Here is a 114269-nt window from a genome sequence, read left to right as displayed (position 1 = left end):
CCGAGCTGGTCTCGATGGCCGTGCAGGCGCTGCTGGAGGACGGCGACGAGATCCTCATCCCCGCCCCCGACTTCCCCCTCTGGACGGCGGTGACGACCCTCGCGGGCGGCAAGGCGGTCCACTACCTCTGCGACGAGCAGGCCGACTGGTACCCGGACCTGGACGACATGGCGTCGAAGATCACGGACCGTACGAAGGCCGTGGTCATCATCAACCCCAACAACCCCACCGGCGCCGTCTACCCGAAGGAGATCGTCGAGGGCATCCTCGACCTCGCCCGGCGGCACGGCCTGATGGTGTTCGCCGACGAGATCTACGACCAGATCCTCTACGACGACGCCGTGCACCACTCGGCCGCCGCGCTCGCCCCCGACCTGGTGGTGCTCACCTTCTGCGGCCTGTCCAAGACGTACCGCGTGGCGGGCTTCCGCTCCGGCTGGCTGGTGGTGACCGGTCCGAGGCAGCACGCGAAGGACTACCTGGAGGGCCTCACCATGCTGGCCTCCATGCGGCTGTGCGCCAACGCGCCCGCCCAGTACGCCATCCAGGCCGCGCTCGGCGGCCGGCAGTCCATCCGCGACCTCACCGTGCCGGGCGGCCGGCTGCGCGAGCAGCGCGACGTGGCGTGGGAGAAGCTGAACGAGATCCCCGGCGTGACGTGCGTGAAGCCGAAGGGGGCGCTGTACGCGTTCCCGCGCCTCGATCCCAAGGTGCACAAGATCCACGACGACGAGAAGTTCGTCCTGGACCTCCTGCTGCGGGAGAAGATCCAGGTGGTCCAGGGCACCGGTTTCAACTGGCCCACCCCCGACCACTTCCGCATCCTGACGCTCCCGTACGCCGACGACCTGGAGGCGGCGATCGGGCGGATCGGGCGGTTCCTCGGCGGGTACCGGCAGTAGGCGCGATTGTCAGTGGCGGGTCGTAGCCTTCCAGCAGGTGGGGCGAGTGCCCCGGGCCCTGTCCCGTGCCGGAGAGGAGCGCGCCGTGACCCGACCGCCGACCGCCGCGCAGCGGCGGGTCATCGACGCCGCCGACCCGGTGACCGGCCGGCTGCGCGGTACGGAGGCACAGCTCGCCGCGCTGGTGAAGCGGGGGCTCGCCTTCCGGCACCCGCGGCCGCCGCACGATCACTTCCTGACGCCCGAGGGGCACCGGGTACGACAGGGCGTCACCCAGGTGCCCGGGCCCGCCGCCGAGGCCCCCGCCACCGCCGGTGTGTTCGCCGCGCGCGTCGGGGGCGAGGAGGCGGCGGTGCCGGAGAGCGGCCCCGCGCGGCGCCGTGAGGTGCACAGCGCCTGGCAGGGGCTGCTGGAGCTGCGCCGGATGACCAACCCGGACGGCGCGGTGGAGCGGCCGTGCGGCTGGGAGCGTACGCATCTCGTGCAGGCCGCCGCACTCGCCCTGGAGGCGGCCGGACACCCCCCGGCCGGGCGGGGCGACGGGGGCTACCGGGTGCGGGAGACCCCGCAGCCGGAGGCCGTCGCCGTGTACGAGCCGGACGGCGAGGCGCTGCGGACCTGCGCGGTCACCCTGGAAGGGGCAGGCTGGCAGGTGAGCGAGCACCGCGAGCCGCGCACCGGGACCCGCTATCTCCTGGCCTCGCCCCGCCGGGCGTGATGAGCATGCCAAGATCGGTGGATCGTTGCGTACGCCACGCGTGCCCGGTGTGAGAAGGGAAGCCCATGAGCGAGCCGTTTTCCGTCCCGGTGACCGTCCGCGGTTACGAGACCGACGTGCAGGGTCATCTCAACCAGAGCGTGTACCTGAACTACGCGGAACACGCCCGCTGGTCGTTACTGCGGGCCGCGGGGGTCAGCCAGTCCGAACTCATCGGCAGCGGTGTGGGCCCGGTCGCCCTGGAGACGACCATCCGCTACAAACGCGAGCTGCTCGCGGGCGACGAGGTCGAGGTGACCTGCGCCTTCGCCTGGGGCGAGGGCAAGACCTTCCGCATCGAGCAGACGGTCCGCAAGACCGACGGCACGGTGGCGGCCGAGATCACGGCGGTGGGCGGCCTGCTGGACCTGGAGGCCCGCAAGCTGGTCCCGGACCCCCGGGAGTGCTTCAGGAAGCTGGCGTCGGACCCGGGCCTGTTCGGGCTCTAGGCCGCCTTCTTCCAGACGGTCATGTCCACCATGAGGGAGCCGAGCTCCGGCAGCGCGGTCGACTTCGTCTGGACCACGAGCAGGGCGATGTCCCCGGACGGGTGCTTGACGCAGATCTGACTGTCGGCCGCCACCGAGGCCAGCGTCCAGCGGTGGCGGTCGGCGGCGCCGAGCAGGAGCCGGCACTCGTCGAGGGAAACCGCCTCGTCGGTGAACATCTGGACGAAGACGCTGGTGTCACTCTCCAGCTCGCAGCTCGGGTTCTCACAGTTGAAGCGGATGTCTCCCTTGCGGTCGTCGCGCCAGAGCGGCCTCTCCAAGCTGAGCGAGGTCTTCGCAGTCAGCAGCAGTGACGCCTGCGTGGCGACCTGCGGTGACTTGGACGCGGCCGGGGAGGGACGGGACGCTTCCGGAGTTCCGCCGCCCGCCTCCGCCCCCGACGCGGGCCCGGATGCCGAGGGCGCCCCCGCCGACGACTCCGGTGCGGACGAGCGTCCGGACTTCCCCGGGCCGGGCGTCGACGGTGCGCCCGCCACCCAGTCGCGGAATCGGTTCCCCGCGTCGGTGACCGTCCAGACCAGGCCGGTCAGCACCAGCGCCCCCGCCGTCACGGCCACGGTCGTGATCAGGGCGGTACGGCGTCTGCGCGCCCGTCTCTCCTGTGGCCCCTGCGGCCGCGTCTGCGGCTGCGTGACGACCAGCGGCTGCATGTGCACCCTCGTCGGGTCGGCGGTCGCCGGGGAGACCCAGGTGGCGTCGAGGGCCTCCGGGGAGGGGACCGTCACCTCCGGCCCCATGACGTCCCGCCAGACGGCCGGGCCCGCGCCCGCGTCGGCGTCCGCGCCCAGCCCCTGCCGGCACCACTCGACGATCTCCGCCAGAGCGGCCCGGTCCTCCGGGGCGGCGGCCAGGCAGCGGGCGATCAGCGGACGGAGCTGCTCGGGCAGCAGGGACAGGTCGGGTTCGTCGTGCACGATCCGGTACAGCACCCCGACCGCGGAGCCGTCCCCGTACAGCGGCCGGCCCAGCGCCGCGAACGCCGCCGTCTGGCCCAGTGCGAAGACGTCGGTCGCCGCCGTGACCTCGCCCCCGGACGCCTGCTCGGGAGCCATGAAGTGGGGGGTGCCGACGGTGGCGCCCGTGACGGTGTGCGAGGTGAAGTCGGCGGCCAGCGAGATGCCGAAGTCGATCACCCGCGGCCCGTCGGCGGCCAGCAGCACGTTCGACGGCTTGAGGTCGCGGTGCACGATGCCCACGCCGTGGATGGCCTGCAGCGCCTCGGCCACCCCCGCCATCAGCCACAGCACCGCGGGCACCGGCAGCGGTCCGCGCCGGGCCACGGCCTCCGTCAGGGACGGGCCGGGCACGTACAGCGTGGCCGCCCAGGGCGGGGTGCCGTCCGCGTCGGCGTCGATCAGCTCGGCCGTGTACGCGCCCCGGACCCGCCGCGCCGCCTCGACCTCCCGGCGGAACCGGCGCCGGAAGGCCGGGTCGTCGGCCAGCTCCGGACGCACCACCTTGATCGCCACCGGCCGGCCGCCCTGCGTGTGCGACAGATAGACCCGGCCCATGCCGCCCGCGCCGAGTCGAGCCACCAGGCGGTACCCGGCCACCATGGGCGGATCGTCCGCCTGCAACGGCCGGAACACCTCGGTCGCGTGGTTCATCGGTCCGTCTCCCCCTCGTCCCCTGCCCCCCGGTCAACGGTGAGTTGACCGAGGCAGAAGCCTAAGCGGAGTTCGGAGCTGTGTGCGCCGGTCTCACGGTGCCGCCGGGGCCCGGGGGGCTCCCGTGATCTCCTCGCCCGCCTCCATCGGGTGGGTCACGTCGTGGGCGTCCCGGTCGCGTGGGCCCAGGTGGTTGAAGACCAGGTTCAGCAGGACCGCCGCGACGCAGCCCGTCGAGATGCCCGAGTCCAGGACGATCCGCGCCGTCTCCGGGAAGGCGTGGTAGAACTCCGGCGCCGTGATCGGGATGATGCCGACGGCCAGGGAGACGGCCACGATCAGGACGTTGTTGTCCTTCTCCAGGCCGGCCCGGACCAGGGTCTGGATGCCGCTGGCCGCCACCGAGCCGAACAGGACCACGCCCGCCCCGCCGAGCACCGGGCGCGGTACGACGGCGATCAGCGAGGCCGCCATCGGGCACAGGCCCATCAGCACCAGGAAGCCACCGCCGGCCGCGACCACGTACCGGCTGCGGATCCTCGTCATCGCGACCAGGCCGATGTTCTGCGCGAAGGCGCTGCACATGAAGCCGTTGAACAGCGGGCTGATCGCCGAGCCGAGGGTGTCGGCGCGCAGGCCTGCCGCGATGGTCTTCTCGTCGGCCGGGCGGTCGACGATCTCGCCCAGCGCCAGCATGTCGGCGGTCGACTCGGTCATCGACACCACCATCACCACGCACAGGGAGAGGATCGCGGCGAGCTGGAACTGCGGGGCGCCGAAGTGGAAGGGCGTGGGGAAGCCGATGACGGCCGCGTCCGCGACCGGGCCGAAGTCCGTGGCGCCGAACGGAATCGCGATCAGCGTGCCCGCGACCAGACCGAGCAGCACGGCGATCTGCTTGACGAAGCCCCGGGTGAAGCGCCGCAGCAGCAGGACGACGACGAGGGTGCCGGCGGCCAGCCCCAGGTTGGTCGCCGAACCGTAGTCGTGCGCCGCCGGGTCGGGGCCCTGCGCCCAGCCGAAGGCGACCGGCAGCAGCGAGATGCCGATCAGGGTGATGACCGTGCCCGTCACCACCGGCGGGAAGAAGCGGACCGCCTTGCAGAAGACGGGGGCGGCTATGAAGCCGAGGAGTCCGGCGACGATGACCGCGCCGAAGATGATCGGCAGGGCGTCGGACTTGTCCTCGGTGGAGGCGACGATCGCGGTCATCGGGGCGACACCCGCGAAGGTGACGCCGTTGACGAACGGCAGCCGGGCGCCGATCTTCCAGACGCCGATGGTTTGCAGGAACGTGGCGAGGCCCGCGGTGAACAGGCAGGCGCCGGTGAGGAAGGTCAGGTCGGTGGCGGTCAGGCCGATGGCCGCGCCGACGATCAGAGGTGGGGCGACGACTCCCGCGTACATCGCGGCCACATGCTGGAGGCCGGTCGTCGCCATCTTGAGCGCGGGGAGTTTTTCGTCAACGGGGTGGTCGGCCACGGCGGCTTCCCTCCGGTCGGTTACACGGCTGCGCCAGATGACGGCCGTGGGTGTCAAGGAGGTGGTGCTGGTGGTCGTGCGGGACCGGACATGCGGGACGGGGGGTGGCCGTTCCGGGGCGCACGCGTGCACGCGCGCCCCGGAGACGACCGCCGTGGACCCCGCTCGGGTCCGCGGCCACCGGCCGGGAGCCGTCCCTCCCGGCCGGAGTCATCGGGGGGTTCAGCCCGTCGCGGCGATCCTCGCCAGCCGCCGGGCCTCGTCCCGCGTGGCGCGGGCGATGGCGTCCTCGTCGGCCGTGAGCAGCCGCCCGTCCTCGACGATCTGCCGGCCGTTCACGAAGGAGGCGGTGACCGGTGCTGCCGCCCCGAAGACCAGGGCGGTCACCGGGTCGGCGATGGAGGAGTGGGCGAGCGTGTCCAGCTTCCACAGCACGAGGTCGGCGAGCTTGCCGGGCTCCAGGGAGCCGGTCTCCGCCGCCCGGCCCAGCACCTGGGCGCCGCCGTAGGTGCCGAGGCGCAGCGCCTGACGGGCGTTCAGGGCGGCCTCCTTGTGCGCGCCGAGGCGGTTGATGAGGAGGGCGTTGCGCAGCTCGGTGTGGAGTTCGCCGGACTCGTTGGAGGCGGTGCCGTCGACGCCGAGGCCGACCGGGACGCCGGCCGCGAGCATGTCGGGGACGCGGGCGATACCGGCGGCGAGGCGGGCGTTGGAGGACGGGCAGTGCGCGACGCCGGTCCTCGTCCGGGCGAAGGCGGCGATGTCGGAGTCGTTCATGTGGACGCAGTGCGCCATCCACACGTCCTCGCCGAGCCAGCCGGTGGACTCGAAGTAGTCGGTCGGGCCCATGCCGAACAGTTCGTGACAGAACTTCTCCTCCTCCACGGTCTCCGAACCGTGGGTGTGGAGCCGTACGCCGAGGCGACGGGCCAGCTGGGCGCCGTCCCGCAGCAGTTCGGTGGAGACGGAGAAGGGCGAGCAGGGCGCGACGGCGACCTGGGTCATCGCGTCGAAGGAGGAGTCGTGGTGCTGCCGGACGGTCTCCTCGGTGGCGGCCAGCGCGCCGTCCAGGGTCTCCACGGCGAAGTCCGGGGGGAGGCCGCCGTCCTTCTCGCTGCGGTCCATGGAGCCGCGGGCGAGGGTGAAGCGGACGCCCATGTCGCGGGCGGCGCCGATGATCGCGCCGGACAGGTCGCCGGAGCCGTGGGGGAAGACGTAGTGGTGGTCCATGGCGGTGGTGACGCCGCCGCGGGCCATCATCGCGAGCGAGCCCTGGGCCGCCGCGCGCACCATCGGCTCGTCTATGCGCGCCCAGACCGGGTACAGCGCGACCAGCCAGTCGAAGAGGTTGTGGTCCGTGGCCAGACCACGGGTGATCCACTGGTAGAAGTGGTGGTGGGTGTTGATCAGTCCGGGGGTGACGAGGTGACCGGAGGCGTCGATACGGCGTACGACGTTCTCCAGGCCCTCGGGGGCCTTGCCCGCGCCGAGCGACTCGATGCGGTGGCCGGCCAGGACGACGTGCCCGGAGGCGTACTCGGTGTCGCGGGCGTCGACGGTCGCGATCGCACAGTTGTCGATGACGATGCGCTGGGCTGCTGCCATGGTTCGTCCTTTGCGCTGAGAGGGAGGGCACGGCAGGACCCGGGGAGTTTGAGTGCCGTGGCCGGGGAGAAGGGTTCCCCGGCCACGGGTGCCGAAAGAGGGAACGTCAACAGGGACGTCAGAGGTTGGTGAGGTCCACGGGGATCTTCGCCTCGCAGCCGTCCCGCAGGATCGTCGCCTCGATCAGGCCGTAGGGACGGTCGGCCGCGAAGTACACCTCGTTGTCGTTCTTCAGCCCGAACGGCTCCAGATCGACCAGGAAGTGGTGCTTGTTCGGGAGGGAGAAGCGGACCTCGTCGATCTCGCTGCGGTTGTCGATGATCCGCGCGCCCATCTGGTACAGCGTCTGCTGGAGCGAGAGCGAGTACGTCTCGGCGAAGGCCTGGAGCATGTGCTTCTTCGTCTGCTCGTAGGAGTTCTCCCAGTGGGGCATGCGCTGGTCGTCGTCGGTCCAGTTGAACCGCCAGCGGCTGGAGACCTGGGTGGCCAGGATGCGGTCGTAGGCCTCCTTCAGCGTCGTGTACTTGTCCTTGACGTAGCCCCAGAACTCGGAGTTGGTCGAGTTCATCACGACGAGGTCCTTCAGGCCCGAGATGACCTCCCACGAGGAGCCGTCGTAGGTGATCTGGGTCAGCCGGACCTCCTGGCCCTTGCGGACGAAGGAGTGCCTGACCTCGTCGGCGCCGCTGAACCGCGAGTCGGCGTCGGGGGCCTCGATCCGCTCCCAGGCGTACTCCTCGATGCGGATCCGGGCCGTCCTGATCGGCTCCTGGGAGGTCACGAAGTGGCGGGCGAGGTGGATGCCGAACTGCTCGGCGGACTCGATGCCGTGTTCCTTGGCGAACGCGTACACCGTGTTCTTGGTGGTGTCGGTGGGCAGGACGTTGGCGTTCGAGCCGGAGTAGTGGACCTCTTCCATGTCGCCGCTCAGCGACACGGAGACGTTGAGGTCCTTGATGTGGTGGGTGGCGCCGTCCCGCGTGATCTTGACGACTCGGTTCTCGGCCTTGCCGTACTGGTTCTGTCCCAGAATGGTGGGCATGAGTAGCTAGCTCCCTCGGTATACGGAGTAGCCGAACGGGTTGAGCAGCAGCGGTACGTGGTAGTGCTCCCCGGGCGTCACGGCGAAGGTGATCGCCACCTCGGGGAAGAACACGGAACCGCTGTCCCGATTCGCGGGGGCGTCCTGCTGCGCATCGGCTTGCTTCTTCTCGAAGTACGGCTCCACCGCGAAGTCGAGCCGTACGTGGGTGGTCCCCTCCGGCAGTGCCGGGAGGTCCTTGCACCGGCCGTCCGGGTCGGTCGCGGAGCCGCCGAGCGCCTGCCAGTCGGCCGCACGCCCGCTGCGGGCGGAGAGCCGGACGGCGACGCCCTTGGCGGGGCGGCCGACGGACGTGTCCAGGATGTGCGTGGACACGGAGGCGGTGGCGAGGCGGAGGTGCTCATGCTGCGGTCAGTCCTCTTCGACGAGTCGGGCCAGGCGGATGCGGTTGATCTTCCCCAGTTCGGTGCGGACGATCTCCCGCTCCCGCTCCGGCGTGTTGCCGAGCCGTTCCCTGACCGCGTCGCGCATCTGCTCGCCGGTCCGGCCGGTGGCGCAGATCAGGAAGACATGGCCGAACTTCTCCTGGTAGGCGAGGTTCAGCTCCAGCATCTCCGCCTTGAGCTCGTCGGAGGCGCCGGCCATGCCGCGCTGTTCCCGGGCCGAGGCGGGGTCGCCGGGTTTCGGGCGGCCGATGGGCGGGTGGCCGGCCATCGCCTGCGCGAGGTCCTCTGCCGTCAGCTCCGCCATGGCGGCGTCGCTCGCGACGTACAGGGCCTCGGGGGTGGCGTAGGGGCGGGCGGCGAGCAGGCGTTTCGCCCACGCCGTGGAGGCGCACGCCTCGTGGAGCGCGGTGAAGGCCGCGTGCTCCTCGAGAGCGTTGAACCGGGCCAGGCCCGGCGGCATGGAAGTGGACGTCACGGGAGCCTCCGTGGCCGGTACGGCCTTCGTGCTGAACGGGCGTGCCGATAGCTAACGCCCTCCCGCGACAGCCCGTCAACAGTTTGTTGAAAATTCCGCGTGACGAAACCCGGCGAGGCGGTGAAACCGGACCAGGGGGCGAAACCGGGCGAGCCCGGTCAGGCCCCCTTCTCGCGGTTGAGGTAGTTGTAGACGGTGAAGCGGCTGACGCCCAGGGCGCTCGCCACGGTCTCCACCCCGTGCCGTACGGAGAAGGCGCCGCGCGCCTCGAGTATCCGCACGACCTCCTGTTTGGCCTTGCGGTCAAGGTCGGCCAGGGGCATGCCCTTGCGGCGCTCCATGGCGGCCAGGATGTGGTCGAGGGAGTCAGCGAGCTGCGGCAGCCGTACGGCGACGGCGTCGCGGCCCTCCCAGGACAGGACGACGTCGTCGGGGCCGGCCTCGTCGGGCGGGATCATCTCGCCGCCCATGGCGTCGACCAGGGGCTTCACGGCCGCGATGAACGGCTCGCCCCCGGCGCCGCTCATGCCTCGTCCTCCTCGATCACGTTGACCTGGAGGGAGACCCGGGTGGCGCCCGCCTCCAGGGTCTTGCGGAGCAGTGCGTCCACGGCGGTGAGCACCGCGTCGGCACCGCCCTCGGCGGTGTTGCCGAACGGGCCGACGTCCACGGCGTCCAGTTCGGCGGCCTCCACGACCTCGCGGGCCACCAGCGCGTGCGCGGGTGCCTCGTCGAGGTCGAAGGGCTCGGTGGTGAACTCCACTCTCAGTCGCATGCTGCCCCCAGAACCGTCGTGACCCGAGCGACCCTAGCCGACGCCTCCTGGCCTCACCCTCAGTGTCGCGACCGCGCTCCCGGCCCGGAAGGCCGAACGCACCGAGCGGATGCCCGGATACGCCTTCCCGCCACCCGCCCCGCGGGGCCCGCCTCCCGTCCCCTTGACAAGCCACGACGCCCGACGGCAGTCTTCCGGTAAGCAGAAAGCAACTTCCACAATGCGAAACACAGCGGAAGGGAGCGCGGCCCGATGGGATTCGCAGACCAGCGCTTCAACGTCAACCTGTCGATCCTCTTCACGGAACTCCCGCTCCTGGAGCGCCCCGCGGCCGCCGCCGCGGCCGGCTTCACGGCGGTCGAGCTGTGGTGGCCCTGGATCGACTCGCCCACCCCTGAACAGTCGGAACTCGACACGCTGAAGAAGGCCGTCGAGGACGCGGGCGTCCGGCTCACGGGCCTCAACTTCTACGCCGGCCGGCTGCCCGGCCCCGACCGCGGCGCCCTGTCGATCCCGGGCGAGGAGTCGGAGAGGTTCCGCGCCAACATCGACGTGGCGGCCGGCTTCGCCGCATCTCTCGGCTGCACGGCGCTCAACGCGCTGTACGGCAACCGCGTCGAGGGCGTGGGCCCGGCCGAGCAGGACGCGCTCGCGCTGGAGAACCTGGCGCTCGCGGCCCGGGCCGCCGACCGGATCGGCGCGGTCCTGCTGATCGAGGCGCTCAACCAGCCCGAGTCGCCGTCGTATCCGCTGGTGTCGGCACCGGCTGCGGTCGCCGTCGTCGACAAGGTCAACGCCACGACGGGGCTGGGCAACGCCCGCTTCCTCATGGACCTCTACCACCTGTCCATGAACGGCGAGGACCTGCCGCGGGTGATCGAGCGGTACGCCGCGAAGACCGGCCACGTCCAGATCGCCGACAACCCGGGCCGCGGCGCCCCCGGGACGGGCGCGCTGCCCCTGGAAGACCTCCTCGACCAGCTGACCAAGGCGGGTTACGACGGCTGGGTCGGCCTCGAGTACAAGCCGGGCGACCGCCCGAGCGCCGAGGCCTTCGACTGGCTGCCCCGCTGATCCCCGCACCGAAAGGCACCCCCATCATGAGCAACCTTCCGAAGATCGCCTGGATCGGCCTCGGCATCATGGGCTCCCCCATGTCCGAGAACCTCGTCAAGGCGGGCTACGACGTCACCGGTTACACGCTGGAGCGGGAGAAGCTGGACCGCCTCGCCGCCGCCGGCGGCACCGCCGCCGGTTCGATCGCCGAGGCCGTGCGGGACGCCGACGTCGTCATCACGATGGTGCCGGCCTCCCCGCAGGTCGAGGCCATCGCCTACGGCCCCGACGGCATCCTGGAGAACGCGAAGCCCGGCGCCCTGCTGATCGACATGTCCTCGATCACCCCGCAGACCTCTCTCGACCTGGCGAAGGCGGCGAAGGACAAGGGCATCCGCGCCCTGGACGCCCCCGTCTCCGGCGGTGAGGCCGGCGCGATCGAGGCGGTGCTGTCCATCATGGCCGGTGGCGAGCAGGCCGACTTCGACCAGGCCAGGCCGATCTTCGAGGCGCTCGGCAAGACCATCGTGCTGTGCGGCCCGCACGGCTCCGGCCAGACCGTGAAGGCCGCCAACCAGCTGATCGTGGCCGTGAACATCCAGGCGTGCGCCGAGGCCGTGGTCTTCCTGGAGAAGTCCGGCGTGGACCTGAAGGCGGCCCTGGACGTCCTGAACGGCGGCCTCGCCGGCTCGACCGTGCTGACCCGCAAGAAGGACAACTTCCTCGGCCGGGACTTCAAGCCGGGCTTCCGGATCGACCTGCACCACAAGGACATGGGCATCGTCACGGACGCCGCCCGCAACGTCGGCGCGGCCCTGCCCGTCGGCGCCGTGGTCGCCCAGCTGGTCGCGTCCCTGCGCGCGCAGGGCGACGGCGGCCTGGACCACTCGGCGCTGCTGCGGGCCGTGGAGCGGCTCTCCGGCGCGCAGATCTGACGCCCTCCCGACTCTCGTACGCCGGGTCTCCCCCATACCCCGGGCGGCGCCGCCGCTGACATGTCCTGTCGCGCCCAAAGGGGCGGCGCCGCCCGGCCATGCCCACCATTTCAACAAACCGTTGAAGAACCTCGCGCACTTCCACGCCGCCGACCCCGAGTACGGGCGGCGCGTGAAGGAGGCGGTCCGCGTCCTGCGCGAGGGCTGAACTCCCTGCCCGCGTCCGACCGCCCGGGGCGACCCGGATGAGGGGTGCCGCCCCGGGCACGGACGCGGGCAGGGCACGGACCGCGGCGGAGTGCGAGCCAGTGCGGTGGTGCAGGACCCGGGCGGGCTTCTCGACCTGAGGGAAGCCCGTCCCGGACTCCGTCGCACCCCGCCGCGGTCCCAGTACCGGCACCCCCACCAGACCCCGTCCGGCGGCGCGAACGTCCTGTCGCGCCCGGCATCGCGCCGTCGGACGGCCAGCCCGCCCCAGGGTGCGGAACCGGCCCTGCCGCAGCAGCCTGAAGGCATGGCACATCCCACCGAGCACCCGCATGTCGTGGTCCATTCCCCCGCCCTGGACGGATCCCGCCGGGTCACCCTGGGCGAGGAGCCCCTGGGCGTCGCCACGCACACCGACGACGTCGCCGAGATCCTGCGGCTGGCGGACCTCTACGTCACCGACGTCGCGGAGAGCGACCTCGTCGAGTGGCAGGGCGGCGGACCGGACGACTGGCCGGGGCTGTCGGAGCACCACGAGGCGTGAACACGCCGCTCGTGCGCGTACGGCACCGGTCGTACGCCGTGTACGGAACCCTCAAATGAACCTCTGAACCCGGCCCCGGGGGCTTCAACCGCCCCCGGGGCCGGGCACATTCTCGGCACACGGGACCCGCCGGCACGGGGGCGGCGGGCCCCGGCACGGGGGTGAAGCCATGGGTGACGGTACGGCGGTCCGGCTGGAGCCGCACGAGATCGCGCTGCTGGGGGACGGGCCCCGGGCCGCCGTCACCGTCGCCGTGGTGGACCTGTATCTGCGGGGACTCGTGGTGGCGGACCGGCCGGGGACGATGCGGGCGGGCGTCGCGGACGCCGTGAGCGCGGAGCGGCCGCCGTCTCCCCTGGCCCAGGAGGTGCACGCCTGTCTCCACGAGCCCGCCGGGCTGCGAACGTTGGTCAAGGACCCGGGCGTACGGCTCGCGGTCGCCCTGATGCGCATCCCGCTCGCGGAGGCGGGCCTGCTGCGCTATCCGCTGCTCGGCCCGACGCGCGGTGCCCGACGCCATGTGCGGGAGCTGCGGCAGCGCCACCCGCTGCCCGCCGGCAGGCGCGGGCTGACCGACCACGACCGGCTGCTGGCCGTCGCCCTGCACGGCGAGGCGGCCGTGCGGCTGCTGGTGCCGCGCTTCGCCCTGCGGGCCGGGCTGATCCGCCGGGCCGAGGTGGGCGGCAAGGGCCTCCTCAAGCACTCGCCGCGCGGCACGGGCGGAGGCGGCGGGGGCTATTTCTCCTGCGGCGGGGGCGGCGGCGGGGACTGACCTCGGTCCCGGCGTGCGGGAACGCGAACGGGGGGTGGCGAACGGGGCGGTCCGTCCTCCCGGACGGGCCGCCCCCTGTGCCGCTCGGGTGTCAGACCTTCAGCGGCTTGATGGAGGTCGGCGCGTGGCCGGGCTCGGTGGCCAGTTCCTCGAACTCCACGACGTTGCCGATGTCGTTCGTCGTCGACATGGAGATGTTGGTGACGCGCTCCAGGATCGCCTCGACGACGACCGGGACCCGGTGCTCCGCGGCGAGCTTCTTGGCCTGCTCGAAGGCGGCGCCGAGTTCGGCCGGGTCGGTGACGCGGATCGCCTTGCAGCCGAGGCCCTCGGCGACCTTGACGTGATCGACGCCGTAGACGCCGAGTTCCGGCGCGTTGATGTTCTCGAACTCCAGGTTGACCTGGAAGTCGATGTCGAACGCCCGCTGCGCCTGGCGGATCAGGCCCAGGTAGGAGTTGTTGACGAGGACGTGGACGTAGGGGATCTTGTGCTGCGCGCCGACGGCCAGTTCCTCGATCATGAACTGGAAGTCGTAGTCGCCGGAGAGCGCGACGACGGACGCCTCCGGGTCGGCCTTGGCGACGCCGAGCGCGGCCGGGACGGTCCAGCCGAGCGGGCCGGCCTGGCCGCAGTTGATCCAGTGGCGGGGCCGGTAGACGTGCAGCATCTGGGCGCCGGCGATCTGCGAGAGGCCGATGGTGGACACGTACCGGGTCTCCGGGCCGAAGGCCTTGTTCATCTCCTCGTAGACGCGCTGCGGCTTGATCGGGATGTCGTCGAAGTGCGTACGGCGCTGGAGGGTCGCCTTGCGCTCCTGCGCCGAGGCCGCCCAGGCGGACCGGTCGGGCAGCTCACCGGCCGCCTTCAGCTCGCGCGCCACCTCGACGAACAGCTCCAGCGCGGCCTTGGCGTCGGAGGCGATGCCGTAGTCGGGGGCGAAGATCCTGCCGATCTGGGTGGGCTCGATGTCGACGTGGACGAACCTCCGTCCGGCCGTGTAGACGTCGAGTTTGCCGGTGTGGCGGTTGGCCCAGCGGTTGCCGATGCCGAGGACGAAGTCGGACTCCAGGAACGTCGCGTTGCCGTAGCGGTGCGAGGTCTGCAGGCCGACCATGCCGGCGTTCAGCTCGTGGTCGTCGGGGAGGATGCCCCAGCCCATGAGGGTGGGGACGACCGGTGTGCCGGTCAACTCGGCGAATTCGACGAGCAGTTCGGCGGCGTCGGCGTTGATGACCCCGCCGCCCGCGACGATCAGCGGCCGCTCGGCGGCGTTCAGCATCCCGATCGCCTTCTCGATCTGGGCGCGGGTCGCGGCGGGCTTGTAGACCGGGAGCGGCTCGTACGTCTCCGGGTCGAACTCGATCTCCGTGAGCTGGACGTCGATCGGCAGGTCGATGAGGACCGGGCCGGGGCGGGCGGAGCGCATCAGATGGAAGGCCTGCTGGAAGACGCCGGGGACCTGCGCGGCCTCCAGCACGGTCACGGCCATCTTGGTGACCGGCTTGGCGATCGAGGCGATGTCGACGGCCTGGAAGTCCTCTTTGTGGATCACGGCGGTCGGGGCCTGGCCGGTGACGCACAGGATCGGGACGGAGTCGCCGGTCGCGGAGTACAGGCCCGTGATCATGTCGGTGCCGGCCGGGCCGGAGGTGCCGATGCAGACGCCGATGTTCCCTGCCCGGGTGCGCGTGTACCCCTCGGCCATGTGCGAGGCGCCCTCCACGTGGCGGGCGAGGGTGTGGTGGATGCCGCCGGAGGCCTTGAGCGCCGCGTAAAAGGGGTTGATCGCCGCGCCCGGGACACCGAACGCGTCGGTGACGCCCTCCCGTTTGAGGATCTCAACTGCCGCGCGGGCAGCGGTCATTCGAGCCATCGAGTACTCCTGCTTCGGCTGTCGGATTCGCACTCCCGTCGCGCCCCGAGGTGAGCTCTTCCGTAATATGGAAACTAACTTCTACTATCTGGAATGAATGTATGCGGGGCGGGTGAAGGGCGTCAAGAGACGGGCAAGCGGCGGACAGGCGGGGGTTCGCAGGCGCACGATGGAGGCGCTGTCCCGATGTGCCGCCGTACGGGAGTGGTCATGGCCGAGAGCGTGCCGGTGCGCTGTCCGTCCTGCCGACGGGAGCACCGCTTCACGGCCCCGTCGTACCCGTGCGTGTGTGGTGCGCCCGTCGCTCCGCGGCTCGACCCTGACGGCACGGTGACGCCCGTCTCGCATCGCGTCTGGCGGGACGACTGGGTGACGGTGCGGTGCGCATCCTGCGGCCGGCACGGGGAGTGGCCGAGGCCGGAGGTGGGGTGCCCGTGCGGGGTGGTGCTGCGGGTGCCGGTGACGGAGGGGCGGGGCGCGTCCGGCCGGGGCGGTTCGGCGGGCCGGGCCACGACAGGGCACGAGCGCCTCAGGCCTGACGGCAGGACCGGCGACCAGGACCCGGCGGCCGACGAGGGCCTCACGCCGGGCGCCACCGGCCAGGACATGACGACCGACGGCGATCCCAGCCCGGACCGGGACATCCCGGTCGACGCCGGCACCGGGGCCGGCCGGGAGGCCATGCCAGTCCCGGACAAGGCGACCGGGCCGCGCGACGCGGCAGCCGCCGGCGGGCGGGCCTTCGCCTCAGCGGCCTCCGAGGGCACCGCCGCATCATCGGACGCCGAGCGGCCCGCCGCCTCTTCAGACGCCGCGCGAACCCCTGCCTCGGCCGGCGCCGAGCCAACCGCCGCCTCACCGGACACCGAGCAGACCCCAGCCTCGACCGACGCCGAGCGGCCCCTTGCCCCTACCGACGTCGACGCCGATGCCGGGGCCGATGCTCCCGACAGTGCCGGGGCCGCCCGGCCGCCCTTCCGTTCCGTCCCGGTCCGTACCGCGCTCGACGCCGTCACGGCCGCCGCGCTGTATCTGCGCTGGCTCGGCTACCGGGGCGTCCGACGGGCGGATCAGCGGCCGCCGTCCGGGATCGGTCTCGCCGCCCGCGGCGTCGTCGCGCTGGTCGACCCGGCCGTGCGCCCCGCGACCCTGCGGGACGTGGAGTGCCTGTGGCTGACGGCCATGACGGAGTCGGCGGACTGCCTCTGCTTCTCCCTCGCCGGGTACGCGGTCGACGCCCGGGCCCGCGCCGACGCCCTCGGCATCCCGCTGTTCGTCCTGGACCTCACCGGCACTCCACGGCCGGTGAACGCCCAGGCCGGGGCTCTGACCCGCCCTGGTCCTACTCCCGGTCCGTGAGCGCCGCCGCGGTGACGCGGGCGAAGCCATCCGGGTTGTCCAGCATGATGTTGTGTCCGCAGTCCGGGACCGCGACGACGGACACCCCTGACGCGGTCAGCGCGTCGGTGCCCGGCAGCGGGCCGTCGGCCTCGGGCAGCAGGAAGGTCCGGGGGATCTTCAGGTCCAGCAGGAGTTCCCGCATGGTGGGGACGGTGCCGCGGACGAGGTGGACCGCGCTGCGGTGCAGGGCTTCCCGGCCGGCCAGACGCATCGTGGACCACCAGTGCGGACCGACCCGGTCACGGACCTCTTCCCACCCTCCTGCCAGGAACTCCTGCTCGGTGTAGGCGGCGATCCCGCTGCTGCCCGACGAGCCGGGGGCGCGGGGTATCGGGTCGAGGTTGGCGTCGACCAGGACCAGACGGGACACCAGGCGGGGGTGCCGGGCGGCCAGGACGATCGCCACCGAGCCGCCCATGCTGTGCGCGATCAGCTCCGCCCCGGTGACGTCCGCGGCGGTGAGCGCCGCGGCGAGCGCGTCGGCGTGTGCTTCCAGGGTGTAGTCGAAGCTCGTGGGCCGGTCACTGATGCCGTGCCCCAGCAGGTCGATCAGCAGCGAACGGTGACCGGCCAGCAGGGGATGGACCGCGATCTGCGTGAAGTAGGCGGGCGACGTGGCGCCCAGGCCGTGCACGTAGACGCGTGGCGGTTCCTGTCCCGGCAGTTCGACCCAGCGGATCCGGTCGCCCTCGGGCGTCACGGCGGCGTCGTGCACGGTCTGCTCCCCCTTGCGGTTCAAGTCGGTGTGGAGGGAAGAGAGTAGCCACAGGGCCCCGGTGTGCACCGCGCCGCATGCTCACCCCATGCGCATCCGCCCGGCGACCGCCGCCGAACTCCCCGCCCTCCAGGACATCGAGCGTGCTGCCGGTGCCCTCTTCCGCGCCCTCGGCATGCCGGAGATCGCCGACGACGAGCCGCCCGCGCTGGACGTCCTGGAGCGCTACCGCGCGGCGGGCCGCTGCTGGGTCGCGGTGGACGAGCGGGACCACCCGGCCGCGTACCTCGTCGCCGAACCCGTGGACGGCGCGCTGCACATCGAGCAGGTCTCGGTCCATCCGCGCGCCGCGCGCAGGGGCGTGGGCCGGGAACTCCTCGCGTACGCCGCCGACCGCGCCCGCGAGGAGGGCCTGACCGCCCTGACGCTGACCACCTTCGCGGAGGTCCCGTGGAACGCCCCCTAACTACGCGCGCCTCGGTTTCCGCACCCTGTCCGAGGCGGACCTCACCCCCGGCCTGCGCGGGATCCGCGCGACGGAGGCCGGGCACGGCCTGGACCGCTGGCCCCGCGTGTGCATGCGCGCACCGCTGTGACCGAACCGCGGTGATCCGGTTCCGGGTGTGGCCGCCGGCGGCCCCGGGCTCCTCTACCCCCGCCCGCCCGCGAACCTCTCCCGCAGTTCGACCTTGCGCACCTTCCCGGACACCGTCATCGGGAAGGAGTCGAGGAGCTGGAGCCTGGTCGGGATCTTGTAGTGGGCCAGGCGGCCCTGGCAGAAGGTCTGGAGTTCGTCCAGGGTGAGCGGGTCGGCGGGGTCGTGGGGGATGACGCAGGCGAGGACCTCCTCGCCGTAGCGGTCGTGCGGGACGCCCACGACCTGGACGTCCTGGATCTTGGGGTGGGCGTAGAGGAACTCCTCGATCTCACGGGGGTAGATGTTCTCCCCGCCACGGATGATCATGTCCTTGATGCGGCCGACGATCTCGACGTAGCCGTCCTCGCGCATCATCGCGAGGTCGCCGGTGTGCATCCAGCGGCTCGCGTCGACGGCCTCGGCGGTCTTCTCCGGCTCGTTCCAGTAGCCGAGCATCACGCTGTAGCCGCGGGTGCACAACTCGCCCGCCGTACCGCGCGGCTGCGTCACTCCCGTCGCCGGGTCGACGATCTTCACCTCGATGTGCGGCAGGACGCGGCCGACCGTGCCGGTGCGGTGTTCCAGGTCGTCGTCCATCCGGGTCTGGAGCGAGACCGGGGACGTCTCGGTCATGCCGTAGCAGATGGAGACCTGCTGCATGTGCATCTCGGCGACCACCCGCTTCATCACCTCCACCGGGCAGGGCGAGCCCGCCATGATGCCGGTGCGGAGGGAGGAGAGGTCGTACGAGGCGAAACCGGGGAGGTTCAGCTCCGCGATGAACATGGTCGGGACGCCGTAGAGCGAGGTGCAGCGCTCCTGCTGGACCGCCTCCAGCGTGGCCTTGGGGTCGAAGGACGGGGCCGGGATCACTATGCAGGCGCCGTGCGAGGTGGCGGCCAGGTTGCCCATGACCATGCCGAAGCAGTGGTAGTAGGGCACCGGGATGCAGATCCGGTCCTGTTCGGTGTAGGCGATCAACTCGCCCACGAAGTAACCGTTGTTGAGGATGTTGTGGTGGGAGAGGGTGGCTCCCTTGGGGAAGCCCGTCGTGCCCGACGTGTACTGGATGTTGATCGGGTCGTCGCAGGACAGGCCGTCGTCCGTGATCCGGGCGCCGGGAGTCCCCCGCCCGAGCAGCGCGTCCCAGCTCGGATCGCCGATGTAGACGACCTCGCGCAGGTCGGCGCATCTGCCCCGCACCTCGTCGACCATCGCCCGGTAGTCGCTCGTCTTGTGGCTGAGGGAGGCGAACAGGAAGGAGATCCCGGCCTGCTTGAGGACGTACTCGACCTCGTGGGTGCGGTAGGCCGGGTTGATGTTCACCATGATCACGCCGATGCGGGCGGTGGCGTACTGGACCAGGACCCACTCGGGACAGTTGACCGCCCAGATGCCCACCCGGTCACCCTTGGCGACCCCGGAGGCGAGGAGGGCGGAGGCCAGCTCGTCGACGGCCGCGCCGAACTGCGCGTACGTCCAGCGCCGCCCGGACTCCACGTCGACCAGCGCCTCACGGTCCGGCCAGGTGGCCACGGCCCGGTCCAGATTGGCCCCGACGGTGTCGCCGAGCAGAGCCGTCGCGCTGGTTCCATGACTGTACGAGGTCACCGGAAGTCCTCCTCGCGGTACTCGGCGTCCGACCCGGCCGCCGTCGCCTCGCGCAGCTCGATGCGGCGGATCTTGCCCGAGACGGTCTTGGGCAGGGCCCCGAACTCCAGGCGGCGGACGCGCTTGTAGGGGGCGAGGGCCTGGCGGGAGTGCTCGAACAGCACCTTCGCGGTGTCGGGGCCCGGCTCCCAGCCCTCCGCCAGGACGATGTACGCCTTCGGCACCGCGAGCCGCAGCTCGTCCGGCGCGGGCACCACGGCCGCCTCGGCCACCGCCTCGTGCTCCAGCAGCACGCTCTCCAGCTCGAAGGGGCTGATCTTGTAGTCGGACGCCTTGAAGACGTCGTCCGCGCGGCCGACGTAAGTGATGTAGCCCTCCGCGTCCCGCGCGCCGATGTCGCCCGTGCGGTAGTAGCCGCCGGCCATCGCCTCCGCCGTGCGGTCCGCGTCGCCGTGGTAGCCGGTCATCAGGCCGACGGGGCGGTCCGACAGGTCGAGCGCGATCTCGCCCTCGCGCGCGCCCGGCGCACCCGAGACGGGGTCCAGCAGCTCGACGCGGTAGCCGGGGCTCGGCCGGCCCATCGAGCCGGTCTTGAGCGGCTGGCCGGGGCTGTTGGCGACCTGCACGGCCGTCTCGGTCTGGCCGAAGCCGTCCCGGATGGTGACGCCCCAGGACCGGCGGACCTGCTCGATGACCTCCGGGTTGAGCGGCTCACCGGCGGCGACGACCTCGCGGGGCCGGGTGCGCAGCTGTGTCAGGTCGGCCTGGATGAGCATGCGCCAGACGGTGGGCGGGGCGCAGAAGGTGGTGACCCCCGCCCGGTCCATCTCGGCCATGAGCCGGGCGGCGTCGAAGCGCGTGTAGTTGTACAGGAAGACGGTCGCCTCGGCGTTCCAGGGCGCGAAGAGGTTGGACCAGGCGTGCTTGGCCCAGCCGGGTGAGGAGATGTTCAGATGCACGTCGCCGGGCTTGAGGCCGATCCAGTACATGGTCGACAGGTGCCCGATCGGATACGAGGTGTGGGTGTGCTCGACGAGTTTGGGCCGGGCGGTGGTGCCCGAGGTGAAGTACAGCATCAGCGGGTCGTCGGCCCGGGTCGGGGCGTCGGGTGTGAAGCGGGCGGGGGCGCCGTAGGCGTCGGCCAGCGGCAGCCAGCCCTCGGGCACGGCTCCTGCGTCTGTCGCGTCTGTCGCGGCGATGCGGGTGTAGTCGCCGGGGACCTCGGCGAACTTGCCCGCGTCCGCGGAGCGCGCGATGACGTGCCGGACCCGGCCGCGGTCGACGCGGTCGCGCAGGTCGGCGGGGCCGAGCAGCGGGGTGGCCGGGATGACCACGGCCCGCAGCTTCATCGCCGCGAGCGCGGTGATCCACAGTTCGGCCTGGTTGCCGAGCATCACGAGGATCCGGTCCTCGGCGCGCACGCCCCGGGCGCGCAGCCAGTTGGCGAACTGGTCCGAGCGTACGGACATCTCCCCGAAGGACAGCTGTGTCTCGCGGCCGTCCTCCTCGACGATGTGCAGAGCGGTGCGGGCGTTGCCGTCCGCGATCTCGTCGAACCAGTCGAGCGCCCAGTTGAAGTAGTCGGGACGGGGCCAGCGGAAGCCCTCGTAGGCCGTGCCGTAGTCCTCGCGGTGTTCCAGCAGGAAGTCCCGCGCGCTGCGGAACGCCTCCGTCGCCGATGTCATGTGTCCTCCTTGGTACCGGACCATTGCCGGGCGGCTCCGAGCCATCGTGTAATCCGTGATGCAGGTCTCACTACCCCCGAACGGGGGGTGCGCCCGCACAGGAGCCGTCATGAAGGGGCGAGCAGGTGACAGCAGACGCGTCCGACGGGGTCGAGATACGCAACGCGCTGCTCCGTCTGCGGCGTGCCACCGGCCTTCCGGTCGCCTTCGGCGGCCTGATGGAGGCCGGGCAGCGGATGCGCATCAGCGAGCTGAGCGGCACGGCGACGCACGCCCTGCGTTCGCTGGTGGTGACGTCCGGGAACGGGCTGGGCGGCAAGACGCTGGTGCTGGCGCGGCCGTGCGTGGTGACGGACTACTCGGTGTCGCGGCAGATCAGCCACGAGTACGACGCCCCGGTGGCGGTGGAGGGACTGCGCTCGGTGCTGGCCGTGCCGGTGGTGGTACGGCACTCGGTGCGGGGGGTGCTGTACGGGGCGCTGCGGACGGCCCTGCCGCTGGGCGGGCGCATGCTGGACGAGGCCGTCGAGGCGGCGCGGGACGTGGAGCGGGCGCTGGTCGTGCGCGAGGAGGCCCGCACGCTCGCCGCGGAGGGCGGGGCCGGCGCCGGACGGGAGCAGGTGCGGGAGGCGCACGCGGCGCTGCGGGCGCTGGCCCCGAAGATCGCGGATCCCAAGCTGCGGGCCGAGCTGCTCGACGCGTGTGCCCTGCTCACGGCCGATGCCACACCGTCGGACCGGGTCCGGCTCACGCCCCGCGAGGTGGACGTGCTGGCGTGCGTCGCCGCGGGGGCCACGAACGCGGTAGCGGCCGAGCGGCTGGGCGTGACGCCCGAGACGGTGAAGGGGTACCTGCGGTCGGCCATGCGGAAGCTGCGGGCCCGGACCCGCGGCGAGGCCGTGGTCGCGGCACGCCGGGCGGGGTGGTTGCCATAGGTTTGTGATGTTTTCCTTTGCCCCTGCCGTTCGATATGCCGACGGGTTCCCGACCGGGCGCCACCGCCGTGTTCCGCCGCATTCCGGGAGACCGATGAATTCACGCTCGGACCTGCGTTGTTATTTCCCTCACCACGCCGTCCGTCCGAAATTCAAAGAGCTGTTGCCTAATATTGGCCAGGACACGCCACACGGAGGGGAGCGGTGACCGTGCCACGGGACTTCCAGGAGCCTCCCAGGAGCCGCCCCGACGTGGTCATCGGCCGGGAGGACCTGTTCACGTCGGCGCGTGAACAGCTCGGCCGAGGCGGCAGTGTGCTGCTCCACGGCCCCGCGGGCATCGGAAAGTCGACGGTTCTGCGGGCGCTGGCCGCTGATGACACCGGTGCGGCCCGGACCGTGTTGCGCTGCTCGGCCACCGAGTCCGAATCCCACCTGCCCTTCCTGGCGCTGGCCGATCTGTTCGGCTTGGTCCTGGACGACGTCTCCAGTGCGCTGCCCGCCGCCCAGCGCACCGCCCTGGAGTCCGCGCTCACCGGGCGCGGCGAGTCCACCCTCCAGCGCGACGGGCTCGCGCTGCGTCTCGCCGTGCTGTCGGCGCTGCGTGCCCTCGCCGCCAAGGGCCCGGTGCTGATCGTCGCGGACGATCTCCAGTGGCTGGACGCGGCCAGCGCCGAACTGCTCGGTTTCGCCGCCCGCCGGCTGGGCGACACCCCCGTGCAGATGCTGTGCGCGGTGCGGACCGAGGGCCAGGAATACGACCGTCATCTACGCGCGTCTCCGCCCGACACGCTCGCCGTCCGGCTGGGCCCGCTGTCCCGGACCCAGGTCTCCGCACTGCTCGACCACCGCGGCTACACCCCCCTGTCCCGCTCCACGATCCGCGACATCCACCGCACCAGCGGCGGCAACCCCCTCTTCGCGCTGGAACTGGGCCGTGCCCTCGCCGAGAGCCCCACCCGGCCCCGGCCCGGCGAGCCGCTGCCCGTGCCCACCTCGCTGCGGGCGCTGGTGCTGAGCCGGCTGGAGATGCTGTCGGACGAGGCCCGCCGCACCCTGCTCGTGGCCAGTTCCGGTGCCCGTCCCACGCTGGCGCTGCTGCACGCGGCCGGCCGGGAGCACGCCGAGGCCGAGACCGCCCAGGCCGCGGCGCTGGGGCTGCTGGCGACCGAGGGGGAAGGTCCCGCCGTACGGTTCGCGCATCCGCTGATCTCGGCCGCGCTGTACGCGGAGGCCCCGGCGGGGGAGCGGCGGGCCGTGCACGCCGCGCTGTCCACGGCGGCCTCCGACCCGATCGAGCGGGCCCGGCATCTGGCCCTGGCGACCACGGGAACCGACCCGGAGGTGGCGGCCCGGCTCGCCGAGGCCGCCGCGCTGGCCCGGGACCGCGGGGCGCCGTCGGTGGCCGCCTCGCTCGGGCTGCTCGCGGCGCGGCACACCCCGGCGGACAGCGCGCCAGGCCCGGACGAGCGGCGGCTCCAGGCCGCGGAGGACGCCATCACCGCCGGCGAGGCCGATCTCGCCCGGGACATCGCCCGGGACGTGCTGACCCGGGCCACCGTGCCGGCGGAGCGGGTGCGGGCCTGGATGGTGGTCATCGAGGCGGCCGGTCAGGCGCTCGGCGACGTCGACGCCGTCTTCCCGCAGGTCCTGGCCGACGCGGGCGACGACCCGGGGCTGCTCGCCCTGGTCCACTACCAGCTGGCCTGGCGCGGCCTGGTCGTCGAGGGCGACTTCGCCGAGGCCCGGCAGGAGGCCGCGCACGCGGCGGAGCTGGCCGCCCGCGGCAAGGACCGGCGCACCGAGCTGATGGCGCTGTCCTTCCAGGCCTCCACCGAGACCCTGATGGGCCACCCGGACGCCCCCGCGACCGTCAAACGGGCGCTGAAGGAGCCGCAGGACCCGTATGTGGCCTGCCATCACAACGGCGCCGGCTCGGCCCGGTTCCGCTGGCTGATCATGAGCGACCAGCTGCCCGAGGCGCGGGCGACCATCACCGCGCTGCTGCGCGAGGTGCGCAGGCGCGGCATGGTCGAGAGCGAGGTGCACTTCCTGCGCTTCCTCGCCGACACGGAACTGCGCTCCGGGCACTGCGGCCGGGCCCTGGACCTGGCCCGCGAGAGCCTGCGGCTCGCCCGGGACGCCGGGATCGGCGAGGGCGCCTCCGCCATGCTCGCCTCCCTCGCGGAGGCCTCCGCCGGGGATGTCGACCGGGCACTGGCCCTCGCCCGTGAGGCGGCCGACCATGCCGAGGTCGACGGCGACCAGATGTATCTGTCCCGCGCCCTGGCGGCCCTCGGCTACGCCCAGTCGGTGGCCGGGGACCCGGCGGCCGCGGTCCGTTCGCTGCGCCGGGTGCGCGAGCTGGAGCAGGGCCTCGGCATCAACGACCCGGCGCGCGGCCGCTGGCACGGCGACCTCGCCGAGGCCCTGGTCCGCATCGGTGAACCGGGCGAGGCCCAGGACGTCATCGACACGGCACGGGTGCACGCGCTGCGGCTGGGCCGGGAGAGCGTGCTGGCCGTCCTCGACCGGGCCGAGGCGCTGGTGCGGGCGGCGCGCGGCGAGCACGAGGCCGCACTGGTCCGGCTGACGTCCGTCCAGGACCGGCTCGGCCGGCTGGGCTACGGCCTGGAGGAGGCCCGGGCCGCCTTCGCGCTGGCCCGGCTGCGCGCCCAGGCCGCCGCTTTCCCCCGCACGGGCGGTACTCCCCTGCCGGGACCGTCGTACGACGAGGCCGCCCGGCTGTTCCGGCGCTGCCGGGCGCTGCCCTGGCTGCGGCAGGTCGACGCGGCCGCCGCTGCCGGTCCCGCGGCGGTGGAGCCGGCCTCCGTCGCACCGCCCGTCGCGCTCGACGCGCTGGCGGGCCTCGCGTCGATGGAGCGTCAGGTCGCCTCGCTGGTGATGGAGGGCGCGACCAACCGGGAGATCGCGGCCCGGCTGTTCATCAGCGTCAAGACCGTCGAGGCCACCCTGACCCGGGTCTACCGGAAGCTGGGGATCCGTTCCCGGGTGGACATCGTCCGGCTGGCGGCGGGCCGCCGCACGACCTGACGCACCCGCGTCCACCAGGTCCGTTCGGCCCGACCGAGGGTTTTCCCTGCCCAACTCCCTTAGGGGGTTCCCTCATTGGGAGCCCGCACGTCCGGGCTCTAGCTTTGTCGCGTGCCGCTCGCCGCGCACACGGAGATCCGAACAACGGCGTCAGGGTCACCGTGCACCACCACCCGCGCGACCCCCCACCGGCAACTCCCCGAGGAGACCCATGTTCGGGTTCAACCGTGTCAGGAAAGCCGCCGCCGTCGCCACCGCGACCGCTGCCGCCGCCGCGACCGCACTGCTCGCCGCTCCTTCCGCCGTCGCCGCGCCCCAGCCGATCGTCGGCGGTACGACGACCACGACGACCGCGTACCCGTTCGTCATGCAGATCACGGACGCCTCGCAGAACCAGTTCTGCGGCGGCACGCTGGTCTCGCCCACCAAGGTCGTCACCGCCGCGCACTGCATGGTCGGCGAGACCACCAGCGGCGTGCGCGTCGTCGGCGGCCGCACCTACCTCAACGGCACCAACGGCACGGTCGCCAAAGTCAGCAAGATATGGGTCCACCCGAGCTACACCGACGCCACCAACGGCGACGACGTGGCGGTGCTGACGCTGTCGACGTCGATGCCGTACACCACGGCGAAGTACGTCTCCTCCTCCCAGACCTCGGTGTACGCGGCCGGCACCACGGCCCGCATCCTCGGCTGGGGCACCACCTCCGCGGGCGGAAGCTCCTCCAACCAGCTGCGCACCGCGACCGTACCGACCGTGTCCGACTCCAGCTGCGCGAGCTCCTACGGCTCCGACTTCGTGCAGAGCGACATGGTGTGCGCCGGAAAGACCTCCGGCGGCGTGGACACCTGCCAGGGCGACAGCGGCGGCCCCCTGCTCATCGGGGGCGTCCTGGCAGGCATCACTTCCTGGGGCGAGGGCTGCGCCCAGGCCGGTTACCCGGGTGTCTACACCCGGCTGACCACCTTCTCCAACCTGGTCACGACGCAGATCAACTCATAGCCGGGCAAAAGCTCCTGAGTACCCCTCAGGTGACATACCAGGGGGCGTTGCGGGCCTCCACGAGCGGCCCGCAACGCCCCCTCTCCATGCGCGGGTGCTTCAATGGACCGCGAAGAGGAGTGTGATGCTCGTGGTCTCCGCCGACCGAATTCTCGCCTTCGCGGCCATGTCGCTGCTGGTGATCGTGGTCCCGGGGCCCAGCGTCCTGTTCGTCATCGGCCGGGCCCTCGCGCACGGCCGCCGCACCGCCGTGGCGACGGCCCTCGGCAATGTCGTCGGCTCCTACCTGCTGGTCGTGGCGGTCGCGGTCGGGATCGGCTCGCTGGTCGAGCAATCGGTGACGGTGTACCTGACGGTGAAGCTGGCGGGCGCCGCGTATCTGGTGTTCCTGGGGGTGCAGGCGTTCCGCCATCGCAAGCAACTCAAGGCGTCACAGATCAGCACACAGCCGACGGGACCGGCCCGCGGCGATCTCCGTACGCTGGTGGACGGGGTCCTCGTCGGTGTCACCAACCCGAAGGGCGTGGTGTTCTTCGCCGCCGTGCTGCCGCAGTTCGTGGACCACTCGGCGGGCCATGTCCCCCTGCAGATGCTGCTGTTGGGCCTCGTACCGATCTCGATCGGCCTGGTCACGGACACGCTGTGGGGCCTGACCGCGTCGGCGGCCCGTACCTGGTTCGCCGGCTCGGACCGCCGCCTCTCCCTGATCGGCGGGGCGGGCGGCTGCACGATGATCGGCCTGGGCCTGACGGTGGCGGTGACGGGCCGGGCGGACTGAGCCCCCGCTCCGATCAGCCCCGTACGACGCCGAAGCGGATGTCGTACGACGTCTCCGGGTGCATCGTCCGCAGCATCCGCTCCCCCTCGGCGGTGACCTCCTCCCGCTGGGCCGCGGTGAGCCGGCCGAAGGGCTCGATGACGAGCGCGTGCTCCTCCAGTCGCCACAGGCCCGCGAGGAAGCCGTCGACCAGGAGCGTGCAATGGGCGATGTTGCCCTGCCAGGCGCGGCCCCGGTACTCGGGCGGGACGACGCGGGTGCGGTCGGCGTGGGAGAGCAGCAGGTTGTCGAACTCGGGCAGGAAGCGCGGCGGGGCCGGGGTGTCCGGGCCGGGGCGGGGGGCGTCCGGCAGGTCGAAGAGCTCGACGCCGCTCTCGTCCCGGAAGGTGACCAGGCGCGGGCGGAGACGTTCGAAGGCGTCGCGCAGGCGGGTCAGTCCGGCCCAGGTCTGCATGTCCCGCACGGAGGCCGGGCCGAAGGCGGCGAGGTGGCGCAGCACCACCGCGTCGGGCGTGGCGGCCGGTGCGGCGGGGCGGCCGAGCCAGTGCTCGGCGGTGGTCAGAGTGACCTGCCCGCTCCGGCCCCACAGGCCCCGCGGGGTCACCTGCACGAGCGGCAGCCGGCACCGGGCGGCGACGGCCAGGGCCTGCGGATCGGCGTCGGGCCACTCTTTGAGCAGGGCCTCGCGCAGCTGCTTCATGGTGCGGGGCTCGGTCTCGACGAGGTCGCGGGCGAGGGCGGCGAGCCGGTCCAGGTCGACACCGGCGAGTCCCTTGCGGAAGTTCGTCAGCTCCCGGTCCCGGGCGGGCTGCACCAGCGGACGCAGGGTCAGGCAGTCGTCCGCGGTGTGGGTGTGGATGGTGGAACGCAGGGTGACGATCCGAACGACCTCGCGGTCGGCCATCAGCCGGGACAGCGCCTGGGGGGCGAAGCCGTCGAGGCGGGCGGCGAGCGCGTAGTACGGAGGCTTGACGTTCTGCGCCTGGAGGCCGACCAGGTGCTCGACGGCCGCGGCGGCGGAGATCCGGGCCGGGCGCAGGAGCAGCTGCCGGTCGAGGGTGGCGCGGTTGAGGGCCCGGATACCCAGGTGGGGTGCCGTGACGCTCCGCTGGGTGTTCGTCATGGGAAGCACGGTAACGACAGTCGCGGACAGGTTCTGGCCGCGATTGTCGTGCCGTTCGAGGTCCGCGACGGTCAGAAGCGGATGAGCGCCTTGAGGACGCGGCGGTCCGCCATCGCCCGGTAGGCGTCCGGGGTCTGGTCGACGGTGTAGCTCCGGTCGAAGACGCGGCCCGGTTGGATGGTGCCGTCCAGGACGTCCGGCATCAGCTCCTCGATGTAGGCGCGGGCCGGACTCGCGCCGCCGGTGAGGGTGATGTTCCGCATGATCGTGGACGGGCCGAGGGGCCCTTCCTCGTACTGCGGGACGCCCAGCCGGCTGATGGTGCCGCCGTCCACGACCGCCGCCAGGGAGGTCTGGAGCGTCTGGAGGGTGCCGACGGCCTCGATGACCTTGTCCACACCGTCGCCGCGGGTCAGTTCGCGGACGCGGGCGACGCCCTCCTCACCGCGCTCGGCGACCACGTCGGTGGCGCCGAACTCGCGGCCGAGATCGGTGCGGGCCTCGTGCCGGCCCATCAGGATGATCCGCTCGGCGCCCAGCCGCCTGGCGGCGACGACCGCGCACAGGCCCACCGCGCCGTCCCCGACGACCAGGACCGAGTCGCCGCGGCCGACGCCCGCGGTGACGGCACCGTGGTGGCCGGTGCCCATCACGTCCGAGAGCGTCAGCAGCGAGGGCAGCAGCGGGGAGTCGGCGTCGACGGGCAGCTTGACCAGGGTGCCGTCGGCCTGGGGGACGCGCACCGCCTCGCCCTGGCCGCCGTCCACGCCGTCCACGCCGTACCGGCCACCTTGCCGGCACGAGAAGTGCAGGCCCTTGGCGCAGTAGTCGCAGGTGTTGTCGCAGTACGTGAACGGCGCGACGACCAGGTCACCGGGTTCCAGGCCGGACACGTCGGAGCCGGTCTCCTCGACCACGCCGAGGAACTCGTGTCCCATCGGGCGGCCCGTGCCGGTGGCGGGCAGGGACCCGTAGGGCCACAGGTCGCTGCCGCACACGCACGACAGGACGGTGCGCACGACGGCGTCGGTGGACTGCTGGATCTTCGGGTCGGGCCGGTGTTCCGTCCGGACGTCACCGGCGCCGTACATCATGGCTGCGCGCACGGAGTTCTCCTCTTCTTGCAGGTTCCTTGACGTCACCCACCGTGCGCTCCTGCGTGCCCGCCAGGGAGACCGGGCGCTTCCGGGGGGTGCGCAGTGGTGGGTATGACAGGGCCCCCCTCGCGGATACCGCCCTGGTGGCGGTGTTGCGACACTGGGTCCATGGCATCGGAGCAGCACACCAGCGGCAACGAACTGGGGCGCTTCCTGCGCGCCCGCCGCACCCAGACGAGCCCCGAGAGCGTCGGCTTCACCCCGGGCGCGAGCGTCCGCCGCACGCCCGGTCTGCGCCGCGAGGAGCTGGCGTCCCTCGCCGGGGTCAGCATCGACTACTACATCCGTCTGGAACGCGGCAAGGAGACCCGGCCGAGCCCAGGCGTGGTCGACGCCCTCGCCCGCGCACTGCGCCTCGACGACGAGGAACACCACCACCTGCGCGAACTCGCCGCCCGGGCCGCCAACTACGCTCCCGAACCCCCTCCCCCGCCCAGCCGGACCGTCCGGCCGCACCTGAAGCTGCTCCTGGAGACGATGCGGCCGAACCCCGCCTACATCGTCAGCCGCAGCATGGACCTGCTCGCCTGGAACCCTGGCGGCCTCGCCCTGTACGCCGGTCTCGCCGACTGGCCCGCCAAGCAGCGCAACCTCGCCCGCTACCTCTTCCTGCACCCCGCGGCCCGGGAGCTGTTCCCCGACTGGGAGCCCCTGGTGCGCGCGTGCGTGGCCCGGCTGCGCGCCCAGGCCGGCACCAGCCCCGACGCCCCCGACCTGGCCGGCCTCGTCGGCGAACTCGTGCTCAAGAGCCCCGACTTCGCCAAGCTGTGGGAACGCTACGAGGTCATCGGCCGCAAGAACGTCCAGAAGACCTTCCACCACCCCGAGGTCGGCGTCCTGACCCTCAGGGGCCAGAACATGCACCTCGAAGGCACGCCCGGTCAGCGCCTCTGCGTCTACACCGCCGAACCCGGCAGCCCCGACCACGACGCGATGCTCCTGCTCGGCCTGAGCGCACCCGAGCCCGCCGGGCACCCCGACGCGACGACCGGCCGGCAACGCCCCGCACAGTCCTGACGCGAAGCCCCTGCCTGCTGTCTGTCGTCCGGGCTCACGCGCCGGGTCCCGGGTCCGGCCGGACGGCTGACTTGATTCCGGCGCGGGCCGCTTCGAGCTGGGCGGCGAACGCGATGCCGAGGAAGAGCGCGACGGCGGTGAGGTTGGCCCACAGCAGCAGGGCGATGAAGGCGGTGAGCGGCCCGTACACGGCGCCGAAGGCACCGCTCTCCTCGACGTACAGCGCGAGCAGCCAGGTGGCCGACACCCACAGCAGCAGATGCACGGCCGAACCGAAGGCCAGCCAGGTGTAGCCGGGCTGGACGCGTCGGGGCGACCAGCGGAAGATCACGGCGGAGGCCACCCAGGCCAGTGCGAGCCCCACGGGGATGTCGAGCACCCCCCACCACCGTGACCCGCTGTCCTCCCAGCCGGCCGAGTCCGCCACGGCGTCGCCCACGGCCTCGCCGGCGACGAGTACGACGAACCCCAGCACCAGGGGCAGACCGGCGGCGAGCGCGAGAACGATCGCCCGCCCGTACTTGCGCGGGAAGGGACGGTCCCGCTCGATGCCGTAGATGCGGTTGGCGCCGCGCTCGATCTGGCCCATGGCCGAGGCGAGGTTCAGCAGCGCGAAACCCAGACCGAGCCACAGGGCGAGCGTGCTCCAGACATCGCCGTGCGCGGTGCGCCGCGTCCCTTCGAAAGCGTCCTCGACGATCTGCGCGCTGGCCCCCGGCACGATCCGGCCGAGCGTGAGCTCGATGACCCGGCCCACGCCCTCCGTGTGCACCGACGTGGCCAGCCCGACGAGCGCCACGGTGCACGGGACCAGCCCGAGCACGACCTGGAAGGCGAGGGCCCGCGCGTTGGTGAACCCGTCCGCGTACCGGAACCGTGCGAAGGAGTCGGCCAGCAGCCGCAGCCCTCCGTAGTGGCGCAGGGCGGTGAACGCCTCGTCTCCGGAGAGCTCGTCTCCGATCATGTCCCGGGTCTGCGGGACGTGGACGGCGGTACCCATGGCGTGGACGCTCCTTGTCGTAGGGCGGCTTCCTGTCGGAGGCTGCTCCCTGTCCGGTTGCCCTGTGAACCTCTCCCCTCCGGGGAGATCGCGATCACAGAAACGGGGAGGGCAAGGTCACAGCCTTGCCCACTGCTGCTCCTCTGTGTCCGTGTCCTAGCATCCGAGCATGACGGTCCTGCCTGACGACGGGCTCGAGCTGGCCGGCGACTTCCCTGATGTGCCCCATGAGCAGTGGCAGCGCCTTGTGGCGGGTGTGCTGCGCAAGTCGGGCAAGGAAGTGGAGGGCGCCGAGGCCGAGGAAGCCCTGTCCACCGCGCTGGAGGACGGGCTGCGCACCCGGCCTCTCTACACCGCGCACGACACCGCGCCCGAGCCGGGCCTGCCCGGCTTCGCTCCCTTCGTGCGGGGCGGCCGGGCCGAGGGGAACACGCTCGGCGGCTGGGACGTACGGCAGCGGCACACGGTGGCCGACAACGGCGCGGTGCTCGCCGACCTGGAGAACGGCGTCACCTCCCTGTGGCTGGCCGTGGGAGAAGGCGGCATCCCGGTGCCGGAGCTCGGCCGGGTCCTCGACGGTGTCTATCTCGACCTCGCGCCCGTCGTCCTCGACGCGGGGCGTGAACCGGGTCCCGCCGCGCGGGAGTTGCTGCGGCTGTACGAGGAGCGCGGTGTCGCCCCGGAGGCGGCGCGCGGCAATCTGGGTGCGGATCCGCTGGGGCAGGAGGCCCGCAGCGGGCAGCGGTGTGACGTCGCTCCGGCGGCGGAACTCGCCCGGCTGTGCGCCGAGGGATACGCGGGGCTGCGGGCGCTGACCGTGGACGCTCTGCCGTACCACGAGGCCGGCGGCTCGGCCGCCCAGGAGCTGGGCTGCTCGCTGGCCACGGGAGTGGCGTATCTGCGGGACCTCACCGAGGCCGGGCTGAGCGTCGAACAGGCCTGTGCGCAGCTGGAGTTCCGGTACGCGGCGACCGCCGACCAGTTCCTGACGATCGCCAAGCTGCGGGCCGCGCGCCGGCTGTGGGCGCGGGTGGCCGAGGTCTGCGGGGCGCCGCGCGCGGGGGCACAGCGCCAGCACGTCGTGACGTCCCCGGTGATGATGACGCGCCGCGACCCGTGGGTGAACATGCTGCGCACGACCATCGCCACGCTGGCCGCCGGGGCGGGCGGCGCCGACGCGGTCACCGTGCTGCCCTTCGACCACGCCCTCGGCCTGCCGGACGCGTTCGCCCGCCGTATCGCCCGCAACACCTCCACGATCCTGATCGAGGAGTCGCATCTGTCCCGGGTGATCGACCCGGCGGGCGGCTCCTGGTACGTGGAGCGGCTCACGGACGAACTCGCCCACGCGGGCTGGGAGTTCTTCCGTCGGATCGAGCGGCTCGGCGGCCAGGCGGCGGCCCTGCGGTCGGGGGACCTCGCACAGGACCTGGCCGACACCTGGCAGGCGCGCACCGCGAAGCTGGCCACGCGGCGCGAACCCGTCACGGGCGTCAGCGAGTTCCCGTATCTCGCGGAGAAGCCGGTCGTCCGCGAGAGCGCACCGAAGCCGCCGTCCGGCGGGCTGCCGCGCGTGCGCCGCGACGAGGCGTTCGAGACGCTGCGCGCCCGCTCCGACGCCCATCTCGCCGCGACCGGCTCCCGGCCCCGGATCTTCCTCGCCGCGATCGGCCCGGCCGCCGCCCACACCGCACGCCTCACCTTCGCGTCGAACCTCTTCCAGGCCGGCGGCATCGAGCCGGTCACCGAGGGCACCTTCGAGGACAGCGGCGCGACGGAGGCCGTGCTCTGCTCCAGCGACGCGCTGTACGAGGAGCAGGCCGAGGCCACCGCCGAGGCTCTGAAGGCCGCCGGCGCGCGGCATGTGTTCCTCGCGGGCCGTCCCCGGCAGTACGCCGGTGTCGACGCGTACGTCTTCGCGGGCTGCGACGCCGTGGCCGTGCTGTCCGCGACCCTCGACCGCATGGGAGTCTCCTGATGACCGCCCCCTTGGACCGTTCCGTCCCCGACTTCTCCGGGATCGAGCTGGGGACCCCGGCCTCCGGCGGCGGCCCCGACGAGTGGCGTACGGCGGTCAAGAACGCCTCCGGCGGTGACGACCTGCTGTGGGAGACCCCGGAGGGCATCGCCGTCAAGCCGCTCTACACCGGCCGTGACCTGGAGGGCCTGGACTTCCTGGACACGTATCCGGGCGCGGCGCCGTATCTGCGCGGCCCGTACCCGACGATGTACGTCAACCAGCCCTGGACGATCCGTCAGTACGCCGGTTTCTCCACGGCCGAGGAGTCCAACGCCTTCTACCGGCGCAACCTCGCGGCCGGGCAGAAGGGCCTGTCGGTCGCCTTCGACCTGCCCACGCACCGGGGTTACGACAGCGACCACCCGCGCGTGACCGGTGACGTCGGCATGGCGGGCGTGGCGATCGACTCGATCTACGACATGCGGCAGCTGTTCGACGGCATCCCGCTGGACAAGATGACCGTGTCGATGACGATGAACGGCGCCGTGCTGCCGGTGCTGGCGCTGTACATCGTGGCGGCGGAGGAGCAGGGCGTACCGCCTACGATGCTGGCGGGGACCATCCAGAACGACATCCTCAAGGAGTTCATGGTCCGCAACACCTACATCTATCCGCCGAAGCCGTCGATGCGGATCATCTCCGACATCTTCGCCTTCACCTCGCAGCGGATGCCGCGCTACAACTCCATCTCCATCTCCGGCTACCACATCCAGGAGGCGGGCGCGACGGCCGACCTGGAGCTGGCGTACACGCTCGCGGACGGCGTGGAGTACATCCGGGCGGGCCGTGAAGCCGGGCTGGACGTGGACGCGTTCGCGCCCCGGCTGTCGTTCTTCTGGGCGATCGGCATGAACTTCTTCATGGAGGTCGCCAAGCTGCGGGCGGCGCGCCTGCTGTGGGCGAAGCTGGTGAAGCAGTTCGACCCGAAGAACGCCAAGTCCCTGTCCCTGCGCACGCATTCGCAGACCTCGGGCTGGTCGCTCACCGCGCAGGACGTGTTCAACAACGTGACGCGCACCTGCGTCGAGGCGATGGCGGCCACGCAGGGGCACACGCAGTCGCTGCACACCAACGCCCTCGACGAGGCCCTGGCCCTGCCCACCGACTTCTCGGCGCGCATCGCCCGCAACACGCAGCTGCTGCTCCAGCAGGAGTCCGGCACGACCCGCGTGATCGACCCGTGGGGCGGCAGCGCCTACGTCGAGCGGCTGACGTACGACCTCGCCCGGCGGGCCTGGCAGCACATTCAGGAGGTCGAGGCCGCGGGCGGCATGGCCAAGGCCATCGACGCGGGCATCCCCAAGCTGCGCATCGAGGAGGCCGCGGCCCGCACCCAGGCCCGGATCGACTCGGGCCGGCAGCCGGTCATCGGCGTCAACAAGTACCGCGTGGACAGCGACGAGCAGATCGACGTGCTCAAGGTCGACAACTCCTCCGTGCGCGCCCAGCAGATCGAGAAGCTGCGGCGGCTGCGGGCGGAACGGGACGAGACGGCGTGCCAGGACGCGCTGGAGGCGCTGACCCGGGCCGCCGCCGGCGAGGGCAACCTGCTGGAGCTGGCGGTGCACGCGGCCCGCGCCAAGGCGACCGTCGGGGAGATCTCCGACGCCCTGGAGAAGGTGTACGGGCGGCACGCGAGCCAGATCCGTACGATCTCCGGCGTGTACCGCAACGAAGCAGGGGAGTCCCCGTCCGTGGACCGCACCCGAGCCCTGGTCTCCGACTTCGAGGAGGCCGAGGGCCGCCGCCCGCGCATCCTGGTCGCGAAGATGGGCCAGGACGGCCACGACCGCGGCCAGAAGGTGATCGCGACCGCCTTCGCCGACCTCGGCTTCGACGTGGACGTCGGCCCGCTGTTCCAGACCCCCGCCGAGGTGGCCCGGCAGGCCGTCGAGGCGGACGTGCACATCGTCGGTGTCTCGTCGCTGGCGGCCGGTCACCTCACCCTCGTCCCGGCGCTGCGCGAGCAGCTCGCCGAGGAGGGACGCGAGGACATCATGATCGTGGTCGGCGGGGTGATCCCGCCGCAGGACGTGCCGACGCTGCTGGAGATGGGCGCGGCGGCGGTCTTCCCGCCGGGGACGGTGATCCCGGACGCCGCGTACGACCTGGTGAAGCGACTGTCGGACGGACTCGGGCACGACCTGTGATCGACGTCGACGCGTATGTGAAGGGCGTACTCGACGGGAAGCGGGCGATCATCGCACGGGCCATCACGCTCGTCGAGTCGACCCGCCCCCAGCACCGGGCGCTGGCCCAGGAGTTGCTGACCGCGCTGCTGCCGCACAGCGGCAGGGCCCGGCGGATCGGGGTCAGCGGGGTGCCGGGCGTGGGCAAGTCGACGTTCATCGACGCGTTCGGCTCGATGCTGACGGGGCTCGGGCACCGGGTGGCGGTGCTCGCCGTCGACCCGTCCTCCAGCCGGACCGGCGGCTCGATCCTCGGCGACAAGACGCGCATGGAACGGCTGGCGGTGGACCCGGCGGCGTTCGTCCGCCCCTCCCCCACCGCGGGCACACTGGGCGGGGTCGCCAAGGCGACGCGTGAGTCGATCGTGGTGATGGAGGCGGCGGGCTACGACGTGGTCCTGGTGGAGACGGTCGGCGTCGGCCAGTCCGAGACCGCGGTCGCGAACATGGTCGACTCCTTCCTGCTGCTCACCCTCGCCCGCACGGGCGACCAGCTCCAGGGCATCAAGAAGGGCGTCCTGGAACTGGCCGACGTGATCGCCGTGAACAAGGCGGACGGGCCGCACGAGCGGGACGCCCGGGCCGCCGCGCGGGAGCTGGCCGGCGCGCTGCGGCTGATGCACGGCAAGGACGCGTTCTGGACCCCGCCCGTGCTCAGCTGCAGCGCGCGGGAGTCGAGCGGCCTGGACACGGTGTGGGAGCGCCTCGAACAGCACCGCACGCTGCTGGACTCGACCGGCCGCCTCACCGCCAAGCGCCGTGACCAGCAGGTCGACTGGACCTGGACCATGGTCCGCGACGAACTCCTCGGGCGCCTGCACGCCGACCCGGCGGTGCGGGCGCTGGCTCCGCTGTTGGAGCAGCGGGTCAGGGAGGGCGAGCTGACGCCGACGCTGGCGGCGGAGCGGATCCTGGGTGCGCTCGGCGGCTCCGAGGCAGTGGATTCCTGAACCGGAAGCCACCGGAACGGCGGATTCGCATACCCGGCTTGCATGACTATGCAAAGTGATACATACTCTTTCTATGTCCAAGGTCCTCACCTCCCTGCCCGCCGGCGAGCGCGTCGGCATCGCCTTCTCGGGCGGTCTCGACACCTCCGTCGCGGTCGCGTGGATGCGCGACAAGGGCGCCGTCCCGTGCACCTACACCGCCGACATCGGCCAGTACGACGAGCCCGACATCGCGTCGGTGCCCGGCCGTGCGAAGACCTACGGGGCCGAGATCGCGCGTCTGGTCGACTGCCGTGCCGCGCTGGTCGAGGAGGGCCTGGCCGCGCTGACCTGCGGGGCGTTCCACATCCGCTCGGGCGGGCGGGCGTACTTCAACACCACGCCGCTCGGCCGCGCCGTCACCGGCACGCTGCTGGTCCGGGCGATGCTCGAGGACAACGTCCAGATCTGGGGCGACGGCTCGACCTTCAAGGGCAACGACATCGAGCGGTTCTACCGCTACGGCCTGCTCGCCAACCCGCACCTGCGGATCTACAAGCCCTGGCTGGACGCGGCGTTCGTGACGGAGCTCGGCGGCCGCAAGGAGATGTCGGAGTGGCTGGTCGCCCACGGGCTGCCCTACCGCGACAGCACGGAGAAGGCGTACTCCACCGACGCCAACATCTGGGGCGCCACGCACGAGGCCAAGACCCTGGAGCACCTGGACACCGGCGTCGAGACCGTCGAGCCGATCATGGGCGTGAAGTTCTGGGACCCCGAGGTCGAGATCGCCACCGAGGACGTGACGATCGGCTTCGAGCAGGGCCGTCCCGTGACGATCAACGGCAAGGAGTTCTCCTCCCCCGTCGACCTGGTCATGGAGGCCAACGCCATCGGCGGCCGGCACGGCCTCGGCATGTCGGACCAGATCGAGAACCGGATCATCGAGGCCAAGAGCCGCGGCATCTACGAGGCCCCGGGCATGGCCCTGCTACACGCCGCGTACGAGCGGCTGGTCAACGCGATCCACAACGAGGACACCCTCGCCCAGTACCACACCGAGGGACGGCGGCTCGGCCGGCTGATGTACGAGGGCCGCTGGCTGGACCCGCAGGCGCTGATGATCCGCGAGTCGCTCCAGCGCTGGGTGGGCGCCGCCGTCACCGGCGAGGTGACGCTGCGGCTGCGGCGCGGTGAGGACTACTCGATCCTCGACACGACCGGCCCGGCCTTCAGCTACCACCCGGACAAGCTGTCGATGGAGCGCACCGAGGACTCCGCGTTCGGCCCGGTGGACCGGATCGGCCAGCTCACCATGCGCAACCTGGACATCGCCGACTCCCGCGCCAAGCTGGAGCAGTACGCCGGCATCGGTCTGATCGGCACCGGCAGCCCGACCATCGGCGCCTCCCAGGCGGCCGCGACCGGGCTGATCGCCAGCATGCCGGAGCTGCCGCAGGGCGGCGCCGAGGCCATCGCCTCCCGCGGCGAGGTCTCCGACGAGGACGCGTGGCTGGACCGCGCCGCGATGGACTCCGGCACGGACTGATCGGCTCGGGTGCCCCGCGAGACGGGGCCTCGAAGACAAGGCAGGCCCGGCACCCACAGTGCCGGGCCTGCCCTTTGTCCGCCCTCCAGGGCTGGTACGGACCGGCCGCCCTTCAGCGCGTGGTCCCGGCCATCTCCTTCACCGGCGTGTCGAGGGCGTCGAGGCTGCGCAGGATGTCCTCCACGCGCTGCTTGGCGTCGCCGAAGAGCATCTGGCTGTTCTCCCGGAAGAACAGCGGGTTCTGCACACCCGCGTACCCGGCGGCCATCGACCGCTTGAAGACGACCACGTTGGCCGCCTCCCACACGTGCAGCACCGGCATGCCGGCGATGGGGCTGGCCGGGTTGTCGGTGGCGGCCGGGTTGACCGTGTCGTTGGCGCCGATGACCAGGACGACCGAGGTGGCGGCGAAGTCGTCGTTGATCTCGTCCATTTCCAGGACGATGTCGTACGGCACGTTCGCCTCGGCGAGCAGCACGTTCATGTGCCCGGGCAGCCGGCCGGCGACGGGGTGGATGCCGAAGCGCACCTCGACGCCCCGCTCGCGCAGCTTGCGCGCCAGCTCGGCGACCGGGTACTGGGCCTGGGCGACCGCCATGCCGTAGCCCGGCGTGATGATCACCGAGGAGGCGTCGCGCAGGAGCTCCGCGGTCTCCTCCGCGCTGATCTCCCGGTGCTCCCCCTGCTCCCCGTCGTCGGCCGCTGCCGCCGGGGTGCCGAAGCCGCCCGCGATCACCGAGATGAAGGAGCGGTTCATCGCCTTGCACATGATGTACGACAGATAGGCACCGGAGGAGCCGACCAGCGCGCCGGTGACGATCAGCAGGTTGTTGGCGAGCAGGAAGCCCGAGGCGGCGGCGGCCCAGCCGGAGTAGCTGTTGAGCATGGAGACGACCACCGGCATGTCCCCGCCGCCGATGGAGGCGACCAGGTGCGCGCCCAGGGCGAGGGCGATGACGGTGACCGCGATGAGGAGACCCAGGTTCGGGCGTGCCACGAACGCGACGGTGAGCCCGACGAAGGCGACCAGGGCCCCGATGTTCAGGACGTGCTTGCCGGGCAGCGTCAGCGGGCGGGAGTCGATGCGTGCCGAGAGCTTCAGGTACGCGACGACGGAACCCGTGAAGGTGACGGCGCCGATGAACACCCCGATGAACACCTCGGCGTGGTGGATGCCGAGCAGCGACCCGCTGAGCTCGGCGTCGACGTCGAGGTAGCCGTTCCAGCCGACGAACGCGGCGGCGAGGCCGACGAGGCTGTGCATGATGGCGATCAGCTCGGGCATGCCGGTCATCTCGACCACCCGGGCCCGCCACAGTCCGATGCCCGCGCCGATGGCGGTGGCGAGGGCGATCAGCACGAGACCGGTGGCGGTGATGTCCTTCGACGCGAGGCCGACGGTGGCGGCCAGCGCGACGACCATGCCGGCGATGCCCCAGACGACTCCCGAACGGGAGGTCCGGTGCTGCGAGAGCCCGGCGAGGCTGAGGATGAACAGCAGCGCGGCGACGACGTAGGCGGCTTCTGAGGCCGTGACTGTGGTCATCCGTGATCAGCCCTTCGAGAACATGCCGAGCATGCGGCGGGTGACGGCGAATCCGCCGAAGATGTTGATGCTCGCCAGCAGGATCGCGGCGAACGACAGCACGGTGACGGCGGTGTCCCCGTGCCCGATCTGGAGCAGCGCGCCGACCACGACGATCCCGGAGATGGCGTTGGTGACCGACATCAGCGGGGTGTGCAGCGCGTGGTGCACGTTGCCGATGACGTAGAAGCCGATGACGATCGCCAGCACGAACACCGTGAAGTGGCCGATGAGTTCGCTCGGCGAGAAGGCCGTCACCAGGAACAGTGCGAGCGCCCCGGCGCCGACGAGGGCGTACGAGGACCACGCGGGGCGTGCGGGCTTCGCCTGCGGCGTGGCGGGCGCGGCCGGTTCCGGGCCGGCGGCGGGGACGGGCGCGGGTGCGGCGGACACCTGGACCGGGGGCGGCGGCCAGGTCTTCTCGCCGTCGCGGACCACGGTCATCGACCGCTGCACCACGTCGTCGAAGTCCAGGACGAGCCGGCCGTCCTTGCCCGGGGTGAGCAGCTTCATCAGGTTGACGACGTTGGTGCCGTACAGCTGGGAAGCCTGGGCGGGGAGCCTGCCGGGCAGGTCGGTGTAGCCGATGATCGTCACGTCGTTGTCGGTGACGACGGCCTTGCCGGCGACCGTGCCCTCGACGTTGCCGCCCTGGGCCGCGGCCATGTCGACGATCACGCTGCCGGGCTTCATCCGTGCGACGTCCTCGGCGGTGACCAGCCTCGGCGCCGGGCGGCCCGGGATGAGCGCGGTGGTGATGATGATGTCGACGTCGGCGGCCTGCTCCGCGTACAGCTGCGCGGCGAGCCGGTCGTAGTCCTCCGAGGTGGCCCTCGCGTAGCCGTCGGTGCTCACCTCCTGCTCGACGCCCACCGTCAGGAACTCCCCGCCCAGCGAGCGGACCTGCTCGGCGACCTCGGGCCGGGGGTCGGTGGCGCGGACCACGGCGCCGAGGCTGCGGGCCGCGCCGATCGCGGCGAGTCCGGCCACCCCCGCGCCGGCCACCAGCACCTTGGCGGGCGGCACCTTGCCGGCGGCGGTCACCTGGCCGGTGAAGAACCGGCCGAAGGCGTGCGCGGCCTCGACCACGGCCCGGTATCCGGCGATGTTCGCCATCGAGCTGAGCACGTCCAGGGACTGGGCGCGCGAGATGCGCGGCACGGCGTCCATGGCGAGCACGGTGACCGGGCGCCGCGCCAGTTCGTCGACCAGTTCCGGGTGCAGCGCGGGACCGATGAGGGCGATCAGCGTCGCCCCGTCCCGCAGCCGGCCGATCTCCTCGCTGGAGGGGCCGTTCACCTTGAGCACGATCTCCGCCTGCCACGGGTCGCCGAGCCTGGCGCCGGCCTCCTCGTAGGCCGCGTCGGAGAAGCGGGACGAGGCTCCCGCCCCCGGTTCGACCACCACCTCGTAGCCGAGCGCGGCAAGTCTTCCCACGGTGGCCGGCGTCGCCGCCACCCTGGTCTCGCCCGCAGTGGACTCGGCGGGTATGCCGATCCGCTGGGGTTCCGGTTCCGCTGGGGCCATCGTCTGCCTCTCCGTCGTCGGGGGTGTCTGTCCTCCTTGGTGCCCGCATCCTGCACGTTCGACGCCGTGTCCGCGGCGGGCCGTGGTCACATGGCCGACGAGGTCGTCCTCACACCGCCGAGGGGTTGCCGGGAGACGCTTTCGGGGGTATCAGGTCGGTCGTGCGCCGCTGGATCTCCTCCGGGGTCAGCTCCTCGATCGTCTGGGAGATCATCCAGAGATGGCCGAACGGATCGGCGAGACGGCCGCCGCGCTGCCCGTAGTGCTGGTCGGCGACGGGGTACACCACGCTCGCCCCGCCGTGCAGCATGGCCTCGGCCACGGCGTCCGCGTCGGACACGTCCAGGGCCATGATCACCGGGCTGCCGCCGAGCGAGCCGGGCGCCGGGTCGTTCTCGTCGGCGTCCTTGACCGCGATCACCGCGTCGCCCAGCCGCAGCATGGCGTGGACGATCTTCCCCTCGGGGCCGGTGTACCGCTCGATCTCCTCGGCGCCGAGCGCGGTCCGGTAGAAGTCGATCGCCCGGGGACCGTCGGAGACCACGAGCCGGGCGTAGAGCCGGGTGAAGGCCGGTTTGTCGGTTGCGTTCGTCATGTCTCCACGATCGCCGGTCCGGGGCGGCCGTGGATTGTAGAAAACGGCCGGCCGGGCAGGACCCCTCATCCGCCGAGCGGAACGTGGTTGCGCTGCCGGGGCGAGCGCGGCGCGTACGCGGTCGGGGTGATCCCGGCGAGCGCGCGGAACTCGTGGATCAGATGCGCCTGGTCGTGATAGCCGCACTCCGCGGCCAGGAGCGCCCACTCCGGCTCCCCCGGCCCGGCGTTCACACGGCCCAGCAGCCGCTGGAAGCGCCGCACCCGCGCATACCGTTTCGGCGGGAGCCCCAGCTGTTCGGCGCACCTGCGGGCCAGCCGCCGGGAGGTCCAGCCGAGCCGGTCGGCGACCTCGCCCACGGGCGTTCCGCGGTCCAGCAGCGCCGCGGCGAGACGGACCGCCGGGTCGGGCTCCAGGGGACCTCCCGCCCGCCGCAGCAGGACCGTCTCCAGCTCCCGCAGACTCGCCTGCGGGCCACCGGCGGCCATGGCCTCCAGCAGCCGCTCGCGCAGCACCGCACCGTCCGTGCCCCACAGCTCGTCGAGCCCGACTAGCCGATCGCGGACGGCGCTGACCGGGGCGGTGAGGAACGGATACGCCCCCGCAGGACGGAAAGCCACCCATACGACGGCACGCTGCTGCGCCGGGTCGATGACCGCCGGCTCCGTGTACGGCCCCTGGAGAGCCGCTCCCCGGGTCCGCCGGTCCGACGAGCCCAGGGTGTCCCCGTCGAGGTTCACCAGCAGCTGTGCCCCGCCCGTCGGCAGGGACAGCTCGGCGGAGTGCGCGTACCGGCCCTCGGCATGGCCGAGCGCACCGATCAGCGGCCGGAGCGCCGGCGCCGACGGCCGGACCGTGAGCGAGACGGGGATCTCCTCCGCCGTGCGAGCCATGGGCCCAGCCTAGGATCCCCGCTGCACCGTCAGCCACACCGCCTGGTCGGGTCCCAGCCGGCCGTCCTCAAGCGGGCCGCTGGTCAGGAGGAGTCGGGAGTGTGCGGGCAGCTCGTAGGGCTCGGCGGAGAGGTTGACCAGGCATGCGAAGCCCGGCTCGCGGCTGAAGGACAGCACCCCCTCGGGGGCGTCCAGCCAGGTGATCGTGCCGTCGCCGAGGGCGGGGTGTTCGCGGCGGATGCGCAGGGCGGTGCGGTAGAGCTCCAGCATGGAGTCCGGGTCGCCGGTCTGGGCCTCGACGCTCAGTCCGGCCCAGTCGGCGGGTTGGGGCAGCCAGGGCTCGGCGGTGGTGCCGTCGGGGCTGAAGCCGTAGGGGGCCGTCCGGCCCGACCAGGGGATCGGGACGCGGCAGCCGTCACGGCCGCGGTCGGTGTGGCCCGAGCGTTCCCAGATCGGGTCCTGGAGGGCGGATTCGGGCAGGTCCTCGACCTCGGGGAGGCCGAGTTCCTCGCCCTGGTAGACGTAGGCGCCGCCGGGCAGGGCGAGCATCAGCAGGGCCGCGGCCCGGGCGCGACGGGTGCCCAGGTCGAGATCCAGGGCGCTGTCGGGTTCGAACCGCGCGTTGACGATCCAGTTCTGCACGGCGGTACGGCCGTAGCGGCTGGGGTGGCGCATGACGTCGTGGTTGGACAGGACCCAGGTGGCAGGGGCGCCGACCGCGCCGAGCATGGCGAGGGAGTCGTCGATGACGCCGCGCAGGTCCTTGGCGTCCCAACGGCACATGAGGAAGTCGAAGTTGAAGGCGGTGTGGAGGCCGTCCCGGCGGACGTAGGCCGCCAGTCGTTCCGGTGTGTCGGCCCAGGCCTCGGCGACGAAGGAGCGGTCGCCGGGGAACTCGTCGGCGACCTTGCGCCAGGCCCGGTATATCTCGTGCACCTCGTCGCGGTCCCAGTGCGGATGGTCGACGTGCCGGCGGACCGGCCCGTGCGCCTCGTCCCGGCTCGGCGGCAGGTCGGGCAGTTCCGGGTGTTTGATCAGGCCGTGGGCGACGTCGATGCGGAAGCCGTCGACGCCCCGGCTGAACCAGAACCGCAGGACCGACTCGAACTCGGCCCGCACCTCGGGGTGTTGCCAGTTGAGGTCGGGTTGCTGGGGTGCGAACAGGTGCAGGTACCAGTCGCCGTCGGGCAGCCGGGTCCAGGCCGGGCCGCCGAAGCAGGAGACCCAGTCGTTCGGGGGCTGGGTGCCGGCGGGTCCGCGGCCGGGGCGGAAGACGTAGCGCTCGCGTTCGGCACTGCCGGGGCCGGCCGTCAACGCGGCCTGGAACCAGGCGTGCTGGTCGGAGGTGTGGTTGGGCACGATGTCGGGGATGACGCGGATCCCGTGCTGGTGCGCTTCGGTGATGAGTAGTTCGGCGTCGGCGAGGGTGCCGAAGCGGGGGTCGATGGCGCGGAAGTCGGCGACGTCGTAACCGTGGTCGGCCATCGGGGACTTGTACCAGGGGTTGATCCAGATGGCGTCCACGCCGAGGGACTTCAGATACGGCAGCCGGGAGCGGATACCGGCGATGTCGCCGACGCCGTCGCCGTTCCCGTCGGCGAAACTGCGGACGTAGACCTGGTAGATGACGGCACTGCGCCACCAGGGTGCGGTGAAGGACACAAGGCTCCTTGTGGAAGACGGGGGTTACTTCGCGGCGCCGGCCGTGAGCCCGGCGACGATACGGCGCTGGAACAGCAGCACCATCACGACCAGGGGAATGGTCACCACGACGCCCGCGGCCATCTGACTGCCGAACGGCGTCTGGTACGTCGTCGCTCCCGAGAACTTGGAGATGGCGACCGTTGCGGTCTGCATGCTCGGCTTGTTGGTCATCGACAGGGCGATGAGGAACTCGTTCCAGGCGGCGATGAAGGTGATGATCGCGGTGGTGAAGATGCCCGGTGCGGCGAGGGGGACGATGACCTTGCGGAAGGCCTGGCCGCGGGTGCAGCCGTCGACCATGGCGGCGTGTTCCAGCTCGTCGGGCATCTGCCGGAAGAACGTGGTGAGGTTCCACACCGCCAGCGGCAGCGTGAAGGACATGCTGGGCACGATCATGGACTGGTAGGTGTTGATCCAGCCGATGTCGGTGAACAGCTTCAGCAGCGGCACGACGATCGACACCACCGGGAACATGGAGGTGGCGATGATCAGCGTGAGGATCAGCCGCTTGAAACGGAACTCCAGCCGGGCCATCGCGTAGGCGGTGAACGTGGCGAGGAGGAGCGACAACGCGGTCGTGATGCCGGCGACGACCAGGCTGTTGAGCAGGGCCCTGGTGAAGCCCTGGCCCGGGCTGAACACCGACCGGTAGTTCTCGAACGACACTCGCGAGGGGAACAGCGAGGTGCTGAAGATGTCGCCGGTGCCGCGGAGGCTGGAGACCAGCATCCAGTAGAACGGGGCCAGACAGTAGGCCACCACCACGGCGATGCCCAGATAGGGCAGCCACTGCCGCCACTTGGCCGTGAGGGTCATGCCGTCACCTCCCCTATGCGGCGGCGAGGCGTCCTGACCGCGCGGCCCTTGAGCTTCTTCGTCCCGCCGGCGCCCCCGATCAGGTCGGCGCCGAGCAACCGGACGAAGGCGAGCGCGATCAGGAAGACGTAGAGGAAGAGGAGGACCGCGTAGGCGGAGGCCGGTCCGAAGCGGACGTTGGACGCCTCGTTCTGCGCGAGCATCGACAGCGTCTCCACGGAGCCCTTCTGGGCGCCGATGAGGATGTAGGGCAGGTCGAACATCCGCAGCGCGTCCAGGCAGCGGAACAGCACCGCCACCAGCAGCGCGGGCTTCACCAAGGGCAGGGTGATGCGCCAGAACTGCTGGAGGGCGCTCGCCCCGTCGAGCCGGGCCGCCTCGTAGACCTCCTTCGGGATCACCTGGAGCCCGGCCAGGACGAGCAGCCCGATGAAGGGAGCGGTCTTCCACACGTCGGCGATGACGACCGCGATCTTGGCGGAGAAGCCGTCGGCGGTCCACAGGACCTGACGGCCGAGGAGGACGTTGGCGATCCCGTCGGCGTTGAAGATCCACTTCCAGAGCAGTCCGGAGATGGCCGTGGGGATCGCCCAGGGGACGAGGATGCCGGCCCGCACCACGGCCCGGCCCTTGAAGGCCCGGTGCATGATCAGCGCCATGGCGACGCCGATCACGGTCTCCAGCGACACCGTGACGACGGTGAAGAAGGTGGTGTTCCAGAAGGCGTTCCAGAAGCGGTCGCCGGCCTGGGTGAAGATGTCGGTGTAGTTCTTCAGCCCTACGAACGGCTCGGTGTCGCTGATGAACCCGGTCTTCGGGTCCAGGCCCTTAGGCCCGTACAGGGACTCGTCGAGTGCCATGAGGGTCGGGTAGAGCACGACGACCGTCAGCACCAGCAGCGTCGGGGAGACCAGGAGCGCGGCCAGGCGGCCGGTGCCCGCGGTGGCCCGGGGCCTCACTGTGCCGTCAGCTTCTGGAGGTCCCCCTGGAGGTCCTTCAGCGCCTGTGCGCTGCTCTTCTTCCCGGTGAGCGCCGCGTAGACCTCGTTCTGGACCGCGGCGGTCACGTCCCCGTACTGCACGACGCGCGGGCGCGGCACGGCCTTGGTGATCGACTGCTTCAGGTCGGGCAGGTACGGATACTGCTTGTCCAGGGACGCGTTGTCGTAGAGGTCGGCGTAGGGCGGGGCGAGGGAGGCGTTCTTGAGGAAGTAGGTCGCGCTCTCCTCGCCGGTGAAGAACTTCATGAAGTCCAGTGCCGTGGCCTTGTTCTTGGCGAAGGACGACAGGGCCAGGTTCGAGCCGCCGAGGCTGGAGGCGCCGGGGCCGTTCAGGCCGGGCAGGGGGGCGACGGCGAACTTGCCCTTGACGGCGCTCTTCTGGGCCAGGGAGTACACGTAGGGCCAGTTGTTCAGGAAGATCAGTTTGCCCGCCTGGAACGCCTGGCGGCCGTCCTCCTCCTGGTAGGTGATGGCCTCCTTGGGGATGGTCTTGTCCTTGAAGGACTTGACGAGGAAGTCCAGGCCCTTCTTGGCCTGCGGGGTGTCGACGTCGGGCTTTCCGCCGGCATCGACGATCTTGCCGCCGGCGGAGTTCACGGCCTCGGCGAAGTTCACCGTGAGGCCCTCGTACTTCTGGAACTGCCCGGCGTAACAGGACATGTTCTTGGCTTCGGGGAGCTTCTCCACCTTGGCGCAGTCGGCGGTCATCTGGGCCCACGTGGTGGGGGGCCGGTTGACGCCGGCCTTCTTCAGCAGGTCGGTGCGGTAGAACAGCAGGCCGCCGTTGGAGCTGGCGGGGACGGCGTAGAGCCTGCCGCGGTACTGGCCGGTCTGCACGACCGGCTGGAGCATCTTGCCGAGCGGGAACTGGTTCGCGGGCAGCGGCTCGATCCACTGGTGGGCGGCGAACTCCGACGTCCACACGACGTCGGTGGCGAGCACCGTGTAGGCGTCGGACTTCGTCTCCGCGTTCTGGATCATCTGCTGGCGCTGCGAGTCGGCGTCCGTCGGCAGCTGGATGAAGGTGACCTTCTCCTTGGGATGTGCCTTGTTCCAGCGGTCGATGATCGTCTGGACGGTGCCGGTGGTGTCCTTGCCCGCGACGTACGTGATGGGGCCGCGGCCCTTGAACGACGCCGCCGCGGCCTGCGTGGACTGCCCGGAGCCGCTGCCGCCGGACGAGCCGCAGGCGGTGAGAAGGAGTCCGGCGGCGGCGAGCGCTGCGGAACACTGAATCGCTCTGGCGGTGCTGGTCTTCACTGTCTCTCCTGGTCGTGATGGACCGAAGTCGTGTCTCTTCCCCCGGAATGGCTTTGGTCATGGGATTGCGTTGCCACGGCATACCGCCGATAAAAATCGCAGCTCACAGCGGATAAGAGGCGTCCCTCCGGGGCGACTTCGACCCTGTCGAGACAACGTTTGCACGCTAGGAGTGCCGGGTCGGGAAGTCAATGCGCAGTGGCGTGGTAAGAAGGCAAGAATCAGGTGAGACAGCGCTGTCACCAAGTGCCGTGCGACGCTGGGTTCCTGTGCTAGCGTCCGGCGCATGCCACCAGGTCAGCGGCACCCCACGATGGCCGACGTCGCCGAACGGGCCGGGGTCTCCACCTCCACGGTCTCGCGCACCCTGCGCGGCCTGTCCAGCGTCTCGCCCGAGGTCCGCGCCCGCGTCGAACAGGCCGCCCGGGAGCTGAACTTCGCGGTCTCGCGCCATGCCGCCAGCCTGGTGACCGGCAGGACGCGCACCATCGCGGTGCTGGTGCCCACGCTCGGCTCGTGGTTCGTGGGCGCGGCCCTGTCGGGCCTCGCCCTCGTCCTGCGGGCGGCCGGCATGGAACTGACGGTCTATGTGATCCCCGGCATGGCCGAGCGCACGGCGTTCTTCGAGCATCTCCCCGCGCGGCGCAACGCGGACGCGCTGCTGGTGTTCTCCTTCGACCTCACCCAGGAGGAGACCGCCCGGCTGGACGGCCTCGGCATGCCGGTCGTGTACGTCAGCCAGCACGTCGACGGACGCCCCAGCGTCTACGTCGACGACGTCGCCGGCGCCCTGCGCGGCACCCGGCATCTGCTCAACCTCGGCCACCGCCGGATCGCCCACGTACGGACGGTGGGCACGGGCGGCTTCTCCTTCAGTTCGCAGGAGCGGCTGGTCGGTTACCGGCAGGCGCTGGCCGAGGCGGGCCTGCCCCTGGACGACGAACTGGTGGTCGCCACCCCGGCGGGCGACAAACGGGGCGCCGCCGAGGCGGTCGGCAGGCTGCTGGGGCTGCGGGAGCCGCCCACCGCGGTCTTCGCCGAGCAGGACGAGGTGGCCGTCGCCGTGATCTGGACGCTGCGCGCGACACGCGTCGAGGTGCCCGGGCAGGTGTCCGTGGTCGGCTTCGACGACCAGCCGGTGGCCCGGTGGTTCGATCTGACGACCGTGGCCCAGTCGCCCTCGGCCATCGGCCGGGAGGCCGGCGCGCTCGCGCTGTCACTCGTCAACGACCCCGGCGGCGACCGCGAACGGCACGTCGTGCTGCCCACCCAGGTGATCCCCCGGACGACCACCGCCCCGCCTCCCGCGCCTCGGAGGGCGCATGAGGGGATGCCCCAACTGCCGTTGGGGTGACGGAAATCGCCGTGCGGCGCCGGACGCCCCGGACCTGGACTCGGCCGAGGACGAGGGCAGTTGGGTGGGCACCGGACAGAACACCGCCGGTGCATCGGGGCCTGGCTGACGCCCCGTGCAGCGAGGTGCACCGGATGCTGGACGTGCTGTCACCGGCCTCCGTCGAGCGGGTGCTCGGCGGCCCCACCGGGGACGCGGTCACCGACCTCGGCCTACACGTCCTGACGGCCACGGCCCGCTTCTCCGGCTGACCGGCCGGCCGGGCGGGGCGGCGGGCAGGACGCCGGGGCCGGCCCGCGCCCGCAGGGGCCGCAGACGCCGCTGAGTTCGAGGGTGTGCTCCAGTTCCGTGTAGCCCGTGGTCTCGGCGAGCCGGGTGGCCCACTCCTCGACGGCCTCGGCGTCCACGGGCCGACTGCGGCCGCAGCGGCGGCAGATGAGGTAGTGGCGGTGCTCGCCGGCCGGCCGCCCCAGATAGAGCCGCTCGCCGCCCTCGTCGCGTACGACGTCCACCGACCCGGCTCGGTCCAGTTCGCGCAGGGTGCGGTAGACGGTGGTGAGCCCCACGGTGCTGCCGGAGGCGGCCAGCAGCGCGTGCAGTTCCTGCGCGGAGACGAACTCGTGGCAGCGGCCGAGGGTGTCGAGCACGGCCCGGCGCTGCCACGTACTGCGCAGCCCCGGCGTGTGGAGGCGTTCCACGGCCGGGCTCTCCTCCGCTTCGCCCATCACTGGACTCCTTGCTCGGCCGGCGCGTTCGCGTTCGTCGGCACACCATGCTAGATGAATGTGGTTTTCACTTCGACGACTGACCCGGCCCGCCGCGTGTCACGGCTGCGCGAACCGTTGACGGGGGTAAGAGCCCCACTTATCTTCTGATCGAATTCACGAACTGCGTTCGAAATAACGGACGCAGTGGCCCTTTTTGGAGAACTCCCTTGAGACGCACAGCCGTCCGGCTGCTCCTGGCCGTCCTCGTCGCCCTCGCGACCTGCCTCGCAGGCCCGCCCGCGCACGCCGCCGTGCCCGACTCCCCCGCCGTGACGTACACCAACCCGATAGCCGAGAAGCGGGCCGACCCGCACATCTTCAAACACACCGACGGTTACTACTACTTCACCGCGACCGTCCCCGAGTACGACCGCATCGTGCTGCGCCGGGCGACCACCCTCCAGGGGCTGAGGTCGGCCCCCGAGACGACCATCTGGACCAAGCACGCCAGTGGTGTGATGGGGGCCCACATCTGGGCGCCGGAGATCCACTTCATCGACGGCAAGTGGTACGTGTACTTCGCGGCGGGCGCCACGGACGACGTGTGGGCGATCCGGATGTACGTCCTGGAGGGCACGGGCGCCAACCCGCTCACCGCCGCCTGGACCGAGAAGGGGCAGATCAGGACCCAGTGGGAGAGCTTCTCCCTGGACGCCACGACCTTCGTCGTGAACGGCGTGCGCTACCTGGCCTGGGCGCAGCGCGACCCGTCCGTGAACAACAACACCGACATCTACCTCGCCAGGATGGCCAACCCCTGGACGATCACCGGCACTCCGGTGATGCTGTCGCGGCCCACCTACTCCTGGGAGACCGTCGGCTACAAGGTCAACGAGGGCCCGGCGGTCATCCAGCGCGGCGGCAAGGTGTTCATGACGTACTCGGCCAGCGCCACCGACAGCAACTACTGCCTGGGCATGCTCACCGCCTCCGCGAGCGCCAACCTGCTCAGCCAGGCGTCCTGGAGCAAGAGCCCCACCCCGGTGTTCGCCGGCAGCGCCGCGACCAGCCAGTACGGCCCGGGCCACAACTCCTTCACCGTCTCCGAGGACGGAAAGAGCGACATCCTCGTCTACCACGACCGCAGCTACAAGGACATCAGCGGCGACCCGCTGAACGACCCCAACCGCCGCACCCGCGTGCAAAAGGTCTACTGGAACGCCGACGGCACCCCGAACTTCGGCATCCCCGTGGCCGACGGGGTCACGCCGCAGCGCTTCTCCTCGTACAACGTCCCGGACCGGTTCGTCCGCCACTACGACTACCGGGCCCGGATCGAGGCGAACGTCGCCAAGCTCGCCGACTCCCAGTTCCGCGTCGTGCCCGGACTGGCCGGCAGTGGCACCGTCTCGCTGGAGTCGGCGAACTTCCCCGGTTACTACCTGCGGCACAAGAACTTCGAGGTGTGGCTGGAGAAGAACGACGGCAGCGCGCAGTTCGCGTCCGACGCCGCCTTCCACCGGCGCGCCGGACTGGCCGATCCCGCGGGCGTCTCGTACGAGTCGTACAACTACCCGGGGCGATACGTCCGCCACTGGGAGTACCTGCTGAACGTGCAGGCGGTGAGCACGGCGACCGACCGGGCGGACGCCACCTTCTACAGCCAGTGACCAAGGAGCGGTTGCCTGTAATGCCCTGATTGTCTTCCCGGTGGGCGGGCACTCAGGGCGTGTGCACACTCAAGACGGCATGCGACCGCGCAGGGTTCTGCTGACCGGGTGGTTCAGCTTCCGGGACGGGGAGGCGACCGCCGGGGACGTACTGGCCCTGCGCCGGGTGGAAGACGTACTGCTGGGCACGGGCATCCCCTACGACGTCGCCTGGAGCCCCGGTTTCCGTCCGGAGGCCCTGCATCTGGACCGGCTGTGGCCGGAGGACTACTCCCACCTGGTGTTCGTGTGCGGCCCGCTGCACGGGCCGCAGATCGAGGAGCTGCACCGGCGGTTCGCGCACTGTGTGCGGATCGCCGTCGGCACCTCGGTGATCGACCCCGCCAGCGCGGCCGTGACCGGCTTCCACCGGGTGCTGCCCCGGGACGGGCCGGACAGCGAGCCGGTGGAGGACCTCGCGGCACGCGCCCCGGACGCGCCGGCCCGCCCGGTCGTCGGGGTGATCCTCACGCACGGGCAGCAGGAGTACGGGGAGCTGCGGCGGCACACGCAGGTCGCCGAGGAGGTGACGCGCTGGCTGGCCGGGAAGGACTGCGGCCGGCTGGAGCTGGAGACGCGGCTCGACACGCACGACTGGCATCTCAGTGCCACACCCGCGCAGCTCCAGTCCGTGCTGGCCCGGCTGGATCTCGTCGTCACCGACCGGCTGCACGGGCTGGTCATCGCGCTGCGGGTCGGCACCCCGGTGCTGGCCGTCGACCCGGTCGAGGGCGGCGCGAAGATGACCGCGCAGGCCCGGGCCTGCGGCTGGCCCGCGCTGGTGCCCGCCGAGCGGCTGGACGTGCGGCAGTTGGACCGCTGGTGGGACTGGTGCCTGACCGGCGGCCGGGTCGCCGCGCGGCAGATCCGGGACGGGTTCCGCGAGGGCACCGTGCCGGACAGCGCGGACCGGCTCGTCGAGGCGCTGGCGCGGCCGGTCCCCGGTTAGTTCCCGGGTTTCACGGGGCACCCGCTTGTACATCCGCCGCTGTACGTCCCCCCGTCGCACGTCCCCCGCCTGTACGTCCCCGTGGTACGTCCCCCCGGGAGGAGAGACGGTCCGGCCGCCCGGAAGGAGAAAGCGCGTGTCCATCGGCCGACTTCCCGAGAACGAGCAGCGCATCCTCGACGAGATGGAACGCGCGCTGCGCCGCGACCGCCGTCTCGACCGCCGGCTGCGCACCCTGCGACTGAGCCGCCGCCCCGACCCCGCCCGGCTGCTTGCCCGCCTCGGCTCCTACCGCCCCCGTGTCTGGACCGTGGCGGTGCTGCTCGCGGTGTCGGCCGGGCTGATGGTGGCCGGGATGGTCACCTCCGAGCCGGGGGTGATCTGGGCGTTCGCCGTCATCTGGCCGCCGACGCTGTTCGCCCTGTTCCGGCTGATGTGCCGGTGGTGCGGGGGCTGAGTGTCCGCCGCTGATCCGCGGGCTGAACCCGCATCCCTCGTGGGGGTGCGGGTTCAGCCCGTGTAGCGGCGGGCCTTCGAGGCGCGCTGGGCCGGTTCCAGCAGGCGCAGGCGGGACTCGACCTCGTGGGGCAGGACGCGGCGTTCGCGCAGCACCCACGGCAGGGCGGCGGCGGCCTCGGCGAAGGCGCGCAGGGACGCGGTGTCGCGCGGCACCGTGCGGGCCAGGTCCACGGTCCGGCGCAGGGCGGGGCCGGCCGGGCGGCGCAGCCAGGTGAACCACAGGGTGTTGCGGATGCCGTGGGACCGGCGCAGGGTGGCGTCCCGGGCCACGGACGGGTGGTGGTGCACCACCAGGTGGTCGGCGTACGTCAGCCACCATCCGTCGGCCGCCAGGTCCGCGGCGAGCAGCTCCTCCTCGCCGCCCAGCCACAGGCGCGGATGGAACCCTCCCGCCGTCCGGAAGGCGTCGGTGCGCAGCACGGTCGCGGCGGCCAGGAACGAGCCGAGGGCCGGTCCGGGCAGCCAATCGGGCCCGGGGACGGGCGAGTGGCGCAGTTCCTCGACGATCGGGTCGTCGGTGCCGTCCGGTTCGACGACGATCCGGGCCGTGACCGAGCCGAGCGCCGGATACCGGTCGAGCAGGTCGGCGGCCCCCGTCAGCGATCCCGGTGCCCACCAGGAGTCGTCGTCGCAGAAGGCGACGTAGGGCGTACGGACCTGCCGGATCGCCAGGTTGCGGCCCACGGCACCGAGGTTGCGGCCGGGCAGCAGCAGCCGGACCCAGGGGTGACGGCGGGCGACGGCGTCGGCGGTGCCGTCCGTGGAGCCGTTGTCGGTGACGATCACCGGTGGCTTCTCCGGCAGTTCGGCGAGCCGGTCGAGCGTGCGCAGCAGCTCCCGGCGCCGGTTGTGGGTGATGACGACGACGGTGGTACGGGGGTCGGTCATGCGGCGGCTCCCTCCAGCAGGCGCGCGGCCCGCTCCACGTGCGGCGGCAGCGGCCTGCGGGCGCGCAGGGCGGCGGGCAGCCGGGCGAGCGTGCCGCGCAGGGCTTGCCGGGCGTGGTCGTCGTGCCGGGCCTCGGCGGCGAGGGCCCGGGTGCGGGCGAGTGCGTAGGGCACGGGGCGGCGCAGCCAGGCGGTGAGGAGTTCGTTGCGGCGCTGGACGACCGGCCGGCCCGTGCGGGGCGAGGGCGCGGGGTGGTGGTGGGCGAGGATGTCCGGGCAGTGGGTGACGCCCCAGCCGCGGGCCGCCATGTCGTAGGCGAGCAGGGTCTCCTCACCGCCGAAGAACAGCAGCCGGTGGAAGCCGCCCGCGTCGAGATAGGCGCTGCGGCGGACGACGGAGGCGCAGGCGAGGAAGCCCAGGACCTGGGTGCCGGGCAGGTCGGCGGCCCGCCCGAGGGGCGAGGCGGCGAGCACGTCGTTGAGCGGGTCGGGGTCCGCGGCGGGGCCGACGAGGGTGCGGGCGGCGATGAGCCCGAGCCGCGGGTGCCGCTCGAACAGGCGGGCCGCCCTGCTCAGGGCGCCGGGCGCCCACCAGGAGTCGTCGTCGCTGAACGCCACGTAGGGCGTGCCCAGGGCACGGGCGCCGTAGTTGCGCGCCAGGGCGCCGTGGTTGAACGGCAGCGCCAGGACGCCGACCTGGGGGAAGTCGCGGGCGAGCATGGTCCGCGTGTCGTCGGTGGAGGCGTTGTCTGCGACGAGGATCCGGGGTCGTTCGGGCAGGGCGACGAGATGGCGCAGGGCCTCGGCGAGGGCGGCGCAGCGGTTGCGGGTGGCGATGACGATGCCGACGGGTGTGGCGTCCGGACGCGGGCTGGTCATCGTGCGGTGCCCCCTCACAGGTGTCGGATGCCGGGCAGGTCGTCGACGGCGCGCAGGACGTCGTCGGGGGTGATGCGCAGCAGCGCGGGGTCGGGGCGGCGGCCGTGCGGGTCGCCCTCCGGGCCGTACCACAGCGCGCGGTGGCGCGGGCCGGGCGGCGGGCCCCAGCGGCTCGGTGCGACGGGGCCGAAGAGGGTGACGGAGCGCGTGGCGTGGGCGACCGCGAGGTGGGCGATGCCGGTGTCGCCGCTGATCACGGCGTACGCGTCGGCGACGAGGGCGGACAGCCGGCCGAACGGGAGGCCGCCGCCGAACACGTCGGTGTCGGGCAGGCCGGCCTGCTTGGCGAGCCGGGCCACGAGGTCGCCCTCGTCCGCGCCGCCGGTCACCACGACCCTCAGGCCCCGGGCGCGCAGCCCGTCCGCGACGGCCGCGTACCGCTCGACGGGCCAGCAGCGGGCGGGTGACCCGGCGCCGGGATGCAGCACGACCGCGCCGGGTGCCGGAGAGACGGTGCCCGGGCGGGGCAGGCGCACGTCGGCCGGGTCGGCGTCGATCCCGTACGACTGGAGCAGCCGGCACCAGCGGTCGCGTTCGTGTTCCTCCGCGTACCAGGGCGGGCCGTCGATCTCGGGCGTGTCGGGGTGGGCGAAGGCGAGCAGCTTCAGCGGGCGCAGCCCCATGAGGAGCCGGTGGCTGGGCGGCCCGTTGCCGTGCAGGTCGACGGCGACGTCCGGCGGCGGACCGCTCCAGTCGAGGGTGTGCGGCACGCCCCGGCCCGGCGCGGAGGCGGGCAGCAGCCGGTCCACGGCCCCGGTCGCCTCGGCGACCGGACCCAGCTCGGCGGGCGCGGCCAGGACGAGCTCGTGCCCGGGGTGGGCGCGCCGCAGGGCGCGCAGCGCGGGGACCCCGGCGAGGAGGTCGCCGAGGCCCAGGGCGCGCAGGACGAGGAGGCGGGGTGACGTCGGTTCGGGTGCCGTGTCCGGTGTCATGCCAGCAGCCTGCCGCGTGCCCTCCGGGCGCGCCCCCGCAGCCCCGCTCATCGGGTGCCGGCCCGTCATCGTGCTCCTTCCGCCGCCCGTTCCATGAGGGCCGTCGAGGAGCGGCCGTCGAGGTAGGGCAGGAGGACGGCCTGACCGCCCCACTTCTGGAGGAGGGCGGCTTCCGGCAGGTCGGCGGCCGCGTAGTCGCCGCCCTTGACCCAGACGTCGGGGCGCAGGTCGGCCAGGAGGCGTTCGGGGGTGTCCTCGTCGAAGACGGCGACCGCGTCGACGCAGGCCAGCGCGCGCAGGACCCGGACCCGGTCGGCGAGCGGGTTGACCGGGCGGCCACCGCCCTTGCGGCGCCGCACCGAGTCGTCCGAGTTGACGCACACCACCAGGCAGTCGCCGAGCCGCCGGGCGGCCTGCAGCAGGCCGACGTGGCCGGCGTGCAGCAGGTCGAAGCAGCCCCCGGCGGCGACGACCGTGCCGTGCGCGGCGCGGACCCGGGCGGCCAGGGCGTACGGATCGTCGTCGTCGGGCGGCGGCGCCGGCCGGGCGTCCGCGCTCGGCACGGCGGCGGCTCCGCCCGCCGCGACGAAGCCGGTCGCGGCGGCGACGGCGCCCTCGACGGCCTCGGCGACCAGGACACCGTCGGCGAGCAGCCCGGCGGCGGTGGCGGCGAACCGGTCCCCGGCCCCGCAGCTGTCGCCGGGGTGCGCGGCGGGCGCGGGGACGAGCAGCGGGTTCTCCCCGTAGGACAGCAGGGCGCCGCGGGCGCCGAGCGTGACCGCGACGGCGGCGGCCCGCCAGTGCCGTACGAGGGCGGCGGCGCTGTGGGCGGCGGCGTGCAGGTCCCGGCGCGCGGTCCCGTCCTGCGGGGCGAGGGCGTGGGCCTCCTTCTCCGCGGGCGTCACCAGCCGGGTTCCGGGCACGGGGGCGCCGCCGCGCGGGTGTGGGTCCCAGACCAGCGGCGGGCGGGCGGCGAGGACGTCGCGGAGGGTGTCGGCGGTGCCGCGGCCGTAGTCGGAGACCAGGACGGCGGACGCGGAGCGGACGGCTTCGCGGGCCGCGTCCGTGGCCTCGCGGGTGCGGCCCGCGCCGCGGTCCAGCCGGACCACCGGGCGGTCCTGCGCGAGGACGCGGGTCTTCTCGGACAGCGGGCCGGTCAGGGGCAGCGGCACGAGGGTGAGCCAGGGTTCCAGGAGGCGGCGCAGCGCGCGGCTGGCCGGGTCGTCGCCCACTCCCGCCACCAGCGTGACATCGCGGCCGTCGCGGGCCGCGAGGTAGGCGGCGAGTGCCGCGCCACCGGGCCGGGTCCGCTCCCCGCAGTCGTCGACGACCGGCACGGGCGCGTCGGGCGCGAGCCGTTCGGCGCGCCCGGTCACGTCCCGGTCCAGCAGCGCGTCACCGACGACGACGAGGGGTGCCTTGCCGTTCATGTCACCTCCTGCCGTTGCCGTCGCGGCTGCGGCCACCGCCGTCATGCCACCGGCCGTCGCGGTCGCGCCGGCCGCCGTGCCCGTTCTGCCGGCCACCGTGCCCGTTCTGCCGGCCGCCGCTGCCGTCGAGCCACCGGCCGTCGCCGTCACGCAGGCCGCCATGCCCGTCCTGTCGGCCGTCGCCGTCCCGCCGGCCGGCGCCGTGCCCGCGCCAGGTCCCGTTCTCCACCGCCGCGTCGAACGCCTCGCACACCATGTGCACCGCCACCAGGTGGAGTTCCTGCACGGTGGCCCCGGTCGGTGCCTCGACGCACAGGGACTCGTCGCTGCCCGCCATCAGCGGGTTGGGCGCGGGGCCGGTGAGGGCCCACACCCGTACGCCGACCGCGCGGGCGGCGTCCGCGGCGGACAGCAGGTTGGCGCTGGCGCCGCTGGTGGACAGCAGCATCAGGACGTCGCCGGGACGGCCGTGGGCGCGCACCTGGCGGGCGAACACCTCGTCCACGCCGTAGTCGTTGGCGATGGCGGTGGTGCTGGAGGTGTCGGCGTGCAGGGCGATCGCCGAGAAGGCGGGCCGGTCGTCGCGGTAGCGGCCGACGAGCTCGGCGGTCAGGTGCTGGGCCTGGGCCGCGCTGCCGCCGTTGCCCGCGGCCAGCAGCCGGCCGCCGCCGGTGAGCACGGCCGCCAGGTGCTCGCCCCACCGCTGGGTGACGTGCGCCGAGGCGCGGAACGAGGTCAGGGCGTCCTGCAGTTCGTCGCAGTGCCCGGTGACGGGCGGGTGCACGGTCATCACGCCACCTCCTTCTGCTGTGCGTGTCCGGCGAGGACCTGGCGGTGGACCTGTTCCACGCCGTCGGCGACGCGCCGCCAGGTGTAGTGGGCGAGGACGCGGTCCCGGCCGGCGCCGCCGTAGCGGCGGCGCAGCGCGTCGTCGGTGAGGAGTTCGCGTACGGCGCCGGCGATCGACTCGGGGTCCTGCGGCGGGACGAGCCGGCCCGTGGTGCCCTCGGCGACGCTGTCGCGGTGGCCGCCGACGTCGGTGGCGACGACGGGCACGCCGCAGGCCATCGCCTCCAGCGGCACGATGCCGAACGGCTCGTAGACCGGCGTGCACAGCACCAGGTCCGCGCTGCCGATGAGTGCGGGCATGCCGTCCGGGTCGACCGCGCCGAGCAGCCGGACCCGGTCGGCCACGCCGGTGCTCCGCGCGAGCCGCCGCAGCCGCCGCGCCTCGGGGTCGTCGGCGAGCCGGTCGGCGGCGGGTCCGCCCGCGATGAGGAGTTCGGCGTCCGGGATCCGGGCGAGGGCGCGTACGGCCTGGTCGTAGCCCTTGCGCGGGACGAGCCGGCCGCAGGCGAGCAGCCGGTGCCGCTCGCGGCGTGCCGGGACGCCGTCGGACCGTGCCCCGGGCCGGAAGTGCCCGGCGTCCACCCCGCAGGGCACCACGGACACCTGGCGGCGCGGCACGCCCAGCTCGGCCAGTTCGTGCACCTCGTCGGTGCAGGTGGCCAGGACGCGGGCGCAGCCCCGGCCGATCTGCCGCTCGATGCCGACGCGTTCGGGCGGGCTGGTGTCGAGCCTGCCCTGGTGGCGGCGCTTGACGGTGCCGAGTGCGTGGAAGGTCTGCACGACGGGCACGCCGTGCGGCTGGGCGCCGATCCGGGAGGCCATGCCGGACATCCAGAAGTGGGCGTGCACCACGTCCGGCCGCTCGTGGGCCCAGGCGCGGGCCAGCCAGGCCCCGAAGTCGGGCATGTAGGGGAACAGTTCGTCCTTGGGGACGGGCTCGGCCGGCCCGGCGGGCACGTGCACGACGACGGCCCCGCCGGGCAGCGGCACCCGGTCGGGCAGGCCGGGCGCGTCACGGCGGGTGTAGACCGTCACGTCGTGGCCGCGCCGGACCAGTTCCTCGCTCAGGCGGGCCACGTACACGTTCTGGCCCCCTGCGTCGACGCCGCCGAGCGCGGCGAGGGGGCTCGCGTGCTCGGAGACCATGGCGATCCTCATCGGGCCACCTCCTTCAGCAGCCGCTCCCAGTCGTCCAGGAAGCGGGACAGCCCGTAGCGGGCGAGCACCGCCGCCCGTGCTCCCTCGCCGACCATGCGCGCGTGCAGCGGGTCGGCGACGAAGTCCCTTACGGCGCGGGTCAGTTCGTCGATCCGGTTGGAGACCACTCCGGCGCCGGGCGGTACGGCCTCGGTGACCTCGGTGGTGGCGAGCGCGACGACGGGCATGCCCAGGTGCATCGCCTCCAGCAGGGACAGGCCGAGGGAGGTCCAGCGGACGGGGTGGACGTAGACGCGTCGCCGCGCCATGGCCGCGTGCAGTTCGCTCTGGGTGAGTTCGTGGGAGCGGCAGCGGTCGGCGGGGATGCCGAGATGGCCGGCGAGGCCTTCGGTGCCCATGCCGAAGACGTCCAGCGGGGCCGCCTCGGCGAAGGCCGGCAGCAGGTCGGTGCCGGTGGTACGGCCGCGCCGGACCGGCTCGTTGACGGCGACGGCGGCGCGTTCGAGCTCCCCGGTCCACAGCGGCCCGGGGTCGACGATGCCGTGCTCGATGACGGTGCTGGGCGCCGGACCGGCGTCCCACATCAGCCGGTTGAAGTGCGTGACGTGGACGAGGGTGACACCGGGGATGTCCGCTGCGGGATGGCGGGTGTCGGGCACCTCGCCGTGCGGGGCGTTGTGCTCCAGATACACCAGCGGCGGGCGGCGGCCCAGCCACCGGTCGACCAGGTCGAGTTCGTGCGGGCGTTGCAGCACGACGACGTCGATGTCCTCGTCCCGCAGCCGTTCCGGCGGCACTTCCACGACCGAGTCGGGCCAGTCCCAGGTGCGGGCGCGGCCGAGTCCGTCGGGGCCCCGGTCGGGAGTGACGGGGACGACGTAGGTGTGCGGTCCCTGCACGAGCGCGGTGGTCCACGACCCGTGCACGTGCCAGAGCAGGATCCTCATGCCGCCTCCCCCATCAGCTTCTCGACGGCGGTCACCACGTCGTGCGCGGTGACGGTGTCCAGGCAGGGATGGCCGGGCACGGGGCACTCCCGCGCCCTGCTGTCCGCGCACGGGGCGTCCTGGTCGCCGAGCAGCACGTACGGGACGCCGTACGGCCGCCAGCGCTCGGCCGGGACGACCGGGGAGAACAGGGACACGACCGGGGTGCCGACGGCGGCGGCGAGGTGGGCGGGTCCGGTGTTGCCGGTGACGACGACGGTGGCGCCGGCGAGGACGCCGGCGAGTTCCGCGGCCCCGGTGCGGCCGCCGAGGTCGAGGGCGTGCGAGCCGGCGACGTACGCGGTCAGGTCCTTCTCCCCCGCGCCGCCGGTGACCACCACGCGGTGCCCGGCGGCGGCCAGTTCGCGCACCGCCTCGGCGCAGCGCCCGGGGCTCCAGGCGCGTGCGGGGACGCTGGCGCCGGGGTGCAGGACGACGTACGGCTCGGGGCCGGTGAGCCCGGCGGTGGCGGGCGGCGGGAGCACCCGGGGCCGGCCGTCGTCGGGCGTCGGGAACCCGGCGGCCTCGGCGAGGTCGAGCGCGGCCTGAACTTCGTGGGCGTGCGGGGCGCGGTGGTGGCGTACGTCGAGGAGGGAGCCGGGGTAGTCCTCGCTGTCGGCGGCGATGAAGTCCACGCCGGCCAGGCGCAGCAGCAGAGCGGTCGGCAGCGGGGACTGGTGGAAGGACGTCAGGATCAGGGCGGTGTCGGCGTCGATGGTGTCGAGGAGCAGTTCGACCTCTCCGCGGCCGACGGGCGGGGGCGTGAAGCCCACCCAGGGCGCGTCCCACACGAGGACGTCGTCGACGCCCGGGAGCAGCCGGGCGGCGGGCGCGCCGCGCGGTCCGCACAGCAGGGTGACGGTGTCGGCGCGGGCGGCGACCGCGCGGATCGCGGGTCCGGCGAGCAGGACGTCGCCGAAGCTGTCGAGACGGGTGACGAGTGCCTTCACGCGTCCCTCCCCTGCCCCGGGCCGGCCGTGAAGGCCTCCTGGATCGGGCGTTCGTCGGCGAGGACGCGGCCCTTGGGCGGTCCGTCCAGGACGGCCCGGACGGCGGTCAGCAGGTCCGGGGCGACGTGGCCCGCGTCCGCGATCTCCTCGGGCCGGGTGTGCGCCGTGGGGACGAGGATGCCGTGGGCTCCGGCGCGCCGGGCGGCCTCCACGTCGGCGCCGATGTCGCCGATGACGACGAGGTCGGCGGGCTTGGTGCAGATCCGCCCGGCCGCCCAGAGCACCATGCCGGGCTGGGGTTTGCGGCAGTGGCAGCCGTCGTCGGGGCCGTGCGGGCAGACGGCGAACACCTCGAAGGGGCCGAGGAGTTCGTCGACGCGGTGGTTGACGCGGCGGACGTCGGCGTCGGTGAGCAGTCCGCGCGCGACACCGGACTGGTTGGTGACGACTCCGGTGCGGATGCCGCGTTCACGCAAGCGGGCGAGCGCCTCGCGGGCGCCCTCGACGGGGCGTACCCGGTCCGGGTCGGCGTTGTAGGGGACGTCGTGGACGAGTGTGCCGTCGCGGTCGAACAGCACGGCCTTGACCGGGCTCATCGTGCCACCTCCTGCCAGGAGGGGGCGTGGCGGTGGCGCAGGGCGCCGGTCAGCCGGTGCCAGGTCGCGGCGGGCGGGATGAGCACGCTGGTCGCCAGCATGGTCGTCACCTCCTCGCGGGTGCGCGGGCCGGGCGCGATGCGGGCCCGGGCGAACTCCGCCGTGCCGGCCGCCCAGCCGAGCGCGCAGGCCGCCGCGGCGCGGCCGTGTCCGGTGGCGGCGAGGGCGCACGCGGCGACGCCCGCGGTGGTGATCGCCGCGTGCTTGCGGATCCGGCCGCGCGGGGCGACCGCCTTGTCCCACCAGTCGGGTCCGTGCAGCTGCCGCATGAGGGCGTCGTCGGCGTTGCCGCGCTGCTGGCGCACGGACACCCAGCGGGAGGCGGGGCGCACGGGGTGGCGGGTGGTGCGGCGGCCCTGCCGGATGCGCCAGCCCGCGTCGAGGACGCGCAGCGCGAGGTCGGCGTCCTCGCGGAAGGCGCGCCGGAAGCGTTCGTCGAAGCCGCCGGCCTGCTTGAGCGCCTCGGTGCGGTAGGCCATGTCGGCGGTGATCCAGTGGGCGCGGGCGAGTCCCGCGGTGCCGCGTTCCCAGTCGGTGGGGCGGCGCTCGCCGGGGAGCGGGACGGTGATGTCGCCCTGGACGCCGGCGATGTCGGGCGTCGCCTCGGCGAGGTCCTCGGCCAGTTGGCCGGCCCAGTGGGGCCCGACCTGGACGTCGTCGTCGAGGAACACGGTCCACGGCGCGGTCACGGCCCGCAGCCCGGTGTTGCGTGCGGCGGCGGGGCCGCGTCCGCCGCCGGTGAGCACGGTGGTGCGCTCCCGCAGGTCGCCGAGGACGCTCAACGGGTGCTCCAGGGTTCCGGGTTCGGGGTCGGGCCGGTCGTCGACGAGGACGATCCGTTCGGGGCGCGGCCCGGTCGCGGCGGCGAGCGCGGCGAGACAGTCGGCGAGGGTGTCCCGTACGAGGGTGGGGATGACGACGGCGTACGAGGTCATGCTGCTGCCCTTCCTGCGTCGAACGCCCGGCCCCGGCGGACCGCGTACGGGCCGATGGCCAGCAGGTCGACGGGCGCGGAGCCGAAGCACTCCAGGGCGTCGCGCGGGTCGTCGACCATGGGCCGCCCGGCGGTGTTGAGGCTGGTGTTGACGACCACGGGCAGTCCGGTGCGCCGCTCGAAGGCACTCAGCATCCGCGCCACCAGCGGTTCGCGCCGTTCCTCGACGGTCTGGATGCGGGCGGTGCCGTCGACGTGCACGGCGGCCGGGACGCGGTCGCGCCACTCCTGGGCGACGTCGTGCACGAACAGCATGTACGGGCTGGGCAGCGGGCCGCCGGAGAACAGGTCGGCGGCGCGGTCGGCGAGGACCATCGGGGCGACGGGCCGGAACTCCTCGCGGCCCTTGACGTGGTTGAGGCGTTCCAGGTTCTCGGCGCGGCCGGGGTGGGCGAGCAGGGAGCGGTGCCCGAGGGCGCGCGGCCCGTACTCGCTGCGGCCCTGGAACCAGGCGACGACACCGTCCCGGGCCAGTTCCTCGGCGACGGTCTCGGCGATGTCGTCGGGCTTCTCGTAGGGGATCGCGGCCGTGTCGAGCCAGGCGCGCAGTTCGTCGTCACTCCAGCCGCGGCCGAGGCCGGCGCCGGGCATGGGCTCGGGCTGTTCGGCGAGGTGCAGCGCCCCGCCGAGCGCGGTGCCGGCGTCCCCGGCGGCGGGCTGCACCCACACGTCCCGGTACGGGCCCTTGGCCGCGATCTTCGAGTTGGCGACGCAGTTGAGGGCGACGCCCCCGGCCATCGCCAGTGCCTCGCCCCCGGCCTCGCGATGCAGCCAGTGCACGAGCTCCAGCAGGACCTCTTCGAGGACGGCCTGGGTGCTCGCGGCGAGGTCGGCGTGGTCCTGGTTCCAGGGTTCGCCCTTGGCGCGGGGCGGGGCGAAGGCGGCCCAGTCGACGCCGTGGGCGCGGAAGCCGCCGTGGCCGGTGGGGTGGACGTACTGCCGCAGCTGCGGCAGGAAGCGCGGGGTGCCGTAGGAGGCGAGGGCCATCACCTTGTACTCGTCGCTGCTGCGCAGGAACCCGAGGTGTTCGGTGAGGTCCTCGTAGACCAGGCCGAGGGAGTCGGGCAGCGCCTGGGTGGCGAGGGTGTCGAGCTTGCCGTCGCGGTAGCGGCCGGCCAGGTGGGAGGCGGCCTCGCCGCGGCCGTCCAGGACGAGGACGGCGCTGTCCGGGTGCGGGGAGGCGGGCCCGGCGGAGGCGGCGTGCGCCACATGGTGGGGGACGAAGACGACCCGCTCGGGGTCGAGGCCGGGCAGGGCCTCGGCGAGGAACTCGGGGGCGCGGCGCGCGTACTCCAGGCGCAGCGGGTCCCAGGGGTCGTTCAGGCCCATGTCGCGGGCGGGCCGGGCGAGCTTCGGGTCGAAGGAGTAGGTGACGGCGTCCAGGTCCCCGGGCCGCAGGCCCGCCTGCTCCAGGCACCAGCGGGCGGACAGCTCGGGCAGCTCCCACGCGGAGAAGGGCACCGGGCGCTTGCCGTGCTTGCGCCGGCTGAAGCGCTCCTCCTCGGCGGCCGCCACCGTGTGGCCGTCGACGACCAGAGCGGCGGCTGGGTCGTGGAACAGGGCGTTGATACCAAGGATGCGCATGTGCTCCGTCCCGAGCTGTGTGGCGTACTCCGGCGTCTCGGCGAGTGCCGCACTGCAGCTGCCTCAAACAGTTGGAGACAACTCACCGCCACATAGCCGGATTTTTCACCTCATGTAGTGCTGAAACCTCACCTTGTAACCGCGCTCAGGCAGCCACGGAGCGCGAGAACCAGCCAATGGTCCGTTCGAGTCCCTCGCTCCAGCCGACGCGGGGCTGCCAGCCGAGCCGCTCGCGGGCCAGCCGGGTGTCGGGACGGCGCCGGGCCGGGTCGTCGACGGGGCGGTCCACGAACCGGATACGGGAGGCGGAGCCGGTGATCTCCACGATCCGGCGGGCCAGCTCCAGCATCGTGATCTCGTCGCCGCCGCCGATGTTCACGGGCCCGGTCTCGGCCGAGGCGGCCAGCGCGAGGACGCCGTCCACGGTGTCGTCGACGTAGCACAGCGAGCGCGTCTGCCCGCCTTCGCCGGCGACGGTCAGGGGCATGCCGTCCAGGGCCTGCGCGATGAAGGTGGGGACGGCGCGGCCGTCGCCGGTGCGCATGCGGGGGCCGTAGGTGTTGAAGATGCGGACGATGGCGGCGTCGGTGCCGTGCACGCCCCGGTGGGCGGTGACCAGGGCTTCCGCGAACCGCTTGGACTCGTCGTAGACGCTGCGCGGCCCGATCGGGTTGACGTTGCCCCAGTACGTCTCGCGCTGCGGGTGCTCCAGCGGGTCGCCGTACACCTCGGAGGTGGAGGCGAGTACGAGGCGGGCGCCGTCGGCGTGGGCGCGTTCCAGTGCGAGGTGGGTGCCGGTGCTGCCGACGTCGAGGGTCTCCAGCGGCAGCCGCAGATAGTCGGCGGGCGAGGCCGGGCAGGCGAAGTGCAGGACGAGGCCGAACCGGCCGGGCAGCGCCCGCCAGGCCGCCGGGTCGGTGGCGTCACCGCGCACGAAGCGGAAGCCGGGCCGCTGCTCCAGGTCGGCCACGTTCGCTCGGGAGCCGGTGGCCAGGTTGTCCAGGCATACCACCTCCGTGCCGGCGTCGAGCAGCCGCGCGCACAGATGGGACCCCACGAATCCGGCACCACCGGTCACCAGGGCCCGGCGCCAGGCATCTCCGCTCACGGGACTCTCCTCCCACTGGCTTTCACTTGCGCGTCGGCGCGAGTAACCAGGCGAGGAGCCCGAACACTATAAACCGGACGTATACACCATGTGTATAGTCCCGGCATGCCTTCTCTGACCAAGAAGATGAAGAAAACGGGGACCGCGTTCCGAACGCTCGGGACGCTTGCGGCCACCGCCGCCCTGACACTGCCCCTGAGCGGCTGCTCAGGACTCGACACCACGGCTCCCAGCGCCGTCCGCGCACAGGCGGCGACGGACGTCCGGGCAGCGCGCTTCGGCACCGCCGACTGCCGTGAGGTGAAGTGCATCGCGCTCACCTTCGACGCGGGGCCGAGCGAGCACTCCGCACGCCTGCTGGACATCCTGAAGGAGAAGCGGGTCCCGGCGACCTTCTTCCTCCTCGGCAAGCGGCACATCGAGAGGTACCCGGAGCTGGTGCGGCGGATGGCGGACGAGGGCCACGAGGTGGCCAGCCACACCTGGGACCACAAGATCCTGACCCGGCTCAGACCCGAGGAGATACGCGAGGAGCTCGAACGCCCCAACCAGGAGATAGCACGCCTCACCGGACAGTCCCCGACCCTGATGCGGCCGCCGCAGGGCCGCACCGACGACACCGTCCACGAGATCTGCCGCGAACTGGGCCTCGCCGAGGTGCTGTGGAGCGTGACGGCGAAGGACTACACGACGACCGACCCGGACCTGATCACCCGCCGCGTCCTCGCCCAGGCGTCCCGGGACGGGATCATCCTGCTGCACGACATCTACGACGGCACGGTGCCGGCGGTGCCGGGGATCATCGACGCGCTCAAGGAACGGGGGTACGTGTTCGTGACGGTGCCGCAGTTGCTGGCGCCCGGGAAGGCGGAGCCGGGGAAGGTGTACCGGTAGGGAGCCGACGCCCCGGCGGGAAAAGGAGTTGCGGCCGCCGTCGCGCGCGGGGAGGGTGCGAGGGCGCTGAAAGGAGCACCGTTGTCGCACTCTGACACTCCGGCCGTCCAGGAGTTCGCCGTGGCGGACCGGGACGCCGGGCCGTACGGCATCACGGCCGGGCCGGACGGGGCGCTGTGGCTCACCTTCGTCCACAGTGGCCGGATCGGGCGTCTCACGCTGGACGGCGAGCTCACGCAGTACGCGCTGGACTCGCCGTCCTGCCGCCCCACGGTCATCGCGCCCGGGCCGGACGGGGCCCTGTGGTTCACCCGCTTGGCGGACCACCGGATCGGCCGCGTCACCATCGCCGGCGAGACGGAGTCGTTCCCCTTGCCGACACCCGACTGCGGCCCCTACGGCATCGCGGCGGGCCCGGACGGCGCGCTCTGGTTCACGCAGATGAACACGGACCGCATCGGCCGTCTGACGACCGACGGGGAGATCACCGAGTTCGCCCTCCCGGTGACGGGCGCGTTCCCCTCGGCGATCACCCCGGGCCCGGACGGCGCCCTGTGGTTCACGCTCAACCAGGCGAACGCCATCGGCCGCATCACCGTCTCCGGCGACATCCGCCTGCACCCGCTGCCCACCCCGGACGCCGCCCCGGTCGGCATCACCAGCGACGGCACCGACCTGTGGTTCGTCGAGATCGCGGCCGGCCGGATCGGCAGGGTTTCCCCCGACGGCCGGATCGAGGAGTTCCCCCTCCCCGACCGCACCGCCCGCCCCCACGCCATCACCGCGACCTCCCCCGGAGACTGCTGGTTCACCGAGTGGGGCACCAACCGCATCGGCCACCTCACTCCCACGGGACAGCTCCTCGAACTCCCCCTCCCGTCCCCCCACTCCGAACCCCACGGCATCACGACGGCCCCGGACGGCACCGTGTGGGCGGCCCTGGAGACGGGGGCGGTGGCGCGGGTGACGCCGTAGCCGTGCGGGGCCGCTCCGCGACCCGGGCTGGTCCGAATGGATGAGCCGAGGGCGAGCGGGTCGCTGGGCGGTGGGGAGTCCCTACGATCGTCGCGTGGCGAACTTCCTGCTCGAACGTACGGCTCCGCTTCCCCTCGACGAGGCGTGGCGGCGGATCACGCGGTGGCGGCGGCACGGTGACGTGGTGCCGTTGACGGTGGTCACGGTGGTTCCGCCGGAGCCCACCCGCGTGGGCACGGTCGTCATGGCCCGGTCGGGTGTCGGGCCGCTGTCCTTCGAGGATCCGATGGTGGTCACCGTGTGGCAGCCGCCGCAGGACGGGGCGCCGGGGATGTGCCGTCTGGAGAAGCGGGGCCGGGTGGTGCTGGGCTGGGCGGAGCTGGAAGTCCGGCCGGGGCCCGGCGGTCGTACCCGGGTGGTCTGGCGGGAGGAGATCCGGATCCGGCTGCTGCCGTCGCTCTTCGACGGCCTGCTGCGGCCCTCGGCGCGGTACGTGTTCGGCCGTGCGCTGAACCGTCTGCTCAGACACCCCTGACGCCCGGGCGGCAGCCGGGGCGGCCCGCTGAGCCGGCCTCAGGCCACCGACCCGATCCGCCCGACCGCCTTCGGCTCCGGCTCGTGGTGGATCGGCGTATGGGCCCCGGTCAGCGAGACCCCGCTGCCGCCGCGCCGCCCGGCGACGATCTCCGCCGCGATCGACAGCGCCGTCTCCTCGGGCGTACGGGCCCCGAGGTCCAGCCCGATCGGCGAGTGCAGCCGGCTCAACTCCAGCTCGCTCACACCGACTTCGCGCAGGCGCGCGGTGCGGTCCAGGTGGGTGCGCCGGGATCCCATCGCACCGACGTACGCCACCGGCAGCCGCAGCGCCAGCTTCAGCAGAGGCACGTCGAACTTGGCGTCGTGGGTCAGGACGCACAGGACCGTGCGGGCGTCGACGTCCGTGCGCTCCAGATAGCGGTGGGGCCACTCGACGACGATCTCGTCGGCCTCCGGGAAGCGGGCCCGGGTCGCGAAGACGGGGCGTGCGTCGCACACCGTGACGTGGTGGCCGAGGAACTTGCCGATACGGACCAGCGCGGAGGCGAAGTCGATCGCGCCGAACACGATCATGCGGGGCGCCGGGACCGAGGACTCGACCAGGACCGTGAGCGGTGCTCCGCAGCGAGAGCCCTGCTCTCCGATCTCCAGCGTGCCGGTGCGGCCGGCGTCCAGGAAGGCGCCCGCCTCGGCGGCGACCGTGCGGTCCAGTTCCGGGTGGGCGCCGAAGCCGCCGTCGCAGGAGCCGTCGGGCCGGATCAGCAGGGCCCGGCCCGTCAGTTCGCGCGGGCCCGACACGATCCGCGCCACCGCAGCCGCCTCCCCACGCGCGGCGGCAGTGAGCGCGGACGCCACCACCGGGCGGACCGGATCGCCGGCCCGCACCGGGGTGACCAGGATGTCGATGACGCCGCCGCAGGTCAGCCCCACGGCGAAGGCGTCGTCGTCGCTGTATCCGAAACGCTCCAGGACGGTTTCGCCGTCGCGCAGCGCCTGCTCGCACAGCTCGTAGACCGCGCCCTCCACGCAGCCGCCGGAGACCGAGCCGATCGCCGTGCCCTCGGCGTCCACCGCGAGCGCGGCGCCGGGCTGCCGGGGCGCGCTGCCGCTCACGGCCACCACGGTGGCCACAGCGAAGTCACGGCCCTGCTCGGCCCACCGGTTCAGCTCCTCGGCGATGTCCAGCATCTGTCTCGGTCTCCTTGAGGCTGCACGGCTGGGGCGACGGGCGTCAGTGGACGCCCAGCCAGCTCTCGATCGGGTTGAGGGCGAAGTAGACCAGGAACACCGCCGTCAGGATCCACATGAAGGCGCCGATCTCGCGCACCTTGCCCTGGGCGGTCTTGATGGCGGCGTAGGAGATGACGCCCGCGGCGACACCGGTGGTGATGGTGTACGTGAACGGCATCAGGACGACCGTCAGGAACACCGGGACGGCGGTGGCCCGGTCGGCCCAGTCCACGTGCCGGGCGTTCATCAGCATCATGGCGCCGATGACGACGAGGGCGGCGGACGCGACCTCCTGCGGCACGATCGCCGTGAGCGGCGTGAAGAACAGGCAGGCCGCGAAGAACGCTCCCGTGACCACGGACGCGAGACCCGTGCGGGCGCCCTCGCCGACCCCCGTGGCGGACTCGATGAACACGGTCTGGCCGGAGCCGCCCGCCACACCGCCGATCGCGCCGCCGGCCCCGTCGATGAACAGCGCCTTGGACAGGCCCGGCATCCGGCCCTTGTCGTCGGCGAGCTTCGCCTCGGTGCCGACGCCGATGATGGTCGCCATCGCGTCGAAGAACCCGGCCAGCACCAGCGTGAAGACGATCATGCCGACGGTCATCGCGCCGACCTCGCCCCAGCCGCCGAACTCCACGTCCCCGAAGAGCGAGAAGTCGGGCATGGACACCGCCCTGCCGTGCAACTCGGGGGCGCCGGCCGCCCATTGCCCGGGGTCGATGACGTCGGCGGCGTTCAGCACCGCGGCGACGACCGTGCCGCTCACGATGCCGATGAGGATGGCGCCCGGGATGTTCCGGGCCTGGAGCATGAAGATCAGTAGCAGGGTGCCGGCGAAGAGCAGCACCGGCCAGCCGGCCAGTTCGCCCGCCGGGCCGAGCGTGACGGGAGTGGCCTTCCCCTGGTGCACGAAACCGGACTTGTAGAAGCCGATGAGCGCGATGAACAGGCCGATGCCCATGGTGATGCCGTGCTTGAGCGCGAGCGGGATCGCGTTCATGATCATCTCGCGCAGGCCGGTGACGACCAGCAGCATGATGACCACGCCGTACATCACGCACATGCCCATCGCCTGCGGCCAGGTCATCTCGGGCGCGACCTGGGAGGCGAGGACCCCGGAGACGGAGAGACCGGCGGCGAGGGCGAGCGGCACCTTGCCGACGAACCCCATCAGCAGGGTGGTCAGGGCCGCCGCGAACGCGGTCGCGGTGATCAGGCCCTGCTGCGCGAGGGTGTTCCCCGCCGCGTCCTTGCCGGACAGGATCAGGGGGTTGAGCAGGAGGATGTACGCCATCGCCATGAAGGTGGTGACGCCGCCGCGCACTTCGCGCGCGACCGTGGACCCTCTGCGGGATATGTGGAAGTACCGGTCGAGCCAGGACCGTCCGGCCGGGACGCGGGTGCCTTCGCCCGCGTCTTCGGCTGTGGTCCTCGGCTCAAGTGACTGCTGGGTCATGTGGGCCTACTCCCAAGTTTCATAGGGGGTTGGCAGCTGCTGCCAGAAGAGTGTGCGCGTGGAGTTAGCTCGATCGTGTGATGGTCGGCTCGCGAGCTTGCGGCGCTCTGGGCCGACCGGGTTAACGTGATCGTGTGATCTGGGACGCCGGGTACGGCGCCAGCGTGCGGGGCCCCCGCTCCACCGGAGGATGGTTCAGGGCCTCCCCGTCGCCACTGGCCGTACCCACCTGGCCAGGTCGCGCAGGGAACCGGCCTCCCGGGCTCGGACCACGCACAGGATGCGTGTCGCCGCCCCGGGGTCGAGTACGCCGGGGACCAGTGCGCCCAAGACCGTTTGGGGCGTGCGGCTGATCAGGCTCACCCCTGCTCAGTCTTCAGGAACGGTTGGGATGCACGACCCGGGGGACGGCCCGAGGCGAACGAAGGTGGTCCGGGGGACGCGGTCCCCCGGACGGAACTCTCCTGCTCAGGCCTAGGAGAGTGAGGTACCCGTCAGGTGCTCGGGCCGTACCGGAGTCCGGTTCAGCTCGAGCCCGGTCGCGTTCCGGATGGCCGCGAGGACCGCCGGCGTCGACGACAGGGTGGGTGCCTCGCCCACGCCGCGCAGCCCGTACGGGGCGTGGTCGTCGGCGAGTTCGAGGACGTCGACCGGGATGGTCGGCGTGTCGAGGATGGTCGGGATCAGGTAGTCCGTGAAGGAGGGGTTCTTCACCTTCGCCGTCCTGGGGTCGACGATGATCTCCTCCATGACGGCCACGCCCAGGCCCTGTGTCGTGCCGCCCTGGATCTGGCCGAGCACGGACAGCGGGTTGAGCGCCTTGCCGACGTCCTGGGCGCAGGCCAGCTCGATGACCTTCACCAGGCCGAGTTCGGTGTCGACCTCGACGACGGCCCGGTGTGCGGCGAAGGAGTACTGGACGTGCCCGTTGCCCTGGCCGGTGCGGAGATCGAAGGGCTCGGTCGGCCGGTGCCGCCACTCCTCCTCGACCTCCACGACCTCGTCCTCCAGGACGCCGGCCAGGTCGCCGAGCACCTCGCCGCCGTCGGTGACGACCTTGCCGCCCTCCAGCAGCAGTTCGGCCGTCGCCCAGGCCGGGTGGTAGGAGCCGAACTTGCGGCGGCCGATCTCCAGCACCTTCTCGCGGACCAGCTCGCAGGCGTTCTTCACGGCGCCGCCGGTGACGTACGTCTGCCGGGAGGCCGACGTCGAACCGGCGCTGCCCACCCGCGTGTTGGCCGGGTGGATCGTCACCTGGGTGACGCCGAGCTCGGTGCGGGCGATCTGCGCGTGGACCGTGACACCGCCCTGGCCGACCTCGGCCATGGCCGTGTGGACGGTGACGACGGGCTCGCCGCCGGTGACCTCCATCCGGACCTTCGCGGTCGAGTAGTCGTCGAACCCCTCGGAGAATCCCACGTTCTTGATGCCGACCGCGTAGCCGACCCCGCGTACGACGCCTTCGCCGTGCGTGGTGTTGGACAGGCCGCCCGGCAGCTCCCGTAGGTCGGCGCCCTCGCTGGACTCCCACTGGCGCTCCGGCGGCATCGGCATCGCCTTGACGCGGCGCAGGAGTTCGGCGACCGGGGCCGGCGAGTCGACCGGCTGCCCGGTCGGCATGAGCGTGCCCTGCTCCATGGCGTTGAGCTGACGGAACTCCACCGGGTCCATACCGAGCTTCTTCGCCAGCTTGTCCATCTGCGCCTCGTAGGCGAAGCAGGCCTGGACGGCGCCGAAGCCGCGCATGGCGCCGCAGGGCGGGTTGTTGGTGTAGAGGGCGAGGGCCTCGATGTCCACGTCGTCGATCACGTACGGGCCGACGGAGAGGGAGGAGGCGTTGCCGACGACGGCCGGGGAGGCGGAGGCGTAGGCGCCGCCGTCCAGGACGATCCGGCACTTCATGTGCGTGAGCTTGCCGTCCTTGGTGGCCCCGTGCTCGTAGTACAGCTTGGCGGGGTGGCGGTGGACGTGCCCGAAGAACGACTCGAAGCGGTTGTAGACGATCTTGACGGGCTTGCCGGTGCGCAGCGCCAGCAGGCAGCCGTGGATCTGCATCGACAGGTCCTCGCGGCCGCCGAACGCGCCGCCGACGCCGGACAGCGTCATCCGCACCTTGTCCTCGGGCAGGCCGAGGACGGGCGCGATCTGGCGCAGGTCGCTGTGCAGCCACTGGGTGGCGATGTAGAGGTGGACGCCGCCGTCCTCCTCCGGCACGGCGAGGCCGGACTCGGGGCCGAGGAAGGCCTGGTCCTGCATGCCGAAGGTGTACTCGCCCTCGACGATCACGTCGGCGCGCTTGCGGGCCTCCGCCACGTCACCGCGGACGATCGGCTGGCGGTGGACGATGTTCGGGTGCGGGACGTGGCCGGCGTGGTGGTCGTCGCGGTTCTCGTGCACGAGGATCGCGTCCGGCGCGGTCGCGGAGGCCTCGTCGGTGATGACGGGCAGCTCCCGGTAATCCACCCTGATCTTCGCGGCGGCGCGGCGCGCGGTCTCCGGGTGGTCGGCGGCGACGAGCGCGACCGGCTCCCCGTGGTGGCGGACCTTGCCGTGGGCGAGGACCGGGGTGTCCTGGATCTCCAGCCCGTAGTTCTTCACGTCGGTCGGCAGGTCGTCGTACGTCAGCACGGCGTAGACGCCCGGCGTGGCCAGGGCCTCGCTGGTGTCGATGGACACGATCTCGGCGTGCGCGACGGTCGAGCGGAGGATCTGGCCCCACAGCATGTCCTCGTGCCACATGTCGGATGAGTACGCGAACTCGCCGGTGACCTTGAGGGTGCCGTCCGGGCGGAGCGTGGACTCGCCGATGCCGCCCCTGGTCTGCGAGCCCTGGGTGATCTTGGTGGGTGTTCCGTTGGGGGAAGACACGATCAGACCGCCTCTCCCTGCCGGGCGGCCGCCAGGCGGACCGCGTCCATGATCTTCTCGTAGCCGGTGCAGCGGCACAGATTGCCCGACAGGGCCTCACGGATGTCCGCGTCGGTCGGGGTCGGGTTGCGCTCCAGCATCTCGTCGGCGGCGACCAGCAGACCGGGGGTGCAGAAGCCGCACTGGACGGCGCCGGCGTCGATGAACGCCTGCTGGACCGGGGAGAGCTCGGTGCCCTCGCCGGTGTGCGAGTCGCCCTTGGCCTGCCTCCCCCAGGCTTCGCCCGGGGGCACCCCCAGCTGGGCGTTCTGCAACGACGTACCGCACGCGTCGCTCGCGCAGGAGCGCTGCTTGGCGTAGTCGGCCAGCCCCTCGACGGTGACGACCTCGCGGCCCTCCACCTGCCCGGCGGCGACCAGGCACGCACACACCGGCACGCCGTCCAGCCGGACCGTGCACGAGCCGCACTCGCCCTGCTCGCAGGCGTTCTTCGAGCCCGGCAGGCCGAGCCGCTCCCTCAGCACGTACAGCAGGGACTCGCCCTCCCACACGTCGTCGGCTTCCTGGGGACGGCCGTTGACCGTGAAGTTGACGCGCATTACGCAGCTCCCTCGGTGGTGCGGCGGGCGCCGCGGTAGGACTCCCAGGTCCAGGTCAGCGTGCGGCGGGCCATGACGCCGACCGCGTGGCGGCGGTAGCTCGCGGTGCCCCGGACGTCGTCGATCGGGTTGCAGGCGGCGGAACACAGGTCCGCGAACTGCTTGGCGACCGACGGGGTGATGATCTTCCCGTTGTCCCAGAAGCCGCCCTCCTCCAGCGCGGCGTTCAGGAACTCCTCGGCGGTCTTGGCCCGAACGGGTGTCGGTGCGGCCGAACCGATGCCGGTCCGCACCGTCCGCGTCTGCGGGTGCAGCGCGAGCCCGAAGGCGCACACGGCGATGACCATCGCGTTCCGGGTCCCCACCTTGGAGAACTGCTGCGGCCCGTCGGCCTTCTTCACGTGCACGGCCCGGATCAGCTCGTCCGGGGCCAGGGCGTTGCGCTTCACGCCCGTGTAGAACGCGTCGATCGGGATGCGGCGCGCCCCGCGGACCGACTCCACCTCCACTTCGGCGCCCGCGGCGAGCAGGGCGGGGTGGGCGTCGCCGGCCGGGGAGGCGGTGCCGAGGTTGCCGCCGACGCCGCCGCGGTTGCGGATCTGCGGGGAGGCGACCGTGTGCGAGGCGAGGGCGAGCCCCGGCAGCTCGGCGCGCAGGTGCTCCATGATCTTCGCGTAGGGCACGGAGGCACCCAGCCGTACGCTGTCCTCGCCGACCTCCCACTCGGAGAGGTCGCCGATGCGGTTCAGGTCCATGAGGTACTCGGGCCGGCGGTGGTCGAAGTTGATCTCGACCATCACGTCGGTGCCACCCGCAATCGGCACAGCGGTGGGATGCTCGGCTTTCGCGGCGAGCGCCTCCTCCCAGCTGGCGGGGCGAAGGAAGTCCATGACCGGCTCTCTTCTTCGTCTTCTCGTGGGGCGTTCAGATTGAGCCAATCCGTGTGCGGCGGTCCCGGCTCGTTCATGTGCTGTTCACGCGTAGTGGACTCAGTACACAGGCCGGTGCTCCGGTGGGGTCAGTCACGGAAACCATGAAGGAGTTGGCTGGCCAGGACGGTCATCTTGTAGATTCGTATGAACGGAGGCCCTCGGAAACCTCCTCGTTTTCCTGTGGAAACGCGCGACACAGCCGCGTGACCTGGGACACAGCCAGGACCGGCAAGATCCACCGTGGATTTCGAGACAAAGAACGGCGGCGACGAGAATGCGGCTGCGCGCACTGCTGGACACCGACGCGCTGGGCCTCAAGCTGCTCGGCGGCGAGGACGAGCTGGACCGCACCGTGCGCGGTGTGATGACCACCGACCTGCGCGACCCCAGCCGCTACCTCTCGGGCGGCGAGCTGGTGCTCACCGGCCTGGCCTGGCGCCGGGACGCCGCGGACTCGGAGCCGTTCGTGCGGATCCTGGTGCAGGAGGGGGTCACGGCCCTCGCCGCGGGCGAGGCCGAACTCGGGGACGTCCCGGACGACCTGGTCGAGGCCTGCGCCCGCCACCGCCTCCCGCTCTTCGCGGTGCACGAGTCGGTGGCCTTCGCGACGATCACCGAGCACGTCGTGCGGCAGGTCTCCGGCGAGCGCGCCGGCGACCTCGCGGCCGTGGTCGACCGCCACCGCCGGATGATGACCTCCGGCCCGGCGGGCGGCGGCCCCGACGTCGTCCTGGACCTCCTGGGCTCCGACCTGGACCTGCGCGCCTGGGTCCTCTCCCCCACCGGCCGCCTCATCGCGGGCCCGAAGACATCGGGCCCCGCCCTCACCGCCGAGGCCTGCGGCCGGCTGGCGGCGGAACACCTGGCCGCCACCCGCACGGGCCGCCGCGCCCCGCACCGCGTCCTCCTGGGCGGCACCACCTACTCCCTCTTCCCCATCCGCTCGACGGGCCGCGCCCCGCAGACCGCCCGGGACGCCCGCGAGACCGTCCTGTCCGACTGGCTGCTGGCCGTCGAGGCGGACGCCGGGGACTGGGCGGAGGAGCGCCTCGACCTGCTGTACGGCGTCACCCAGCTGATCGCGGTCGAGCGGGACCGCCGCGACGCCGCCCGCACGGTCCGCCGCCGCCTCGCCCAGGAGCTCCTGGAACTGGTCCAGACGGGCGCGGCTCCCGCGGAGATCGCCGCCCGCCTGCGGGTGGCCGCCCCGGTCCTGCTGCCCGGCCTCGGCGCCGCGCCGCACTGGCAGGTGGTCGTGGCCCGCGTCGACTGGGACGGCGCCGAGATCGACCAGGGCCCGGTCGCCCAGGCCCTGCTGGAGGAGATCCTCGTCGACCCGCTGTCGGCGGGCCCGGAGCCCTCCGACCGCATCGCCGTGGCCCACACGGGCGACGAGGCCGTAGCCCTCGTCCCGCTCCCCGCCGTCTCGACGGAGCACGACGGCTCCGAGACCGGCGTCCTCGCGGACGCGCTCCTGGAGTCCGTACGGGACCCCCTGACGGCCGGGCTGGACGACGACGGCCGTCTCACGCTGGGCGTCAGCGCGGCCGTGCACTCGGCGGAGGGCCTGCGCGGCGCCCTGGAGGAGGCCCGCCACGCCCGCCGGGTGGCGGCGGCCCGCCCGGGCCGGGTCTGCGCGGCGGGCCACCAGGAACTGGCCTCCCACGTCCTGCTGCTCCCCTTCGTCCCGGACGACGTCCGCCGCGCCTTCACGGCCCGCCTGCTGGACCCCCTGCGCGACTACGACCGCCGCCACCGCGCCGAGCTGATCCCCACGCTGGAGGCGTTCCTGGACTGCGACGGCTCCTGGACGCGCTGCGCCGGCCGGCTGCACCTGCACGTCAACACACTGCGCTACCGGGTGGGGCGCATCGAGCAGTTGACGAGCCGTGACCTGTCCCGCCTGGAGGACAAGCTGGACTTCTTCCTGGCGCTGCGGATGAGCTGAGACACGGGGTGTCCCGTCCCAAACGCGGGACGCCCCCGAACCCCACGACTTTGTGAAATCCTTCACCCACCCTCTTGGCCCGACCCCGCGATTCGTGCTGAGATGCCGCCACCACTCAACAGCTCGATGGCGTGCTCGGGGAGGGCAACGTGGCGCATTCCGCCATGTCTGGTAACGGAACGACCGCCGGTGACGATCCCCTCCAGACCGCGGTATGGCGGCTGCGCTCACGCGCGTGCTGGTCCGACGCGGCCGCCCTGCTGCTACCGGACACTCCCGCGGCGGCGCTGCAACGCGCGTCCCTGCTGGTGGAACGGTGTCTGTACACGGAGCAGGGCTGGGAGGAGGCCGAGGACGCCCTGCGCACGGCGGAGGCGCTGGCCCACAGCGACGACGAGCGGGGCGCGGCCGCTTGTGAACGCGGGTACTTGGCCTACGCCGCGACGCTGCTCGCGGTGCGCGACCGGGCCGACGAGGCGCGGGCGGCGCTGGGGCGGGCCGCGGCGCTGATCCCTCCGGGGGCTCCGCAGCGAGCCCTGCTGGACTTCCGTCGCGGGCTGCTCGCGCAGAACCTGACGCGTTCCCCGCAGGCGGCGCGGGCCGCGTACCGCCGTGCGCACGCGGGGGCGACGGCGCAGTCCGACCCGCTGCTGCTGTCCTTCACGTGGCGGCACCTGGCCGGACTCGCGTTGCAGGACGGGGAGTTGGCCGAAGCCCGGCACGGATTCGCGGAGTCGCTGCGGATCCGTGAGGAGCTGGGCTATCTCGTCGGTACGGCACCGGCGCTGGTGTCACTCGCCGACACGGAGACGGAACCGGAGGCCTCGCGACTGCGGGAGGAGGCCCGGCGGTTGTTCCGGTTGCTCGGGGGTGTGCCGACATGGCTGGCACGGCAGTTGGCCCCGGCCCCTCCGGCGGCGACGGCTTGACGGGTACCCGGCGTGGTTGCCGGGACCGGGTGGGTGCGCAGCCCGGCGTTGCGGGGTGCCGCCTGCGCCCACCCGTGCCGCCCTGGGGGTACCTCCCAGGCCCTTGAGGCACTGGGGGGCAGCTGAGGCGAGACGCGCCCGCACCCGCGTACGCACGGAAGGGGACGTGTCGGGGGGTGTCCGCCCGCAGGGGTTGGCGCGTCAACGGACGGTCAGTCGGTATCCGACCCCATCGCGCCGTTCCGAGGACGGACACCCCCCGGCGCGGCCCCGACCCACCACCACCGCGCAGGCGCAAACGGCGCGGCACCCCCACTCAGACCGCGCCCGCGAAGTGCTCCCCCACCAGCGCCCGCACGACCTCCAGATCCCGGGCGATCAACGCGTCCAGCAACGCCGTGTGCTCATGCGCGTCCGCCACCAGATCGGCCCGGCCCCGCATCCCCGGCCCGCTCCCGACCAGCGGCCACTGCGCCCGCCGGTGCAGGTCCTCCGCGATCTGGACCAGCTGCTCGTTCCCGGAGAGGGACAACACCGCCCGGTGGAACCCCCGGTCGGACTCCGCGTAGGTCGCGCGGCAGCCGGAGGACGCCGCGCGGACCGTCGCCTCGGCGAGGGGACGCAGCTCGGCCCAGCGCTCCGCCGGCACCGTCCGCGCCAGCCGCAGCATCACCGGCACCTCGATCAGCGCCCGCACCTCGGCCAGCTCCGCCAGCTCCCGCGCCCCCCGCTCGACCACCCGGAAGCCGCGGTTCGGCACGACCTCGACGGCACCCTCCAGGGCCAGCTGCTGCATGGCCTCCCGCACCGGCGTCGCCGAGACCCCGAACCGCTCGCCCAGTACCGGCGCCGAGTACACCTCCCCGGGCCTCAGATCCCCGGCCACCAGCGCGGCCCGCAGCGCATCGACGATCTGCCCGCGCACCGAGGACCGCTGAACGACCGCCCGCCCCCGTGGAACGACCGGCAGAACCGGCTCACTGTGCGTGTGCTCACCCCGCACGCCTCCGGCAGGCTCGCCAGCCCCTGGCCTCACCCGACCGGCATCCACCGCCCCAGGCTGCTGCGGCACCCGGGCCTGCCCACCCGGCACCTCTCCCCTCGGCACCCCCGCCCCGGCGGAGCCCTGCGCGCCCTGCTTCACGGCTCCTCCTCCGGACGTATCGGTACTTGGGGTCATTACGGCGGGTTGTTACTCGTCCGTCAAGCACCATAAGCGCACCGGCCGTCAGTTCAAATCCCAGCGATCTCGGGTAAGGTAAGCCTTACCTTCAAGCGAACCGTTCAACAGACCGTTCAACAAGCGCGGACCGGTGATCACATGCCCCAGCCCCCTTCGGCCCTCTCCGGCGCGTACGCCCGGCTGACCGAGGTCCTGCCGGGGCTGGCGATCACCGAACTGACCGCCGGGGACGAGACCCCCCAGGGCGGCAACTGGACCACCGCCGCCGCGCTCGCGGAGGCAGGCCCCGGCCTCGACGCCTACCTGTCCTGGGACGACGCCCAGATACAGCGGGACTACGGCCAACAGGCACGGCCCGACGTGATCGCCAGCTTCGGCCTGCACCGATACGCCTGGCCCGCCTGCCTTCTGATCACCGTCCCCTGGTTCCTGCACCGCCGTGTCCCCCGCTACCCGGTGACGCACGTCTCGTACGACCGCACCGCCCCCGCCCACCCCGTCGGCCACCTGGCCGTCCGCCCGGCCGGGTTCGCCTGCCTGCCCGGCGACGAGGCCGCCGCGCTGCCCGGCGCCCGGGTCGTCCCGGACGAGGAGGCGCTGCGGGCCGAGTTGCGGTCGGCGGTCGCGGAGCACCTGGAGCCGGTCCTGGCCGGTTTCGGCCCCCGGATGCGGCGCCGCGGCCGGGCCCTGTGGGGTATGGCGACGGACGAGATCGTCGAGGGTCTCTGGTACGTCGCGCAGCTGCTCGGCGAGATCGAGGAGCGGCGCGCGATGCGCGAGCTGGAGCTGCTCCTGCCGGGCGCGACCAAGCCGTACGTGGGCACGGCGGCCTTCCGTGAACTGGCCGGTCCCGACGGCGAGCCGCTGCGCACCCGGGACCGCGCGAGCTGCTGCATGTTCTACACCCTGCGCCCGGAGGACACCTGCGCCACCTGCCCGCGCACCTGTGACGCCGACCGGGTCACCAAGCTGCTGGCCACGGCCAGTTGAGGCAACCCCGGGCAGACCCGGACAGAGTAACCCCACCGCCCCGGTCAGATCATCACGGAACCGGCCACCCACACGCGCGCCGCCGATTCACACCATCCTCACGGGCCCCGGAAACTTTCCGGGGAACCACCCGTACGGGTACTCTTCTTCGAACTCAACTCCTGCCCCTCAAGCGGCAGTTCGAGCAGAATGCCGCCCTGGGCAATACCTTGCACTTCCTTGGCGGCCTCTTGCCCCGAAACCCCCTGAGGGCCGGTGGGATTGGGCCACTATGGCGGGCGTTACGCCCTATCCCAATGCAAGGACCACCCAGATGAGACTGACCGACATATCGCTGAACTGGCTGCTTCCGGGCGCCGTGCTTCTCCTGGGCATGCTGGCGGCGGTGGCGGTGCTCGCGCGCGGCAAGCGCTCCTCGGTCAAGGACACGAGCGCGGACGATTCCTGGGAGCGCAGCGAGGAGCGTCGCAGACGCAAGGAAGCCCTTTACGGCACCGTCTCCTACGTCCTTTTGTTCTGCTGCGCGGCCGTCGCCGCCGCGCTGTCCTTCCACGGCCTGGTCGGCTTCGGCGAGCAGAACCTCGGCCTTTCCAACGGCTGGCAGTACCTCGTCCCGTTCGGCCTGGACGGCGCGGCGATGTTCTGCTCCGTACTCGCGGTGCGCGAGGCCAGCCACGGTGACGCGGCGCTCGGCTCGCGGATACTGGTATGGACGTTCGCGCTCGCCGCGGCCTGGTTCAACTGGGTGCACGCGCCCAGGGGCGTCGGCCACGACGGCGCCCCCCACTTCTTCGCCGGCATGTCCCTCTCGGCGGCGGTCCTCTTCGACCGCGCACTGAAGCAGACCCGCCGGGCCGCCCTGCGCGAGCAGGGCCTGGTGCCGCGCCCGCTGCCGCAGATCCGTATCGTGCGCTGGCTGCGCGCCCCGCGCGAGACGTACAGGGCCTGGTCGTTGATGCTTCTGGAGGGTGTGCGCAGCCTGGACGAGGCCGTCGACGAGGTGCGCGACGACAAGCGCAAGAAGGACGAGGCCCGGCAGCGGCGGCGCGACCAGCAGCGCGTGGAGCGCGCCCAGTTGAAGGCGATCAGCCGCGGTCACCGCGGCCACCTCGGACGTGGTGGCGGCCGGCAGCTGGAGGTGCAAGTGGAGCGCGGCTCCTCGCAGGTCTCCGCGGAGCCTGCCATATCCGCGCCGGAACAACTGCCCGTCCGCTCGCGCCCCTCCCTTCAGCCCGTTCGCCACGGGGCTGACCCGGTGACCGTCGACCTCACCGCGGAGGACGACACGCAGGCGCTGCCGCGCCTCGACTCCCTGGAGCGCAAGCTCAAGGATCTGGAGCAGCAGTTCGGCTGACCCAGCCGCACAGGGACAGCACCGGGAAGGGGCGTGGCCTGCGGGCCGCGCCCCTTTCTCCGTTCTCTCTCCGTGCCGCCGCGTTCAGGCCGCCTCGGCCTCCAGCTCGAACCAGACGGCCTTGCCCACCCCGTGCGCCCTGACTCCCCAGGCGTCCGCGAGGGACTGCACCAGGAACAGGCCTCTGCCGTTCGTACCGTCGTCGGCGACCGGTACGCGCAGCCGGGGCCTGCGGGCCACGAAGTCCCGCACCTCCACGCGCAGTCCACGGGGTCCGACGGTGGCCGTCAGGACCGCGTCGTGGTCGGTGTGGACGATCGCGTTGGTGACGAGCTCGCTGGTGAGCAGTTCCGCCACGTCCGCCCGCGCGGTTCTCCCCCACTGCCCGAGCAACTCCCGCAGGGCCCTGCGGGCTTCCGGCACGGCCCGTAGGTCCGCCCGCCCGAGTCTGCGCCTCAACTGAGGCGCCGGCACCTGCTCCGTGACGTCTTCGGCCTGGTCCTCCACCGTCTTCGGCGAGAAGGCCCCGATCGTTATGGGACCGCCTCCTCGTGCCTGCCTCTCCATGACCCCCGCCCGCGCGCCGATGTCGGTTCCCCTCCTGCTCGAACACGTTCACGGGGATCCATGCCCCGTCGGGCACGCGGCAGTCATCTCGAATCGTCAACGACCAAGTGTTCGGCCATCTTGCCGGGGCGGGCGGGCCTGGCGGACGGGCCCTGAGCAGTACGGCGGCGGGGGGCCGGGGGACAAGAGGGTAGCCGGTGGGCGTCCCGTTGCGGATCCTGACCGCCGTAGATCGGACGAACTGCCGATGGCCGGCTGCCGATCCTTCCGTACACGGCGAAGGCGTGGGGCGGTCGACCGCCGTGCGCGGCGGACCGGTGAAGTTGGCCGAAGTACGACGGTCTTCCCGGGGTATCCGGCCGGTACGGGGCGGGGCTGTCCTCCCCACCCCCATGGCAGGAGACGCTCACGCCCACCGGCGGGACGGTCCCCGGCACACCCCTCTGCGGTCACGACTCCGTCATCGCCGCGCATGCCGGCCCAGCGGCCAGGATCCAGGCTCAATCGCGGACGACGCCGCGGCCGTCGGCCCGGAACACCTCACGGGCTCCGCCACCCGGAACGCCGTCGGTGCCGGCGGACGGGGGTGGCAGTTCGCCGGACCCGCGTCGGACGAGAAGGCTCGGCAGGGTCACCGTGCGCGGGCGGGCGGTCGGATCGGTGATGCGTTCGAGGGCCAGGACGGCCGCCTGCCGGCCCAGTTCGAACGGGTCCCTGGTGATCGCCGAGATGCCCAGCCCGGCGGACAGGTCGTTCTCGTCGAGCGCGACGAAGGCGGTGTTGCGACGGTTGACGATGCGGTCCAGCAGGACGCCGCTGCTGATGCCGAGGTTGAGGGCGAGCACAGCGGTCGGGGGCTCGGGCCTCTGCATCAGCTCGGTGATGGCCGCGTTGATCTCCTGCGGTCTGGTCAGGCCGGTGACGATGAGCTCTTGACGTTCGGGGACGGCGTGGCGCGCGAGGGCGGCGCGGTAGCCCGAGAGCCGTTGGGCGGCGCGGAAGGAGTCGGCCCGGCCGGCCAGGGCCGCGATCCGGCGGTGGCCGAGGCTCAGCAGCTGGTCCGTGGCTTCGTCGACCGCCTGGTCGTCCGTGGTCATCACGACGTCGACGTCGAGGCCGTTGGCCGGGCGGCCGACGAGTACGACGGGTGTGCCGTAGGTGTACTCGGGCCGCAGATAGTCGCGTTCGCCGCCGTCCGGCATCATGAGCAGGGCGCTGACCCTGCGGTCGATCATGATGCGGGCCAGCTCGGGCTCGCGCGCGGGGTCGTCGTCCGTCGAGCCGATGAGCAACTGCAGCCCGTTCCGGCGCAGTTCCGCTTCGGCGCCCGCGGCGACCCAGGCCTGGAAGATGTTGGTGAACCCGGCCGTGACGAGTCCGACCACACCCGAGGGACTGCCATGGCGCAGGTTCCGGGCCATCGGGTTGGGCGAGTAGCCGAGCCGGCGCACGGCCTCCATGACCCGCTCCCGTGTCCCGGCCTTCACCACGTCCGGATTCTGCAGCGTGCGGGTGACCGTGGCCGTGCTCACCCCGGCTGCCCGGGCCACATCGGTGACCGTGTTCCCGGGCATCCTTTTCCTCTTCCCCTGTTCCTCCTCTTCGTGATGGTGGACCGCTACACCGGCCTGTCCCTGGTCGGCAGCCGGCTCGGACTGATCATGAGGACGTGGAAGCTGAGCTAGCCGGCGCGAGCCGTCCTCCTGAACCGGGGACCAGGCCGCCCCGTACCTGGTCCCCACGCCGTCGCTGGTCCGGCCGGAACTCCCCTGACACCGGCCGGACCAGCGATGGCCCCCTAGAGCCGGGGCACGTTGCGCAGGTTGGAGCGGGCCATCTGGACCATTCGGCCGACTCCGCCGTCCAGCACCATCTTGGAGGCGGACAGGGCGAATCCGGTCACCATCTCCGCCTTGATCTTCGGCGGGATGGACAGGGCGTTGGGGTCGGTGACGACGTCGACTAGGGCCGGGCCCTTGTGCTTGAAGGCGTCCTTCAGGGCACCGGCGAGGTCCTTGGGCTTCTCGACGCGTACGCCGTAGGCACCACAGGCCTGGGCGACGGCGGCGAAGTCGGGGTTCTTGTTGGTGGTGCCGTAGGACGGGAGCCCGGCGACCAGCATCTCCAACTCGACCATGCCGAGGGAGGAGTTGTTGAAGAGGACGACCTTGACCGGGAGGTCGTACTGCACCAGCGTCAGGAAGTCGCCCATCAGCATCGAGAACCCGCCGTCGCCGGACATCGACACGACCTGCCGCCCCCGGTCGGTGAACTGCGCGCCGATCGCCATGGGCAGCGCGTTGGCCATCGAGCCGTGCGAGAAGGAACCGATGACGCGGCGGCGGCCGTTGGGTGAGATGTAGCGGGCGGCCCAGACGTTGCACATGCCGGTGTCGACGGTGAACACGGCGTCGTCGGAGGCGACTTCGTCGAGTACGGACGCCACGTACTCGGGGTGGATCGGCACATGCTTGTCGACCTTGCGGGTGTAGGCCTTCACCACCCCCTCCAGCGCGTCCGCGTGCTTCTTCAGCATCCGTTCGAGGAAGCGGCTGTTGGTCTTCTCCCGCACCCGCGGGATGAGGCAGCGCAGCGTCTCCCGTACGTCGCCCCACACCGCGAGGTCCAGTTTCGAGCGGCGGCCGAGGTGTTCGGGCCGGACGTCGACCTGGGCGATCTTCACGTCGTCGGGGAGGAACGCGTTGTACGGGAAGTCCGTGCCGAGCAGGATCAGCAGGTCGCACTCATGGGTGGCCTCGTAGGCGGCGCCGTAGCCGAGCAGCCCGCTCATCCCGACGTCGAACGGATTGTCGTACTGGATCCATTCCTTGCCGCGCAGCGCGTGCCCCACCGGAGACTTGATCTTCCCGGCGAACTCCATGACCTCGGCGTGCGCGCCGGCCGTGCCGCTGCCGCAGAACAGGGTGACCTTGTCGGCGTCGTCGATCATCTCGACGAGCCGTTCGATCTCGGCGTCGCCGGGCCGGACGGTCGGCCGGGCGGTGACGAGGGCGGTCTCGGCGGCCTGCTCCGGGGCGGGCTCGGCGGCGATGTCGCCGGGCAGGGAGACGACGCTGACGCCGGAACGGCCGACGGCGTTCTGGATGGCGGTCTGGAGCAGCCGGGGCATCTGCTTCGGGCTGGAGATCAGCTCGCTGTAGTGGCTGCACTCGCGGAACAGCTGGTCGGGATGGGTCTCCTGGAAGTAGCCGAGGCCGATCTCGCTGGACGGGATGTGCGAGGCGAGGGCGAGGACCGGGGCCATGGAGCGGTGGGCGTCGTAGAGGCCGTTGATGAGGTGGAGGTTGCCGGGCCCGCAGGAGCCGGCGCAGGCGGCGAGCTTGCCGGTGATCTGCGCTTCCGCCCCCGCGGCGAAGGCGGCGGTCTCCTCGTGCCGGACGTGGATCCAGTCGATGGCGGAGTTGCGGCGGACGGCGTCCACGACCGGGTTGAGGCTGTCGCCGACGACTCCGTAGAGGCGTTTGACTCCGGCTCGGGTCAGGATGTCGACGAACTGTTCCGCGACGTTCTGTTTGGCCATGTCTCTCGTCTGCCCCTTCGGTCTCCTGGGATCCCTCCGGGTTCCATCAAGTCACAGGAGACGTCCTCACGCCTCCCAAACGGCCGCGGCCGTACGGTCGTCCGCGTAACCCTTGACCCGTACTTGGGAGTCCGCGAGGAACGCGGCGAGGCCGGGCGGCTCGGGGCGGGACCACCGCTCGGCGAGGTACTCCCCCAGTTCGGGTTCGCCGCGCAGCGGCTCGGCGAGGCCGGCGCTGCACACGAGGAGCGTGTCACCCGGGCGGGCGACGGAGGTACGGAAGCGGAAGGGTTCGCGGGGTGGTTCCGGGGCCGGTTCGTAGGGGCTGGGCGGGGTCGGGATGCCCAGGTCCATGGTGAGCCGGTCGCCGTCGGGCGTCTCGGAGGGCGGCGATCCGAAGCCCACGACGGGTTCGCCCTTGGTCTCGGCGACCTGCGGTTCGATGTCCTGCCACTCGCCGTCCCGCAAGCGGAACAGCCCGCCGGGCCCGACGCCGAAGAAGACCCGCGTACGGCACTCGGGATCGGCGGGCAGCAGCAGACAGCGCAGGCCGGCCGCGTACTCCTCCGGGTCGACGCCCCGTTCGGCGGCGCTGGCGCGGAGCTTGCCGAGGCTGCGGTCGGTGAGGCGGTGCAGTCCGGACTTGAGGTCGCCGCGCCGCCCCGCCCTTATGTCCTCCACGAGCCGGGCGTGACTGCGCCCGACGGCCCGCCCGATCCAGTGACAGGCCTCGGCGGCGGCCCGGTGCGCGCCCGGTGTGGCCCGGGCCCCGGTCGCCATCGCCACCAGCAGCAGTGCGCGCTCGCCGGTGCCGAACCGCGCGGTCAGCAGCGAGTCCCGCCGCGGCTCCCCCCGATACCGCGCGGAGTCCCCCCGCACGGACACGGCCCGCAGCGTGCAGGCTCCGTACCGGGCCCCGTCGAGCACGGTGTCGGCGACGAGGTCGTCCAGGTCGTCGGGGTCGGCGAGCGGAAGGGCGGTGGGTTCGGCGTCGTAGGTGGGCGGCCGTGAGCCGACGTGGCCACGGGGCCGGGGGGAGGCCGCGGGGCGCTCGAACGGGCGTTCGGGTTGATTGCGTGGGAGGTCGTCCGGCGGAGGCGGCGTGGGCGCGGAGTGGGCGGGCGGGGGTGGCACGAGCGGGGGGCCGACGGGCGGTGGTGGCGTGAGCGGAGGGTCTGCGGGGCGTGGTGGTGCGGGCGGCGGATCGGCCGGGGCGGAGGATGCGGACCCGCCGGGCCGCGGGGTGCGGAGCGCGGTCCCCTCGGGCCCGGTTGCGGAGTACTCCGCGCCGCCCGGCTCGGCGGCGGGGACGTCAGCCCCTCCGGGGCCCGGCTCGGCTGCCGGGGCCGTGGGACCCCTGGGCGGGGCCCCCGCCGTGGTGGAACGGGTCGCCTCGGTGCTCGGCCAGGAGGGAGGGGTCGGGGATGGCGGGGGGGCATTGGGCGGGGCGGGGGATGTCCGCTCTGCACCCTGCCGTTTCGCGGTCGGGAAGGTCACCGGGCCCGTGGGCCGGGCGGGCGGTGGTTCCCAGGGGGCGCGCCGGGGTGCCGGGCCGGAGGCGCGTGGGGTGTCCATGATGTCGTCGGCCCCCGCCCGAGGCGGCGGAACCACTGGCTCCGAGACGGCCCTCTCCCCCGCCCCCGTTCCCGCAACGCCCCGGTCGCCCACCGCCCCCGCCGCCGAGGCGAAGCGGTCGTCCAGGGAATCGGGCGCGGGTGCGGGGCCCGTGTCGCCGGTGGAGTCGTCGTACAACTGCCCCCACCAGTCGTCCTCGGGACCGGTGGGCCTTCCCCCCTGCTGGCTCATGCCCCTAATTGTCCACCGCACGGGCCGGATGAAAACGGGGCTTGTGGAAAAACCGGCCTCTCACGGCACCGGGAACCCGCGCGACGAGTGAGCCGTAGAACGGTCATGCGATATGACGACGTCTCGGCGGCCACGAGCGGCTGACCTGCGGGTCTGGACCGCTAATACGCTTCTGACCTGCGCCTTCTCTCATATTCCGGCAGTCTGGTCAGATGGGAGTGTGGGACCTCTCGCTGGTCGGGCTGGTCATCCTGCTCGGTCTGTGGGGAGTGCTGCTGCCCGCGGTGCCCGGTTCGTTGCTGGTGTGGGCCGCGGTCATGTGGTGGGCCCTGAAGGATCCGCAGCCCGTCGCCTGGTGGATCCTGGTGGGAGCCACGGCCTTGATGTTCGTCTCCCAGGGCGTGCGCTGGGCCCTGCCGCCCCGGCGGCTGCGGGCGAGCCGCACCACGCACCGCATGCTGTCCTACGCCGGAGCCGGCTCCACTCTCGGCTTCGTCCTGCTCCCCGTCGTCGGCGCGATTCCCGGCTTTCTGGCCGGTATCTACCTCGCCGAACGCCTCCGCCTCGGCCGCCACGCCGAGGCCGCCGCCGCCGTGCGCACGGCGATGCGCTCGGGCGGCTCCAGTGTGCTGGCGGAACTGTTCGCCTGCCAGCTGATCGCGGCGGCCTGGGTGGGGGCCGTGTTCGGCGCGTGAGAACACACCCCGGGAACTCACTCCGAGAACACCACCGGCGCCTCCAGCACCCCCTCGTGCGTCAGCAGCCGTACCTTGCGCTCCAGGCCGCCCGCGTAGCCGGTCAGCGTCCCGTCCGCCCCGATCACCCGGTGGCACGGCCGGACGACCAGCAGCGGATTGGCGCCGATCGCCCCGCCCACGGCCCGCACAGCAGCTCTGGGCGCTCCGATGCGCACGGCGATCTCGCCGTACGTCACGGTCGAGCCGTACGGGATGTCGTCCAGCGCGGCCCAGACCTTCTCCCGGAAGACGGAGCCCTCGGCGCGCCAGGTCAGCCGGAACTCCTTCAGTTCCCCGGCGAAGTAGGCGGCGAGCTGCTCCTCGGCCTCGCGGAACGGCCCCCGGTCCTGCCGCCAGTCGTCCTCCACCACGCGCCCGCCCTTCTGCCCGGGCACGGACAGCGAGGTCAGCGCACCGTCCGGGGCGGCGGTGAGGAGCAGCGGCCCGAGCGGGGAGGCCACGTTCGTCCAGTACGTCGAGGTCATCACAACTCCCACTTCCCTGCTGCGCGCAGGTGGTTCAGGGCGTACGAGCGCCAGGGGCGCCAGCTGTCGGGGACGTCGGCGCCGGGTGGGGCCACGTCGGGGTCGCCGAGGGCGCGGGTGCGGATCTCGGCGATCGTGCGGGCGTCCAGGCCGGGCACGGCACGCAGGGCCTCCTGCGCGTCGTCCCGGTCGGCGCCCGGGTCCAGGCGTACGGCGTGGTCGGCGAGGGCGGCGGTGAGCGCGCCGAGGGTGCCGCCGGGTTCGGCTCCGGCGAGCACGGCCGGCTCGGGGAACAGATGGGTGAGGCTGCCGCAGGGGGCGTCGAGGGCCTTGCCGTAGCGGCGTACGAGCCGTTCGGCCTCCGTCCGGCCGACCAGGGCGCGGACCGCGAGTTCCTCCGGGTCGGCGGTGCCGGGCGAGCGCAGGCCGGGCCGGGCGGCGACCAGGGGTGCGAGCTCCGGGTCGGCGCCGAGGCGCTCGTCGACGGCGTAGGGGTCGGCGTCGAGGTCGAACTGCCGCCGCAGCCGCTGTACGGCGGTGGTGAGGTCGCGGGGGTCGGTCAGGTGCAGCCGGGCGTCGAGCCAGCCGCCCGGGTGGGCGCCGGCCCCGGTCCGGGCGGTGCCGGGTCGTTCGTCGACGGCGACGATGCCCGTGCCGTACGGGAGGCGGAGCGTGCGCCGGTAGGTGCGCGCGCCGGGCGGGCCGCCGACCTCTTCGACACCGGGCACGGCCTCGCGTGCCAGCAGGTCGAAGACGGGGCCGGCCTGGTAGGGGCCGCGGTGGGCGAGCCGGAGCGGGATGCCGGCGTCCGGGGTGGCCGTACGACGGGCCCGGCCGCTCTTCGACGCGGCGGCGCGCAGCTCGCTCGGGGTCGACGCGTACACGGCCCGGATGGTGTCGTTGAACTGGCGCACGCTGGCGAAGCCCGAGGCGAAGGCGATCTCGGTGATCGGCAGGTCGGTGGTCTGCACCAGGACGCGCGCGGTGTGGGCCCGCTGGGCGCGGGCGAGGGCGACCGGTCCGGCGCCGAGCTCCGCGGTGAGCTGCCGCTGCACCTGCCGCGCGCTGTAGCCGAGCCGTCCGGCGAGCCCGGCGACGCCCTCGCGGTCGACGACGCCGTCGGCGATCAGCCGCATGGCCCGGCCCACCACGTCCGCGCGGACGTTCCACTCGGCGGAGCCGGGCACGGCGTCCGGCCGGCACCGCCGGCAGGCCCGGAAGCCCGAGCCCTGCGCGGCGGCGGCCGTGGCGAAGAACCGTACGTTGGCCCGCTTCGGGGTGACCGCGGGGCAGCTCGGCCGGCAGTAGATGCCGGTCGTCTCGACGGCGAAGAAGAAGGCGCCGTCGAAACGCCCGTCACGACTGCGCACGGCTTCGTACCGGGGGTCTTCCCCCGTGTCCTGGTCCCTCGTGTCGTCGTCCTTCACGCTGTCCAGTCTCCGCCGTCGGCGGGGCTGCCGCTGGCGGAAATCGGACACGACACTCGGGACGCCGGGCGGCTAGGAACGCCAGTGCGGTCCGCGCTTCGCCTCCATCGCGGCCCGTCCGATCGCCCCCTTGCGCTTCCAGTCCTTGCGGATCTCCGCACGGAGCCGGGCGTCCGTCTTGGCGACGATGCGCTGGTTCTCCCGCAGGAGCTTGCGGTAGCTGTGCAGCCGCCGCTCCGGCAGGTCGCCCTCCTCGACGGCGGCCAGCACGGCACACCCTGGCTCGGCCTCGTGGGCGCAGTCGTGGAAACGGCACCGCTCGGCCAGTTCCTCGATCTCGGAGAACACCTGCCCGACGCCGGTCTCGGCGTCCCACAGTCCGACGCCCCGCAGTCCGGGCGTGTCGATGAGAACGCCCCCGGCAGGCAGCGCGAGCAGGTTGCGGGTGGTCGTGGTGTGCCGGCCCTTGCCGTCGACGTCCCGGGTGGCCTGGACGGTCATGACGTCCTCGCCGAGCAGCGCGTTGGCGAGGGTCGACTTGCCCGCGCCGGACTGCCCGAGCAGCACGGACGTCCCCCCGGCGACGATCGCCGCGACCACATCCAGCCCGGCACCGTCGACGGCGCTGACGGGCACCACCGGCACGCCGGGCGCGCTGGTCTCCACGTCCTGGACGAGGTGGGCGACGGTGACGGCGTCCGGCACGAGGTCGGCCTTGGTGAGGACGACGAGGGGCTGCGCCCCGGACTCCCAGGCGAGCGCGAGGAACCGTTCGATACGGCCGAGGTCGAGCTCGACGGAAAGGGGCACGGCCACGATGGCGTGGTCGACGTTGGCCGCGAGGATCTGCCCCTCGGACCGCTTGGAGGAGGTGGAGCGGATGAACGCGGTGCGGCGCGGCAGGTACGCGCGGACGTAGCGCGGGTTCCCGCCGGGTTCGACGGCGACCCAGTCGCCGGTGCAGACGACCCGCATCGGGTCGTGCGGCGTGACGAAGGCGGTGTCGGCCCGCAGCACCCCGTCGGCGGTGACGACGTCGCACTGCCCGCGGTCGACCCGGATCACGCGTCCGGGCAGCAGTCCTTCGGTGTCGTAGGGGGTGAACTCGTCCGCCCAGGCGTCGTCCCAGCCGTAGGGGGCGAGCGCGGAGGAAACGGATGAAGCAGAGCTGGAAGTCAAGGGTGACCCTTCCCAGGTCGGCCCCCGGCCCGACAGTCGGTCGGATCAGCCGGCGGCCACGGAGGTGGACGTGATGGATTCCTGGATGCGGGCAGCGCCCATCGCAATGACAGCCATCGGTCAACACCTCCTCGATCCTCGACTCTTCGTGATTCCCCGGCACTTCGTGGAACCGCCGTCACGCTATCCCGTCACGACACCGTCGCGTCAACTGTTTTTCGCGCAGTCCCGGCCGTTCAGCGTGAAGTCGTACGGCGGGGAGTTCTTGCCGCGCCAGGAGGCGAGGAAGCCGAAGGCCAGGTCGCCGCCCGCGGGGACCGACTTGTTGTAGTCGGCGGCGGTGGCGGTGACCCGGGAGCCGTCCTGGGAGACGGAGGCGTCCCACATCTGGCCGACCTGCTGGCCGTCGCGGAAGGACCAGGACACGCGCCAGGAGTCGAGGGGCTTGCTGCTGGTGACGGTGACGGTGGCCTGGAAGCCGTCGGGCCACTGGTTGACCAGGTCGTACTCGACCCGGCAGGTGGGGCTCTCGCTCTCGCTCTCGCGGTCCTCCGTGGGAGAGGAGGTGCCCTGCGGTTCGGTGTGGCGGTTCCTGCCCTCCGGTCTGGTGGGGGGCTTCTCCGACTTCCCCGTGTTCTCGGTGGCGTTGCCGGCCGGCTTCGAGGTCGCGGGGGGCAGCTCGGGGGCGGACGGCACGGGCGGGTCGGGGTTGGGGTCGGCCACCGGCTGACGGCCGGCGTCGCCGCGTGCCCCGAGGTCGCCGCCGGAATCGCCGAAGGGCATCATCGAGACGCCGAGCGCGAGGACGGAGACCAGGACGGCGGCGACGAGGAGGCCGTTGCGGGCGACGCGCGCCTTCTGCTCCCCGTCCTCCGGTTCTCCCGGCGCCTTGTCCGCCGCGTCGGGCCGGCCGGCGCCGAGCCGTACCTCGGCGGCGCGGCGGCGGCGCTCCAGGTAGGCGAGGCCGCCCCAGCCGATCACCCCGCCGGCCAGCGCCCCGGGCAGTCCGCCGCCGTGCAGCCGCAGACAGGCGGCGGCCTCGGCGCACTGGACGCAGGTGGCGAGGTGCCGGGAGAGGTCGCCCGGGGCGTCGGCGGCGGAGGAGCGGGTGACGGCGTCCAGCAGCCGGGCGTAGCTGCGGCACTGGGCGTCCATCGGGGTGTCGAGGTGGTTGCGGTGGCAGCGGTCCCGGAACAGGGTGCGCACCTGCTGGAGTTCGTCGGCGGCGGTCGCCGGATCGAGGCCCAGGCGGCGGGCGACCACGGACAGCGGCAGCGCCTCCACCTCGGCCAGCCACAGCAGTTCCGCGTCGGCCTGCTGGAGGTCGCGCAGGCCGCGCAGCGCGAGCGGGCGCGTCAGGGGCGGGCCGGTGTAGCGGACGGCCTTGTCCGAGTGGAGCCACAGGCGCAGATCGGGGTCGAGCTTGTGGCCCTGCCCCTCCTCTTCCCAGGCCGCGGCCGTGGTGCGTACGGCGGTCAGCAGCAGGGGTATCCGGGGCAGCCGGGCGGCGCGGCGGCCGGCGCTTCTGGCCTGGCCGGTCTCGGCGGCGCGGGCCTCGCGCGTGCCGTGTGCGAACGCCTCACGGCCCAGTTGCGCGGCGGCGGTGGAGCCGGACGTGCACAGATCGGCGTACGCGAGGACCGCGTCCCAGCACTCGGAGAACAGCGCGGCCTCGGCGGCGTCCTGAGGGGTCGGCAGGTCGGGCATGAGTCTCCTGCATCCACGAGCGAGGTCAACTCACCACTTCGGCAATGGAGTTGGGGGAAACCTCGCGGCAGGGCCAGAGCTTTTCACGCCACCCACACAACTGACAAGCGCCCTGTTCAGATGTCAGCACAGGGCGGCGGGCCCCCACGGCTCCGGCCTTTGTATGCCGTACGTGCCCGGCCGCCCTGTGACTCAACGCCGTACCCCCATGATGGACGACGTCATCGAAGCGTTATCAAACGGCGGTGGGTTCGTCCGCCGGGAGGCTGTCCATGAAGGAGCTGACGGAGAAGACCGCGTTGCCGGCGCCGGGCGGGCCGTAGCCGGGGGGCGAGGAGAGGCCGAAGTCCTCCATGGTCTGCCGGTACGCCTGGAGCAGGCGGATGTGGTACTCCAGCGGCGCGCCCTGCGGGTTGGCCTTGCCGAGGGGCGTGGTGGGCTCCGGGCACCAGGTGGTGAAGCGGGGCGTGATGCCGTGCGACATGAAGAAGCGCAGGCCCTCGGTGGTGGAGGCGATGGCCTCGTCGACCGAGGTGAAGCCGAACGGCTCGGCCATCTCCACACCCGCCACGAAGTTGGGGATGACGTTGCGCGCCCCGAAGATCTCCGCCGAGTCGAGGATGCGCTTGTGCCACTCGTCGCGGCCGACGTAGCGCTCCTTGCCGGGGCAGTACATCTTGAACAGGTACTCGTCCCACACCTCGTAGTTGGGGTGGTAGATCTGCACGCCGTAGTCCTTGAACCGCTGCACGTCGTCACGCGGCAGCGCCTGGGCGACGACCTTGCCGATCCACCGCCCCGGGAAGCGCTCCTCGATGGCCTTGGCGTAGTGGCCGTAGAAGTCGGCCTCGTCGCGGCCCGAGACCGTCTTGGTGATGGCGCCGCCGGTGAGGGTGTAGGCGGTGGAGGCCTTCGCCGTGTCGTAACGGTCGATGATCTCCAGGGCCTCCAGGACCTCCTCGACGTCCTTCACCCCGGTGTACGGGCGCCCGGCGGCCTTGTGCTGGCGCCAGTTGTGGTTGATGTCGCAGTACTGGCACTCCTCCTTGGCGCCGAAGTACTGGCAGACCCGGAAGACGGTCAGGTAGATCAGGTAGCCCCACTGGATGGTCGGGGCGACCTCCATGACCGACTTCCCGCTGGCGAGGGTGTGCCGGTAGTACTCGGGCATCGGCGGCACGCCGACGTCGGAGATCCGCTTGCCGTCGAGGTAGAGGCCGAGCACGCCGTCGTCGTTCGCGGCGACGCGGTACGGCGAGGACGGGTTCACCCGCACCGAGACGACGGTCCGGCGCAGGTCGTACGGCCCGCCGGTGAGGATGATCTCCTCCGGCGGCCGGCGCAGCGCGGCCTCGCCCAGCTCGGGCAGGGTGCCGTGGTCGAAGGAGAAGATGAAGTACGACTTCGGCTTGACCTCGCCGCCCTCGTTGTCGCTGAGCGCGGACGGGTCGAAGGCCACGCCGCCCCGGAGCAGGTCCTCCTTGAAGACGGCCTCCCGCGGGACGTGCGGGAATCGCTCCATCAGATCCTCGACCAGCGCGGTACGGCTGCCGCTGCCCATCCCGTTACTCCTCCCGGCTCGGACGTACGACTCCTCACGGTATGCCCATGGGTGTGCGAGGCCGGTACCGGGTCCCCCTGACTCGGGCGAATGTCCTTTATGAGCACACCCGGGTTGCAAGTCTGCGACGACCCGGGTGGAGGGGTGGGTTCCGCACGACGATGGGGACATGACCGAACGCGCCGACAAGCAGCCCGCCGCCGGGAGCGATGCGCTCACCGGGGGATGTCTCCTGCTGCTCGTGCTGGTGGCGGACGCCGCGGCCGGATTTCTGGTCGTCCTCCTGCTCGCGGTACGGGGGCTGGGCCGGATGGACGCCGGCGCCGGGCAGCCCCCGGCCGGCCCGCCGCCCACGGACTGGGCACCACTGCTGTCCTTCGGGGCCCTGGCCCTGACAGTGGGAGTGACGGGCGTCCTGCTGCTGCGGGTCGGGAACCGTTTCATCGGGGCGGTCCAACTGGTGCTGTGCATCGTCCTCGCAGGCCACGCGCTGGGGTCATGGCCCTGACCCAGGAACGGTCAAGGGGTCTAGGGGTGTTTCGAAAGTCCCGCACAGCACCCACAGCGCCCGGCACGCTCCCCCACTGCCTTAAGGGCGTGGGAGGTGCCCCCACTCGTCGCACCCCCTAGGCCTCGCGCTCCAGTGCCGCGAGGTCGACCGCGTAGGCCAGTTCGCCCCCGGTCAGCAGCCGTTCCGCCTCCTCGGCGACCGTCAGTCCGAGGCGGGCCAGCTCGTTGCCCTGGGAGCCCGCGAGGTGCGGGGTGACGAAGGCTCCGGGCAGGTCGTAGAGGGGCGAGTCGGCGGGCAGCGGCTCGGGGTCGGTGACGTCGAGGATCGCGGTCAGGCGCCCGGCGCGCAGTTCCGCCACGAGGGCGTCGTGGTCGACCAGGGCGCCGCGCGCGGTGTTGACGAGCACCGCCCCGTCGGGCATCAGGGCCAGTTCACGGCGGCCGATCAGGTGGTGGGTCTCGGGCGTCTCGGGGGCGTGGACGGTGACGATGTCGGACGTGCGCAGCAGGTCGTCCAGCGGCAGCAGGGGGACGCCGAGCGCGGCGGCCTCCCGCTCGTCGACGTACGGGTCGGTGAGGGCGGGCCGCAGATCGAAGGGGCGCAGCAGTTCGAGGACTCGGCGGCCGATGCGGGAGGCACCGATGACACCGACGCGGCGGCCGTAGTTGCCGATGCCGGGGACGACGCCCCAGCCGGAGGAGGTGCGGGTGGTGCGCATCCGGTCGCGGGCGGCGAGGACGTCCTTCCCGGCGAGCAGGATCATGGCGAGGGTGTACTCGGCGACCGGCAGCGCGTTGGCGGCGGCGGCCGAGGAGACGGCGATGCCGCGCCGCCAGATCCCGAAGGTGGCGAAGGACTTGACCGAGCCGGCCGAGTGCAGCACGGCGCGCAGCCGGGGAGCCGCCTCGAGGACCGCCTCGTCGAGCCGGGGGCAGCCCCAGCCGGTCACCAGGATCTCGGCCCGGGCCAGCGCGTCGCGCACGCCCGGGTCGGCGAAGTCCCGCACCACGAGCGCCGGATCGATGTCCACGGACTCCCGCAGCCGGTCCAGCACCTCGGGCGGGAAGACCTGCGGCACGTTCTCGGGGGTCATGGCGAACAGTGCCTGGGGGCGCTGGCTCAAGGAGGTGACCTTCCGGCTCGGAGGGCTGGGGACGGCTCGTGCGGAACACCGGTAGAAAACGCTCTCTACCGCCTCTCCACGGTAGACCGAGCCGGGCGGCAGCGGCAACGGTCGACGGGTCGGGGTAGGTTCCGGCAGGGGGCTTTCCCGCTCCCCGCCATTTCGGGGAAGGACGACGCGATGAACGGGACCGTGACCAACTGGGCGGGGAACATCACCTACGCGGCCAAGGAACTGCACCGGCCGGGCTCGCTCACCGCGCTGCGCGCGCTCGTCGCGGACAGCGACCGGGTGCGGGTGCTGGGCAGCGGACACTCGTTCAACGAGATCGCCGAGCCGGGCGCCGAGGGCGTCCTGCTGTCGCTGGCCGACCTGCCGCCGGAGGTGGACGTCGACACGGCGGCCCGCACGGTCCGGGTCGGCGGCGGCGTGCGCTACGCGGAGCTGGCCCGCCGGGTGCACGGGCAGGGCCTCGCACTGCACAACATGGCGTCCCTGCCGCACATCTCGGTGGCCGGGTCGGTCGCGACCGGCACCCATGGCTCGGGCGTGCTCAACGGCCCGCTCTCGGCGGCCGTGCGCGAGGTGGAACTGGTCACGGCGGACGGCGGGGCGGTGACGATAGGCCGGGACGAGGAGCGGTTCGGCGGGGCCGTCACCTCGCTCGGCGCGCTCGGCGTCGTCACCGCGCTCACCCTCGACCTGGAACCCACTTTCGAGGTCGAGCAGCACGTGTTCACCGAGCTGCCCTTCGCGGGGCTGGACTCCGGCACGTTCGAGACGGTGATGGCGACGGCGTACAGCGTCAGCCTGTTCACCGACTGGCGCGCGCCGGGCTTCAGGCAGGTGTGGCTCAAGCGGCGCTCCGACCAGCCGCTGCCCGCCTTCCCCTGGGCCGCTTCCGCCACCGAGAAGATGCACCCCGTGCCGGGGATGCCCGCGGTCAACTGCACCGAGCAGTTCGGTGTGCCGGGGCCGTGGCACGAGCGGCTGCCGCACTTCCGGGCGGAGTTCGTCCCGAGCAGCGGGGCGGAGTTGCAGTCGGAGTACCTGTTGCCGCGCGGGCACGCCGTCGAGATGCTGCACGCGCTCGACGCGATCCGGGAGACCATCGCCCCCGTCCTGCAGACCTGCGAGGTGCGCACGGTCGCCGGCGACGACCAGTGGCTGAGCCCCTCCTACGGCCGGGACACCGTGGCGGCGCACTTCACCTGGATCGAGGACACAGCAGCGGTACTGCCGGTGGTGCGGCGGGTCGAGGAGGCGCTGGAGCCGTTCGGGGCGCGGCCGCACTGGGGGAAGGTGTTCACCGTGCCCGCGTCGGCCCTGCGCGGGCTGTATCCGCGGCTCGCTGATTTCCGGGCGCTGGCGCGGGAGTTGGACCCGGAGGGGACGTTCGCCAACGCCTTCGTGCGGGACGTGCTGAGGGAGGCGTAACGGGTCCGCGTCGCGGGTGCGGGGCGGGTCAGGTCGTGGCGTGCGGCCGGCTGCGGTCGCCGGGTGTCGTGGCGCGGTCGACCTCGTCCTTGACCAGCAGGGAGAGCAGCGACGCCACGGTCAGGCCGGCCTCGGCGGGGTGACGCAGCACCTTGCCGGGGTCGATCCGGTACGTGTTGGTGCGGCCCTCCCGGGTGTGGGAGAGGTAACCGTCCTGCTCCAGATCGGCGATGATCTTCTGGACGGCGCGTTCCGTGAGCCGGCAGTGGGCCGCGATGTCGCGGATACGGGCGCTGTGGTTGTCGGCGATGGCCGCCAGCACCCGGGCATGATTGGTGAGAAACGTCCATCCGGTGTGTGGCTCGGGCACTCCATCCATGCTCCCAACTTTACCGACCAGGCGTACACGCATTCAAAAACACGTACTGCGTTTCATGTATTGGTTGACGGGTGTGGGGTAGAGGGGCAACGCTGGAACACGGAGGCACGGCGAACAGACAAGGGAGAACGGGGCCATGCCGGACCCTGCGCACTCGGTGACGGCGATCCCGCCCTGCATGGCGACCATGGACGTCACGCCGGACGGCGACCGGATGACCGTCACCGTCTGGGGTGAACTCGATCTGGGCAGCCGGCGGCTGCTGCCGGACCTGCACGACATCCTCGCGCTGTCGGGCAGCGGCATCGACCTGCGTCTGGACGCGATCGGGTTCTGCGACTGCTCCGGGCTCAACGTACTTCTCGACCTGCGGCTGCGTGCCCTCGACGAGGGCAAGACGGTCACCGTCCGCTCCAGCGGCCGTGCGGTCGAGCGCCTGCTCGACCTGACCGGCACGCGGGAGCTGTTCGCGGCGCCGGGCCCTCAGGAAGGCGGCGCACGCGGCGCCGTCGACGGCGAGCCCGGCCCGGGGGCGGCCGACGACCGGGAACTGCGCGCCGAAGTCGCCCAGCTGCGGCGGGCCATGCAGACCCGGCCGACCATCGACCTGGCCCGCGGCATCCTGATGGCCTCCTTCGGCCTGAGCCCCGAGAGGGCCTGGAGCGTGCTGGTCAGGACCTCCCAGAACACCAACACCAAGCTGCACCATCTGGCCCGGGACCTGGTGGGCACCGTGCACGGCAGCACGCTGCCCGAGCCGGTGCAGCAGCAACTCGCGGCGGCCGTCGCGAGCACGGCGCCCCGGAGCGGGGCCGCGGCATGCCCCGCGAGCGGACCGGCGGAGGACGGGGACTGACGCCACCTCCGCGCACGTACTGTGGGCTGCCGTAGGACACCAACCGGCCACCACCGGCCCCCACCAGGCGCGCACTTTATAAAGCCCCTTTCCTAACCCCTTGTCGAAAGTCCCGGCAGCCCATAGCCTTGCGCCGCGCCGGTGCCGACGTCGACCCGGCCCGAGCCGGTCTGGGAAGGGATGGGCACCCGGTGAAGCGCACGTCACGTGACATCCGCACCGCGAACCGTTATGAGGTGCTGCGCCAGATCATCGCCGAGTCACCGACCTCCCGGCAGGAGCTGGCGGCCGCGACCGGCCTCAGCCTCGCCACGGTCGCCACACTCGTCGGCGAGCTGCTCGACCTCCGCATGATCACGGAGGTCGGCTTCGAGGACTCGGCCGGCGGCCGCCCCCGGGGCCTGGTCGCGGTCAACTCCTCGGGGGGCGCGCTGATCGGCGTCGACATCGCCGAGACCTACGTCCATGTCGAGCTGTTCGACCTGGGGCTGAACGTCCTGGCCCGAGCCGAGGAGGACGTTCGCCCCAGTGAGAGCCTGCCCGAGCAGGTGGTCGGGCACGTGGCCACCGCCGTCGGGTCGGTGGTCACCCAGGCCGGCATCGAGGGCGCCCGGGTGCTCGGGGTCGGAGTGAGCGTGCCGGGGCAGGTGGACCGCGCCACCGGCACCTCGGAGTACGCGCCCAACTGGGACTGGCACGACGTACCGCTGCTCGACCTGCTCACCGAGCACATCGCCTATCCCCTGTACCTGGACAACCCGCTGCGGGCCAGCGCGGTGGCCGAGCTGTGGTTCGGGGCCGCGCGCGGGCGGGGGAACGCCGTCGTGGTCAACCTCGGGACCGGTGTCGGCGCCGGGCTGGTGCTGGGCGGCGGGCTGCACCGCGGCGTGAGCAACAGCGCCGGCGAGTGGGGCCACACCACGATGGTGCTGGACGGACGCCTGTGCCGCTGCGGCAACCACGGCTGCGTGGAGACGTACGTCGGCGCGCGCGGCATCATGCTGAACCTGCGCGAGGTCGGCCCCGACAGCGCGCTGCTGCACCCGGACGACCAGACGGCGACCATCGACGCGCTGGCCCGCGGGGTCGCGGCGGACGACCCGGTGGCGCGCCGGGCCGTTCACGAGACCGCGCGCTATCTGGGCGCCGGCGTCGCCGACCTGGTGAACCTGTTCAACCCCGAGATCGTCGTGCTGAGCAGCTGGGTCGCCCGCACCCTGGGCGAACCGCTGCTGCACGAGGTGCGCGAGGCCGTCGCCCGGCACGCGCTGCCGCGGCCGCTGGCCGCCACCGAGATCGTCCTCTCCCCGATCCCCACCGACCCGGTGTGCCTGGGCGCGGCGACGTTCGCGCTCGAAGGGGCGCTCCAGGTCGTCGGGCAGCGGAACGGCACACGCACCACCCGCGCGCGGAGCCGCACCACCGCTCCACCCTCGTAACGGCGGAAGCAACTCCTCCACCTCCCCCGCTTGTTCGAAATCACGAACCGAACACAACGCTTCGAACAGACTTCGTCCAACCCCTTGCCGAAGCCTTAGCCGAAGCTCTAGCGTCCCGCACCGCACCTCTCTTTGAGCCATCTGGCGCGGGCCCCCGGGCCGTGAGCCATCAGGCAGTGAGCCGCAGAGCCGCAGCCGCACTCGAGACAAGGACGTCAGCATGTCGGCATCGAGCAACATGAACTGGGACCGCCGCAACGTACTGCGGGCCGCGATGGGCCTGGCCGCCGCCGGCGGACTCGCCGCGTGCGGCAGCAACACCGGACGGGGCGGTGGGTCCGGTTCGGGCACCAACCTGGTGCAGATGTTCCACGCGTACGGCGAGGCAGGCACCGAGCAGGCCATCAAGCGGTACGCGAAGGCGTACAAGGACGCCAATGTGACCACGCAGTGGATCACCAGCGCGGACTTCGAGAGCAAGCTCTTCTCGGCCCTGCTCACCAAGAACGCGCCGGACCTCTTCGAGTTCCACCCGCAGATCCAGATGGTCAAGAGCGGCCAGGTGGCGGATCTGACCGACATAGTCGAGCCGGTCAAGGACGACTTCAACCCCGCCGACATCAAGTCGCACACGGTCGACGGGAAGATCTACGGCGTCCGGATGATCGACGACCCGCAGTTCTTCTTCTACCGCAAGTCGATGCTCGAGAAGGCCAAGGTCGAGGTGCCGACCACGCTCGACGAGTTGATGGAGGCCGCCGCCAAGCTCACCACCGGCAAAGTCAAGGGCCTGTACATGGGCAACGACCTGCACTCGGTCATCAACCCGATGATCTGGTCGGCGGGTGCCGACACGCTCAACGAGAAGAACGAGATCGCCTACCACACGGACGGCGTGATCGAGGGCATCAAGAAGATGCGCAAGCTGTTCACCAGCGGCGACCTCCTCCTCGGCGCACCGACCGAGTCCTGGGACCCCTCCTCGTTCAACCAGGGCCTGTGCGCCATCCAGTTCTGCGGCATGTGGGCGATGCCGGCCATCCAGGACGCGCTCGGCGACGACTGGGGGGTCTTCCCCTTCCCGAAGACCGTCGACTCCGGCAAGCAGTCGGTCTACAACGGCGGCTGGTCGATGTTCGTCAACGCCAAGAGCAAGAACGTCGACGCGGCCAAGGAGTTCGTGAAGTGGCTGTGGATCGACCAGAAGGAGTACCAGGAGGACTGGGCCACCTCGTACGGCTTCCACATCCCGCCCCGCACCTCGCTCGCCAAGACGGCCGACAAGCTCAAGTCGGGCAATGCCGCTGAAGGCGTCAAGCTCTTCAACGAGTTCGGCCACTTCGACAACATCGGCTGGACCCAGGCCATGATCACCGCCCTCGAGGACGTCTTCGCGAACTCCGTCCGCAAGAACATGGATCCGGAGAAGGCTCTCGACAAGGCCGACGCAGCCGTCAACCGCGAGCTCAAGAAGCTGTTCGGATAGGTCGCAGGACGGAACAGGACATGTCGACGACCACCAAGCTCGACCTCGCGAGCCCCGCCTCGGCGCAGGCCTCTTCGGCCAAGCCGCGGCGGGGTCTGCGGGGCAGCCCCACCGTCAACTTCTGGCTCTTCACCGGGCCGTTCCTGATCGGCCTGGCGATCTTCGTCTACGCGCCGATCCTCTGGAGCCTGTGGCTCAGCTTCTTCGAGGCCCGCTTCACCGTCACGCCCGACAAGTTCGTCGGCTTCGACAACTACACATACATGCTGACGAACGACGACTTCGTCGGCTCGCTCGGCACCTTCACCGTCTTCGCCGCGTTCATCGTGCCCACCACCTGGGCTCTGTCCCTGGGGCTCGCCCTGCTGGTGAACCGGATGCGCTTCATGCGGGCGTTCTTCCGTTCGGTCTTCTTCCTGCCGACCGCGGTCAGCTATGTCGCCGCGGCACTGATCTGGAAGATGTCCATCTTCAGCGGTGTCCGCTTCGGCCTGATGAACACGGTCCTCGGCTGGTTCGGCATCGAGAACATTGCCTGGCTGATCGACCCCAACCCGCCCTGGTACTGGCTGGTCATCGTGACCGCCCGGCTGTGGCTGCAGTCCGGTTTCTACATGATCCTGTTCATCGCGGCGCTGCAGAACATCCCGGACGAGCTGTACGAGGCCGCCGCCATCGACGGCGCCAAGCCGGGCTGGCAGACCTTCCGGTACATCACCCTGCCCCAGCTGCGCGCGACGTCCACCGCGGTGATCCTGCTGCTGCTCATCGCCGCCTACCAGGCCTTCGACGAGTTCTTCAATCTGCTGTCGAAGACCACGTGGGGCCGCCCGCCCCTCGTCGAGCTGTACTACAAGGCCCTGGGCGAGAGCCAGGACTACGGCGCCGGCAGCGCGGGCGCGCTCATCCTGACCGTGCTGATCTGTGCCGTGACCCTGCTCCAGGGCAAGATCATGGGCTTCGGAAGGGGTGACGAGTCCAAGTGACCACCACCATGCCCAAGGTGCGCAAGCCCGCGCCGACGTCGGACACGACCAGCAGGGTCAAGCGCAGCGGCGGGGTGATGAACTCCACGGGCCTCTACATCGCCACGGGCGTCGCCGCCTTCCTGTTCCTGATCCCGTTCTACATCCTCGTCCGCAACGCCCTCTCCACCGACGCCGAGATCACCGGAGAGAACTGGAAGTTCTTCCCCACGGACATCCAGTGGGGCAACATCAGCGAGCTTTTCACCGACGGGACGGTCCCCTTCGCCCAATCCCTGTGGAACTCCGCGGTCGTGGCCACCCTGCACACCGTCGGCGTCCTGCTGGTGTGCTCTCTCGCGGGCTACGGTCTGGCACGCATCCCGTACAAGCACGCCAACAAGGTGTTCTATGCCGTCCTCGGCACCCTGATGGTTCCGACCGCGGTCACCTTCGTGCCGAGCTTCGTGCTGGTCTCCTCGCTCGGCTGGGTGGACACCTACCGGGGTCTCATCATTCCGGGCCTGTTCAGTGGTTTCACCTGCTTCCTCTTCCGGCAGTACTTCCTGGGGTTCCCCAAGGAGCTGGAGGAGGCGGCGCGCATGGACGGACTGGGCTACTGGGGTGCGTACTGGCGCGTCGTCGTACCCAACTCACTGAACTTCTTCGCGGCGATGGCGACCATCACCTTCATCAACGGCTGGAACGCCTTCCTGTGGCCCCTGGTCATCGGCCAGGACCCGAGTTCGTGGACCGTCCAGGTCGCGCTCTCCAGCTACATGACCAACCAGACCGTCGTCTTCCACCTGATCTTCATGGCCACGGCCATTTCCATCCTGCCCCTGGTGTTCGTCTTCCTCTTCCTCCAGCGCTGGCTGGTGCAGGGGATCGCCCAGACCGGCATCAAGGGCTGAGCTAGGAGACCGATGTCTTTCCGCACCACCTCCGTCGACTACGTCGAGGACGTCTCCCCGGGCAGCGGGGCCCTGCCGCCCCGCGCCTGGTACGCGTCCTCGGACGCGCAGTCCCTGTCGCTGAACGGCAGCTGGCGTTTCCGGCTGTCGGCGACCATCGACGCCGAGGACGACTCGTTCGCCGAGGAGGGCTACGAGGCCGGGGACTGGGCCGAGGTCACGGTCCCCGGGCACTGGGTCCTGCAGGGTGACGGGGCGTTCGGGTCCCCGATCTACACCAACCACCTGTACCCCTTCCCGGTGGACCCGCCGCACGTCCCGACGGAGAACCCGACCGGTGACCATCTGCGCGTCTTCGACCTGCCCTCCGACTGGCCGTCGGACGGCGGTGCGGTGCTGCGGTTCGACGGCGTCGAGTCCTGTGCCCGCCTCTGGCTGAACGGCACGGAGCTCGGCGAGTTCAAGGGCTCCCGGCTGCCGCACGAGTTCGCGGTCGGGCACCTGCTGAAGCCGGGCGGCAACGTGCTGGCCGTGCGCGTCCACCAGTGGTCTGCGGGGTCGTACCTGGAGGACCAGGACCAGTGGTGGCTGCCGGGCATCTTCCGTGACGTGACGTTGCTGCACCGCCCGGCGGGCAGTGTGGGCGACTTCTTCGTGCACGCGTCGTACGACCACACCACCGGCGAGGGCACCCTGCGCGTCGACTCCGACGTCGACGGACGGGTGACCGTCCCGGCCCTCGGTATCGATGTCGCCACCGGCGAGGCGGTGACCGTGGCCGTCGAGCCGTGGACGGCCGAGACGCCGAAGCTCTACGACGGTGTGCTGGCCACCGAGGGCGAGCGGGTGCCGCTGCGGATCGGTTTCCGTACGGTCGTCCTGGAGGACGGGCTCGTCAAGGTCAACGGCAAGGCCGTCCTCTTCAAGGGCGTCAACCGGCACGAGTGGCACCCCGAGCGGGGCCGCGCGCTCGACCTGGAGACCATGCGCGAGGACGTGCTGCTGATGAAGCGGCACAACCTCAACGCCGTGCGCACCTCGCACTACCCGCCGCACCCGGCCTTCCTCGACCTGTGCGACGAGTACGGCCTGTGGGTCATCGACGAGTGCGACCTGGAGACCCACGGCTTCACCGAGCAGGACTGGCGGGACAACCCGGTCGACGACGACCGCTGGACCCCGGCCCTGCTGGACCGCGCCGCGCGCATGGTCGAGCGGGACAAGAACCACCCGTCGATCGTGTTCTGGTCGCTGGGCAACGAGGCCGGCACCGGGCGCGGGCTCACCGCGATGGCCGAGTGGATCCACGACCGCGACCCCGAGCGGCTCGTGCACTACGAGGGCGACTGGAACTGCCGCGACACGGACGTGTACTCGCGGATGTACGCCTTCCACGACGAGGTCGACAAGATCGGGCAGAAGCTCGACGGCGGCACCCACAAGCGCCGTGAGCTCCCCTTCATCCAGTGCGAGTACGGCCACGCCATGGGCAACGGCCCGGGCGGGCTCGCCGACTACCAGGAGCTGTTCGAGAAGTACGAGCGGCTCCAGGGCGGGTTCATCTGGGAGTGGATCGACCACGGCGTCCAGCACGCCGAGCTGGGCTACGCCTACGGCGGTGACTTCGGCGAGGAGCTGCACGACGGGAACTTCGTCTGCGACGGGCTGGTCTTCCCGGACCGGACGCCGTCGCCGGGTCTCGTCGAGTACAAGAAGGTGATCGAGCCGGTCCACATCGAGGGCGACGGCGCCAACGGCATCGTGCGCATCACCAACAAGCAGGACTTCGCCGACCTGTCGGCGCTGGCCTTCGAGTGGTCGTGCCAGGTGGACGGCGAGACGGTCGAGTCGGGTTCGCTGTCGGTGCCGGCGCTCGCGCCGGGCGAGAGCGCCGAGGTGAAGCTGCCGGAGCCGCCCGTGGACGGCCGGGGCGGCGAACGCCAGTGGACCGTGCGGGCGCTGCTCGCGCACGACACGCTGTGGGCCGCGAAGGGCCATGTCGTGGCCTGGGGGCAGTTCGCAGCGGGGGCACGGCCGCTGCCGTCCTTCCCCGCGACCGACCGGCCCGTGCGCGACGGGGACCGGCTCACCCTCGGCCCGGCCGCGTTCGACGCCCGCACCGGTGCGCTGCTGGCCATCGGCGGGGTCGCGGTGAGCGCCCCGCGGCTGGACGTGTGGCGGGCGCCGACCGACAACGACGACGGCGCGGAGTGGCAGACCGACACCCGCTACGGGACGCTGTGGCGCACGCTCGGCCTGCACCGCATGCGGCACCGCCTGGTCTCGGTCGAGGCCGGCGACGACGCGCTGACGGTCCGCACCCGGGTGGCGCCCGCCGCCCGCGAGGTGGGCCTGGACACGGTGTACCGCTGGACGTCCGACGGCGAGCGGCTGCGGCTGGAGGTGTCCGTGACGCCGGAAGGCGACTGGACGGTGCCACTGCCCCGGCTCGGCGTCCGGTTCGGCCTGTCGGAGGCGGACGCCGTGGAGTGGTTCGGCGGCGGCCCGGGCGAGGCGTACCCGGACACCCGGGCGGCGTCCATGGTGGGCCGCTGGCAGTCGACCGTGGACGGGCTGCAGACGCCGTACGTCCGCCCGCAGGAGAACGGCGCCCGCGCCGACGTCCGCTGGGTGGAGCTCGGCGGTCTGCGGATCGAGGGCGACCCGGAGTTCTGGTTCACCGCGCGGCGCTGGACCACCGAGCAGCTGGACGCCGCCCGGCACCGCACCGACCTCACGCCCGGCGACACGGTGTGGGTCAACCTCGACCACGGGCAGCACGGCATCGGCTCGCAGTCGTGCGGCCCGGGTCCGCTGCCGCAGTACTTCCTGAAGGCCGAGCCGGCTCAGTTCGCGTTCGTGTTCTCGACCACCAGGTAAGAAATCGATGTAAGAACTCGATTAATCGATTGACCTATTGATCGACATTCCGACAGTGTCGGACCATCATCCGCGGCCGGTCGGCCCTCGAAGCCGACCGGCCGCGACTGTTTTCACCACGAGGGAGTTGGTGGGTCGGTTGAATGTCGCCATCGAGGTCCGCGGGCTGACCCGCACGTTCCACACCACCGTCCGCCGCCCCGGTTTCCTGGGCGCCGTCAGATCACTGGTCAACCCGGAGCGCGTGGCCAAGCACGCCGTCACCGACATCAGCTTCGACGTGGCCCCGGGCGAACTCCTCGCCCTGCTCGGCCCGAACGGCGCCGGCAAGTCCACCACCATCAAGATCCTGACCGGCATTCTCACGCCGACGTCCGGTGAGGCCCGGGTCGCGGGCGTGGTGCCCTACCGGGAGCGGGAGCGCAACGCCCGTAACATCGGCGCGGTGTTCGGGCAGCGCACCCAGCTGTGGTGGGACCTGCCGGTGCGCGAGTCGTTCGCGATCCTGCGGGACATCTACGAGGTGCCGAAGGCCGAACACGCCGCCCGGCTCAAGGAGTTCGACGAGATCCTGGACCTGTCGTCCTTCTGGGACACCCGGGTCCGCCATCTCTCCCTCGGCCAGCGGGTGCGCAGCGATCTGGCCGCCGCCCTGCTGCACGACCCGCCGGTGGTCTTCCTCGACGAGCCGACGATCGGCATGGACGTGGTCGTCAAGGAGCAGGTGCGGGAGTTCCTGCGCCACCAGGTGGAGCAGCGCGGCCGTACGGTCCTGCTGACCACGCACGACATGACGGAGGTCGAGCGCCTCGCCGAGCGGGTGGTGCTGGTCAACCACGGCCGGCTGGTCCTGGACGGCACCCTCGACGAGATCCGCCGGAAGTTCGGCTCGACCTGGCAGGTGCGGGCCACGCTCGCCGACCCGCACGCCGAGGTCGTCCCGCCGCCCGGCATCACACTGCTGCGGCAGGGCGGCGCGCAGGTCGTCTTCGGCCCCGACGGGGCGGACGCGCCCACCGTCCAGCAGGCGCTGAAGGCCGTGATCGAGCGGTTCGAGGTCACGGACATCGCCCTGGACGAGGCGGACCTCGAGGACGTGATGCGGGCCGCGTACGCGCACGCCGGGGAGGTCTGACATGGCCGTGCTGCACGCCTGGCGCGCCGCCCGTGTCACCCCGCTGGGCGAGCTGAACGCCCCGCCCCGGATGACCGCCGTCGCGCTGCGCCTGGCCGTTCAGGTGGTGCTGGTCTGGTCGCTGTGGCGCGGCCTGTACGCGCAGACCGGCACGACCGCCGGGCTGAGCCGCGACCAGGCGGTGACCTACGCCGTGCTGGCCGTCCTGGCCTCCCGGCTGCGGGAGCTGGACCAGTACGCGGGCCGGGACACGGTCCTCCAGCACATGCACTTCGGCACCATCGTCTACTGGTACCTGCGTCCCGTGCCGCCGCAGCGCTACTACGCCCTGCGGGCCGCCGGCGAGCAGCTGTACGGCCTCGCGTGGGCGCTGACGGGTTACGTGATCTGCCTGGCCGCGGGGGTGGTCGAGCCGCCCCGCTCGGCCGCGGTGGCCGGGGTGTTCGCGCTGAGCATGCTGCTGGGCCAGTGGGTCCTGTACTACGTCATGCTCATGCTCGACCAGTTGTGCTTCTGGACGGTCCGCAACACCGCCGCGATGCTCATCCTGCTGTTCGCGCAGAACCTGCTGTCCGGGGTGTACGCGCCGCTGTGGTTCTTCCCGGACTGGTTCGTGACGATGAGCGCCTTCCTGCCCTTCCAGGCCACGCTGAGCGTGCCGCTGTCGCTGTACGTGGGGCGGATCCCGCTGTCCGACGCGGCCTTCCAGCTGTCCGTCCAGGCCGCGTGGGTGGTGCTGCTGGCGTTGTTCACCCGGCTGCTGTGGCGGCGGGCCGCCCGGCGCGTGATCTCGCAGGGAGGCTGAGATGTCGGTGAAGGCTCTGCGGATCGTGTGGCGCGTCACCGCGCTCAACTTCCGCGCGCAGATGGAGTACCGCACCGAGTTCCTGCTGATGATCGCGATCGGGGCGATCTGGCAGGTGTCGGTGATCGTGTTCGCCACGGTGCTGTTGTCCCGGTTCGCCGGGATGGGCGGCTGGGACAGCTCGGACGTGCTGCTGATCCCGGCGACGCGCATGCTGGCGCACGGTCTGTTCGTGCTGTTCCTGGGGCGGATGCACTGGGCGGGCCGGCAGATCCAGGAAGGCCGGGTCGACATCTACCTGATGCGCCCGATGCCGGTGCACCGGCAGATCCAGCTGGCCTTCTTCCCCACCAACGCGATCGGGGACCTGACGGTCGCGGCGGGTCTGATGGTGGGGGCGCTGTCCCGCAGCGACCTGGACTGGACGGCGGGCCGGATCACGTACCTGGTCGCGGCCGTGCTCGGCGGCATGCTGCTGGAGGCGGCCCTGTTCACGATCGTGGCCAGCGCGTCCCTGCGTTTCCCGGCCGCCGACATGTGGGGCCGCTGGCTGGAGGAACTCCTCGGCACGTTCGGCAGCTACCCGCTGAACGTCCTCCCCAAGGCCGTGGGCGGCCTCCTGACCTACGGCCTTCCGCTCGCGTTCGTCGCCTACTTCCCGGCGGCGGTCCTGACCGGCCACGGCCACACCACCGGCGTGCCGTACTGGCTGGCGGCGGCCTCACCGCTGCTCGGGCTGCTGGCGTACCTGGGATCCCGGCTGCTGTGGCGGTGGAGCCTGCGGCACTACAGCGGGGTCAACGGGTGACCGGCCGGACCGGATCGGGGTGAACAGGGCCGTCACGGCGAGCAGGACGCAGGTCGCTCCGGCGGCCAGGGCGACCGGTGTCGTGCCCTGTTCCTCCGCGGCCCAGGTGAGGACGGCCGCGCCGATCGGTGCCGCCGCGTACTGAAGCGTCCAGAAGGCGGAGGTGACGCGGCCCAGGAGGGGCTCCGGAGTGACCTCCTGGCGCAGCGACATCGAGCAGGTGCCCGCCATGCCGGCGCAGGCGAGGAACGCGGCGCTCAGGGCCGCCACCGCCGGCACGTCCCGGGCCCAGCCGAGCCCCGCGAAGGCCAGCCCGCACACCGCGACCGAGCCGGTCCACGTCGGGCCGAAGCCGAGGCGGCGGCGGAAGCGGGCCACCAGCAGGGCACCCGTGATGGTGCCCAGCGCGCCCACCGCCAAGACGGTGCCGACCGTGCCGTCGTCATGGCCGAGGTCGTGCTTGAGGTGGTAGATGACCAGGTCGTTGAGGCCGAGGGTGAGGAAGCTGAAGACGAACAGCAGGGCGGTGAGCGAGCGCAGCACCGGGTGGCCGTAGAGGAAGACGCCGCCGGTGCGCAGGTCGTGCCACAGTCCGGTGCGCCGGCCCGTCTGCTCGTCCGGGGTGCGCTTGCGGAACCGTACGAAGAACAGGCACGCGGCCGACACCCCGAAGCTGGCCGCGTCCACGCCCACGGCCGCTGCCGGGCCCGACCAGGCGGCGACCAGTCCGGCACACAGCGGTCCGAGGACCCCTGCCGCGGCGGCCGGTCGCGTTCAACCGGCCGTTGGCCTCGGTGAGTTGCCCGGTGCCGACCAGGCCGCGCACGACCGTGACGTAGCCGACCGCGAACAGCATGCCCACGGCCTCGCACAGGGGCAGCACCGCGTACAGCAGCCAGATCCGCGGGCCGAACAGCCACACCAGCGGGATCACCCCGTACAGGACCATGCGCACGAGGTCGCAGACGATGAGCAGCCGGCGCCGGTCCACCCGGTCCACCACGGCCCCGGCGAACACCGCCGTCACGACCGCCGCTGCCCCGCCCACCGCCGTCAGCAGACCCATCCGCGCGACCGACCCCGTGGCCTGCAGCACGAGCAGGGGCAGGGCGATCAGCGCGAAGGAGTCGCCCAGCACGGAGAGGGTCTGCGCGGCCCAGAAGATGCCGAAGTCCCGCTGCCGCCACAGGGGGCGGGTGCCGGGTAAGCCCTCGCCGTCGGCGTCCTCGCGCCGCGCCGCCCCGTCCGTCACGCCGCCTCCCCCGTATCCCAGCCCCCCTCCAACCATCCCCGCGCGGGCGTAAAAAACGATACCGGCGGGCGGTGCGGACGGGGTAGCGTCCGCAGCGTGAAGTGATCTCTCCCGCGGTGTCCCGGACACCGCGGCCCGCGAACCCGACTACCCGTACCCATGACGCTCCGCGGGGAGACATCACCATGCACATCACCTTGGGTAACACTCCTGAGGACACACTGGCCGCCTTCACCGCACGGGCGGCCGCCGATCCCGGCGTGGCCGGGCTGGTCCTCAGCGGCTCCCGGGTCCACGAGGGCATGCCGACGGTCCACTCCGACTACGACCTGCACGTGATCCTCCGGGACCGGCACACCTCGCCGATCGCCGAGTTGGACTGGTTCCGTTCCTCCCACCTGGACCTCGTCGTCATTCCGCTGGCGGAGTTCCGCACCCGTGGCATGCCCGGCCGGCCCGACCACTTCGCGCGTTACTCCTACGTCCACGCCGAGGTACTGCTCGACCGGCTCGACGGGACCATCGCCCGGATCCTCGACGAGAAACGGACGCTGGGCGAAACCGAGGCCCGGGCCGCTGTCGACGGCTGGCTCGACGCGTACGTCAACCAGACGTACCGCTCCCTGAAGAGCCACCGCGACGGCCGCCCCGCCCTGGGCCACCTGGACGCCGCCGAGTCCGTCCCCTACGCGCTGGAGGTGCTCTTCGCCCTGCACCGCCGCGTCCGGCCCTACAACAAGTACCTCCAGTGGGAGCTGGAGCGGCAGCCGCTGGGCGAGCCCCGGTGGGACGCGGGCCGGCTCCTGCCGGTCGTCCGCCGCATCCTGGCCGACGGCGACCCGCCCACCCAGCGCGCCCTCTTCGCCGGCATCGAGGAGGCGGCACGGCGGGCCGGCCACGATCCTGTGCTCGACGCCTGGGGCACGGAACTGGAACTGCTGCGTCACCCCTGACGCACCAGGACCTCAGCGCCGGGCCAGCGCCAGCACACTCAGACCGAACATCAGGACGCCCAGAGGGAGATGGACCGACGGGACGTGCGCGATGCCGAGCACGACCTGGACCGAGGCGAGGACGAGGAAACCCGAGGCGTGCCAGACGGGCCGGGCGGAGCCGCCGCCCGGCTTCCACGCCAGCACCGCCGCGAGCAGGTACAGCATCGACGCCCCGTACATCACACGGGCTCCGGCACTGTGCAGCGTCTCTCCGTAGGACGAGGTCAGCAGCAGCCCGGCGGAGACCGCCTGAAGGAAGATGGTCAGGGTCTGCAGGGCGATCGCGATCCGCAGGAACGAGGAGCCGCCGCGCTGTGCGTCCGCCGTCGTCGTCACCTGAGTGGCCATGTCACAGTTCCCCTTGTCCGCCCTCGGGCAGTCGATCGATAAGGTCTCACCTACTCGACGACGCGGGCCTGCGAAAGGTAAGGCCAGGGGGGCGGCCGGAAGCATGGGGACTGTCGGGAGCAGCACGGACGGGGTGGCCGGCGAGCGACGCCGACTGATCAATGTCGCCTACCGGTTGCTCGGTTCGGTGACCGAGGCCGAGGACGCGGTGCAGGATGCCTACGCCCGCTGGTACGGGCTGCCCCGCAGCCGGCGGGAGGAGATCCTGTCCCCGGGCGCCTGGCTGACGACGGTGACCGGCCGCATCTGCCTGGACCTGCTCGGCTCGGCGCGGGCCCGCCGGGAACGCTATGTCGGCGCGTGGCTGCCCGAGCCGCTGCCCGACCGGACCGAGTGGGACCAGGCGGGCGGCGCCGGCCCCACCGGCCGCGCGGACCCCGCCGACCAGATCGTCCTGGACGAGTCGGTGTCCATGGCCTTCCTCGTCGTCCTGGAGTCGATGACGCCCGCCGAGCGGGTGGCGTTCGTCCTGCACGACGTCTTCCGGTACCCGTTCGCCGAGATCGCCGGCGTCCTCGGCCGGACTCCCGCCGCCTGCAAGCAGCTGGCGGCCTCCGCCCGGCGGCGGGCGGAGGCCGCGCGCGCTCCGGTGCCGGCGACCGGCCGGGCCGACGTGGTGCGGCACGTCAAAGAGGCCTGGGAGAGCAAGGACATCGCAGCCCTCGTCGGTCTCCTCGACCCGGCCGCCGTGATGACCGCCGACGGCGGCGGCCTGGCCGGCGCCGTCCTGCGCCCGGTCGAGGGCGGCGCGCGCATCGCCCCGTACATGGTCGCCATCGCCGACAAGGCTCCGGGGCTCGAACTCCTGGAGCGGACGGTCAACGGCGGGCCGGGCCTGGTGGCCCAGCGGGACGGCGTCGTCATGACCGTGGCCGCGTTCGACATCGCCGGCGGACGCGTCACCCGGATCTGGGCGGTCCGCAACCCGGAGAAGCTGCGGCCGTGGGTGTGGTCGTAGCCCCGGTCCGTCGTTTCCCCTCCCACTGTTTTCCCGATGTCCCTTGCGCAACACCTGAGTTGGCACCGAACCTGAACATCGTTCATGTCCCGCTCCGCCTCCCCGACCGGAGACACCCCCACCATGAGACGACTCCTCGGCACCCTCGCCGCTGCCGCTCTGACCCTCACCGGACTGACCGTGACCTCCGCGACACCCGCCGTCGCCGCGGACTCCGGCTCCTTCAACGTGCTGACGTACAACGTCGCGGGCCTGCCCCTCGGGCTCGGTGACAGCGATCCCGAGACCAACACCCCGCTGATCGGGCAGCGGCTCGGGCCGTACGACATCGTGAACGCGCAGGAGGACTTCAACTACCACGCCTCGCTCTACGCCAACGACAAGCATCCGTACCGCACGGCGACCAGCGGTGGCGCGGCCTTCGGCGACGGGCTCAACACCCTCTCGGACCACCCCTTCGAGGACTTCCAGCGGGTGAAGTGGAAGGACTGCACCGGCACCAACTGCCTGACGCCCAAGGGCTTCTCGCTGGCCCGTGTCAGGCTCGCGGAGGGTGTCTTCGTCGACCTGTACAACGTCCACACCAACGCCGACTCGACCGACGACGCGCTCGCCGCCCGCCGGGCCAACGTCGAGCAGCTCTCGGACTTCATCCAGGCGAACTCGGCGGGCAACGCCGTCATCGTCATGGGCGACACGAACACGCGGTACACGCGCACCGGCGACAACATCCGCACCCTGCTGTCCGAGAACGGCCTGACGGACGCCTGGGTGAAGCTGGTGAAGGGCGGCACGCCCCCGGCCCAGGGCGGTGACGCGCTGGTCTGCGACGAGGCGGCGCCGGCGAACGACTGCGAGGTCGTGGACAAGATCCTGTACCGCGGCAGCAAGCTGCTGACCCTGAACGCGACCCGCTACGCCAACGACTGGAAAGCCTTCCTCCGCTCGGACGGCAAGCACCTCTCCGACCACTTCCCGCACACGGTCGGCTTCTCCTACACCCTCAACTCGTCCCTGCGCGCGAGCGACTTCACCGGCGGCCCGCACGGCACGGCCTTCAACGACGCGGACGACCTGCCGGCGAACCCCGCCCCCCGCAGCCTCACCCTGCGCGGCGCCACCCGCCTGGACGCGGTGTCCCTGACCCACGACGGCGGTACGGCCCTCACTCACGGCGGCACGGGCGGCACGGCGGCCTCGCTGACGCTGGCGTCGGGCGAGCACCTGACCTCGGTGAAGCTGACACAGGGCCAGAAGGACGGCCGCACCCGGATCTTCTCGGCGTCCTTCACGACGGACAAGAACCGCACCCTGTCCGCCGGCACGGCCACGTCCGACGCGAAGACCTTCACGGCCCCCTCCGGCTGGCAGATCGTGGGCTTCACGGGCCGCGCGGGCACGGAGATCGACAAGCTGGGGGTGATCTACGCGCCGATCCGCTGAGCCCGTACTACGCTCTTCCCTCATGCCCAGAGCCGGCCTCACCCCCGACCGCCTCGTCGCCGCCGCGGCCGACCTCGCCGACGAGGCCGGCCTGGACCACGTCACCCTCTCCGCCCTGGCCCGCCGCTTCGGCGTGAAGGACGCGAGTCTGTACACCCACGTCCGGAACCTGAAGGACCTGCGCACCCGCCTGGCCCTCCTCGCCGGCGGCGAGATGATCGACCGGATCGCGGCGGCGGTCGAGGGCCGGGAGGCCGGCCGGGACACGCTCGGCGCCTTCGCCGGCGCCTACCGGGCCTACGCCCTGGAACACCCCGGCCGGTACGCGGCGGCACAGCTCCCGATCGACCAGGACCTCCTCACGGACTCCCCCGCGATGCGCCGCACGGCCGACGTCACCTACGGCATGCTCCGCGCCTACGGCCTGGAGGAACCCGACCTCACCGACGCCGTGCGCCTGCTGCGCAGCACCTTCCACGGCTACTGCGCCCTGGAGTCCACCGGCGCCTTCGGCGCGCCCCGGGACGTCCAGGCGTCCTGGGACCGGGCGATCGACGCCCTGCACGTACTGCTGCGGAACTGGCCCCGCGAACAGAGGACGACCGATGCCTGACACAGCCGGCTCCATAGCGGAGATCTACTCGCTCGGCACCGGCCCCTGGACGATGACGCCCGTCACGCGGGGC

Annotated in this window: 98 protein-coding genes and 3 pseudogenes (2 of these 101 only partly in view); 46 read left to right on the top strand and 55 right to left on the bottom strand. The window is 72.2% G+C overall.

The window, feature by feature from the left end; translation table 11 throughout:
* The 3 genes from QF034_RS33200 to QF034_RS33190 all read left to right on the top strand — a co-directional run.
* Positions 1-902 carry the 3' portion of a pyridoxal phosphate-dependent aminotransferase gene (locus QF034_RS33200; protein WP_307178384.1) on the top strand. The gene continues 307 nt to the left of window position 1, outside the view, so the window shows 902 of its 1209 coding nt (coding positions 308-1209); its start codon lies beyond the left edge, outside the window; it ends in the stop codon at positions 900-902.
* A gap of 85 nt (positions 903-987) precedes the next feature.
* Positions 988-1620: a hypothetical protein gene (locus QF034_RS33195; RefSeq protein ID WP_307178383.1), complete on the top strand. Its 633-nt coding sequence runs from the start codon at positions 988-990 to the stop codon at positions 1618-1620.
* A 65-nt stretch (positions 1621-1685) separates the two neighbouring features.
* On the top strand, positions 1686-2108 hold the full coding sequence (locus tag QF034_RS33190; protein WP_307178382.1) for an acyl-CoA thioesterase: 423 nt from the start codon (positions 1686-1688) through the stop codon (positions 2106-2108).
* Here the strand turns inward: QF034_RS33190 and QF034_RS33185 are convergent.
* From QF034_RS33185 to QF034_RS33150, 8 genes are all read right to left on the bottom strand, one after another.
* Complete coding sequence (locus QF034_RS33185) at positions 2105-3775, bottom strand: serine/threonine protein kinase (RefSeq protein WP_307178381.1); 1671 nt, start codon at positions 3773-3775, stop codon at positions 2105-2107. The two genes, QF034_RS33190 and QF034_RS33185, sit on opposite strands and share 4 nt — an antisense overlap.
* Before the next feature lie 93 nt (positions 3776-3868).
* Positions 3869-5257, bottom strand: a complete 1389-nt coding sequence (locus tag QF034_RS33180) for a nucleobase:cation symporter-2 family protein (protein WP_307178380.1) — start codon at positions 5255-5257, stop codon at positions 3869-3871.
* Positions 5258-5479: 222 nt separating this feature from the next.
* Entirely contained in the window at positions 5480-6859 is a 1380-nt protein-coding gene (locus QF034_RS33175) for an 8-oxoguanine deaminase (protein WP_307178379.1), read from the bottom strand.
* A gap of 118 nt (positions 6860-6977) precedes the next feature.
* Positions 6978-7901, bottom strand: coding sequence for a factor-independent urate hydroxylase (pucL, locus tag QF034_RS33170; protein ID WP_307178378.1), 924 nt, complete (start codon positions 7899-7901; stop codon positions 6978-6980).
* Positions 7902-7907: 6 nt separating this feature from the next.
* On the bottom strand, positions 7908-8276 hold the full coding sequence (gene uraH, locus QF034_RS33165) for a hydroxyisourate hydrolase (RefSeq protein ID WP_307178377.1): 369 nt from the start codon (positions 8274-8276) through the stop codon (positions 7908-7910).
* A 36-nt stretch (positions 8277-8312) separates the two neighbouring features.
* Positions 8313-8822: a 2-oxo-4-hydroxy-4-carboxy-5-ureidoimidazoline decarboxylase gene (gene uraD, locus QF034_RS33160; protein WP_307178376.1), complete on the bottom strand. Its 510-nt coding sequence runs from the start codon at positions 8820-8822 to the stop codon at positions 8313-8315.
* A gap of 158 nt (positions 8823-8980) precedes the next feature.
* A complete protein-coding gene (locus QF034_RS33155) occupies positions 8981-9349 on the bottom strand; it encodes a helix-turn-helix domain-containing protein (RefSeq protein WP_307178375.1) in 369 nt (122 codons plus the stop codon).
* Positions 9346-9597: a YkoF family thiamine-binding protein gene (locus QF034_RS33150; RefSeq protein WP_010039055.1), complete on the bottom strand. Its 252-nt coding sequence runs from the start codon at positions 9595-9597 to the stop codon at positions 9346-9348. Before QF034_RS33150 ends, QF034_RS33155 begins: the two co-directional genes overlap by 4 nt.
* A gap of 252 nt (positions 9598-9849) precedes the next feature.
* Here QF034_RS33150 and QF034_RS33145 point away from each other — a divergent pair, with 252 nt between their 5' ends.
* The 4 genes from QF034_RS33145 (at position 9850) to QF034_RS33130 (ending at position 13111) form a co-directional block, all read left to right on the top strand.
* Positions 9850-10671 (top strand): TIM barrel protein, encoded by an 822-nt coding sequence (locus QF034_RS33145; protein WP_307178373.1) that lies wholly within the window; start codon positions 9850-9852, stop codon positions 10669-10671.
* 26 nt (positions 10672-10697) lie between these two features.
* Positions 10698-11588, top strand: coding sequence for a 2-hydroxy-3-oxopropionate reductase (locus tag QF034_RS33140; RefSeq protein ID WP_307178372.1), 891 nt, complete (start codon positions 10698-10700; stop codon positions 11586-11588).
* Between the two features lie 514 nt (positions 11589-12102).
* Positions 12103-12339 (top strand): hypothetical protein, encoded by a 237-nt coding sequence (locus tag QF034_RS33135; protein WP_307178371.1) that lies wholly within the window; start codon positions 12103-12105, stop codon positions 12337-12339.
* Between the two features lie 169 nt (positions 12340-12508).
* Positions 12509-13111, top strand: coding sequence for a TIGR04222 domain-containing membrane protein (locus QF034_RS33130; RefSeq protein WP_307178370.1), 603 nt, complete (start codon positions 12509-12511; stop codon positions 13109-13111).
* A gap of 91 nt (positions 13112-13202) precedes the next feature.
* On the opposite strand, the gene gcl is transcribed toward QF034_RS33130, so the two are convergent.
* Positions 13203-14987: a glyoxylate carboligase gene (gcl, locus tag QF034_RS33125; protein ID WP_307178369.1), complete on the bottom strand. Its 1785-nt coding sequence runs from the start codon at positions 14985-14987 to the stop codon at positions 13203-13205.
* A 900-nt stretch (positions 14988-15887) separates the two neighbouring features.
* Between gcl and QF034_RS33115 the strand changes: the two are divergent.
* Positions 15888-16346: pseudogene (locus tag QF034_RS33115) on the top strand (hypothetical protein); the annotation flags it as partial.
* On the opposite strand, the gene QF034_RS33110 reads toward QF034_RS33115, so the two are convergent.
* A complete protein-coding gene (locus tag QF034_RS33110; RefSeq protein ID WP_307180031.1) occupies positions 16330-17103 on the bottom strand; it encodes an alpha/beta fold hydrolase in 774 nt (257 codons plus the stop codon). The pseudogene QF034_RS33115 and the gene QF034_RS33110 sit on opposite strands and share 17 nt — an antisense overlap.
* An 88-nt stretch (positions 17104-17191) precedes the next feature.
* On the opposite strand from QF034_RS33110, the pseudogene QF034_RS33105 reads away from it, so the two are divergent.
* Positions 17192-17699 (top strand): annotated as a pseudogene (locus QF034_RS33105) (GNAT family N-acetyltransferase).
* A gap of 53 nt (positions 17700-17752) precedes the next feature.
* On the opposite strand, the gene QF034_RS33100 reads toward QF034_RS33105, so the two are convergent.
* Together QF034_RS33100 and QF034_RS33095 are read right to left on the bottom strand one after the other, a co-directional pair.
* Positions 17753-19351 (bottom strand): AMP-binding protein, encoded by a 1599-nt coding sequence (locus QF034_RS33100; protein WP_307178368.1) that lies wholly within the window; start codon positions 19349-19351, stop codon positions 17753-17755.
* On the bottom strand, positions 19348-21036 hold the full coding sequence (locus tag QF034_RS33095) for an AMP-binding protein (RefSeq protein WP_307178367.1): 1689 nt from the start codon (positions 21034-21036) through the stop codon (positions 19348-19350). The genes QF034_RS33100 and QF034_RS33095 overlap by 4 nt, the downstream gene beginning before the upstream one ends.
* 125 nt (positions 21037-21161) lie before the next feature.
* On the opposite strand from QF034_RS33095, the gene QF034_RS33090 reads away from it, so the two are divergent.
* The 4 genes from QF034_RS33090 (at position 21162) to QF034_RS33075 (ending at position 26806) form a co-directional block, all read left to right on the top strand.
* A complete protein-coding gene (locus QF034_RS33090) occupies positions 21162-21971 on the top strand; it encodes a helix-turn-helix transcriptional regulator (RefSeq protein ID WP_307178366.1) in 810 nt (269 codons plus the stop codon).
* Between the two features lie 204 nt (positions 21972-22175).
* Positions 22176-25025, top strand: coding sequence for a helix-turn-helix transcriptional regulator (locus QF034_RS33085; protein WP_307178365.1), 2850 nt, complete (start codon positions 22176-22178; stop codon positions 25023-25025).
* Between the two features lie 211 nt (positions 25026-25236).
* The gene (locus QF034_RS33080) at positions 25237-26028 is read left to right on the top strand and encodes a S1 family peptidase (RefSeq protein ID WP_307178364.1); all 792 of its coding nucleotides are present in this window, start codon (positions 25237-25239) and stop codon (positions 26026-26028) included.
* Positions 26029-26158: 130 nt separating this feature from the next.
* Positions 26159-26806, top strand: coding sequence for a LysE family translocator (locus QF034_RS33075; RefSeq protein WP_307180030.1), 648 nt, complete (start codon positions 26159-26161; stop codon positions 26804-26806).
* A gap of 13 nt (positions 26807-26819) precedes the next feature.
* Here the strand turns inward: QF034_RS33075 and QF034_RS33070 are convergent, their stop codons facing one another.
* Entirely contained in the window at positions 26820-27929 is a 1110-nt protein-coding gene (locus tag QF034_RS33070; RefSeq protein ID WP_307178363.1) for a winged helix DNA-binding domain-containing protein, read from the bottom strand.
* 71 nt (positions 27930-28000) lie between these two features.
* Entirely contained in the window at positions 28001-29020 is a 1020-nt protein-coding gene (locus tag QF034_RS33065) for a zinc-binding dehydrogenase (RefSeq protein WP_307180029.1), read from the bottom strand.
* A 174-nt stretch (positions 29021-29194) separates the two neighbouring features.
* Here QF034_RS33065 and QF034_RS33060 point away from each other — a divergent pair, with 174 nt between their 5' ends.
* The gene (locus QF034_RS33060) at positions 29195-30103 is read left to right on the top strand and encodes a helix-turn-helix transcriptional regulator (protein WP_307178362.1); all 909 of its coding nucleotides are present in this window, start codon (positions 29195-29197) and stop codon (positions 30101-30103) included.
* A 34-nt stretch (positions 30104-30137) separates the two neighbouring features.
* Here QF034_RS33060 and QF034_RS33055 read toward each other — a convergent pair whose 3' ends face one another.
* On the bottom strand, positions 30138-31103 hold the full coding sequence (locus tag QF034_RS33055) for a YihY/virulence factor BrkB family protein (RefSeq protein WP_307178361.1): 966 nt from the start codon (positions 31101-31103) through the stop codon (positions 30138-30140).
* Positions 31104-31272: 169 nt separating this feature from the next.
* Here QF034_RS33055 and QF034_RS33050 point away from each other — a divergent pair, with 169 nt between their 5' ends.
* The 4 genes from QF034_RS33050 to argG all read left to right on the top strand — a co-directional run bounded on the left by QF034_RS33050 (position 31273) and on the right by argG (position 37790).
* Positions 31273-33081, top strand: a complete 1809-nt coding sequence (locus tag QF034_RS33050; RefSeq protein ID WP_307178360.1) for a methylmalonyl-CoA mutase family protein — start codon at positions 31273-31275, stop codon at positions 33079-33081.
* A complete protein-coding gene (gene scpA, locus QF034_RS33045; RefSeq protein WP_307178359.1) occupies positions 33081-35273 on the top strand; it encodes a methylmalonyl-CoA mutase in 2193 nt (730 codons plus the stop codon). Before QF034_RS33050 ends, scpA begins: the two co-directional genes overlap by 1 nt.
* Positions 35270-36262, top strand: coding sequence for a methylmalonyl Co-A mutase-associated GTPase MeaB (meaB, locus tag QF034_RS33040; RefSeq protein WP_307178358.1), 993 nt, complete (start codon positions 35270-35272; stop codon positions 36260-36262). Before scpA ends, meaB begins: the two co-directional genes overlap by 4 nt.
* A gap of 73 nt (positions 36263-36335) precedes the next feature.
* Positions 36336-37790: an argininosuccinate synthase gene (gene argG / locus QF034_RS33035; protein WP_307178357.1), complete on the top strand. Its 1455-nt coding sequence runs from the start codon at positions 36336-36338 to the stop codon at positions 37788-37790.
* A gap of 112 nt (positions 37791-37902) precedes the next feature.
* On the opposite strand, the gene pntB is transcribed toward argG, so the two are convergent.
* The 8 genes from pntB to QF034_RS32995 form a co-directional block, all read right to left on the bottom strand.
* Positions 37903-39336 (bottom strand): Re/Si-specific NAD(P)(+) transhydrogenase subunit beta, encoded by a 1434-nt coding sequence (gene pntB / locus QF034_RS33030; protein WP_307178356.1) that lies wholly within the window; start codon positions 39334-39336, stop codon positions 37903-37905.
* Positions 39337-39342: 6 nt separating this feature from the next.
* Entirely contained in the window at positions 39343-40902 is a 1560-nt protein-coding gene (locus tag QF034_RS33025) for a Re/Si-specific NAD(P)(+) transhydrogenase subunit alpha (protein ID WP_307178355.1), read from the bottom strand.
* Between the two features lie 109 nt (positions 40903-41011).
* A complete protein-coding gene (locus QF034_RS33020) occupies positions 41012-41497 on the bottom strand; it encodes a VOC family protein (protein WP_307178354.1) in 486 nt (161 codons plus the stop codon).
* 65 nt (positions 41498-41562) lie between these two features.
* On the bottom strand, positions 41563-42390 hold the full coding sequence (locus tag QF034_RS33015) for an AraC family transcriptional regulator (protein WP_307178353.1): 828 nt from the start codon (positions 42388-42390) through the stop codon (positions 41563-41565).
* A 9-nt stretch (positions 42391-42399) separates the two neighbouring features.
* The gene (locus tag QF034_RS33010; protein ID WP_307178352.1) at positions 42400-44052 is read right to left on the bottom strand and encodes a glycoside hydrolase family 13 protein; all 1653 of its coding nucleotides are present in this window, start codon (positions 44050-44052) and stop codon (positions 42400-42402) included.
* Between the two features lie 24 nt (positions 44053-44076).
* Positions 44077-44910: a carbohydrate ABC transporter permease gene (locus QF034_RS33005; RefSeq protein WP_307178351.1), complete on the bottom strand. Its 834-nt coding sequence runs from the start codon at positions 44908-44910 to the stop codon at positions 44077-44079.
* Positions 44907-45869 (bottom strand): carbohydrate ABC transporter permease, encoded by a 963-nt coding sequence (locus QF034_RS33000; protein WP_307178350.1) that lies wholly within the window; start codon positions 45867-45869, stop codon positions 44907-44909. Before QF034_RS33000 ends, QF034_RS33005 begins: the two co-directional genes overlap by 4 nt.
* Complete coding sequence (locus QF034_RS32995; protein ID WP_307178349.1) at positions 45866-47170, bottom strand: ABC transporter substrate-binding protein; 1305 nt, start codon at positions 47168-47170, stop codon at positions 45866-45868. Before QF034_RS32995 ends, QF034_RS33000 begins: the two co-directional genes overlap by 4 nt.
* 286 nt (positions 47171-47456) lie before the next feature.
* Here QF034_RS32995 and QF034_RS32990 point away from each other — a divergent pair, with 286 nt between their 5' ends.
* A complete protein-coding gene (locus QF034_RS32990; protein ID WP_370880900.1) occupies positions 47457-48524 on the top strand; it encodes a LacI family DNA-binding transcriptional regulator in 1068 nt (355 codons plus the stop codon).
* Positions 48525-48736: 212 nt separating this feature from the next.
* Here the strand turns inward: QF034_RS32990 and QF034_RS32985 are convergent, their stop codons facing one another.
* Entirely contained in the window at positions 48737-49249 is a 513-nt protein-coding gene (locus QF034_RS32985) for a Fur family transcriptional regulator (RefSeq protein WP_307178348.1), read from the bottom strand.
* Positions 49250-49458: 209 nt separating this feature from the next.
* Between QF034_RS32985 and QF034_RS32980 the strand changes: the two genes are divergently transcribed.
* From QF034_RS32980 to QF034_RS32970, 3 genes are all read left to right on the top strand, one after another.
* A complete protein-coding gene (locus QF034_RS32980) occupies positions 49459-50901 on the top strand; it encodes a family 43 glycosylhydrolase (RefSeq protein WP_307178347.1) in 1443 nt (480 codons plus the stop codon).
* Positions 50902-50980: 79 nt separating this feature from the next.
* Positions 50981-51889, top strand: coding sequence for a polysaccharide pyruvyl transferase family protein (locus QF034_RS32975; RefSeq protein ID WP_307178346.1), 909 nt, complete (start codon positions 50981-50983; stop codon positions 51887-51889).
* Between the two features lie 136 nt (positions 51890-52025).
* Positions 52026-52346, top strand: coding sequence for a DUF3040 domain-containing protein (locus QF034_RS32970; protein ID WP_307178345.1), 321 nt, complete (start codon positions 52026-52028; stop codon positions 52344-52346).
* Between the two features lie 53 nt (positions 52347-52399).
* Here the strand turns inward: QF034_RS32970 and QF034_RS32965 are convergent, their stop codons facing one another.
* From QF034_RS32965 to QF034_RS32910, 12 genes are all read right to left on the bottom strand, one after another.
* Positions 52400-53296, bottom strand: a complete 897-nt coding sequence (locus QF034_RS32965; protein ID WP_307178344.1) for a glycosyltransferase family 2 protein — start codon at positions 53294-53296, stop codon at positions 52400-52402.
* A complete protein-coding gene (locus tag QF034_RS32960) occupies positions 53293-54174 on the bottom strand; it encodes a glycosyltransferase family 2 protein (RefSeq protein WP_307178343.1) in 882 nt (293 codons plus the stop codon). The genes QF034_RS32965 and QF034_RS32960 overlap by 4 nt, the downstream gene beginning before the upstream one ends.
* Positions 54175-54188: 14 nt before the next feature.
* The gene (locus QF034_RS32955; protein WP_307178342.1) at positions 54189-55166 is read right to left on the bottom strand and encodes a glycosyltransferase family 9 protein; all 978 of its coding nucleotides are present in this window, start codon (positions 55164-55166) and stop codon (positions 54189-54191) included.
* A gap of 65 nt (positions 55167-55231) precedes the next feature.
* Positions 55232-56596: a D-glycero-beta-D-manno-heptose 1-phosphate adenylyltransferase gene (gene rfaE2 / locus QF034_RS32950; RefSeq protein WP_307178341.1), complete on the bottom strand. Its 1365-nt coding sequence runs from the start codon at positions 56594-56596 to the stop codon at positions 55232-55234.
* A gap of 1 nt (position 56597) precedes the next feature.
* Positions 56598-57386 carry a D-sedoheptulose-7-phosphate isomerase gene (locus tag QF034_RS32945; RefSeq protein ID WP_370880899.1) on the bottom strand — a complete coding sequence of 263 codons (789 nt, stop codon included), beginning with the start codon at positions 57384-57386 and terminating at the stop codon, positions 56598-56600.
* Positions 57386-58603 carry a glycosyltransferase gene (locus QF034_RS32940; protein ID WP_307178340.1) on the bottom strand — a complete coding sequence of 406 codons (1218 nt, stop codon included), beginning with the start codon at positions 58601-58603 and terminating at the stop codon, positions 57386-57388. Before QF034_RS32940 ends, QF034_RS32945 begins: the two co-directional genes overlap by 1 nt.
* Complete coding sequence (locus QF034_RS32935; protein WP_307178339.1) at positions 58600-59550, bottom strand: glycosyltransferase; 951 nt, start codon at positions 59548-59550, stop codon at positions 58600-58602. Before QF034_RS32935 ends, QF034_RS32940 begins: the two co-directional genes overlap by 4 nt.
* On the bottom strand, positions 59547-60539 hold the full coding sequence (locus tag QF034_RS32930) for a glycosyltransferase family 9 protein (protein ID WP_307178338.1): 993 nt from the start codon (positions 60537-60539) through the stop codon (positions 59547-59549). Before QF034_RS32930 ends, QF034_RS32935 begins: the two co-directional genes overlap by 4 nt.
* A complete protein-coding gene (locus tag QF034_RS32925) occupies positions 60536-61135 on the bottom strand; it encodes a D-glycero-alpha-D-manno-heptose-1,7-bisphosphate 7-phosphatase (RefSeq protein WP_307178337.1) in 600 nt (199 codons plus the stop codon). The genes QF034_RS32930 and QF034_RS32925 overlap by 4 nt, the downstream gene beginning before the upstream one ends.
* Positions 61132-62130, bottom strand: coding sequence for a glycosyltransferase (locus QF034_RS32920; protein ID WP_307178336.1), 999 nt, complete (start codon positions 62128-62130; stop codon positions 61132-61134). Before QF034_RS32920 ends, QF034_RS32925 begins: the two co-directional genes overlap by 4 nt.
* On the bottom strand, positions 62127-63773 hold the full coding sequence (locus QF034_RS32915) for a carbamoyltransferase family protein (protein WP_307178335.1): 1647 nt from the start codon (positions 63771-63773) through the stop codon (positions 62127-62129). Before QF034_RS32915 ends, QF034_RS32920 begins: the two co-directional genes overlap by 4 nt.
* Positions 63774-63918: 145 nt before the next feature.
* Positions 63919-64881, bottom strand: a complete 963-nt coding sequence (locus QF034_RS32910) for an NAD-dependent epimerase/dehydratase family protein (protein ID WP_307178334.1) — start codon at positions 64879-64881, stop codon at positions 63919-63921.
* Positions 64882-64986: 105 nt separating this feature from the next.
* Between QF034_RS32910 and QF034_RS32905 the strand changes: the two genes are divergently transcribed.
* The 3 genes from QF034_RS32905 to QF034_RS32895 all read left to right on the top strand — a co-directional run bounded on the left by QF034_RS32905 (position 64987) and on the right by QF034_RS32895 (position 67285).
* Positions 64987-65775 carry a polysaccharide deacetylase family protein gene (locus QF034_RS32905; protein ID WP_370880898.1) on the top strand — a complete coding sequence of 263 codons (789 nt, stop codon included), beginning with the start codon at positions 64987-64989 and terminating at the stop codon, positions 65773-65775.
* Positions 65776-65856: 81 nt separating this feature from the next.
* The gene (locus QF034_RS32900) at positions 65857-66750 is read left to right on the top strand and encodes a Vgb family protein (RefSeq protein ID WP_307178333.1); all 894 of its coding nucleotides are present in this window, start codon (positions 65857-65859) and stop codon (positions 66748-66750) included.
* Positions 66751-66844: 94 nt separating this feature from the next.
* Positions 66845-67285, top strand: a complete 441-nt coding sequence (locus QF034_RS32895; RefSeq protein WP_307178332.1) for an SRPBCC family protein — start codon at positions 66845-66847, stop codon at positions 67283-67285.
* 38 nt (positions 67286-67323) lie between these two features.
* On the opposite strand, the gene QF034_RS32890 is transcribed toward QF034_RS32895, so the two are convergent.
* The 5 genes from QF034_RS32890 to QF034_RS32870 form a co-directional block, all read right to left on the bottom strand.
* Positions 67324-68475 carry an XdhC family protein gene (locus QF034_RS32890; protein ID WP_307178331.1) on the bottom strand — a complete coding sequence of 384 codons (1152 nt, stop codon included), beginning with the start codon at positions 68473-68475 and terminating at the stop codon, positions 67324-67326.
* Positions 68476-68518: 43 nt separating this feature from the next.
* Positions 68519-69976 (bottom strand): NCS2 family permease, encoded by a 1458-nt coding sequence (locus QF034_RS32885; protein WP_307178330.1) that lies wholly within the window; start codon positions 69974-69976, stop codon positions 68519-68521.
* Between the two features lie 474 nt (positions 69977-70450).
* Positions 70451-72844, bottom strand: a complete 2394-nt coding sequence (locus tag QF034_RS32880) for a xanthine dehydrogenase family protein molybdopterin-binding subunit (protein WP_307178329.1) — start codon at positions 72842-72844, stop codon at positions 70451-70453.
* 2 nt (positions 72845-72846) lie between these two features.
* A complete protein-coding gene (locus QF034_RS32875) occupies positions 72847-73443 on the bottom strand; it encodes a (2Fe-2S)-binding protein (RefSeq protein WP_307178328.1) in 597 nt (198 codons plus the stop codon).
* Positions 73443-74333, bottom strand: coding sequence for an FAD binding domain-containing protein (locus tag QF034_RS32870; RefSeq protein ID WP_307178327.1), 891 nt, complete (start codon positions 74331-74333; stop codon positions 73443-73445). The genes QF034_RS32875 and QF034_RS32870 overlap by 1 nt, the downstream gene beginning before the upstream one ends.
* Positions 74334-74649: 316 nt before the next feature.
* Between QF034_RS32870 and QF034_RS32865 the strand changes: the two genes are divergently transcribed.
* Together QF034_RS32865 and QF034_RS32860 are read left to right on the top strand one after the other, a co-directional pair.
* Positions 74650-76323 (top strand): PucR family transcriptional regulator, encoded by a 1674-nt coding sequence (locus QF034_RS32865; protein WP_307178326.1) that lies wholly within the window; start codon positions 74650-74652, stop codon positions 76321-76323.
* A gap of 149 nt (positions 76324-76472) precedes the next feature.
* Complete coding sequence (locus QF034_RS32860) at positions 76473-77252, top strand: hypothetical protein (protein WP_307178325.1); 780 nt, start codon at positions 76473-76475, stop codon at positions 77250-77252.
* Positions 77253-77568: 316 nt separating this feature from the next.
* Here QF034_RS32860 and QF034_RS32855 read toward each other — a convergent pair whose 3' ends face one another.
* Positions 77569-78396 carry a GntR family transcriptional regulator gene (locus QF034_RS32855; protein WP_307178324.1) on the bottom strand — a complete coding sequence of 276 codons (828 nt, stop codon included), beginning with the start codon at positions 78394-78396 and terminating at the stop codon, positions 77569-77571.
* Positions 78397-78573: 177 nt separating this feature from the next.
* Between QF034_RS32855 and QF034_RS32850 the strand changes: the two genes are divergently transcribed.
* Both QF034_RS32850 and QF034_RS32845 read left to right on the top strand, forming a co-directional pair.
* Positions 78574-79425 (top strand): (2Fe-2S)-binding protein, encoded by an 852-nt coding sequence (locus QF034_RS32850; RefSeq protein WP_307178323.1) that lies wholly within the window; start codon positions 78574-78576, stop codon positions 79423-79425.
* A 313-nt stretch (positions 79426-79738) separates the two neighbouring features.
* Entirely contained in the window at positions 79739-80779 is a 1041-nt protein-coding gene (locus QF034_RS32845) for a DUF2637 domain-containing protein (protein WP_307178322.1), read from the top strand.
* Between the two features lie 84 nt (positions 80780-80863).
* Here QF034_RS32845 and QF034_RS32840 read toward each other — a convergent pair whose 3' ends face one another.
* The 4 genes from QF034_RS32840 to QF034_RS32825 all read right to left on the bottom strand — a co-directional run bounded on the left by QF034_RS32840 (position 80864) and on the right by QF034_RS32825 (position 86021).
* On the bottom strand, positions 80864-81346 hold the full coding sequence (locus QF034_RS32840) for an ATP-binding protein (protein WP_244204229.1): 483 nt from the start codon (positions 81344-81346) through the stop codon (positions 80864-80866).
* Between the two features lie 500 nt (positions 81347-81846).
* Complete coding sequence (locus QF034_RS32835; RefSeq protein WP_307178321.1) at positions 81847-82920, bottom strand: LacI family DNA-binding transcriptional regulator; 1074 nt, start codon at positions 82918-82920, stop codon at positions 81847-81849.
* A 224-nt stretch (positions 82921-83144) separates the two neighbouring features.
* On the bottom strand, positions 83145-84887 hold the full coding sequence (locus QF034_RS32830; RefSeq protein WP_307178320.1) for a pyruvate dehydrogenase: 1743 nt from the start codon (positions 84885-84887) through the stop codon (positions 83145-83147).
* 66 nt (positions 84888-84953) lie between these two features.
* Positions 84954-86021 carry a protein phosphatase 2C domain-containing protein gene (locus QF034_RS32825; RefSeq protein ID WP_307178319.1) on the bottom strand — a complete coding sequence of 356 codons (1068 nt, stop codon included), beginning with the start codon at positions 86019-86021 and terminating at the stop codon, positions 84954-84956.
* An 884-nt stretch (positions 86022-86905) separates the two neighbouring features.
* Between QF034_RS32825 and QF034_RS32820 the strand changes: the two genes are divergently transcribed.
* Positions 86906-87388 carry a DUF456 domain-containing protein gene (locus tag QF034_RS32820; RefSeq protein WP_307178318.1) on the top strand — a complete coding sequence of 161 codons (483 nt, stop codon included), beginning with the start codon at positions 86906-86908 and terminating at the stop codon, positions 87386-87388.
* Between the two features lie 17 nt (positions 87389-87405).
* On the opposite strand, the gene QF034_RS32815 is transcribed toward QF034_RS32820, so the two are convergent.
* From QF034_RS32815 to QF034_RS32795, 5 genes are all read right to left on the bottom strand, one after another.
* Positions 87406-87915, bottom strand: coding sequence for a methylated-DNA--[protein]-cysteine S-methyltransferase (locus tag QF034_RS32815; protein ID WP_307178317.1), 510 nt, complete (start codon positions 87913-87915; stop codon positions 87406-87408).
* On the bottom strand, positions 87915-89342 hold the full coding sequence (locus QF034_RS32810; protein ID WP_307178316.1) for a DNA-3-methyladenine glycosylase 2 family protein: 1428 nt from the start codon (positions 89340-89342) through the stop codon (positions 87915-87917). Before QF034_RS32810 ends, QF034_RS32815 begins: the two co-directional genes overlap by 1 nt.
* 72 nt (positions 89343-89414) lie before the next feature.
* Complete coding sequence (rsgA, locus tag QF034_RS32805) at positions 89415-90521, bottom strand: ribosome small subunit-dependent GTPase A (RefSeq protein ID WP_307178315.1); 1107 nt, start codon at positions 90519-90521, stop codon at positions 89415-89417.
* Positions 90522-90728: 207 nt separating this feature from the next.
* Positions 90729-92228, bottom strand: a complete 1500-nt coding sequence (locus tag QF034_RS32800) for a cellulose-binding domain-containing protein (RefSeq protein WP_307178314.1) — start codon at positions 92226-92228, stop codon at positions 90729-90731.
* Positions 92229-92463: 235 nt separating this feature from the next.
* Entirely contained in the window at positions 92464-93789 is a 1326-nt protein-coding gene (locus tag QF034_RS32795) for a radical SAM protein (RefSeq protein ID WP_086561523.1), read from the bottom strand.
* A gap of 169 nt (positions 93790-93958) precedes the next feature.
* Here QF034_RS32795 and QF034_RS32790 point away from each other — a divergent pair, with 169 nt between their 5' ends.
* Positions 93959-94297 carry an inner-membrane translocator gene (locus tag QF034_RS32790; RefSeq protein WP_307178312.1) on the top strand — a complete coding sequence of 113 codons (339 nt, stop codon included), beginning with the start codon at positions 93959-93961 and terminating at the stop codon, positions 94295-94297.
* 118 nt (positions 94298-94415) lie between these two features.
* On the opposite strand, the gene QF034_RS32785 is transcribed toward QF034_RS32790, so the two are convergent.
* Entirely contained in the window at positions 94416-95423 is a 1008-nt protein-coding gene (locus tag QF034_RS32785) for a hydroxyacid dehydrogenase (RefSeq protein ID WP_307178311.1), read from the bottom strand.
* Between the two features lie 180 nt (positions 95424-95603).
* Here QF034_RS32785 and QF034_RS32780 point away from each other — a divergent pair, with 180 nt between their 5' ends.
* The gene (locus tag QF034_RS32780; RefSeq protein WP_307178310.1) at positions 95604-96860 is read left to right on the top strand and encodes a D-arabinono-1,4-lactone oxidase; all 1257 of its coding nucleotides are present in this window, start codon (positions 95604-95606) and stop codon (positions 96858-96860) included.
* Positions 96861-96888: 28 nt separating this feature from the next.
* Here QF034_RS32780 and QF034_RS32775 read toward each other — a convergent pair whose 3' ends face one another.
* Positions 96889-97239, bottom strand: a complete 351-nt coding sequence (locus tag QF034_RS32775) for a helix-turn-helix transcriptional regulator (protein ID WP_307178309.1) — start codon at positions 97237-97239, stop codon at positions 96889-96891.
* A gap of 136 nt (positions 97240-97375) precedes the next feature.
* Here QF034_RS32775 and QF034_RS32770 point away from each other — a divergent pair, with 136 nt between their 5' ends.
* From QF034_RS32770 to QF034_RS32730, 9 genes are all read left to right on the top strand, one after another.
* Complete coding sequence (locus QF034_RS32770) at positions 97376-98095, top strand: ANTAR domain-containing protein (protein WP_307178308.1); 720 nt, start codon at positions 97376-97378, stop codon at positions 98093-98095.
* 191 nt (positions 98096-98286) lie between these two features.
* On the top strand, positions 98287-99534 hold the full coding sequence (locus QF034_RS32765) for an ROK family transcriptional regulator (protein ID WP_307178307.1): 1248 nt from the start codon (positions 98287-98289) through the stop codon (positions 99532-99534).
* A gap of 220 nt (positions 99535-99754) precedes the next feature.
* Entirely contained in the window at positions 99755-101020 is a 1266-nt protein-coding gene (locus QF034_RS32760; protein ID WP_307178306.1) for an ABC transporter substrate-binding protein, read from the top strand.
* Positions 101021-101040: 20 nt separating this feature from the next.
* Positions 101041-102006, top strand: coding sequence for a carbohydrate ABC transporter permease (locus QF034_RS32755; RefSeq protein WP_307178305.1), 966 nt, complete (start codon positions 101041-101043; stop codon positions 102004-102006).
* Positions 102003-102899, top strand: coding sequence for a carbohydrate ABC transporter permease (locus tag QF034_RS32750; protein WP_370880897.1), 897 nt, complete (start codon positions 102003-102005; stop codon positions 102897-102899). Before QF034_RS32755 ends, QF034_RS32750 begins: the two co-directional genes overlap by 4 nt.
* Positions 102900-102911: 12 nt before the next feature.
* The gene (locus QF034_RS32745) at positions 102912-105779 is read left to right on the top strand and encodes a glycoside hydrolase family 2 TIM barrel-domain containing protein (protein WP_307178304.1); all 2868 of its coding nucleotides are present in this window, start codon (positions 102912-102914) and stop codon (positions 105777-105779) included.
* A 139-nt stretch (positions 105780-105918) separates the two neighbouring features.
* Positions 105919-106914, top strand: coding sequence for an ABC transporter ATP-binding protein (locus tag QF034_RS32740; RefSeq protein ID WP_307178303.1), 996 nt, complete (start codon positions 105919-105921; stop codon positions 106912-106914).
* 1 nt (position 106915) lies between these two features.
* Positions 106916-107719: an ABC-2 family transporter protein gene (locus tag QF034_RS32735; RefSeq protein WP_307178302.1), complete on the top strand. Its 804-nt coding sequence runs from the start codon at positions 106916-106918 to the stop codon at positions 107717-107719.
* Position 107720: 1 nt separating this feature from the next.
* A complete protein-coding gene (locus QF034_RS32730; RefSeq protein WP_307178301.1) occupies positions 107721-108527 on the top strand; it encodes an ABC transporter permease in 807 nt (268 codons plus the stop codon).
* On the opposite strand, the pseudogene QF034_RS32725 reads toward QF034_RS32730, so the two are convergent.
* Positions 108441-109779 (bottom strand): annotated as a pseudogene (locus tag QF034_RS32725) (MFS transporter). The gene QF034_RS32730 and the pseudogene QF034_RS32725 sit on opposite strands and share 87 nt — an antisense overlap.
* A 185-nt stretch (positions 109780-109964) precedes the next feature.
* Between QF034_RS32725 and QF034_RS32720 the strand changes: the two are divergent.
* Complete coding sequence (locus QF034_RS32720) at positions 109965-110732, top strand: hypothetical protein (protein WP_307178300.1); 768 nt, start codon at positions 109965-109967, stop codon at positions 110730-110732.
* A 12-nt stretch (positions 110733-110744) separates the two neighbouring features.
* Here QF034_RS32720 and QF034_RS32715 read toward each other — a convergent pair whose 3' ends face one another.
* A complete protein-coding gene (locus tag QF034_RS32715; protein ID WP_307178299.1) occupies positions 110745-111122 on the bottom strand; it encodes a hypothetical protein in 378 nt (125 codons plus the stop codon).
* A gap of 103 nt (positions 111123-111225) precedes the next feature.
* Here QF034_RS32715 and sigJ point away from each other — a divergent pair, with 103 nt between their 5' ends.
* The 4 genes from sigJ to QF034_RS32695 all read left to right on the top strand — a co-directional run.
* Positions 111226-112140: an RNA polymerase sigma factor SigJ gene (gene sigJ, locus QF034_RS32710; RefSeq protein ID WP_307178298.1), complete on the top strand. Its 915-nt coding sequence runs from the start codon at positions 111226-111228 to the stop codon at positions 112138-112140.
* Positions 112141-112263: 123 nt separating this feature from the next.
* Entirely contained in the window at positions 112264-113583 is a 1320-nt protein-coding gene (locus QF034_RS32705; RefSeq protein ID WP_307178297.1) for a jacalin-like lectin, read from the top strand.
* Positions 113584-113605: 22 nt separating this feature from the next.
* The gene (locus QF034_RS32700) at positions 113606-114196 is read left to right on the top strand and encodes a TetR/AcrR family transcriptional regulator (protein WP_307178296.1); all 591 of its coding nucleotides are present in this window, start codon (positions 113606-113608) and stop codon (positions 114194-114196) included.
* A protein-coding gene (locus QF034_RS32695; protein ID WP_307178295.1) for a phosphotransferase enzyme family protein crosses the window boundary here: on the top strand, positions 114189-114269 show its start. 888 nt of this gene lie beyond the right edge of the window; only the first 81 of its 969 coding nucleotides appear in the window; the start codon lies at positions 114189-114191; its stop codon lies beyond the right edge, outside the window. Before QF034_RS32700 ends, QF034_RS32695 begins: the two co-directional genes overlap by 8 nt.

The organism is Streptomyces africanus, from assembly GCF_030816955.1.
Classification (GTDB): Bacteria; Actinomycetota; Actinomycetes; order Streptomycetales; family Streptomycetaceae; genus Streptomyces; species Streptomyces africanus.
This window is presented reverse-complemented; position numbering and strand designations above follow the sequence as displayed.

What these genes read in the sequence shown, in the direction of transcription:
- QF034_RS33190 (WP_307178382.1), top strand. Translation starts at nt 1,686, where the DNA reads ATGAGCGAGCCGTTTTCCGTCCCGGTGACCGTCCGCGGTTACGAGACC.
- QF034_RS33185 (WP_307178381.1), bottom strand. Translation starts at nt 3,775, where the DNA reads ATGAACCACGCGACCGAGGTGTTCCGGCCGTTGCAGGCGGACGATCCG.
- QF034_RS33175 (WP_307178379.1), bottom strand. Translation starts at nt 6,859, where the DNA reads ATGGCAGCAGCCCAGCGCATCGTCATCGACAACTGTGCGATCGCGACC.
- pucL (WP_307178378.1), bottom strand. Translation starts at nt 7,901, where the DNA reads ATGCCCACCATTCTGGGACAGAACCAGTACGGCAAGGCCGAGAACCGA.
- QF034_RS33155 (WP_307178375.1), bottom strand. Translation starts at nt 9,349, where the DNA reads ATGAGCGGCGCCGGGGGCGAGCCGTTCATCGCGGCCGTGAAGCCCCTG.
- QF034_RS33150 (WP_010039055.1), bottom strand. Translation starts at nt 9,597, where the DNA reads ATGCGACTGAGAGTGGAGTTCACCACCGAGCCCTTCGACCTCGACGAG.
- QF034_RS33145 (WP_307178373.1), top strand. Translation starts at nt 9,850, where the DNA reads ATGGGATTCGCAGACCAGCGCTTCAACGTCAACCTGTCGATCCTCTTC.
- QF034_RS33140 (WP_307178372.1), top strand. Translation starts at nt 10,698, where the DNA reads ATGAGCAACCTTCCGAAGATCGCCTGGATCGGCCTCGGCATCATGGGC.
- QF034_RS33135 (WP_307178371.1), top strand. Translation starts at nt 12,103, where the DNA reads ATGGCACATCCCACCGAGCACCCGCATGTCGTGGTCCATTCCCCCGCC.
- QF034_RS33130 (WP_307178370.1), top strand. Translation starts at nt 12,509, where the DNA reads ATGGGTGACGGTACGGCGGTCCGGCTGGAGCCGCACGAGATCGCGCTG.
- gcl (WP_307178369.1), bottom strand. Translation starts at nt 14,987, where the DNA reads ATGGCTCGAATGACCGCTGCCCGCGCGGCAGTTGAGATCCTCAAACGG.
- QF034_RS33095 (WP_307178367.1), bottom strand. Translation starts at nt 21,036, where the DNA reads ATGACATCGGCGACGGAGGCGTTCCGCAGCGCGCGGGACTTCCTGCTG.
- QF034_RS33080 (WP_307178364.1), top strand. Translation starts at nt 25,237, where the DNA reads ATGTTCGGGTTCAACCGTGTCAGGAAAGCCGCCGCCGTCGCCACCGCG.
- QF034_RS33070 (WP_307178363.1), bottom strand. Translation starts at nt 27,929, where the DNA reads ATGACGAACACCCAGCGGAGCGTCACGGCACCCCACCTGGGTATCCGG.
- QF034_RS33065 (WP_307180029.1), bottom strand. Translation starts at nt 29,020, where the DNA reads ATGTACGGCGCCGGTGACGTCCGGACGGAACACCGGCCCGACCCGAAG.
- QF034_RS33060 (WP_307178362.1), top strand. Translation starts at nt 29,195, where the DNA reads ATGGCATCGGAGCAGCACACCAGCGGCAACGAACTGGGGCGCTTCCTG.
- QF034_RS33055 (WP_307178361.1), bottom strand. Translation starts at nt 31,103, where the DNA reads ATGGGTACCGCCGTCCACGTCCCGCAGACCCGGGACATGATCGGAGAC.
- QF034_RS33050 (WP_307178360.1), top strand. Translation starts at nt 31,273, where the DNA reads ATGACGGTCCTGCCTGACGACGGGCTCGAGCTGGCCGGCGACTTCCCT.
- scpA (WP_307178359.1), top strand. Translation starts at nt 33,081, where the DNA reads ATGACCGCCCCCTTGGACCGTTCCGTCCCCGACTTCTCCGGGATCGAG.
- argG (WP_307178357.1), top strand. Translation starts at nt 36,336, where the DNA reads ATGTCCAAGGTCCTCACCTCCCTGCCCGCCGGCGAGCGCGTCGGCATC.
- pntB (WP_307178356.1), bottom strand. Translation starts at nt 39,336, where the DNA reads ATGACCACAGTCACGGCCTCAGAAGCCGCCTACGTCGTCGCCGCGCTG.
- QF034_RS33025 (WP_307178355.1), bottom strand. Translation starts at nt 40,902, where the DNA reads ATGGCCCCAGCGGAACCGGAACCCCAGCGGATCGGCATACCCGCCGAG.
- QF034_RS33020 (WP_307178354.1), bottom strand. Translation starts at nt 41,497, where the DNA reads ATGACGAACGCAACCGACAAACCGGCCTTCACCCGGCTCTACGCCCGG.
- QF034_RS33015 (WP_307178353.1), bottom strand. Translation starts at nt 42,390, where the DNA reads ATGGCTCGCACGGCGGAGGAGATCCCCGTCTCGCTCACGGTCCGGCCG.
- QF034_RS33005 (WP_307178351.1), bottom strand. Translation starts at nt 44,910, where the DNA reads ATGACCCTCACGGCCAAGTGGCGGCAGTGGCTGCCCTATCTGGGCATC.
- QF034_RS32990 (WP_370880900.1), top strand. Translation starts at nt 47,457, where the DNA reads ATGCCACCAGGTCAGCGGCACCCCACGATGGCCGACGTCGCCGAACGG.
- QF034_RS32985 (WP_307178348.1), bottom strand. Translation starts at nt 49,249, where the DNA reads ATGGGCGAAGCGGAGGAGAGCCCGGCCGTGGAACGCCTCCACACGCCG.
- QF034_RS32975 (WP_307178346.1), top strand. Translation starts at nt 50,981, where the DNA reads ATGCGACCGCGCAGGGTTCTGCTGACCGGGTGGTTCAGCTTCCGGGAC.
- QF034_RS32965 (WP_307178344.1), bottom strand. Translation starts at nt 53,296, where the DNA reads ATGACCGACCCCCGTACCACCGTCGTCGTCATCACCCACAACCGGCGC.
- QF034_RS32960 (WP_307178343.1), bottom strand. Translation starts at nt 54,174, where the DNA reads ATGACCAGCCCGCGTCCGGACGCCACACCCGTCGGCATCGTCATCGCC.
- QF034_RS32955 (WP_307178342.1), bottom strand. Translation starts at nt 55,166, where the DNA reads ATGACACCGGACACGGCACCCGAACCGACGTCACCCCGCCTCCTCGTC.
- rfaE2 (WP_307178341.1), bottom strand. Translation starts at nt 56,596, where the DNA reads ATGAACGGCAAGGCACCCCTCGTCGTCGTCGGTGACGCGCTGCTGGAC.
- QF034_RS32945 (WP_370880899.1), bottom strand. Translation starts at nt 57,386, where the DNA reads ATGACCGTGCACCCGCCCGTCACCGGGCACTGCGACGAACTGCAGGAC.
- QF034_RS32940 (WP_307178340.1), bottom strand. Translation starts at nt 58,603, where the DNA reads ATGAGGATCGCCATGGTCTCCGAGCACGCGAGCCCCCTCGCCGCGCTC.
- QF034_RS32935 (WP_307178339.1), bottom strand. Translation starts at nt 59,550, where the DNA reads ATGAGGATCCTGCTCTGGCACGTGCACGGGTCGTGGACCACCGCGCTC.
- QF034_RS32925 (WP_307178337.1), bottom strand. Translation starts at nt 61,135, where the DNA reads ATGAGCCCGGTCAAGGCCGTGCTGTTCGACCGCGACGGCACACTCGTC.
- QF034_RS32920 (WP_307178336.1), bottom strand. Translation starts at nt 62,130, where the DNA reads ATGACCTCGTACGCCGTCGTCATCCCCACCCTCGTACGGGACACCCTC.
- QF034_RS32915 (WP_307178335.1), bottom strand. Translation starts at nt 63,773, where the DNA reads ATGCGCATCCTTGGTATCAACGCCCTGTTCCACGACCCAGCCGCCGCT.
- QF034_RS32905 (WP_370880898.1), top strand. Translation starts at nt 64,987, where the DNA reads ATGCCTTCTCTGACCAAGAAGATGAAGAAAACGGGGACCGCGTTCCGA.
- QF034_RS32890 (WP_307178331.1), bottom strand. Translation starts at nt 68,475, where the DNA reads ATGCTGGACATCGCCGAGGAGCTGAACCGGTGGGCCGAGCAGGGCCGT.
- QF034_RS32885 (WP_307178330.1), bottom strand. Translation starts at nt 69,976, where the DNA reads ATGACCCAGCAGTCACTTGAGCCGAGGACCACAGCCGAAGACGCGGGC.
- QF034_RS32875 (WP_307178328.1), bottom strand. Translation starts at nt 73,443, where the DNA reads ATGCGCGTCAACTTCACGGTCAACGGCCGTCCCCAGGAAGCCGACGAC.
- QF034_RS32870 (WP_307178327.1), bottom strand. Translation starts at nt 74,333, where the DNA reads ATGGACTTCCTTCGCCCCGCCAGCTGGGAGGAGGCGCTCGCCGCGAAA.
- QF034_RS32865 (WP_307178326.1), top strand. Translation starts at nt 74,650, where the DNA reads ATGCGGCTGCGCGCACTGCTGGACACCGACGCGCTGGGCCTCAAGCTG.
- QF034_RS32850 (WP_307178323.1), top strand. Translation starts at nt 78,574, where the DNA reads ATGCCCCAGCCCCCTTCGGCCCTCTCCGGCGCGTACGCCCGGCTGACC.
- QF034_RS32845 (WP_307178322.1), top strand. Translation starts at nt 79,739, where the DNA reads ATGAGACTGACCGACATATCGCTGAACTGGCTGCTTCCGGGCGCCGTG.
- QF034_RS32840 (WP_244204229.1), bottom strand. Translation starts at nt 81,346, where the DNA reads ATGGAGAGGCAGGCACGAGGAGGCGGTCCCATAACGATCGGGGCCTTC.
- QF034_RS32835 (WP_307178321.1), bottom strand. Translation starts at nt 82,920, where the DNA reads ATGCCCGGGAACACGGTCACCGATGTGGCCCGGGCAGCCGGGGTGAGC.
- QF034_RS32830 (WP_307178320.1), bottom strand. Translation starts at nt 84,887, where the DNA reads ATGGCCAAACAGAACGTCGCGGAACAGTTCGTCGACATCCTGACCCGA.
- QF034_RS32820 (WP_307178318.1), top strand. Translation starts at nt 86,906, where the DNA reads ATGGGAGTGTGGGACCTCTCGCTGGTCGGGCTGGTCATCCTGCTCGGT.
- QF034_RS32815 (WP_307178317.1), bottom strand. Translation starts at nt 87,915, where the DNA reads ATGACCTCGACGTACTGGACGAACGTGGCCTCCCCGCTCGGGCCGCTG.
- QF034_RS32800 (WP_307178314.1), bottom strand. Translation starts at nt 92,228, where the DNA reads ATGCCCGACCTGCCGACCCCTCAGGACGCCGCCGAGGCCGCGCTGTTC.
- QF034_RS32795 (WP_086561523.1), bottom strand. Translation starts at nt 93,789, where the DNA reads ATGGGCAGCGGCAGCCGTACCGCGCTGGTCGAGGATCTGATGGAGCGA.
- QF034_RS32790 (WP_307178312.1), top strand. Translation starts at nt 93,959, where the DNA reads ATGACCGAACGCGCCGACAAGCAGCCCGCCGCCGGGAGCGATGCGCTC.
- QF034_RS32780 (WP_307178310.1), top strand. Translation starts at nt 95,604, where the DNA reads ATGAACGGGACCGTGACCAACTGGGCGGGGAACATCACCTACGCGGCC.
- QF034_RS32775 (WP_307178309.1), bottom strand. Translation starts at nt 97,239, where the DNA reads ATGGATGGAGTGCCCGAGCCACACACCGGATGGACGTTTCTCACCAAT.
- QF034_RS32770 (WP_307178308.1), top strand. Translation starts at nt 97,376, where the DNA reads ATGCCGGACCCTGCGCACTCGGTGACGGCGATCCCGCCCTGCATGGCG.
- QF034_RS32760 (WP_307178306.1), top strand. Translation starts at nt 99,755, where the DNA reads ATGTCGGCATCGAGCAACATGAACTGGGACCGCCGCAACGTACTGCGG.
- QF034_RS32755 (WP_307178305.1), top strand. Translation starts at nt 101,041, where the DNA reads ATGTCGACGACCACCAAGCTCGACCTCGCGAGCCCCGCCTCGGCGCAG.
- QF034_RS32745 (WP_307178304.1), top strand. Translation starts at nt 102,912, where the DNA reads ATGTCTTTCCGCACCACCTCCGTCGACTACGTCGAGGACGTCTCCCCG.
- QF034_RS32735 (WP_307178302.1), top strand. Translation starts at nt 106,916, where the DNA reads ATGGCCGTGCTGCACGCCTGGCGCGCCGCCCGTGTCACCCCGCTGGGC.
- QF034_RS32730 (WP_307178301.1), top strand. Translation starts at nt 107,721, where the DNA reads ATGTCGGTGAAGGCTCTGCGGATCGTGTGGCGCGTCACCGCGCTCAAC.
- QF034_RS32720 (WP_307178300.1), top strand. Translation starts at nt 109,965, where the DNA reads ATGCACATCACCTTGGGTAACACTCCTGAGGACACACTGGCCGCCTTC.
- QF034_RS32715 (WP_307178299.1), bottom strand. Translation starts at nt 111,122, where the DNA reads ATGGCCACTCAGGTGACGACGACGGCGGACGCACAGCGCGGCGGCTCC.
- sigJ (WP_307178298.1), top strand. Translation starts at nt 111,226, where the DNA reads ATGGGGACTGTCGGGAGCAGCACGGACGGGGTGGCCGGCGAGCGACGC.
- QF034_RS32705 (WP_307178297.1), top strand. Translation starts at nt 112,264, where the DNA reads ATGAGACGACTCCTCGGCACCCTCGCCGCTGCCGCTCTGACCCTCACC.
- QF034_RS32700 (WP_307178296.1), top strand. Translation starts at nt 113,606, where the DNA reads ATGCCCAGAGCCGGCCTCACCCCCGACCGCCTCGTCGCCGCCGCGGCC.